Origin of the sequence: Bradyrhizobium genosp. P, assembly GCF_049949265.1 — a bacterium.
Lineage (GTDB): Bacteria > Pseudomonadota > Alphaproteobacteria > Rhizobiales > Xanthobacteraceae > Bradyrhizobium.
Map to the genome: position 1 here is coordinate 1,801,296 of NZ_CP188195.1, position 109,293 is coordinate 1,910,588.

The 109,293-nt window shown below is 62.2% G+C and carries 117 protein-coding genes, 1 tRNA gene and 5 pseudogenes (1 of these 123 cut by a window edge); 85 read left to right on the forward strand and 38 right to left on the reverse strand.

Annotation, left to right across the window (positions count from 1 at the left end):
* Positions 1-178: 178 nt before the first annotated feature.
* The 8 genes and pseudogenes from ACP2YO_RS08785 to ACP2YO_RS08820 all read left to right on the forward strand — a co-directional run bounded on the left by ACP2YO_RS08785 (position 179) and on the right by ACP2YO_RS08820 (position 7,332).
* Complete coding sequence (locus ACP2YO_RS08785; RefSeq protein WP_426440503.1) at positions 179-514, forward strand: hypothetical protein; 336 nt, start codon at positions 179-181, stop codon at positions 512-514.
* A gap of 6 nt (positions 515-520) precedes the next feature.
* Positions 521-691, forward strand: a complete 171-nt coding sequence (locus tag ACP2YO_RS08790; protein WP_426440504.1) for a hypothetical protein — start codon at positions 521-523, stop codon at positions 689-691.
* Between the two features lie 21 nt (positions 692-712).
* Positions 713-2,170: an FAD-linked oxidase C-terminal domain-containing protein gene (locus tag ACP2YO_RS08795; protein ID WP_426440505.1), complete on the forward strand. Its 1,458-nt coding sequence runs from the start codon at positions 713-715 to the stop codon at positions 2,168-2,170.
* The gene (gene glcE, locus ACP2YO_RS08800; RefSeq protein WP_426440506.1) at positions 2,157-3,353 is read left to right on the forward strand and encodes a glycolate oxidase subunit GlcE; all 1,197 of its coding nucleotides are present in this window, start codon (positions 2,157-2,159) and stop codon (positions 3,351-3,353) included. The genes ACP2YO_RS08795 and glcE overlap by 14 nt, the downstream gene beginning before the upstream one ends.
* A 3-nt stretch (positions 3,354-3,356) precedes the next feature.
* Complete coding sequence (gene glcF, locus ACP2YO_RS08805; RefSeq protein WP_426440507.1) at positions 3,357-4,700, forward strand: glycolate oxidase subunit GlcF; 1,344 nt, start codon at positions 3,357-3,359, stop codon at positions 4,698-4,700.
* Positions 4,701-4,784: 84 nt separating this feature from the next.
* Positions 4,785-5,879 (forward strand): ketopantoate reductase family protein, encoded by a 1,095-nt coding sequence (locus ACP2YO_RS08810; RefSeq protein ID WP_426440508.1) that lies wholly within the window; start codon positions 4,785-4,787, stop codon positions 5,877-5,879.
* Positions 5,880-5,930: 51 nt separating this feature from the next.
* Positions 5,931-6,184 (forward strand): annotated as a pseudogene (locus tag ACP2YO_RS08815) (CoA transferase); the annotation flags it as partial.
* A gap of 65 nt (positions 6,185-6,249) precedes the next feature.
* On the forward strand, positions 6,250-7,332 hold the full coding sequence (locus ACP2YO_RS08820; protein ID WP_426440509.1) for a helix-turn-helix domain-containing protein: 1,083 nt from the start codon (positions 6,250-6,252) through the stop codon (positions 7,330-7,332).
* A 177-nt stretch (positions 7,333-7,509) separates the two neighbouring features.
* Here the strand turns inward: ACP2YO_RS08820 and ACP2YO_RS08825 are convergent, their stop codons facing one another.
* The 3 genes from ACP2YO_RS08825 to ACP2YO_RS08835 all read right to left on the reverse strand — a co-directional run bounded on the left by ACP2YO_RS08825 (position 7,510) and on the right by ACP2YO_RS08835 (position 9,345).
* Positions 7,510-7,728: a hypothetical protein gene (locus ACP2YO_RS08825; protein ID WP_426440510.1), complete on the reverse strand. Its 219-nt coding sequence runs from the start codon at positions 7,726-7,728 to the stop codon at positions 7,510-7,512.
* A gap of 209 nt (positions 7,729-7,937) precedes the next feature.
* Positions 7,938-8,168, reverse strand: a complete 231-nt coding sequence (locus tag ACP2YO_RS08830; RefSeq protein ID WP_426440511.1) for a hypothetical protein — start codon at positions 8,166-8,168, stop codon at positions 7,938-7,940.
* 217 nt (positions 8,169-8,385) lie between these two features.
* Positions 8,386-9,345, reverse strand: coding sequence for an AraC family transcriptional regulator (locus tag ACP2YO_RS08835; protein ID WP_426440512.1), 960 nt, complete (start codon positions 9,343-9,345; stop codon positions 8,386-8,388).
* Positions 9,346-9,553: 208 nt separating this feature from the next.
* On the opposite strand from ACP2YO_RS08835, the gene ACP2YO_RS08840 reads away from it, so the two are divergent.
* The 9 genes and pseudogenes from ACP2YO_RS08840 to ACP2YO_RS08880 all read left to right on the forward strand — a co-directional run bounded on the left by ACP2YO_RS08840 (position 9,554) and on the right by ACP2YO_RS08880 (position 15,429).
* Complete coding sequence (locus ACP2YO_RS08840) at positions 9,554-10,573, forward strand: MBL fold metallo-hydrolase (RefSeq protein ID WP_426440513.1); 1,020 nt, start codon at positions 9,554-9,556, stop codon at positions 10,571-10,573.
* A 42-nt stretch (positions 10,574-10,615) separates the two neighbouring features.
* Positions 10,616-10,699: pseudogene (locus ACP2YO_RS08845) on the forward strand (SDR family oxidoreductase); the annotation flags it as partial.
* Positions 10,700-10,759: 60 nt separating this feature from the next.
* On the forward strand, positions 10,760-11,731 hold the full coding sequence (locus ACP2YO_RS08850; protein WP_426443107.1) for a quinone oxidoreductase family protein: 972 nt from the start codon (positions 10,760-10,762) through the stop codon (positions 11,729-11,731).
* Between the two features lie 15 nt (positions 11,732-11,746).
* Positions 11,747-12,751: an MBL fold metallo-hydrolase gene (locus tag ACP2YO_RS08855; RefSeq protein ID WP_426440514.1), complete on the forward strand. Its 1,005-nt coding sequence runs from the start codon at positions 11,747-11,749 to the stop codon at positions 12,749-12,751.
* 28 nt (positions 12,752-12,779) lie between these two features.
* Positions 12,780-13,388 carry a glutathione S-transferase family protein gene (locus tag ACP2YO_RS08860; RefSeq protein WP_426440515.1) on the forward strand — a complete coding sequence of 203 codons (609 nt, stop codon included), beginning with the start codon at positions 12,780-12,782 and terminating at the stop codon, positions 13,386-13,388.
* Positions 13,389-13,505: 117 nt separating this feature from the next.
* A complete protein-coding gene (locus ACP2YO_RS08865) occupies positions 13,506-13,907 on the forward strand; it encodes a hypothetical protein (RefSeq protein WP_426440516.1) in 402 nt (133 codons plus the stop codon).
* Between the two features lie 387 nt (positions 13,908-14,294).
* Positions 14,295-14,420 (forward strand): hypothetical protein, encoded by a 126-nt coding sequence (locus ACP2YO_RS08870; protein ID WP_426440517.1) that lies wholly within the window; start codon positions 14,295-14,297, stop codon positions 14,418-14,420.
* Positions 14,421-14,879 (forward strand): YbgC/FadM family acyl-CoA thioesterase, encoded by a 459-nt coding sequence (locus ACP2YO_RS08875; RefSeq protein WP_426443108.1) that lies wholly within the window; start codon positions 14,421-14,423, stop codon positions 14,877-14,879.
* 82 nt (positions 14,880-14,961) lie between these two features.
* Positions 14,962-15,429 carry a DUF1348 family protein gene (locus tag ACP2YO_RS08880; protein ID WP_426440518.1) on the forward strand — a complete coding sequence of 156 codons (468 nt, stop codon included), beginning with the start codon at positions 14,962-14,964 and terminating at the stop codon, positions 15,427-15,429.
* A gap of 226 nt (positions 15,430-15,655) precedes the next feature.
* Here the strand turns inward: ACP2YO_RS08880 and ACP2YO_RS08885 are convergent, their stop codons facing one another.
* The gene (locus ACP2YO_RS08885; RefSeq protein WP_426440519.1) at positions 15,656-16,300 is read right to left on the reverse strand and encodes a glutathione binding-like protein; all 645 of its coding nucleotides are present in this window, start codon (positions 16,298-16,300) and stop codon (positions 15,656-15,658) included.
* A gap of 90 nt (positions 16,301-16,390) precedes the next feature.
* Here ACP2YO_RS08885 and ACP2YO_RS08890 point away from each other — a divergent pair, with 90 nt between their 5' ends.
* From ACP2YO_RS08890 to ACP2YO_RS08905, 4 genes are all read left to right on the forward strand, one after another.
* Positions 16,391-17,053, forward strand: coding sequence for a TetR/AcrR family transcriptional regulator (locus ACP2YO_RS08890; protein WP_426440520.1), 663 nt, complete (start codon positions 16,391-16,393; stop codon positions 17,051-17,053).
* 92 nt (positions 17,054-17,145) lie between these two features.
* The gene (locus ACP2YO_RS08895; protein ID WP_426440521.1) at positions 17,146-17,799 is read left to right on the forward strand and encodes a dihydrofolate reductase family protein; all 654 of its coding nucleotides are present in this window, start codon (positions 17,146-17,148) and stop codon (positions 17,797-17,799) included.
* Positions 17,800-17,999: 200 nt separating this feature from the next.
* Positions 18,000-18,404, forward strand: a complete 405-nt coding sequence (locus ACP2YO_RS08900) for an ArsR/SmtB family transcription factor (RefSeq protein ID WP_426440522.1) — start codon at positions 18,000-18,002, stop codon at positions 18,402-18,404.
* Positions 18,385-18,876, forward strand: coding sequence for an SRPBCC family protein (locus ACP2YO_RS08905; RefSeq protein ID WP_426440523.1), 492 nt, complete (start codon positions 18,385-18,387; stop codon positions 18,874-18,876). Before ACP2YO_RS08900 ends, ACP2YO_RS08905 begins: the two co-directional genes overlap by 20 nt.
* Before the next feature lie 45 nt (positions 18,877-18,921).
* Here ACP2YO_RS08905 and ACP2YO_RS08910 read toward each other — a convergent pair whose 3' ends face one another.
* On the reverse strand, positions 18,922-19,887 hold the full coding sequence (locus tag ACP2YO_RS08910) for a 2-hydroxyacid dehydrogenase (protein WP_426440524.1): 966 nt from the start codon (positions 19,885-19,887) through the stop codon (positions 18,922-18,924).
* A gap of 187 nt (positions 19,888-20,074) precedes the next feature.
* Between ACP2YO_RS08910 and ACP2YO_RS08915 the strand changes: the two genes are divergently transcribed.
* The 6 genes from ACP2YO_RS08915 (at position 20,075) to ACP2YO_RS08940 (ending at position 24,249) form a co-directional block, all read left to right on the forward strand.
* On the forward strand, positions 20,075-20,461 hold the full coding sequence (locus ACP2YO_RS08915) for a hypothetical protein (protein ID WP_426440525.1): 387 nt from the start codon (positions 20,075-20,077) through the stop codon (positions 20,459-20,461).
* A gap of 281 nt (positions 20,462-20,742) precedes the next feature.
* A complete protein-coding gene (locus tag ACP2YO_RS08920) occupies positions 20,743-21,123 on the forward strand; it encodes a YciI family protein (protein WP_426440526.1) in 381 nt (126 codons plus the stop codon).
* Complete coding sequence (locus ACP2YO_RS08925) at positions 21,120-22,391, forward strand: RNA polymerase sigma factor (protein ID WP_426440527.1); 1,272 nt, start codon at positions 21,120-21,122, stop codon at positions 22,389-22,391. Before ACP2YO_RS08920 ends, ACP2YO_RS08925 begins: the two co-directional genes overlap by 4 nt.
* A 448-nt stretch (positions 22,392-22,839) precedes the next feature.
* The gene (locus tag ACP2YO_RS08930) at positions 22,840-23,250 is read left to right on the forward strand and encodes a DoxX family protein (RefSeq protein ID WP_426440528.1); all 411 of its coding nucleotides are present in this window, start codon (positions 22,840-22,842) and stop codon (positions 23,248-23,250) included.
* A gap of 32 nt (positions 23,251-23,282) precedes the next feature.
* Complete coding sequence (locus ACP2YO_RS08935) at positions 23,283-23,819, forward strand: SRPBCC family protein (RefSeq protein ID WP_426440529.1); 537 nt, start codon at positions 23,283-23,285, stop codon at positions 23,817-23,819.
* 19 nt (positions 23,820-23,838) lie between these two features.
* Positions 23,839-24,249 carry a VOC family protein gene (locus ACP2YO_RS08940; RefSeq protein WP_426440530.1) on the forward strand — a complete coding sequence of 137 codons (411 nt, stop codon included), beginning with the start codon at positions 23,839-23,841 and terminating at the stop codon, positions 24,247-24,249.
* Positions 24,250-24,309: 60 nt separating this feature from the next.
* Here the strand turns inward: ACP2YO_RS08940 and ACP2YO_RS08945 are convergent, their stop codons facing one another.
* The 4 genes from ACP2YO_RS08945 to ACP2YO_RS08960 form a co-directional block, all read right to left on the reverse strand.
* Positions 24,310-24,732, reverse strand: a complete 423-nt coding sequence (locus ACP2YO_RS08945; RefSeq protein ID WP_426440531.1) for a hypothetical protein — start codon at positions 24,730-24,732, stop codon at positions 24,310-24,312.
* 129 nt (positions 24,733-24,861) lie between these two features.
* Positions 24,862-25,152, reverse strand: a complete 291-nt coding sequence (locus tag ACP2YO_RS08950; protein WP_426440532.1) for a hypothetical protein — start codon at positions 25,150-25,152, stop codon at positions 24,862-24,864.
* A 191-nt stretch (positions 25,153-25,343) separates the two neighbouring features.
* Positions 25,344-26,132 carry an SDR family NAD(P)-dependent oxidoreductase gene (locus tag ACP2YO_RS08955; RefSeq protein WP_426440533.1) on the reverse strand — a complete coding sequence of 263 codons (789 nt, stop codon included), beginning with the start codon at positions 26,130-26,132 and terminating at the stop codon, positions 25,344-25,346.
* A gap of 210 nt (positions 26,133-26,342) precedes the next feature.
* Complete coding sequence (locus tag ACP2YO_RS08960; protein WP_426440534.1) at positions 26,343-28,013, reverse strand: methyl-accepting chemotaxis protein; 1,671 nt, start codon at positions 28,011-28,013, stop codon at positions 26,343-26,345.
* A 497-nt stretch (positions 28,014-28,510) separates the two neighbouring features.
* On the opposite strand from ACP2YO_RS08960, the gene ACP2YO_RS08965 reads away from it, so the two are divergent.
* The 19 genes from ACP2YO_RS08965 (at position 28,511) to ACP2YO_RS09055 (ending at position 43,549) form a co-directional block, all read left to right on the forward strand.
* Entirely contained in the window at positions 28,511-29,164 is a 654-nt protein-coding gene (locus tag ACP2YO_RS08965) for a glutathione S-transferase family protein (protein WP_426440535.1), read from the forward strand.
* Positions 29,165-29,308: 144 nt separating this feature from the next.
* Positions 29,309-29,680, forward strand: coding sequence for a nuclear transport factor 2 family protein (locus ACP2YO_RS08970; RefSeq protein WP_426440536.1), 372 nt, complete (start codon positions 29,309-29,311; stop codon positions 29,678-29,680).
* Positions 29,681-29,762: 82 nt separating this feature from the next.
* A complete protein-coding gene (locus tag ACP2YO_RS08975) occupies positions 29,763-30,971 on the forward strand; it encodes a serine hydrolase domain-containing protein (protein WP_426440537.1) in 1,209 nt (402 codons plus the stop codon).
* 129 nt (positions 30,972-31,100) lie between these two features.
* Positions 31,101-31,517 carry a YciI family protein gene (locus tag ACP2YO_RS08980; protein ID WP_426440538.1) on the forward strand — a complete coding sequence of 139 codons (417 nt, stop codon included), beginning with the start codon at positions 31,101-31,103 and terminating at the stop codon, positions 31,515-31,517.
* Positions 31,518-31,541: 24 nt separating this feature from the next.
* Positions 31,542-31,967 carry a YciI family protein gene (locus ACP2YO_RS08985; RefSeq protein WP_426440539.1) on the forward strand — a complete coding sequence of 142 codons (426 nt, stop codon included), beginning with the start codon at positions 31,542-31,544 and terminating at the stop codon, positions 31,965-31,967.
* Positions 31,968-32,027: 60 nt separating this feature from the next.
* Positions 32,028-32,396, forward strand: a complete 369-nt coding sequence (locus ACP2YO_RS08990; RefSeq protein WP_426440540.1) for a YciI family protein — start codon at positions 32,028-32,030, stop codon at positions 32,394-32,396.
* Between the two features lie 121 nt (positions 32,397-32,517).
* Positions 32,518-33,261: a TetR/AcrR family transcriptional regulator gene (locus ACP2YO_RS08995; RefSeq protein ID WP_426440541.1), complete on the forward strand. Its 744-nt coding sequence runs from the start codon at positions 32,518-32,520 to the stop codon at positions 33,259-33,261.
* A gap of 131 nt (positions 33,262-33,392) precedes the next feature.
* Positions 33,393-33,884 carry a DUF2852 domain-containing protein gene (locus ACP2YO_RS09000; protein WP_426440542.1) on the forward strand — a complete coding sequence of 164 codons (492 nt, stop codon included), beginning with the start codon at positions 33,393-33,395 and terminating at the stop codon, positions 33,882-33,884.
* A gap of 398 nt (positions 33,885-34,282) precedes the next feature.
* A complete protein-coding gene (locus tag ACP2YO_RS09005; protein WP_426440543.1) occupies positions 34,283-34,456 on the forward strand; it encodes a hypothetical protein in 174 nt (57 codons plus the stop codon).
* Positions 34,457-35,208: 752 nt separating this feature from the next.
* On the forward strand, positions 35,209-36,249 hold the full coding sequence (locus ACP2YO_RS09010; protein WP_426434447.1) for an IS110 family transposase: 1,041 nt from the start codon (positions 35,209-35,211) through the stop codon (positions 36,247-36,249).
* Positions 36,250-36,641: 392 nt separating this feature from the next.
* Complete coding sequence (locus tag ACP2YO_RS09015; protein WP_426440544.1) at positions 36,642-36,839, forward strand: hypothetical protein; 198 nt, start codon at positions 36,642-36,644, stop codon at positions 36,837-36,839.
* Between the two features lie 3 nt (positions 36,840-36,842).
* The gene (locus tag ACP2YO_RS09020; protein ID WP_426440545.1) at positions 36,843-37,598 is read left to right on the forward strand and encodes a metal ABC transporter ATP-binding protein; all 756 of its coding nucleotides are present in this window, start codon (positions 36,843-36,845) and stop codon (positions 37,596-37,598) included.
* 5 nt (positions 37,599-37,603) lie between these two features.
* Positions 37,604-38,473: a metal ABC transporter permease gene (locus ACP2YO_RS09025; RefSeq protein ID WP_426443109.1), complete on the forward strand. Its 870-nt coding sequence runs from the start codon at positions 37,604-37,606 to the stop codon at positions 38,471-38,473.
* Positions 38,474-38,478: 5 nt separating this feature from the next.
* A complete protein-coding gene (locus ACP2YO_RS09030; RefSeq protein ID WP_426440546.1) occupies positions 38,479-39,351 on the forward strand; it encodes a metal ABC transporter substrate-binding protein in 873 nt (290 codons plus the stop codon).
* 56 nt (positions 39,352-39,407) lie between these two features.
* Positions 39,408-40,457, forward strand: coding sequence for a CobW family GTP-binding protein (locus tag ACP2YO_RS09035; protein ID WP_426440547.1), 1,050 nt, complete (start codon positions 39,408-39,410; stop codon positions 40,455-40,457).
* Positions 40,454-41,485 (forward strand): WD40 repeat domain-containing protein, encoded by a 1,032-nt coding sequence (locus ACP2YO_RS09040; RefSeq protein WP_426440548.1) that lies wholly within the window; start codon positions 40,454-40,456, stop codon positions 41,483-41,485. The genes ACP2YO_RS09035 and ACP2YO_RS09040 overlap by 4 nt, the downstream gene beginning before the upstream one ends.
* Positions 41,486-41,571: 86 nt before the next feature.
* Positions 41,572-42,288, forward strand: a complete 717-nt coding sequence (locus ACP2YO_RS09045; RefSeq protein ID WP_426440549.1) for an MgtC/SapB family protein — start codon at positions 41,572-41,574, stop codon at positions 42,286-42,288.
* 78 nt (positions 42,289-42,366) lie between these two features.
* Complete coding sequence (locus tag ACP2YO_RS09050; protein WP_426440550.1) at positions 42,367-42,696, forward strand: hypothetical protein; 330 nt, start codon at positions 42,367-42,369, stop codon at positions 42,694-42,696.
* 112 nt (positions 42,697-42,808) lie between these two features.
* Positions 42,809-43,549 carry an acetoacetate decarboxylase gene (locus tag ACP2YO_RS09055; protein ID WP_426440551.1) on the forward strand — a complete coding sequence of 247 codons (741 nt, stop codon included), beginning with the start codon at positions 42,809-42,811 and terminating at the stop codon, positions 43,547-43,549.
* Between the two features lie 42 nt (positions 43,550-43,591).
* On the opposite strand, the gene ACP2YO_RS09060 is transcribed toward ACP2YO_RS09055, so the two are convergent.
* From ACP2YO_RS09060 to ACP2YO_RS09090, 7 genes are all read right to left on the reverse strand, one after another.
* Positions 43,592-45,199, reverse strand: coding sequence for a lyase family protein (locus tag ACP2YO_RS09060; protein WP_426440552.1), 1,608 nt, complete (start codon positions 45,197-45,199; stop codon positions 43,592-43,594).
* A 101-nt stretch (positions 45,200-45,300) separates the two neighbouring features.
* Positions 45,301-46,743, reverse strand: coding sequence for a homospermidine synthase (locus tag ACP2YO_RS09065; RefSeq protein WP_426440553.1), 1,443 nt, complete (start codon positions 46,741-46,743; stop codon positions 45,301-45,303).
* A 47-nt stretch (positions 46,744-46,790) separates the two neighbouring features.
* A complete protein-coding gene (locus tag ACP2YO_RS09070) occupies positions 46,791-47,180 on the reverse strand; it encodes a RidA family protein (RefSeq protein WP_426440554.1) in 390 nt (129 codons plus the stop codon).
* A 78-nt stretch (positions 47,181-47,258) separates the two neighbouring features.
* The gene (locus tag ACP2YO_RS09075) at positions 47,259-47,426 is read right to left on the reverse strand and encodes a hypothetical protein (protein ID WP_426440555.1); all 168 of its coding nucleotides are present in this window, start codon (positions 47,424-47,426) and stop codon (positions 47,259-47,261) included.
* A gap of 10 nt (positions 47,427-47,436) precedes the next feature.
* Entirely contained in the window at positions 47,437-48,042 is a 606-nt protein-coding gene (locus tag ACP2YO_RS09080; RefSeq protein ID WP_426440556.1) for a GNAT family N-acetyltransferase, read from the reverse strand.
* Between the two features lie 129 nt (positions 48,043-48,171).
* Positions 48,172-49,314, reverse strand: coding sequence for a type III PLP-dependent enzyme (locus ACP2YO_RS09085; RefSeq protein WP_426440557.1), 1,143 nt, complete (start codon positions 49,312-49,314; stop codon positions 48,172-48,174).
* A 665-nt stretch (positions 49,315-49,979) separates the two neighbouring features.
* The gene (locus ACP2YO_RS09090) at positions 49,980-50,240 is read right to left on the reverse strand and encodes a hypothetical protein (RefSeq protein ID WP_426440558.1); all 261 of its coding nucleotides are present in this window, start codon (positions 50,238-50,240) and stop codon (positions 49,980-49,982) included.
* Positions 50,241-50,370: 130 nt separating this feature from the next.
* Between ACP2YO_RS09090 and ACP2YO_RS09095 the strand changes: the two genes are divergently transcribed.
* Genes ACP2YO_RS09095 through ACP2YO_RS09105 form a run of 3 tightly spaced genes read left to right on the forward strand, consistent with a single transcriptional unit; the run spans position 50,371 to position 54,229 of the window.
* A complete protein-coding gene (locus tag ACP2YO_RS09095; protein ID WP_426440559.1) occupies positions 50,371-52,458 on the forward strand; it encodes a M3 family metallopeptidase in 2,088 nt (695 codons plus the stop codon).
* A gap of 2 nt (positions 52,459-52,460) precedes the next feature.
* Entirely contained in the window at positions 52,461-53,108 is a 648-nt protein-coding gene (locus ACP2YO_RS09100; protein WP_426440560.1) for a DUF1007 family protein, read from the forward strand.
* A complete protein-coding gene (locus ACP2YO_RS09105) occupies positions 53,105-54,229 on the forward strand; it encodes a nickel/cobalt transporter (protein ID WP_426440561.1) in 1,125 nt (374 codons plus the stop codon). Before ACP2YO_RS09100 ends, ACP2YO_RS09105 begins: the two co-directional genes overlap by 4 nt.
* 154 nt (positions 54,230-54,383) lie before the next feature.
* On the opposite strand, the gene ACP2YO_RS09110 is transcribed toward ACP2YO_RS09105, so the two are convergent.
* Positions 54,384-54,782 (reverse strand): MAPEG family protein, encoded by a 399-nt coding sequence (locus ACP2YO_RS09110; RefSeq protein ID WP_426440562.1) that lies wholly within the window; start codon positions 54,780-54,782, stop codon positions 54,384-54,386.
* Between the two features lie 138 nt (positions 54,783-54,920).
* On the opposite strand from ACP2YO_RS09110, the gene hemH reads away from it, so the two are divergent.
* From hemH to ACP2YO_RS09125, 3 genes are all read left to right on the forward strand, one after another.
* Positions 54,921-55,955 (forward strand): ferrochelatase, encoded by a 1,035-nt coding sequence (gene hemH / locus ACP2YO_RS09115; RefSeq protein ID WP_426440563.1) that lies wholly within the window; start codon positions 54,921-54,923, stop codon positions 55,953-55,955.
* A gap of 178 nt (positions 55,956-56,133) precedes the next feature.
* Complete coding sequence (locus tag ACP2YO_RS09120) at positions 56,134-57,135, forward strand: SPFH domain-containing protein (protein WP_426440564.1); 1,002 nt, start codon at positions 56,134-56,136, stop codon at positions 57,133-57,135.
* Positions 57,136-57,321: 186 nt separating this feature from the next.
* Positions 57,322-57,768: an NfeD family protein gene (locus tag ACP2YO_RS09125; RefSeq protein ID WP_426440565.1), complete on the forward strand. Its 447-nt coding sequence runs from the start codon at positions 57,322-57,324 to the stop codon at positions 57,766-57,768.
* Positions 57,769-57,931: 163 nt separating this feature from the next.
* On the opposite strand, the gene ACP2YO_RS09130 is transcribed toward ACP2YO_RS09125, so the two are convergent.
* Positions 57,932-58,264 carry a winged helix-turn-helix transcriptional regulator gene (locus tag ACP2YO_RS09130; RefSeq protein ID WP_426440566.1) on the reverse strand — a complete coding sequence of 111 codons (333 nt, stop codon included), beginning with the start codon at positions 58,262-58,264 and terminating at the stop codon, positions 57,932-57,934.
* A 75-nt stretch (positions 58,265-58,339) separates the two neighbouring features.
* Here ACP2YO_RS09130 and ACP2YO_RS09135 point away from each other — a divergent pair, with 75 nt between their 5' ends.
* Positions 58,340-58,879: a carboxymuconolactone decarboxylase family protein gene (locus tag ACP2YO_RS09135; RefSeq protein ID WP_426440567.1), complete on the forward strand. Its 540-nt coding sequence runs from the start codon at positions 58,340-58,342 to the stop codon at positions 58,877-58,879.
* A gap of 105 nt (positions 58,880-58,984) precedes the next feature.
* Here the strand turns inward: ACP2YO_RS09135 and ACP2YO_RS09140 are convergent, their stop codons facing one another.
* Positions 58,985-59,992: a KpsF/GutQ family sugar-phosphate isomerase gene (locus ACP2YO_RS09140; RefSeq protein WP_426440568.1), complete on the reverse strand. Its 1,008-nt coding sequence runs from the start codon at positions 59,990-59,992 to the stop codon at positions 58,985-58,987.
* Positions 59,993-60,237: 245 nt separating this feature from the next.
* On the opposite strand from ACP2YO_RS09140, the gene ACP2YO_RS09145 reads away from it, so the two are divergent.
* Positions 60,238-61,902, forward strand: a complete 1,665-nt coding sequence (locus ACP2YO_RS09145; protein WP_426440569.1) for an outer membrane beta-barrel protein — start codon at positions 60,238-60,240, stop codon at positions 61,900-61,902.
* A gap of 113 nt (positions 61,903-62,015) precedes the next feature.
* Positions 62,016-62,459, forward strand: coding sequence for a hypothetical protein (locus ACP2YO_RS09150; protein WP_426440570.1), 444 nt, complete (start codon positions 62,016-62,018; stop codon positions 62,457-62,459).
* 149 nt (positions 62,460-62,608) lie between these two features.
* Here ACP2YO_RS09150 and ACP2YO_RS09155 read toward each other — a convergent pair whose 3' ends face one another.
* A complete protein-coding gene (locus ACP2YO_RS09155; protein ID WP_426440571.1) occupies positions 62,609-64,066 on the reverse strand; it encodes a glutamate synthase subunit beta in 1,458 nt (485 codons plus the stop codon).
* Between the two features lie 151 nt (positions 64,067-64,217).
* Positions 64,218-68,972 (reverse strand): glutamate synthase large subunit, encoded by a 4,755-nt coding sequence (gene gltB / locus ACP2YO_RS09160; protein ID WP_426440572.1) that lies wholly within the window; start codon positions 68,970-68,972, stop codon positions 64,218-64,220.
* Positions 68,973-69,443: 471 nt separating this feature from the next.
* Between gltB and ACP2YO_RS09165 the strand changes: the two genes are divergently transcribed.
* The gene (locus ACP2YO_RS09165) at positions 69,444-70,196 is read left to right on the forward strand and encodes a hypothetical protein (protein ID WP_426440573.1); all 753 of its coding nucleotides are present in this window, start codon (positions 69,444-69,446) and stop codon (positions 70,194-70,196) included.
* Between the two features lie 76 nt (positions 70,197-70,272).
* On the opposite strand, the gene ACP2YO_RS09170 is transcribed toward ACP2YO_RS09165, so the two are convergent.
* Complete coding sequence (locus ACP2YO_RS09170) at positions 70,273-70,749, reverse strand: Hsp20 family protein (protein ID WP_426440574.1); 477 nt, start codon at positions 70,747-70,749, stop codon at positions 70,273-70,275.
* Positions 70,750-70,968: 219 nt separating this feature from the next.
* Between ACP2YO_RS09170 and ACP2YO_RS09175 the strand changes: the two genes are divergently transcribed.
* Positions 70,969-71,916 carry an alpha/beta hydrolase gene (locus tag ACP2YO_RS09175; RefSeq protein WP_426440575.1) on the forward strand — a complete coding sequence of 316 codons (948 nt, stop codon included), beginning with the start codon at positions 70,969-70,971 and terminating at the stop codon, positions 71,914-71,916.
* A 38-nt stretch (positions 71,917-71,954) separates the two neighbouring features.
* Here the strand turns inward: ACP2YO_RS09175 and ACP2YO_RS09180 are convergent, their stop codons facing one another.
* Both ACP2YO_RS09180 and ACP2YO_RS09185 read right to left on the reverse strand, forming a co-directional pair.
* Complete coding sequence (locus tag ACP2YO_RS09180; protein WP_426440576.1) at positions 71,955-72,614, reverse strand: hypothetical protein; 660 nt, start codon at positions 72,612-72,614, stop codon at positions 71,955-71,957.
* Positions 72,615-72,675: 61 nt separating this feature from the next.
* Entirely contained in the window at positions 72,676-74,475 is a 1,800-nt protein-coding gene (locus ACP2YO_RS09185) for an adenylate/guanylate cyclase domain-containing protein (protein WP_426440577.1), read from the reverse strand.
* A 239-nt stretch (positions 74,476-74,714) separates the two neighbouring features.
* Here ACP2YO_RS09185 and ACP2YO_RS09190 point away from each other — a divergent pair, with 239 nt between their 5' ends.
* Positions 74,715-75,350 carry a LysE family translocator gene (locus ACP2YO_RS09190; protein ID WP_426440578.1) on the forward strand — a complete coding sequence of 212 codons (636 nt, stop codon included), beginning with the start codon at positions 74,715-74,717 and terminating at the stop codon, positions 75,348-75,350.
* A 52-nt stretch (positions 75,351-75,402) separates the two neighbouring features.
* On the opposite strand, the gene ACP2YO_RS09195 is transcribed toward ACP2YO_RS09190, so the two are convergent.
* A complete protein-coding gene (locus tag ACP2YO_RS09195) occupies positions 75,403-76,167 on the reverse strand; it encodes a sulfite exporter TauE/SafE family protein (RefSeq protein WP_426440579.1) in 765 nt (254 codons plus the stop codon).
* 92 nt (positions 76,168-76,259) lie between these two features.
* Here ACP2YO_RS09195 and ACP2YO_RS09200 point away from each other — a divergent pair, with 92 nt between their 5' ends.
* Entirely contained in the window at positions 76,260-77,153 is an 894-nt protein-coding gene (locus ACP2YO_RS09200) for a LysR family transcriptional regulator (RefSeq protein WP_426440580.1), read from the forward strand.
* Positions 77,154-77,220: 67 nt separating this feature from the next.
* Here the strand turns inward: ACP2YO_RS09200 and hisN are convergent, their stop codons facing one another.
* Together hisN and ACP2YO_RS09210 are read right to left on the reverse strand one after the other, a co-directional pair.
* On the reverse strand, positions 77,221-78,000 hold the full coding sequence (gene hisN, locus ACP2YO_RS09205; protein ID WP_426440581.1) for a histidinol-phosphatase: 780 nt from the start codon (positions 77,998-78,000) through the stop codon (positions 77,221-77,223).
* A 540-nt stretch (positions 78,001-78,540) separates the two neighbouring features.
* A complete protein-coding gene (locus ACP2YO_RS09210) occupies positions 78,541-79,428 on the reverse strand; it encodes an N-formylglutamate amidohydrolase (RefSeq protein WP_426440582.1) in 888 nt (295 codons plus the stop codon).
* Positions 79,429-79,728: 300 nt separating this feature from the next.
* On the opposite strand from ACP2YO_RS09210, the gene cpdR reads away from it, so the two are divergent.
* The 3 genes from cpdR to ACP2YO_RS09225 all read left to right on the forward strand — a co-directional run bounded on the left by cpdR (position 79,729) and on the right by ACP2YO_RS09225 (position 81,437).
* Positions 79,729-80,088, forward strand: a complete 360-nt coding sequence (gene cpdR / locus ACP2YO_RS09215; RefSeq protein WP_426440583.1) for a cell cycle two-component system response regulator CpdR — start codon at positions 79,729-79,731, stop codon at positions 80,086-80,088.
* Positions 80,089-80,169: 81 nt separating this feature from the next.
* Positions 80,170-80,244, forward strand: a tRNA-Val gene (locus ACP2YO_RS09220).
* 404 nt (positions 80,245-80,648) lie between these two features.
* A complete protein-coding gene (locus ACP2YO_RS09225) occupies positions 80,649-81,437 on the forward strand; it encodes a hypothetical protein (RefSeq protein ID WP_426440584.1) in 789 nt (262 codons plus the stop codon).
* Between the two features lie 134 nt (positions 81,438-81,571).
* Here the strand turns inward: ACP2YO_RS09225 and ACP2YO_RS09230 are convergent.
* Positions 81,572-82,066 (reverse strand): annotated as a pseudogene (locus ACP2YO_RS09230) (integrase core domain-containing protein); the annotation flags it as partial.
* 816 nt (positions 82,067-82,882) lie between these two features.
* Here ACP2YO_RS09230 and ACP2YO_RS09235 point away from each other — a divergent pair.
* The 4 genes and pseudogenes from ACP2YO_RS09235 to ACP2YO_RS09250 form a co-directional block, all read left to right on the forward strand.
* Positions 82,883-83,281: a DUF6471 domain-containing protein gene (locus ACP2YO_RS09235; protein WP_426440585.1), complete on the forward strand. Its 399-nt coding sequence runs from the start codon at positions 82,883-82,885 to the stop codon at positions 83,279-83,281.
* A 458-nt stretch (positions 83,282-83,739) separates the two neighbouring features.
* Positions 83,740-84,015: pseudogene (locus tag ACP2YO_RS09240) on the forward strand (SOS response-associated peptidase); the annotation flags it as partial.
* A gap of 130 nt (positions 84,016-84,145) precedes the next feature.
* Positions 84,146-84,388 (forward strand): hypothetical protein, encoded by a 243-nt coding sequence (locus ACP2YO_RS09245; RefSeq protein ID WP_426440586.1) that lies wholly within the window; start codon positions 84,146-84,148, stop codon positions 84,386-84,388.
* A pseudogene (locus ACP2YO_RS09250) lies at positions 84,349-84,546 on the forward strand (DNA ligase); the annotation flags it as partial. The gene ACP2YO_RS09245 and the pseudogene ACP2YO_RS09250, both read left to right, overlap by 40 nt.
* Before the next feature lie 421 nt (positions 84,547-84,967).
* Here the strand turns inward: ACP2YO_RS09250 and ACP2YO_RS09255 are convergent.
* The 4 genes from ACP2YO_RS09255 to ACP2YO_RS09270 all read right to left on the reverse strand — a co-directional run bounded on the left by ACP2YO_RS09255 (position 84,968) and on the right by ACP2YO_RS09270 (position 89,091).
* A complete protein-coding gene (locus tag ACP2YO_RS09255; protein ID WP_426440587.1) occupies positions 84,968-85,492 on the reverse strand; it encodes a MarR family winged helix-turn-helix transcriptional regulator in 525 nt (174 codons plus the stop codon).
* Positions 85,493-85,698: 206 nt separating this feature from the next.
* Positions 85,699-88,002 (reverse strand): molybdopterin cofactor-binding domain-containing protein, encoded by a 2,304-nt coding sequence (locus tag ACP2YO_RS09260; protein WP_426440588.1) that lies wholly within the window; start codon positions 88,000-88,002, stop codon positions 85,699-85,701.
* Positions 87,999-88,487 (reverse strand): (2Fe-2S)-binding protein, encoded by a 489-nt coding sequence (locus ACP2YO_RS09265; protein WP_426440589.1) that lies wholly within the window; start codon positions 88,485-88,487, stop codon positions 87,999-88,001. Before ACP2YO_RS09265 ends, ACP2YO_RS09260 begins: the two co-directional genes overlap by 4 nt.
* Positions 88,488-88,620: 133 nt before the next feature.
* On the reverse strand, positions 88,621-89,091 hold the full coding sequence (locus ACP2YO_RS09270; RefSeq protein ID WP_426440590.1) for a MarR family winged helix-turn-helix transcriptional regulator: 471 nt from the start codon (positions 89,089-89,091) through the stop codon (positions 88,621-88,623).
* 191 nt (positions 89,092-89,282) lie between these two features.
* Here ACP2YO_RS09270 and ACP2YO_RS09275 point away from each other — a divergent pair, with 191 nt between their 5' ends.
* The 4 genes from ACP2YO_RS09275 (at position 89,283) to ACP2YO_RS09290 (ending at position 92,195) form a co-directional block, all read left to right on the forward strand.
* A complete protein-coding gene (locus tag ACP2YO_RS09275; RefSeq protein WP_426440591.1) occupies positions 89,283-89,678 on the forward strand; it encodes a putative quinol monooxygenase in 396 nt (131 codons plus the stop codon).
* Between the two features lie 106 nt (positions 89,679-89,784).
* Positions 89,785-90,279, forward strand: coding sequence for a cupin domain-containing protein (locus ACP2YO_RS09280; protein ID WP_426440592.1), 495 nt, complete (start codon positions 89,785-89,787; stop codon positions 90,277-90,279).
* Between the two features lie 318 nt (positions 90,280-90,597).
* The gene (locus tag ACP2YO_RS09285; RefSeq protein ID WP_426440593.1) at positions 90,598-91,533 is read left to right on the forward strand and encodes a glutathione S-transferase family protein; all 936 of its coding nucleotides are present in this window, start codon (positions 90,598-90,600) and stop codon (positions 91,531-91,533) included.
* A gap of 365 nt (positions 91,534-91,898) precedes the next feature.
* Positions 91,899-92,195 carry a YciI family protein gene (locus ACP2YO_RS09290; protein WP_426440594.1) on the forward strand — a complete coding sequence of 99 codons (297 nt, stop codon included), beginning with the start codon at positions 91,899-91,901 and terminating at the stop codon, positions 92,193-92,195.
* Positions 92,196-92,586: 391 nt separating this feature from the next.
* On the opposite strand, the gene ACP2YO_RS09295 is transcribed toward ACP2YO_RS09290, so the two are convergent.
* Positions 92,587-92,967: a winged helix-turn-helix transcriptional regulator gene (locus tag ACP2YO_RS09295; RefSeq protein ID WP_426440595.1), complete on the reverse strand. Its 381-nt coding sequence runs from the start codon at positions 92,965-92,967 to the stop codon at positions 92,587-92,589.
* Positions 92,968-93,145: 178 nt separating this feature from the next.
* On the opposite strand from ACP2YO_RS09295, the gene ACP2YO_RS09300 reads away from it, so the two are divergent.
* Positions 93,146-93,958 carry an SDR family NAD(P)-dependent oxidoreductase gene (locus tag ACP2YO_RS09300; RefSeq protein ID WP_426440596.1) on the forward strand — a complete coding sequence of 271 codons (813 nt, stop codon included), beginning with the start codon at positions 93,146-93,148 and terminating at the stop codon, positions 93,956-93,958.
* A gap of 430 nt (positions 93,959-94,388) precedes the next feature.
* On the opposite strand, the gene ACP2YO_RS09305 is transcribed toward ACP2YO_RS09300, so the two are convergent.
* Positions 94,389-94,646 carry a hypothetical protein gene (locus ACP2YO_RS09305; protein WP_426440597.1) on the reverse strand — a complete coding sequence of 86 codons (258 nt, stop codon included), beginning with the start codon at positions 94,644-94,646 and terminating at the stop codon, positions 94,389-94,391.
* 319 nt (positions 94,647-94,965) lie between these two features.
* Complete coding sequence (locus ACP2YO_RS09310; protein WP_426440598.1) at positions 94,966-96,270, reverse strand: MFS transporter; 1,305 nt, start codon at positions 96,268-96,270, stop codon at positions 94,966-94,968.
* Between the two features lie 246 nt (positions 96,271-96,516).
* On the opposite strand from ACP2YO_RS09310, the gene ACP2YO_RS09315 reads away from it, so the two are divergent.
* Entirely contained in the window at positions 96,517-97,419 is a 903-nt protein-coding gene (locus ACP2YO_RS09315) for a LysR substrate-binding domain-containing protein (protein ID WP_426440599.1), read from the forward strand.
* A gap of 4 nt (positions 97,420-97,423) precedes the next feature.
* Here ACP2YO_RS09315 and ACP2YO_RS09320 read toward each other — a convergent pair whose 3' ends face one another.
* Entirely contained in the window at positions 97,424-98,557 is a 1,134-nt protein-coding gene (locus tag ACP2YO_RS09320) for an IS630 family transposase (protein ID WP_426434275.1), read from the reverse strand.
* Positions 98,558-98,595: 38 nt separating this feature from the next.
* Between ACP2YO_RS09320 and ACP2YO_RS09325 the strand changes: the two genes are divergently transcribed.
* From ACP2YO_RS09325 to ACP2YO_RS09345, 5 genes are all read left to right on the forward strand, one after another.
* Positions 98,596-98,877, forward strand: coding sequence for a LexA family protein (locus ACP2YO_RS09325; RefSeq protein ID WP_283039996.1), 282 nt, complete (start codon positions 98,596-98,598; stop codon positions 98,875-98,877).
* 129 nt (positions 98,878-99,006) lie between these two features.
* A complete protein-coding gene (locus tag ACP2YO_RS09330; RefSeq protein WP_426440600.1) occupies positions 99,007-100,275 on the forward strand; it encodes an aromatic ring-hydroxylating oxygenase subunit alpha in 1,269 nt (422 codons plus the stop codon).
* A gap of 9 nt (positions 100,276-100,284) precedes the next feature.
* Complete coding sequence (locus ACP2YO_RS09335; RefSeq protein ID WP_426440601.1) at positions 100,285-100,791, forward strand: aromatic-ring-hydroxylating dioxygenase subunit beta; 507 nt, start codon at positions 100,285-100,287, stop codon at positions 100,789-100,791.
* A 53-nt stretch (positions 100,792-100,844) separates the two neighbouring features.
* A complete protein-coding gene (locus tag ACP2YO_RS09340) occupies positions 100,845-101,015 on the forward strand; it encodes a hypothetical protein (RefSeq protein WP_426440602.1) in 171 nt (56 codons plus the stop codon).
* 1 nt (position 101,016) lies between these two features.
* The gene (locus ACP2YO_RS09345) at positions 101,017-101,280 is read left to right on the forward strand and encodes a hypothetical protein (protein WP_426440603.1); all 264 of its coding nucleotides are present in this window, start codon (positions 101,017-101,019) and stop codon (positions 101,278-101,280) included.
* A gap of 362 nt (positions 101,281-101,642) precedes the next feature.
* On the opposite strand, the gene ACP2YO_RS09350 is transcribed toward ACP2YO_RS09345, so the two are convergent.
* The gene (locus tag ACP2YO_RS09350) at positions 101,643-102,344 is read right to left on the reverse strand and encodes an SDR family NAD(P)-dependent oxidoreductase (protein ID WP_426440604.1); all 702 of its coding nucleotides are present in this window, start codon (positions 102,342-102,344) and stop codon (positions 101,643-101,645) included.
* Positions 102,345-102,346: 2 nt separating this feature from the next.
* Positions 102,347-102,886, reverse strand: a complete 540-nt coding sequence (locus ACP2YO_RS09355) for a 2-hydroxychromene-2-carboxylate isomerase (protein ID WP_426440605.1) — start codon at positions 102,884-102,886, stop codon at positions 102,347-102,349.
* A 246-nt stretch (positions 102,887-103,132) separates the two neighbouring features.
* On the opposite strand from ACP2YO_RS09355, the gene ACP2YO_RS09360 reads away from it, so the two are divergent.
* From ACP2YO_RS09360 to ACP2YO_RS09395, 8 genes are all read left to right on the forward strand, one after another.
* Positions 103,133-103,990, forward strand: coding sequence for a TetR/AcrR family transcriptional regulator (locus tag ACP2YO_RS09360; RefSeq protein WP_426440606.1), 858 nt, complete (start codon positions 103,133-103,135; stop codon positions 103,988-103,990).
* 37 nt (positions 103,991-104,027) lie between these two features.
* A complete protein-coding gene (locus ACP2YO_RS09365; protein WP_426440607.1) occupies positions 104,028-104,981 on the forward strand; it encodes a 1,2-phenylacetyl-CoA epoxidase subunit PaaC in 954 nt (317 codons plus the stop codon).
* Complete coding sequence (locus tag ACP2YO_RS09370) at positions 104,975-105,289, forward strand: metal-sulfur cluster assembly factor (RefSeq protein WP_426440608.1); 315 nt, start codon at positions 104,975-104,977, stop codon at positions 105,287-105,289. The genes ACP2YO_RS09365 and ACP2YO_RS09370 overlap by 7 nt, the downstream gene beginning before the upstream one ends.
* A 6-nt stretch (positions 105,290-105,295) precedes the next feature.
* Entirely contained in the window at positions 105,296-105,553 is a 258-nt protein-coding gene (locus ACP2YO_RS09375) for a hypothetical protein (RefSeq protein ID WP_426440609.1), read from the forward strand.
* Positions 105,469-106,341, forward strand: coding sequence for a Phenylacetic acid catabolic protein (locus tag ACP2YO_RS09380; RefSeq protein ID WP_426440610.1), 873 nt, complete (start codon positions 105,469-105,471; stop codon positions 106,339-106,341). The genes ACP2YO_RS09375 and ACP2YO_RS09380 overlap by 85 nt, the downstream gene beginning before the upstream one ends.
* Before the next feature lie 20 nt (positions 106,342-106,361).
* Positions 106,362-106,526, forward strand: a complete 165-nt coding sequence (locus tag ACP2YO_RS09385; RefSeq protein WP_426443110.1) for a hypothetical protein — start codon at positions 106,362-106,364, stop codon at positions 106,524-106,526.
* Complete coding sequence (locus tag ACP2YO_RS09390; RefSeq protein ID WP_426440611.1) at positions 106,460-108,178, forward strand: class I adenylate-forming enzyme family protein; 1,719 nt, start codon at positions 106,460-106,462, stop codon at positions 108,176-108,178. Before ACP2YO_RS09385 ends, ACP2YO_RS09390 begins: the two co-directional genes overlap by 67 nt.
* Before the next feature lie 103 nt (positions 108,179-108,281).
* Positions 108,282-109,293 carry the 5' portion of an ABC transporter substrate-binding protein gene (locus ACP2YO_RS09395; protein ID WP_426440612.1) on the forward strand. The gene runs 182 nt beyond the window's last position, so only the first 1,012 of its 1,194 coding nucleotides appear in the window; it begins with the start codon at positions 108,282-108,284; its stop codon lies off the right edge, out of view.

Sequence of the window (109,293 nt, forward strand, 5' to 3'; positions counted from 1 at the left end):
AAGCGTGGTGTGGCCGCTATTTCAAATCACTTGAAATCGCCGAATTTTGCACTTGATATATGAATGACATACCAGATGCATACGATGTGTCGGATCGTTCCGCGTCTTGGCTGCGTTCCGTGGTTCTTCCCCGCGGTGACGCAGCGGTCCATTCGTCCTCGGTGTGAGGTATCGGCCCATGGCAATAGCGAAGACATGCGAGCAGGAGAACAAGGCCGGGCAGAACCGGTTGCGACCGCCAATGAGGTGCTCGATATCGAAGCTTCGCCTGCTCCTGGCAAACTTCGGGGCGATCCTCAACATGGCCGCCGCCGTCGTGCTTTCAACAGGCGACAGGCTGCCGGTGATCCTGATCTCGCTCTTGTTCCATCTTACCCGGCTCGGCGCGAAACGTGTTTGTCAGACGGTGTCGCCACGAGACAAAGTCAGTCTCGCTAAACCGCCATCGCAGGCGCCGGCTTCCGCGCGGCCGTCGATTTCTAAGGCACGCGACAAAGTCCTAGGGGCGATGTGAGGTAATATGGGAATCGTTCGGTTCGCGCCCAAACTTACGGACAGCTCGCTGATTCTCGGCGTGCCGGCAAAAATGGTCAGAGAATTAACTGACCAAGAGGTGCTGTCGATCGCCAACAACCCGCGCCGCTATATCGCGCAATCGAGGCAAGACGTCAAACACCTGAAGGCCGAATAGAGCAATCGTGGAGGCGAAGACATGGCGGACATCCCTATTCCAGATCAGAAGATCCTCGCACGCAGACCCGACATAGTCGCGGGCCTGGCGCTACTTGTTCGGCCGGACGCCCTCATCATCAGCGAGGAGGAGCGACGAGCCTACGAAACTGATGGGCTTACGGCACGTCGCTGCGCGCCGCTCGCCGTGGTGCTTCCTTCGACCACCGAGGAGGTCTCGGCGGTTCTCAGATTTTGCAACGAGGAGGGCGTGAAAGTCGTCGCACGCGGTGCCGGGACGTCGCTCTCCGGCGGGGCGATTCCTCAAGAAGACGCGATTGTGGTCGGACTGTCGAAGATGAACGCAGTGCTTTCGGTCAACTACGCGAACCGAACGGCGAGGGTGCAATCAGGTATCACCAACCTCGCGATCAGTCAGGCCGTTGGTCCGGAAGGATTCTTCTACGCTCCTGATCCTTCAAGTCAGCTCGCCTGCAGCATCGGCGGCAATATCGCTATGAATTCCGGCGGCGCGCATTGCCTGAAGTACGGTGTCACGACGAACAACCTGCTCGGTGTCACGATTGTTCTCGTGGACGGAACGGTTCTGGAGATCGGAGGGGAATATCTCGATGCCAACGGCTATGATCTGTTGGGACTCATCTGCGGTTCCGAAGGTCAGCTCGGCGTTGTCACGGAAGCGACCGTTCGCATCCTGCGCACCGCGGAAGCGGCGCGTCCGGCGCTGCTCGGCTTCGATTCCGCCGAAGCAGCAGGGGCCGCGGTGGCAGCTATCATCTCCGGGGGGATCATTCCCGTCGCCCTCGAGTACATGGATCGAAGCGCGATCGAGATCGCCGAGGGCTATGCCAAGGCCGGCTATCCGCTCGACGTTGAAGCAATGCTCATCGTCGAAGTAGAGGGCGTGGTTGAAGAGGTTGATGGTACGCTTGATCGGATCATCGAAATCGCGTCGGCACATAGGCCGCGCAGCATCCGCGTGTCGCGATCCGCTGCCGAAAGCGCGGCGATCTGGAAGGGACGAAAGGCGGCCTTCGGAGCGACGGGCAGAATCTCCGACTACATCTGCATGGACGGCGTCATTCCCACTGGACAACTGCCCTTTGTCCTGCGTCGAACTTCAGAAATCGTCGCCAGTCACGGTTTGCGCGTCGCCAACGTCTTCCACGCCGGCGACGGCAATCTCCATCCGCTTATCCTTTTCGACATCAATAAGCCGGGAGAGATGGAGAAGGCCGAAAGGGCGGGTGAGGAGTTGTTGAAGCTCTGCATAGAGGTCGGCGGCTGCCTGACCGGCGAACATGGAGTCGGAATCGAAAAGCGCGATTTGATGCCTTTTCAGTTCAACCGGGCGGATCTGGATCAGCAGATGCGGGCACGCGCGGCATTCGATCCTCAATGGCTTCTCAATCCGGCGAAGGTGTTTCCGCTCGATGGGCGGGCTACCTCAGTTGTGGTGAGCAATCATGCCGCTCGGTAATGTCTATAGACCGGAAAGCGAGGCCGAGGGCTCCGAGATTATCGCGGAGGCGGCCATCCGCGGAACTACCTTAGGTATCGAAGGCGGAGGTACGAAGGCCGCGGCCGGACGGCCGATGAACACCGATGCCGTGCTGTCCGCATCGGCCATCGACGGCATCGTGCTGTACGAGCCCAACGAGCTTGTGGTTCGGGCGTGTGCGGGGACGCCGGTGGACGCTGTGGTCGCGCTGCTAAGCGACCACGGCCAGGAGCTGCCGTTCGAGCCCCCCGGTCTGCGAGGGGTATTTGCCTCACAAGGCACACCCACGCTCGGCGCGTTGGCAGCGATGAATTTGTCCGGTCCGCGCAGGATCGCCTCGGGAGCTGCACGGGATTATCTTTTGGGCGTTCGGTTCATCAACGGTCGCGGCGAGATCATCAAGTCAGGTGGCCGCGTCATGAAGAATGTGACCGGCCTTGACCTTGTCAAGCTCATGGCGGGCGCCTGGGGCACTCTCGGCCTGTTGACCGAAGTAACCTTCAAGGTCCTCCCGATCGCGAGGTGCTCCGCGACCTTGATCTTTTCCGGAATGACGGATGCCGCGGCGATCGCGACGCTGACTGACGGAATGGGCTCAGGTTATCAGGCAAGCGGCGCAGTGCATCTTCCCGCACGATCGGCAGGAGAAAGCGCGCGAACCCTACTGCGTCTGGAGGGCAGTGAGGCCTCGGTTGCGATCCGTTCGGAGAAGTTGCGCCGATATTTGGCGGCACACGGTGCGAGCGAGATTCTCGAAGACGCGGCTTCCCGCGCGCTCTGGCGCGACATCCGTGACGTTGCGGCCATGCTCGATCTTTCGAACAAAGCCTTGTGGAAGATTTCTGTCGCTCCGGATCGCGGAGCGGCGGTCTCTGAGATGATTTCGCGGCAGGTTGATGCAAGCTGGTTTTACGACTGGAGCGGCGGATTGATCTGGTTGGCTGTCAATACCAGCGGGGATGCGGGCGCTACCGCGGTCCGCGGTGCCCTGCAGCGTGTCGGGGGCAACGCGATGCTCGTGCGCGCATCGGAGGAACTCCGCCGATCTCTATCGGTCTTCGAACCCATTTCACCGGCTTTGCGGACTCTCACGCTGAAGTTGAAGCACGCCTTCGATCCAGCAGGCATCTTCAATCCAGAACGGATGTACGAGGGGATCTGACCGATGCAGACGAATTTCCGACCCGAGCAGCTTCGCGAGTCCTCGGTGCGGGCTTCCGAGAAAGTGCTGCGCACGTGCGTGCATTGCGGATTCTGCACGGCGACGTGTCCAACCTATCTGCTTCTTGGCGATGAACTCGACAGTCCGCGCGGTCGCATCTATCTGATAAAGTCGATGCTGGAGCAAAACAGCACACCGACCGCCGACGTCGTCAAACACATCGACCGCTGCCTGTCGTGCCTTTCATGCATGACGACATGCCCGTCCGGCGTCGACTACATGCATCTCGTTGATCACGCACGTGCATACATCGAGAAGACGTATGTGCGATCGACTTCGGATCGGTTTCTGAGATGGGTCCTGGCCAAGATCCTGCCATATCCAGCGAGATTCCGCGCGCTCATGCCGCTTGCGACTGTCGTACGTCCGCTACGCGGTCTGATCCGCCGCGTTCCGTCCGTCGGGCCACGGCTTCACGCCATGCTCGAGATCGCAAGTGGCATGCCGGCGCGCGCGCCGACGAATGTCGTTTCGTCCGGCCCAAAACGGAAGCGCGTCGCGATCCTTACGGGCTGTGCAGAACCTGTTCTACGGCCAGCATACAACGGCGCGGCCCGGCGCTTGCTCGATCGGCTGGGTGTCGCGGTCGTCGATATGGCGGACGAAGGGTGCTGCGGAGCCATCGTGCACCATCTCGGAAAAGAGCGCGATGCGCTGGGGTTTGCGAGGCGCAATGTCGACGCGTGGACGCCGGAGATCGATCGCGGACTCGATGCCATCATCATCACCGCCTCGGGATGTGGAACAACGGTCAAGGACTACGGCTTCATGCTCCGCAACGATCCTGTCTATGCCGAAAAGGCGAAGAAGGTCTCCGCACTGGCAAAGGACATCACTGAGTTCCTGGTTTCGCTAGGATCGCTTGAGCCAACCCGACCGGGCGGTTTCGTCGTCGCCTATCATTCGGCCTGCTCGATGCAGCACGGTCAACAGATAAGGGCCGAGCCGAAAAGCCTGCTCGAGCAAGCCGGTTTCATTGTCAAGGACGTGCCCGAAGGTCACATATGCTGTGGTTCGGCCGGCACTTACAACGTGCTCCAACCCGAAATCGCGGTGCGTCTTCGCGATCGAAAGATCTCGAATATCGCGAAGACTGAGCCGCAGATCATCGCCACCGGGAATGTTGGTTGCGCGGTGCAACTGGCTTCCGGCACCTCGGTGCCTGTCGTTCATACGGTCGAGCTTATCGACTGGGCGACGGGAGGACCCGCTCCGGAGGCACTTCATCACCTTCTAGCTTGCCACGAACTTGCGACGGGCGAGCGAGGGGCGGATGCACGAACGTGACCCTGTTGAGCACGGAAAAAAGACAGCAAACGGATCAATTCGGAATAAAGCCGCGCCAGATGCATGCAACGATAAGGACAGCCGATGACGGACAAAATGAAGGTGTTGATTCTAGGAGCCTCCTACGGATCCCTGCTTGCGACCAAGATTGTGATGGCTGGCCATCACGTGACCCTCGTATGTCTTCCAGAGGAGGCCGATCGGATAAACAGAAATGGTACTACAGTTCGCTTTCCCATACGCGGTCGGGCAGACCTCCTCGAAGTCAGATCTCGCGATCTCGACGGTAGCATCAGTGCCGCGGTTCCGGCGGATGTCGCTCTCAAGAAATTCGGTCTCGCCGTCCTGGCGATGCAGGAGCCTCAATATGCGTCCGAGGGCGTCCGGGATCTCATGTCGAACATTGCTCGCAGTAAGCTTCCGACGATGTCGATCATGAACATGCCGCCGATGACGTTTCTACGCAGGATACCGGGACTCAACGTCGACGCGCTTCACGACTGCTACGCGGCGCCGGAAGTCTGGAATTGGTTCGATCCGGACCTCATGACGCTGTGCAGCCCGGATCCGCAGGCGTTCCGGCCCCCCGAAGAAGCGCCGAACGTGCTTGAGGTAACGCTTCCGACGAACTTTAAGGCGGCGGCGTTCTCGAAGGACAACGATACGACCATTCTCCTCTCGCTTCAGGCCGACATCGAGGAGGTGCGCTTTCCGACCGCCGAAGGCCCGACCGAGGTTCCGGTGAAGCTCAAGGTTCACAAGTCTCTTTTCGTACCCACGGCAAAGTGGGCGATGCTCCTTACGGGAAACTATCGTTGCGTGCAAAACGATAACGCGCGTTCAATTCGTGAAGCCGTACATTCCGACATCGAGGAGTCCAGAGCCGTCTACGGTTGGGTGCAAGAGGTGTGCGTCAAGCTCGGCGCCGCGCCGGTTGACTTGGTGCCCTTCGAAAAATATGCCGCTGCCGCGTTGGGACTAACCAGGCCTTCGTCAGCCGCGCGAGCCTTGTTCGCCGGTGCCCCGAACATCGAACGCGTTGACCTCCTGGTCCAAAAGATTGCCGCGCAACTCGGCATATCCAATCCAACGCTCGACAAGACCGTTTCGATGGTAAGGCATCGACTGGAACTTAATCGCGGCGAACAGAAGAAGACGGTGAAGGCATCGCGAGCGTAAGCCATCCCGCGCAGGCACACTCCAAGTTATTCCTTGAAAGGGAGAACTAAGATGACCGAGCCACTCGAAGGTGCAAGGATCATAGACTTCACGCACGTCCAGGCCGGCCCGGTTTGTACACAGCTTCTCGGCTGGTTCGGCGCCGACGTGATCAAGGTCGAGCGCCCGGGGGCCACCGACTTCACGCGCTCCAAACTGCGCGACATCCCCAATGTCGACAGAATCCGCATGGCCAATGCGTGATTGAGGCGTTCATCAAAATCTTCGATGTGCTCGTCGAGAATTTCGACCCCGGCGCGCTTGAATGTGGCGGCGCCCAATTCCAAGGTGAATAGCGCTCGTATCCGGTCTGCCTGTAAATGTGGAGGCGATGGTGGATCAAAGCTGTAATTTCGTCGGCAGTCCGCAATTGAACCTCGATGAGTGGGCGGTTTTGGTCCGCGCGACGTCCGGAGGTGAGTACCACGTCAGCGACCGTCATGCATTCGCGGGTTGGATATGCCCGCGAAGCGTTTACGGGATCGCGGCAGCCGCATTCAAGGTCCAATGGGGGCTTTCGGCGGCGGTGGATCATGCCGGCACCATCAACGGAGTCGCGCCCAGGCGCCGCGATGTTCTCGCTAACACGGATTGGTACGGTGCAGTATTTCAGGTCGCCGGCCAGTGCGCGCTGACCCAGAACGAGCACACTGTGCAAATCGGAGCGGGAGATGTTGCACTCATGGATGGGGCACGGCTCTCGATGCGTTTGTTTGAAAGCGGTTCGCAGTGGCTTTCCATTTATCTGCCGCGGCAGTCGCTGATTTCCCATCTCGGATTCGAGCCGCAGACTTGCTTGAGTGCGTGCGGCGGAACCGTGGCCGCGCGCGCCCTCCGTCAGATCGTTCTCGACGGCATCGGAGCCGAAAAATCCACAGCCGCACCGCCCTGCACGCACATGCGGCTCGCCCTCTACGACCTCCTTGGCGCCCTGTTTGCGCCATCTAATCCGGGGCCTGTCTCTCGTCATGCGGATCGACTGTTCGCCCGCATGCGCCGCGTCATAAGCGATCGCTGTGCCGATCCGGACTTCGGTCCTGCACAAGTGGCAGCTGAAATGGGGATTTCGCTGCGCTACGTCCAGAAGCTGTTGACGGCGCGCGGCGGTACGTGCAGCGAATTGATCTATTCCATTCGTTTGGACCACGCAGCGCGGCTGCTGGCACGCCGGACGTCGCACGCCACAGGTCAGCATCTCAGCGAAATTGCGTACGCCTGCGGCTTTCGCGACTATACCCACTTCGCAAGAAGATTCCGGGATCGGTTTGGTCACGCACCGGGCGCCCACCTGGGAGGAAGCTGTGCTATTGGGACCCGGATAGTGCGCCCCCGCGCTGCCGAGCATTCGCCAACCGCTGACAAGGTCTCGCGCACTGCACGGCCGGCGAAGCGCAAGCCGCGGACACCGGATTAGCCGCACGCAGCGGCCGGGTCCCATCATTGATCCCACGTGCTCACGAGGACATTCGGTCGCTAGTCGGAACGTCTGGCCAAAGACGCCCGCATACGGGAGACCTCGTCTGGAGGCACAGCCGGTGCCGTGCCACCCCAGGAATTGCGGATGTAGGTGAGCACGGCGGCCACCTGGGAGTCATTCAATTGCCATTCGTAGGATGGCATGCCGGGCAACTGAGTGAATGACGTTGGTGCCGGACGATATGGTGTCTCCCGTTGCGAGCGTCCTCGCGCCGGCTGCCCCAATCCTGCCATTCGCGTCTTCGAGAAGTTGTCTCCAAAGGATGTTGTCCTCGCGACCATTGTATACGCCGATCACCGTCCATAACGCGTGATTGTGCGGCATCATGATCATCCCGGCGCGCCAGATGACGTTTAGGACCGTCAGTTTGCAGACCGATGTCTCCGGCGATCCGTCGAGATCGGCAACGGCCGCAACGTTGGACCGAAATCACGTTCGATCACTGCCTAAGAATGCTCAATCATGATTAAGCGTGAAGATGGCCCGCGAGTGGGATTGTTGTGCACCAGGATTATCGTGCTGAGTTGCCTCGGAACGAACCCTCACTTCAGATGGCCACCATCAGTAGCGGAGATGCTCTGCTTTCTCGCGAACCCTATCTCTGACTGCCGGAAGAGCCGCAGGAAGCCAGCCACCAAGCTATTGGCACTCAACGGCGATTTTTCTTCGGATTGCTTACTCGCTCGAATAAGCCGGCGCTGGAAGTTTCGTCGAAGCGCGGCATACAGCGATGTAAAATAAAGAACATCTGGCGCGCCGCGGCCGATGAACATGGGCACTATTCTTTCGCTGTGCCCCTATCATGCCGCAGCCCGCCACGCGTTCCAAACGGCAAATCTGCGACGCCCCACGATCTTGCACTACGCGCCGCGGGCCTCCCGATATCGCAGGTGGTTTGGTTACCCTTCGATAGCGGCCATGCCAAGCACTTCCTGGGATCGACTGGGATCGACGCGATGTGCCAATAGCGGAAGTCACCGCCTAGTTCGATTATCTCGTCGGGGTAGAAACGTACAGATGCGGTGAGCTGAGTAGCCCTGTGCCGGCGCGTGCCCGGTAACTGCCGGGAGAGAAGCTGTAGTGTTGTTTGAACGCCTTGGAAAAAGCTGTCGTCGTCTCGTAGCCAACCCGGGTCGCAATACGGGCGATGGCGTCGTCACCCGATTCGAGCATCAGTGCGGCCTCGTCCATCCGTCGCGCGACGAGGTAACGGTACACGGGCTGGCCGACGAGCCTGGTAAAGCGAGCCGCGAAGGCCGAGCGGCCGAGCCCCACATGGCGCCCCAGCGCGTCAAGTGTCCACGGATACTCAGGGTGTTCGTGGATCAGCTGCAGCGCCTTGCCGATGTACCGATCCGCAATTGCACCTAGCCACCCACCTTCGCCGGGACCAAGGGATTTGATCCAACTGCGAAGCACCTCGACAAAGAGTACCTCGGTCATTCGAGAGAGCACAGCGAGTTGACCGGGACGCTGGAGCGCGGCCTCGGCTACCATCCGTTGTAGGATCGTCTCAAGCCAGTCTCGATCCGCCGCGGGCCTCAAGTGCAGGACCGATGGTAGCAATTTGAGCACATTGTTCGGTGATGGACGCAACAAGCTAAAGCGACCGCAGATCATCGTCGAATACGGCTTTCGCCCGCCGCCGTGGTGGACAAGGCCGACATGCGCCGGCCATCGATCGAGATCGGCCAGCCGAACCGGCTTCGTCCTGCGACCCGACCAGAGGACATGGGGCTCGCCGCGGACGACGAGGACGAAGTCGCCCACGGCCATCTGAATTATCGCTCCATCCTCGAGCGCGATGCTGGCTGCACCCCCGCTGAGATAATGAAAAATGGCATCCGCAGATCGTGGCAGCCCCACGGTCCAGGGGCGACCGAACTCGTAGTGGAAGAGCACGGTCCCTTTCAGACGAACGCTATCGAGCACGTCGGTGAGAATGTCCATACTTGATACGTAAGTCCGTGGACGATCTGACACAAGAGCTGGACGATTGCGCTCTAGCGTCCGCGGCAGTACCGCCCCAGCTCCATGGTAGGCCGGCGTCATGATCCTGCACGGCGGGGACGCGCGTAGCTACGGCAAGCGAGCGGCTGAAGCACACGAATGAGTTCACGAGGCCAAAAGGTTCGCCCATTTCCCATTGGAGGTAGACATGACGAAATCGCCGACGATCCTAACCCGTCGAAGTATATTTCGTGCTGGTGCCGCGCTAGCTGCTGCCGCAACGGCATCGCCGTTGTTCACTCGCGCGTCGGCGGCGGACGCTCGTCAAGCCGCTGACCCCCTAAACGGCGATGGCTTCTATCGCTTCAAGATCGGCGACTTCCAGGCGACCGTGATCTCGGATGGCTCCGGGCAGATACCGATCCGGCCAATCCTCGCTATGAACGTCTCCGAAACTGAGCTTGCACCGGTCTTGAAGGCAAACTTCATGCAGCCGGTGATCCAAATCACCAACAACATCTTGGTGGTCGACACGGGACGCGAGCGCATCGTTGTCGATTCCGGCTTTGGTGAGAAACTCGGCCCATCCTTCGGTAGCTTTCCCGGGCTCGAGGCGAACCTGCGCCGGGCCGGAATTGCGCCCGATAGCGTAGATCTCGTCGTGACGTCGCACGGTCATCTGGACCATATCGGCGGTTTCGTGACGACATCGGGCGCGCTTACGTTTCCGAAGGCTCAGTTCGTTTTTGTGGATACGGAGTGGAATTACTGGACCGGCAGCCGTTACGAAAGCGAGGTTAATAGTTCGCCCATGCCCGATCCGTTCAAGAAGGGCACGATTGCCGCGGCGCGAGAGAACTTGCCACTGGTTGCCGACCGATCACGGTTCGTAAAACAGGGCGGCGAAATCACAACCGGCGTCCACTACATTGCGGCGCCGGGACATTCGCCTTCCCATGCCACGATCCTGTTCTCCTCGGGCAACGACCAGTTCATGCATATGGGTGACATCGCCCATAACCCGGTGACGAGCCTGCAGCATCCCGACTGGTCGCCCATCTTCGACTACGACCCCGGGCAGGCAATCAAGTCGCGCAAGACCATTCTGGACCGCGTCGCGACCGATCGGATCATGGTGATGGGCTATCATTTTCCGTTCCCGGCTATCGGACATGTCGTCCGACACGACCCGGCGTACCACTGGGAAGCCGCCCAGTGGGCCTGGTAGTGGAGCGGATGATCTCTGCTGCAGGCACGCGACGGGACGCGCGTGGGAGAACCAGACGAAGTCGCCAAGGCAGCGGTGTTCCTGGCATCAGACGATTCCAGCTTTGTCACGGGCATCGAACTATTCGTCGATGGCGGCCGAGGTCGGTTTGATCAGGGGAAACGCTGCCAATTATGGAGAATGGCGATGCGTGCGATCGAGGCGAAGACTTTCTCGGGCTATGGCGGGCTGCGGCAGATCGAATTGCCTAAGCCGCAACCGACAGAGGACAGAGTGCTGGTTCGCGTTACCGCCGCCGGCGTCACGCCGCTCGATCACACGATCCTGTCGGGTGGACACCCTCGGGCCAAGGCGCCGCTCGTTCTCGGCAACGAAGGCGCCGGTATCATCGAGGAGGCCGGCAGTTCCGGTCTCGCGGTCGGAGACCGCGTCATGTTCACGGGGCCATACGGCGTTGCCGAGCCTGGCGCCTGGCAAGACTCGCTGCTGGTGAGACCTGAACATCTGGCGCCCGTGCCCGACGCGATCGACGATGTAGTCGCGGCCAGCCTTCCAGTGGCCTATTTGACGGCGCAGATCACGCTGAGCCTGGCCGAATTCAAGTCAGGCATGACAGTACTGGCTCCTGGTATCGGCGGGTCAGTTGGCAACGCGACCTATCAACTCGCGCGGGCGCAAGGTGCCGTCAAGGTGATTTCGACGGCCGGCAGCGCGGCAAAAGCCGCAAAGGCGCGTGCGCTTGGTTTCGAAGACGTGATTGACCTCACCACGGAAGGTCTCACCGACGGCATCCGCCGGATAATGGCCGGCCGTGGCGTCGATATCGTTGTCGAAAGCATCGGCGGCACGGTGACGAGCGCCGCGCTGAGCAGTCTTGGCCTTGGCGGTGTGCTGATAACGCTGGGTTATTCCGGCGGACGCAAAACCACAATCGATGTGACGGACCTGATTTGGAAGCGCGCGCGGATGGCCGGCTTCTCTTTGTTCGCCCAATCACCAACCACGATCGCGTCCGCCTGGCGGGACATTATCCCGCTGATCGTCAGCGGATCGGTCAAGCCGATCGTCGAGCGGGTTTACCCGTTCGGTGAGGCGAGCGAAGCCTTGCGCCATCTGATTGAGGATCGGCCGTTTGGCAAAGTCGTCCTGGCGCGGTGACAAAGGAGAAGAGAAATGCAGTCAAGTAACCCCGGTTTTCGGCGCTTGTCGCAAGCCGCTCTGTCGCGTTCTCATTTTCTCCGACTCGCTGCAGGCGCGCTACTCCCGGCCGTCGGCTGGCGCTTGCCGGCTGCTGCCGCGGCGAACCCGCAACTGGCGCAGAAAAGCGGCGCAACCGGGACCAAGGATGCGGCGGCGGGCCGCATGGGGGCCATCCTCGTAAGCCAGTTCGGCCCCATCAAAATTCATTCCTACCTTAGTCCCCTTGATGGCTTTCGCGTCAATACGCAGATGATCGAGGGGCTAACGGCAGTCGTCATCTTCGATGGTCAGCTCCTGCTGCCGTATGCCGACGAAGTTGCGTCGTATGTGCGGACGCTGGGCAAGCCCGTCGATCGGATTATTCTCTCGCATGCACATACAGATCACTGGTCCGGTCTTCAGGTTTTGACCGAGCGGTTCCCCAACGCCCGTGTGTTCGCCCTGGACGGGATCGCCGACCAGCTCCGCGCAAGAGGTCAAACCAGACTCGATAGCTTCCGCCCAATATACGGTGGCAGAATCGCGACCAAGGTCACCGTCCCGACGGAGATAATCACCGAAGGTCTGCAACGGATCGATGGCATCACTTATGATTTCCAGCGGTTCGTCCACGCCGAATCGGATTTGCAACTCGCCGCTCTGCTGCCCGAGCAAAAACTGTTGATGGCGTTCGACCTGGTGTTTTCACCAAATGAACACGCCTTCACCGTCGTGGATCATTTCGATCACTGGATGATTGTTCTCGAACAGCTCAAGGCGCTTCAAGGCTACGACACCATCACCATCGGGCATGACACGCCTGTCAACCGCTCCGCAATCGACAGCACGATTACCTACGTTAAGCGCGCAAGGGAGATCCATGCGGCTTCTGCAGACGCGAAAGCCTACAGCGAGAGCCTAAAAGCCGCTTTCCCCGACCGGCAGCTGGCCAGCATGGTCGATTTTTCCGCCAAGCTTCTTTACGCTGCGCGTCGTTAGAAGGCCAAGAAAAATGAGGAGAGCTGTAATGAAGCTCTACGACCTAAAGACCGGTACCAATACGAGACGTGTGCGCATCTTCTTGGCCGAAAAGGGCCTGAAGCTACCGACCGTCGAGGTGGATATGATGAAGGGCGAGAACAAGCGTCCAGACTATCTATCCAAAAATCCGATGGGAACGATGCCTCTCCTCGAACTCGATGATGGAACGCAACTCGCGGAGTCTGTGGCGATCTGCCGATACGTAGAGGAGCTTCACCCGGAGCCGCCTCTTTTCGGCACGACGCCAATTGAGCGAGCTCTGATCGAGATGTGGAATCGGCGAATAGAGTTGGAGTTGCTGATACCGATCATTGATAATTTCGTGCATTCGTCGGCGTTCTATAAAGAACGCCTCTCACAAGTAGCGGACGTCGCGCAGCGCGGCCACACGCACGCACTGGCGCGGATGCGCTGGCTCGACATCGAATTGGCGAAGCGGCCGTTCATTGCGGGTGATCGATACACGATTGCCGACATCACAGCACAGTGCGCTCTTATACTGGGCAAGAATACAGGAACGCTAATTTCCAACGATTTACAACATCTCGCACGATGGTTCAGTGATGTGTCGAAGAGGCCAACCGCTCGAGCGTGAGGACGCAAAATGTCCGCACATTGCCGATTGCGTCAATGTGCCGGTGCAGCCGGTTATGCAACTGGTGGAAACGCCCGAGGGCTGGGCGTCTGGCACCGCGATCAGAAGGCGAATTCAATGACAACAATAAAGGCGATGCGGCTGGCTTCGTTGGTCACTGCAATCAATGTCCTGGTCGCGAGCTGCTTTTCCATCGCGGCGATCTTCCGTCCGGAAGCCGTGGTGCCTGCCGGCTCCATTCCAACAGAGGCGTCGTTGCTATTGGCCATGTACGCGGCGGCGCGCACAATTCCGCTGGCTTTGTTTGCATTGGCGGCAATCTACAAACGAGCGACGTCTGCGTTGCTGATCCTGGGCACGCTCGCGGGCGCCGTGCAATTGCTGGATGCCGGAATCGGTCTGTTTCAGCATGATCTGGGGAAATTCGCTGGGCCGCTCCTTATAGCCGTCCTCCAATTCTTCGCGGTGTATCTGCTTCACAGATCCGTGCAGATCATGCCGCAAACGAAGCGCGGATGAACGCGCGCCACGGCCGGGCAACCACGCCCCAGCGTGCCACCTTACTCCGCGCTACGTTGCCTTGCGAAACCGCGCTATGCTTCGTTCATGACGTCGACCGTCGACGGAAATTGAACGGCTGAGCCAGAACTAGGTGAGCCACCATCAGATTCCGCGACTGCGCGGAGTCTGCTATCGGGGTGCTTGGCTTTTTTTTGTCCGATCGCGGTTTGGCGAAGCACAGCGCAAGACCGGCGGGGCGCAGTCCGCCGACCGAGCGAGTGCCCGCGCAATTCGGCTTGCGCCTGAGATTGCGGCGAGGAGAGCTGCGGGGACGGCGGCTGTCCCCCAGGTGACGGTGCTGATTCGGGATCGCATGCGCGCCCCAAGCGCCAATGGAGGATAGCCATGGAATACTTTGCCGGATTGGATGTCGCGGTGGAAGAGACGTCGATTTGCGTGATCGGCTGGCAGAGTTACGGTGACAGGCGCGCCGACGATCTCTTAGCCATGGCGTGCTACGGAAGGGCATAGATAGATCCGCACCTCATTTACGCCTTAGCCGTCCAGCGACCCAATGAAAATAATCCGCTAGGCTTCTGTTGCGACATCGTCAAATCAGTGTTTTCGGGCATCGTCTATCACGCCAACTACCTGCGCTTCATGGAGCGCGGGCGCACCAACCATCTCCGCCTGATGGGCGCCGAGCAAAACGCGCTGTTCGAGGAAGCCGAGGCGGAGACCGGCGGCTTCGCCTTCGTGGTGCGCTCGATGACGCTCGACTTTCTCAAGCCCGCGCGGATGGACGACATGCCCGACGTCGTCACCTGGCCGGTCGCGGTGAAGGGCGCCTCGATCATGCTGGCGCAGGAGGTCAGACGCGGCGATGACGTGCTGGTGAAGGCGCAGGTGCGGGTGGCCTTCGTCAGCGGTGGCCGCGCGCAGCCGATCCCGAAGACTATTCGCGCGCTGATGAAGGCCGATCTGGACTAGCTATCGGCCGATTGGAAACGGGCCATCGACTCTTCACGGCGCAGCGCTAGATTTGCACGCCAACCACGCAAAGGGATCGCCGATGTCACGCCCGCCGCTTCCACCCTTCACCCGCGAGACCGCCGCGCAGAAGGCGCGCATGGCGGAGGATGCCTGGAATTCGCGCGACCCCGCGCGCGTCGCGCTCGCCTATACCGAGGACAGCCGCTGGCGCAACCGCTCCGAGGTGTTCGAGGGACGCGAGGCGATCGTGGCCTTCCTCACCCGCAAGTGGGAGAAGGAGCACGACTACCGCCTGATCAAGGATCTCTGGGCCTTCGACAACAACCGCATCGCGGTGCGCTTCCAGTACGAGTGGCACGACGCCGGCGGCAACTGGTTTCGCTCCTACGGCAACGAGCAGTGGGAGTTCGACGAGCACGGCCTGATGCGCCGCCGCGAAGCCTCGATCAACGACATCGCGATCATCGAGAAGGACCGCCGTTTTCATTGGCCTGCGCCAGGTTCGCGGCCTGCGGATGTGCCGGGGCTGGGGGAGAGCCCATTTTAACAGTTCGGCCCGAGTTGGGCCGTCGTGCTTCGAGACGCGCTCCGCGCTCCTCAGCATGACGGAGATGGAGTTGAGCCCGTTGCCTTACCTGTGGAGCAGCGTGCAAATCTCGACCCGTCATCCCGAGGTGCGAGCCTTGCGGCGCACTTGCCCGCTGGGCGAGCCTCGAAGGATGTACGGCCCCCGAGTCCGGAGGCCGCAGCGTTCGACGAGAAAGGTCCGTATCTCACGCCGCCGCCTTTTGCCGTGCGAGTTCGGCCTTGTAGAGCTCGAACTCCTCCGCGACGGCCTTTGCGACCGACGGTCGGGTGCGCAGCCGCTCGTAATAGGCCTTGATCGCCGGCCATTTCGCCAGCTCGATCGGCGGCGTCGCCATGGTCCAGTTGATGACCGTGACGAGATAGGCGTCGGCGACACTGAAATGCTCGAGCAGATACTCGCGTCCTTTCAGATGGTCTTCGAGGTAGTCGAGCCGCGACAAATATTTCTCCAGCGCATAAGTTTTGGCCTCCGGCGGCGCCTTCTTGTCGAGCAGCGGCAGGAACAGCCCCTTGTGCAACTCGGTGCCTATGAAGCACAGCCATTGATGCAGCCGCGAACGTTCGACATTCGAGCTGGTGCCGATGCCGGCCCGCGGGAATTGGTCGGCGACATATTGCAGGATCGCGGCATTCTCGGTCAGCACCACGCCGTCGTCGGTGCGCAGGGTCGGCACCAGGCCGATCGGATTGACCTCGGTGAAGTCGGAGCCGTCGGTCTGAACGCGTTTGGTCCTCGGATCGACCTCGAGATAGTTGGCCGGCTGGCCCGCTTCATACAGCGCGACGCGAGTCGCCATCGAACAGGCGAGGGGCGAGAAATAAAGGTCCATCGGTGCCTCCTTGGGGTGCTTGGCGGGGTTTTCCGGCCGGTGTTGATTTTTGTACTGTCCTGTATAACATCGGAGCCGTCAAGGAATTATATGCGAAATGGTACAAAAAATATCAAGCCGCCATCTGGTGCCAAAATCGAGGCGCCGGTGGCGCCGAAGCGGCGCGGGCGGCCGCGCGCCTATGAGCCTGACGTCGCGCTCGGCAGGGCGCTCGATCTCTTCAGGCGCGATGGTTTTGCGGCGACCTCGCTCGACGATCTCAGCGCCGCCACCGGCATGAACCGGCCCAGCCTGTATGGGGCGTTCGGCGACAAGCGCGAGCTCTACATCAAGAGCTACCAGCGTTATCGCGACGATGCGCGCACCGCGATGGTCGAGATTTTTCGCAGCGAAACGCCGCTCAGAGAACGGCTGGCGCGCATCTACACGATCGCGCTCGACATCTATACGGAAGGGGAATCGCCGCGCGGCTGCTTTACGGTGATGACGGCGGCGTCCGAGGCGGTGTCGGATCCCGCGATCCGCGCCATGGTGCTGGAAGGCTTTGTCGAGCTCGACAAGGCGTTCGCCACCTGCTTCCGCCTTGCGAAAGAGCGTGGCGAATTGCCCGACAGCACCGACGCGACCGTGCTGGCGCATCTGGCCTCCGCCACCATCCACACCGTCGCGATCCGCGCGCGTGCCCAGGTGCCGCGCAAGGAACTGGAAGCGATCGTGAAGGGCGCCCTCGACGTGATGTGCGCCCCGAAATAACCGGCCCGCAAAATTTCCCGCGCATCGAATGTCGGCCCTTGGTTGTTCCGGCCGTCTTCCACGCGATGCGTCAATCATGGAAGCGAAATATCATGGGAATAGTCAGGACTTCAGTCTTCACGGTATCGATCGACGGTTTCGCCGCCGCGCCGCGCCAGAGCCTCGAACATCCGTTCGGCGAAGGCGGTCTCGCGTTGCCGGCGGCCTGGTTCTTCGAGACGCGGACCTTCCGCGAGATGACCGGCCAGGACGGCGGCACCACCGGGATGGATGATGAGATCGCACGGAAGTCGATGGCCAACATCGGCGCATGGATCCTCGGGCGCAACATGTTCGGCCCGATCCGCGGTCCATGGCCGGATCAATCCTGGAAAGGCTGGTGGGGCGACAATCCGCCGTACCACACGCCGGTGTTCGTGCTGACGCATCATGCGCGGCCGGACATCGCGATGGAGGGCGGCACGACCTTCCACTTCGTGACCGATGGCATCGTCGCTGCGTTGGAGCGGGCCCGCGAAGCCGCACAAGGCAAGGATATCCGGGTCGGCGGCGGCGCGTCGGTGGTCCGGCAATTCCTTCAAGCGCGCCTGCTCGACGAGCTTCATTTGGTGTTGCCACCGGTCGTGCTGGGCGCAGGCGAGCATTTGTTCTCGGGACTCGACCTGCCGGGTCTCGGATATGCCGTCGTCTCGCATCTCGCCAGTCCGAACGCGACCCACGTCACCTTCGCGCGCAACTCGTCCTAGAGCGTTTTCGAGCGAAGTGGACGCCGGTTCGCGTGAAGAAAACGCGTCAAAACAAGAATCTGGAGCTTCGGTTCTGATTCAATCAGAACCGAAAATGCTCCAGGCCGGTCACCCGTTCCGCTCGGCAAATCGACTGTTGACGCGCGGATCGTTTGGGCGTATTTAACCTAAAGGTTACTTAACCTATGAGCTAAATAAAAATGCCGCCAGACCCCCTGAGTTCAACCTTCGCGGCGCTGGCCGATCCGACGCGGCGGGCGATCCTGGCCCGGCTCGCGCTCGGCGAGACCTCGGTGATGGAACTGGCCAAGCCGTTCGACATGAGCCTGCCGGCGATCTCCAAGCACCTCAAGGTGCTCGAGCATGCCGGCCTGATCTCGCGCGGACGCGAGGCGCAGTGGCGGCCCTGCCGCATCGCGCCTGCGTCGTTCAAGCAGGCCGATGGCTGGCTCGGGAATTTCCGCCGCTTCTGGGATGAGAGCTTCAACCGCCTCGATGGATTGCTCGAGGAGATGAAGGCGGAGGAGGCCGCAAAGGCCTCGCCGCGGACAAAGAACAAAGTCAGCGTAACCAAGGAGAAGCAACGTGGACGCACGCGTGGATAAGAAGCTGAAGATCACGACCCCATCGGATCTTGAATTCGCCATGACCCGCCAGTTCGACGCGCCGCGGCATCTGGTGTTCGACGCCATGACCAAGCCGGAACTTGTCGTTCGCTGGCTCGGCTGCGCCGAGATGTCGATGCCGGTCTGCGAGATCGACCTCCGCGTCGGCGGCGCCTACCGTTTCGTGTTCCGCTCGTCCGAGGGCATCGAGCACGTGCTGACGGGGACCTATCGTGAGGTGGTGCGCCCCGAGCGAGTCGTGTTCGGCGAGACCTTCGCGATGCCCGGCTTCACCAGCGACGAATATCTGGTGACATCGGTCTTCGCGGAAGCGGATGGCAAGACCACGCTGACGACCACCATCAAGCATCCGACCAGGGAAGCCCGCGACGGCCATCTCCATTCCGGCGTCGAGAAGGGCGTCGAGCCCGCTTACGACCGTCTCGCGGAGGTCGTCGCCGCGATGGCGTGAGGCCGGCTTTCCCAACACATCGTCCCGGCCTTCGCCGGGACGACTTCAATACCCCCGCTTGCGATCGACGAGATTTTCGAGTTCGCCGCCGGCCTCGAACCGCGCGATCTGCTGCGCGACGTATTTCGAGATCTCGTCGGCGTCGGTATCGGCGGCGTTGTGCGGGGTCAGCACCACTTTCGGATGGCTCCAGAACGGGCTGCTCTCGGGCAGCGGCTCGGTCTCGTAGACGTCGAGCGAGGCGGCGCCCAGCGTGCCGTCTTCGAGGGCCTGGAGGATGGCGGCCTCGTCCTGCAGGCCGCCGCGGCCGGCATTGATGATCACGGGTGCGCCGAGCGGGCTCTGCCGGTTCAGCTTCGCGAACACATCGCGGTCGAGGAGGTGGCGTGTGTCCGGCGTCAGCGGCAGCAGGCAGACCAGGATGTTGGTCTGGCGCAGGAACGCATCGAACCCATCGGCGCCATCGAAACATGAGACGCCTTCGACCTGCTTCGCGCTGCGGCTCCAGCCGACCACGCGGAAACCCAGCGCACGAAGCGCGCGCGCCGAGGCGGCCCCTAAGGTGCCAAGCCCCATGATGCCGACGGTGATCGCGCCCGCTGCCCACTGGTGTTTCGGCGCCCAGCGCTTCACCCGCTGCGACTCCCGGAGATAAAGCTCCTGCCGGTGATGCATCAGCACGTGCAGAACGACATATTCGGTCATGCGGTCGGTGAGGTCGTCGACCGCGACCCGCACCAGCGGCACGCCGGGCAGCGAACGGTCGGCCATCAGCGCGTCGACGCCGGCGCCGAGATTGAAGATGACGCGCAGATTGCCGAACGCGGCGAGTTCGCTGGGCTTCGGCTTCCAGACCGCAGCATAGTGCACGTCGGCCGGATTGAGCGCCGGGTCGGGCAGCAACACGACCGGCCTGTCACCACAGACGTCGTCGAACCGCGCCTTCCAGCGTGCTGGCGACCAGTTCTCCGTGCCGCCGTTCACCAGCAGCGCAAGCGCGCCCTTAACCATCCAGATACCTCCATTCGATCGCGCTAACGATTCTTCGAAGCGTCATTGCGCTCTATCTCTTTGTTTGAGCATGACCTTCTCTGAAAACCGGTGTCCACTTTTCAGGGTCATGCTCTAGCGTGATCTACATCACGGAACGGATCACGCCGCTCCCCTAGTCTCCTGCCATCAATAGGGGAGAACTTCCATGCGCAAACTGTTCCTGATTTCTGCCTTCGTCCTCGCCTCCGCCACCGCCCATGCCGGCCAGAGCCGCAGCCTCGTGCTGGCCGCCAACGACACGCCCGCCCCGGTCCAGGCGGTCGGGACCGCCAGGCCCGCTGACCCGGAGCCGCAAGCCCAGGCACAGCCTGCACCGGTTCAGGCGCAGCCTGCTCCGGTCCAGCCCGCCGAAGCCCAACCTCAAGTCCAACCTGCACAGGCCCAGGCCGCTCCGGTCGAGCCGCAAGCCGCCCCGGTCGAGACTCCGAAGCACCAGGCTTCCAAGCCGGTGAAGAAGGCTCACGTTCGCCACTATGAGGGCGACGAAGCCAAGGCACGCCGGATCGCCGCCCGCTACGGCGTCTATTGGTAACAACGGCGCCCCGATCGCCGCGGTGATGGTCGAGGTGCCGTCGCCGCGGCTCCGGCGTCAGGCCGTCAAGGTCATCGGATGAAGACGCTCTGCTCACCGTCCTCCGCATCTGCGGGCGTGCACAGCAAGGTCGCGGTTCACGCCTACCGCTATTTCCATCCACCGGCGCTCGTTGTGATCGGTCCGTAATCTTCGAAATTCGCGACCAAAATTTCTTTCGCTCCGCCTGTCGGCAGCGGGCATAATCGTTCGTTCCTGAGATGAACGGAGATGCCTTTTCGATGCTGTACGCCATCCTCTGCTATCATGACGAAGACCTGGTCGGTTCCTGGAGCAAGGAACACGACGCCGAGGTCATGCAGAAACTGACCGTCGTGCAGGACAAGCTCGCCAAGCAGGGCCGCCTCGGCCCGGTGGCGCGGCTGTTGCCGACCACGTCCGCGACCACGCTGCGCAAGGAGGACCCGCCGCTGGTGCTCGACGGTCCGTTCGCCGAGACCAAGGAACAACTGCTCGGCTTCTACCTGATCGACGGCAAGAACCTCGACGAGGTGCTCGACGTCGCGCGCGAGCTCGGCGAGGCCAATCCCGGTGGCACCTATGAGATCCGCCCGGTCGGCTACTTCACTGGCGGGAGTGCCAAGGGGAGTGCCAAGCCGTGACCGATACCGCCTGGATCGATGCCGCACTGACGTCGGCGCGTCCCCAGGCGGTCGGCGCGCTGCTGCGCTATTTCCGCAACCTCGATACCGCCGAGGAGGCATTCCAGAATGCCTGCCTGCGGGCGCTGAAGAACTGGCCGCAGAACGGCCCGCCGCGCGATCCCGCGGCGTGGCTGATCATGGTCGGCCGCAACGTTGCGATCGACGATATCAGGCGCAGCAAGAAGCAGGAGCCGCTGCCCGAGGACGATCAGGCGGTCTCCGACCTCAACGACGCCGAGGACGAGATCGCGGAGCGGCTCGATGGCTCGCATTACCGCGACGACATCCTGCGGCTCCTGTTCATCTGCTGCCACAAGGACCTGCCGGCGACGCAGCAGATCGCGCTCGCCTTGCGTATCGTCTCCGGCCTCACCGTGAAGCAGATCGCACGCGCCTTCCTGGTCTCGGAGGCCGCGATGGAGCAGCGCATCACGCGGGCGAAAGCCCGTGTCGCCGCTGCACAGGTGCCGTTCGAGACCCCGGGCGCGGTCGAGCGCAGCGAGCGGCTCGCTTCCGTTGCCGCGATGATCTACCTGATCTTCAACGAGGGCTATTCGGCGAGCGGCGACACCGCGGAGATCCGCTCGCCGCTGTGCGAGGAGGCGATCCGCCTTGCCCGCCTGCTGCTCCGGCTGTTCCAGAGCGAGGCCGAGATCATGGGGCTGGCCGCGCTGTTGTTGCTGCAGCATGCCCGCGCCGCCGCGCGCTTCGATGCAGAAGGCCAGGTGATCCTGCTTGACGACCAGGATCGCGGCCTGTGGAACGAGAAGCTGATCGCCGAGGGGCTGGCGCTGATCGACAAGGCGATGCGTCACCGCCGGAGCGGGCCGTATCAGATCCAGGCGGCGATCGCAGCCCTGCACGCCCGCGCCGAGAAGCCTGAGGATACCGACTGGACGCAGATCGACCTGCTTTACGGCGCGCTCGAGCTCATGCAGCCGTCACCGGTGGTGACGTTGAACCGGGCGGTCGCGGTCTCCAAGGTGAGGGGGGCTGAAGCTGCACTCGAAATGATCGAGCCCTTGGCGCCGCGGCTCTCCAGCTATTTCCATTATTTCGGCGTGCGCGGCGCTTTCCTGATGCAGCTCGGCCGCAACGACGAGGCCCACGTCGCCTTCGACCGCGCCATCGCGCTCGCCAACACCACCGCCGAAGCCGCCCACATCCGAATGCATATCGACCGCCTGATGCGCGACAGCAAGTCTCGCAACAAGAAGGCGAAGTAGCGTCGCTTGGTCGTGCGTCGTCGAAGGTCAAGTTGAGAAGCTTCCCGTGTGGTACCCCTCTCCCTAACCCTGCCCCGCAAGGGGGGAGGGAACCCTTCCGTCGGTGCCTCCCTCACGCCAGTGCAGGAATATCGTGTGTGCTCATCACCGATCAGTCCTGCGCGGCGTCAAATTCCTTTCCTCGCAAGCCGAAGTGAGGTGAGCACGCTACTTAGGCTCCCTCCCCCCTTGCGGGGGAGGGCGGGGAGAGCGGTAAGCCCCGGGCGAGTTGATCGATGTGTGCGTCGATCTTGCAATCCTGGTCGTGTGTCGTCGGAGTACGCAGGAGCGGGCGCTGTCCCATCGTCACTCGCATCGCGCTCTTGAAAAATCTTCACCGCCTTTGTCGGCCTCGCACCCCGCCGTTCGTCATAGTGACAGAGCATCACCAAGTCTTGCGGAGCCTGCCATGTCGACGATCACCGAGACTGAAGTCTCAAAGCCAGCTCGCATCACCGGCCGCGTCCTGAGCGGCATCGTCATCGTCTTCCTGCTGTTCGACAGCGCGATCAAGCTGGTGCCGTTGGCGGTCGTCACCGAGGGAATGGACAAGATGGGTTACGGCTCGAGCGAGACGCTGGCGCGCAGCCTCGGTATCATCACCATCATCTGCACGCTGCTCTATTCGGTGCCGCCGACCTCCATCCTCGGCGCGATCCTGCTCACCGGCTATCTCGGCGGCGCGATCGCGACCCATGTCCGGGTCGGCAGTCCGCTGTTCACGCACACGCTGTTCGGGGTCTATCTCGGCCTGATGGTATGGGGTGGGTTGTATCTGCGCGACGGCAATTTGCGCGCGCTGTTTCCGTTTCGCCGCTGATCCATCATTGAATTGTAGTCAAGGAGACCAACGTGCTCGAGATCATTGCCATTATCGCCGTCATCCTGGCGATCGCCATTGTGGTCGTCCTGATCCTGGCGGCGACCAAGCCCGATACGTTCCGGGTCGTGCGCGCGATCAGCATCAAGGCGCCGGCGGACCGGATCTTTCCGCTGATCAACAACTTCCACCAATGGGTCGCATGGTCGCCCTATGAGACCAAGGATCCCGCAATGAAGCGCAGCTATGACGGTGCGGCGAGCGGGCAGGGCGCGGTCTATGCGTGGGACGGCAACAAGAATGTCGGCTCCGGCCGCATGGAGATCCTCGATGCGTCAGCGCCGTCGAAGATTGTCATCAAGCTCGATTTTTTCAAGCCGTTCGAGGGCCACAACACCGCCGAGTTCACAATGCTGCCGCAGGGCGATGCGACCAACGTCACATGGACCATGTACGGTCCGGCCGTCTTCATGTCGAAGGTGATGCAGGTGTTCATGAACCTGGATCACATGATCGGCAGGGATTTCGAGGTCGGTCTCGCCAATCTCAAGACGCTGACAGAAAAGTAGTTAACCCAAGGAGCACGCGATGCAGGTCAATCCCTATATTTACTTCGACGGCAATTGCGCAGCTGCGCTGAAGTTCTATCAAAAGGTTCTCGGCGCGAAGATCGAGGCCTCGTTCCCGTTCGGCGAAGGACCGCCCGAGATGCAGATGCCGCCGGAATGGAAGGACAAGATCATGCACGCGAGCATCACGGTCGATGGCGCGGTCATCATGGGGTCCGACGCCCCTCCCGGTCATTTCCAGAAGCCACAGGGCTTTTCGGTCTCGCTGCAGGTCGAGGACCCCGCCGACGCCGAACGCCGGTTCAAGGCGCTCGCCGAAGGCGGCACCGTCACGATGCCGTTCGGCAAGACCTTCTTCTCCAAGGGCTTCGGCATGTGTGTCGACCAGTTCGGTATTCCCTGGATGGTGAACTGCCCGCAGGAGATGTAGGCGACGATTAGCCGCGAGATCGTAGGGTAGGTTACGCTTCGCTAACCCACCCTACGACCCTCATCGGCACCGCGGATAGATCGCCGTGAGTTCGCGGCCGCGCAGCAGCAGGAGGTGCGACGTCAATCCGCCGCGGCGGATGATCCAGCCGCGCACCGGGGCCGGGTAGGCCTCCAGCACCGCTTCGGATGCTTCGGGCTCCGCATAAAAGTGCCCGCGCCGGTCGATCGAGCGCGCGGCGTGGAAGCCGAGTACCGCTCGGCGGGTCACGCAGATGCGGTCGTTCGGCACCATCGAGAGCACCAGCGTGCAGGCCGACAGGCACGGGCCGTCGATCACCACGCGCTCGCCTGACGCGCGCACCTTGTCGAACAATTCGATGAACGGACCGACCTCGCCGCCGGGGCTGGCGAGGATGCGCACCTCGGCCTGGGCGGAAGAAATTGCCGCGCAGAAGGCTGCCGCCGCGACAATTGTCTTCATGAGCGTGTCTTCATGAGCGCAATCCGTGTCGCCGAAATGCGATCAAGGTCCCGCCGCATCCGGCGTCTCAAGGCTTGCGCCGGATTGGGGCATCGTCAAGACCGATGCCCCTTCCGCGATGGCGGAGGCTCACGCCGCCCGGTTCTTGATCGCACCAACGATCGCGGTGAGCACCGCGCCGGCGACGCCGCCGCCGGCGACCTGTCCGACGATGCTGCCGATATCGGGCGTTGCGCCGGAGTTGGCGAGCAGCGGAATCAGCATGCCGAGGAGTTGTCCCCCGGCGCCGCCGCCGATGGCACCCGCAATGGTGTTTCCGAGCGTACCAAGATCGATGTTCTTGGCCGCTCCAGCCGCGACATTGCCGCCGACGGCCCCGCTGATGATTTGAATGATCAGATTGATGAGAACTCCCGACATGACGTGATTCTCCCCGGTGTGGTGCATCAGCACCCGAGCGGTGCCGGACTGGCGCCGCCGCGCGAAGGTTAGGCCGTCAGGGCGCGAAGGTCATGCTGCACGCGCGAAGATTGCGCGAATACAATACGTTTTCGCCGGCCTTGCCGGGTGGGGCGGCACTGGCCGCGGTTCGTTCGTGATGATCGTGCCGGCTAGCCGTTTCGCCGCTGGCCGCGCAGGGTCGGCAGGCCGATGCCGGCGGCATCGAAACCGCCGTCGACGGCGAGGATCTGACCGGTGATGTAGCTGGCGCGGTCCGAGCAGAGGAAGAAGATCGCTTCCGCCAGCTCCTCTTCGAGCCCGTAGCGGTTGAGCGGAATCGCGTCGTGATAGTCGGCGCGGATTTCCGCGGTGTGCACCGCCTTGGCCATCGCGGTTTCGACCGGCCCCGGTGCTACGCCGTTGACGCGAATGCCGAGCGAGGCGAGCTCGACGGCGAGCTGCCTGGTGAGATGCGCGAGGGCGGCCTTGCTGGTGCCGTAGGCCGAGCGCAGCGTCGAGGCCCGCACCGCCGAGATCGAGGTGATGTTGACGATCGCGCCGCCGCCATGCTCGCGCATCAGGGGCGCGGCCGCCTTGGTGCACAGGAACGGGCCGGTGAGGTTGACTGCGAGGATGCGGCTCCAGTCGGCATCGCTGGTCTCCAGCACAGGCGCGAACACGGCAACGCCCGCATTGTTGACGAGGGCGTCGAGCCGGCCGAAGCTTTTGTCGACTGCCGCGATAGCCGCCGCGACGCCGCCGGCATCGGAGACGTCGCAGGTCAGCGCCAGCGTGTTGTCGGGATCGTTGAGCGCTGCGACAGCACCGTGCAGCAATTCCCCCTCGATATCGAGCAGCGCGACGCGCCAGCCGTCGCCGAGAAAGCGCTTTGCGGTCGCGAGCCCAATGCCGCGCGCGGCGCCGGTAACGAGTGCGACCTTGTGTGGGGCAGGGTTCATCGGATGGTCCATGGTTCGGGCAGGCAGGCCCGACCGTCTGCGACCTTTATTCTGACGTGTCAACCGAAGAGGTTTTCCGTCGTGTCCGCGCAACGGCTATGCTGTTGCGGCTCGCAGAGCACGGAACGCGCCTCTCGAAGGATACACGGCCACCAGCCTTGGCCGCGCATCCTTCGAGGTTCGCCCAGCGGTGCTAACTGCACCGCCGACTTATGCGGCGAGCTCGGCGGAGGCGCGCTGCATGTTGGTGGACATGTCCTGCGTCACGATGCTCTGCTCCTCGACCGCAGCGGCGGTCGAGGTGATGTACTCGTTGACGCCGGCGATCGCGGTCTTGATCTCGGTCAGCGAACTGACCACCTCGCCGGCGATGCCGTTCAGCGCGTCGATTTCGGTCGAGATCGTGTCGGTCGCCTGCCTCGCCTGGTTGGCGAGGCTCTTCACTTCGGAGGCGACCACCGCGAAGCCGCGGCCGGCCTCGCCGGCGCGGGCCGATTCGATCGTGGCATTGAGCGCCAGCAGGTTGATCTGCCCGGTGATGTTCGAGATCATCTCGACGATGCCGCTCATCGACTGCGCGGCGCTGTTGAGCTTCTGTGCGTGCCCGTCCGCAGCGTCGACCCGGCCGGAGGCTGCCGACGCATGGTGCTTCGACTTCGTCATGGTCTCCGAGATCTCGCGGATCGAGGCGCTCATCTCCTCGCTGCCGGCGGCGACCGCCTCGATCAGGCCGCGCGCACTCTCGGCCTTCTTGCGGCCGATCGCCTGCGCGGTGATATCGGTGGCGTATTTCACCACCTTGTACGGCTTGCCGTTGAGGTCGAGGATCGGGTTGTAGGAGGCCTGGATCCAGATCTCGCGGCCGCCTTTGGCAATGCGCTTGTATTCGGCGGCCTGGAACTGGCCGCGGCCGAGCGAGGCCCAGAACTCGCGATAGGCGGCCGAGGCCGCGTCCACCGGCTCGACGAACATGCTGTGGTGCTTGCCCTGGATCTCGCCGAGCGAATAGCCTAGTGCACCGAGGAAGTTCGGATTGGCGTTGCGGGTCGTGCCGTCCATGTTGAACTCGATCACGGCCTGCGACTTGCCGATCGCCTCGATCTGGCCGTCGCTGTCGGCGGCCTTCAGTTTCTGCTGCGTGACGTCGGTCGCGAACTTGACGACTTTGAACGGCTTGCCGCTCTCGTCGAGGATCGGGTTGTAGCTGGCCAGGATCCAGATTTCCTTGGCCCCCTTGGCGAGGCGTTTGAATTCACCCGCCTCGAACTCGCCGCGGTTCAGCCGGGTCCAGAACTCGCGATAGGCCACGCTGTCGCGATCGGCCGGCGTCACGAACATGCTGTGGTGCTTGCCCTGGATTTCGGCGAGCGCGTAGCCCATCGCGCCGAGGAAATTCTCGTTGGCGGTGACGATCGTGCCGTCCATGTTGAACTCGATCACCGCCTGCGCCCGGCCGATCGCGGTGATCTTGCCGGCGTCCTCCATGCTGTGGATCTTCTGCGCGGTGATGTCGGTGGCGAATTTCACCACGCCGACCGGCTTGCCGCTCTTGTCCATGATCGGGTTGTAGGAGGCCTGGATCCAGACCTCGCGGCCGCCCTTGGCGACGCGCTTGTACTGCGCGGCCTGGAATTCACCGCGGTTCAGGCTTGCCCAGAACTCGCGGTAGTCCCTGCTGTCGCGATAGGCGGGTTCGACGAACAGGCTGTGATGCTTGCCCTTGATCTCGTCGAGCGTGTAGCCCATCGCATTCAGGAAATTCTGGTTCGCGGTAACGATGGTGCCATCGAGGCGAAATTCGATCACAGCTTGCGACTTGCTGATCGCTGCGGCTTGCGCCAGCGCATTCTGGATCTTCGCCTTGTTGCTGAAAGTAAACATCAGGGCTCCGTGAAGGTTCAATGCGAAAACGGTGTGGGGAAAAAATCGGAAGCAACGCACGGAAAAATTGCAGGGAGCCGTTTAGCATCCGTAAAGCCCGCTTTGCGCACCGTCGCGGGGATATCGATGCGACAAACGCGCTTGCCTGCGCATCTATCTCAATTCGCAAAGTATTTTTTTTGTATGCACGTTATCATCCATAGGCCGCATGCGAGATCCACCGTAGTCATACGGGCGCAAATGCATCGCTTTCATTTCGCGCTGGCGGCTCCGCAGTCGTGTGAATTGATAGACGTATTACGAAGCGTGATGGCGCCATAAGTCTTCGCTTAACGATCGGATGATTCGACCGACGTCTTCAGCGCGCAGACGGTCAACGGTTGGCACCGCTGTCGCACCCGTCGCACGGTCTGAGCGATCAAATAATATCCGCGCGATGTGTCGGGACATCCGCTTCGGGTTCGTCCTGTGGCCGCTAACAAAAAACAGGAACGCCAATGTCCCTCGCACTGCACTATCACCCGCTGTCCTCCTACTGTTGGAAGGCGCTGGTCGCACTTTACGAGAACGATACTCCCTTCAAGCCCAATCGGGTCAATCTCGGCGATCCGGCCGAGCGCGCCGCGCTGCGGGCGCTGTGGCCGCTCGGCAAGTTTCCCGTCCTCAGCGACGACTCGCGCGGCGAGACGGTGCCGGAATCAACCACCATCATCGAATATCTTGACCGGCACTATCCCGGCACCACCAAGTTCCTGCCTGTGGATTTCGATCTCGCGCTCAGGACGCGGCTGCGCGATCGCTTCCTCGATCTCTACGTCCACATGCCGATGCAGAAGATCGTCGGCGACCGGCTTCGCCCGGCCGACAACAAGGACCGGCATGGCGTGGCCGAAGCGCGGGTGCTGCTCCGCACCTCCTACGCGATGCTCGAGCCGCAGGTCGCTCACGGCGGCTGGATGATGGGCGAGGGCTTCACGCTGGCCGACTGCGCTGCCGCGCCGGCTCTGTTCTACGGCAACATGCTCGAGCCGTTCGGCGACAAGCTGCCGCATCTGACGGCCTATCTCGAACGGCTCAAGAGCCGGCCCGCCTTCGCGCGCGTCCTCGAGGAGGCCGAGCCCTATTTCGGCATGATGCCCAAGGAGGGCTGAGGTCCGTCCCATCCCTGGGTCGCACCCGCAAAAAATATCAAGCGGATTGTCTTGTTTCGGTGTTCCCGTTCGTCTTCCACCTGAGGCGCGCGATCGAGAGGCTGTTCCCTCCGGATCGCGCCGGTCCAGGCGTGTGGAGAGGATATGGCTGCAGCTGGCAACAAGGCGGAGATCATCCGCGCGATCTTCGCCGCTTATTTGGCGAACGACCGCGAGGCGGTCGCGCAGGCGTTTGCGGAGGATTTCCGCTTCAACACGCCGTATGGCGAGAACATCGACAAGCCGAGCTATTTCGAGCAGTGCTGGCGGGATAGCGACTGGATCGGCCGCCACGAGATCGAGCGGATCATGGTCGAGGGGCCGGAGGCCTTCGTCACCTATCGCTGCGTCGCCAAAGACGGCAAGTGTTTTCGCAACACCGAGTTCTTCGTGTTCGACGGCGACAAGGTGAAGCGCGTCGACGTCTATTTCGGCCCGTCGCACCACGACGGCACGCTCGTCAAACAGGAGCGATAAACCTTCGCCGGCGATGTCGAGCGCGCGGTCGCCCGATCGTCGTCATCAACAAGCGTGATCATATCTGCAAGGAAATCCGAACATGCCTGGCACAAGTGAGAACGGCGGCCTGTCGCACCGGCGACTCGGGCGCATGCACGAGGTGCTGGGGCGCCACGTCGCCGAGGGCGTCGTGCCCGGCCTCGTGGCGCTGGTCAGCCGCCACGGCGAGATTCATGCCGGCGCGATCGGCAACATGGCGGTCGGCGGCCCGCCGATGCAGCACGACACGATTTTCCGCATCACGTCGATGACCAAGCCGGTGACCGCAGTTGCGGCCATGATCCTGGTCGAGGAATGCCGGCTCAGGCTGGATGAGCCGGTCGATCGCTGGCTGCCCGAACTCGCCGACCGCAGGGTGTTGCGCAGCATCGAGTCCGAGATCGGCGACACGGTGCCGGCGAAGCGCGCAATCACGCTGCGCGACCTGCTGACCTTCCGCCTCGGGCTCGGCATGATCCCGGTGTTTCCATCGCGCTACTCGATCCAGATGGCGATGGCGGATGCCGGCTTCGCGCCCGGCCCGGTGTTTCCGTCGTTTCCGCCGGACGAGTTGATGCGCCGCTACGGCACGCTGCCGCTCGCCTATCAGCCCGGCGAGCGCTGGCTCTACAACACCGGCACCGAGATCCTCGGCGTGTTGATCGCGCGCGTTGCCGGAATGTCGCTGGCGAATTTCTTGCAGGAGCGCATCTTCGTGCCGCTCGGCATGAAGGACACGGCGTTTTACGTGCCGCCGTTCAAGCGCGAGCGGTTCGCAACCTGCTATGCGGGCGATCACGCGACCGGCGGCCTGAAGGTGTTCGACGATCCCGCCGCGGGCAAATATGCCTCGCCGCCGGTGTTCGAGAACGGCAGTGCGGGGCTGGTGTCGACCGCGGACGACTTCAACGCGTTCGCGCAGATGCTGCTCAATGGCGGGCGGCTCGGCACCGAGCGCATCCTGTCGCGGCCGTCGGTGGAACTGATGACCTCGGACCAGCTTGCACCGGAACAAAAGCAGGGTTCCGAACTGTTCCTCGGCGCGTCGCGGGGCTGGGGTTTCGGGCTGTCGGTGTTCACCCGGCGCGACGATCTCTACCACGTGCCCGGCCGCTACGGCTGGGACGGCGGCTACGGCACGTCCTGGTATTCCGACCCGCGCGAGACGATGACCGGAATCCTGCTGACCCAGCGCATGACGGATTCGCCGCAGTCGCTTGCGATGTTCACGGATTTCTGGACATCGGCGTATCAGGCGATCGATGACTAATGAGAGGCCTGCGTCAATGACCTCTGAAATAATTTCCGAAGCCGTGTCGGTGCTGCAAAAACCCCTTCGTCTTTCAACCGAGCGCTGACGCCGAAGACCGGTCGCAGCAAGACACAACGGAGCAGGACGATGAAATTCATGGTGATCGTGAAGGCAAGCAAGGATACCGAAGCCGGAATCATGCCGAGCACGGAAATGCTGGCCGCAATGGGCAAATTCAACGCGGAGATGGTCAAGGCCGGCATGATGCAGGCGGGCGAGGGATTGCACCCGACGGCGAAGGGCGCGCGCGTCAAATACACCGGCGGACAGAGTTCGGTGACGCGCGGTCCGTTCAGTCTCTCAAACGATCTCGTCGCGGGCTTCTGGCTGATCGAGACCAAATCGCTGGATGACGCCATCGACTGGATGAAGCGTGCGCCGTTCGACGGCGGCTCCGAGATCGAAATCCGCCAGGTGTTCTCGGCCGACGATTTCGGCGATGCATTGACCCCCGAGCTGCGCGAGCAGGAAGAGCGCCTGCGCGCAAAGGCCGCGAAGAAGTGACGCGAAACCAAAGGAAACAACACAATGCGTTTCATGATGCTGATGATCCCGCTCGGTTACGAGAGCGCACCGGCCAAGCTCGATCTCGACCCCGAGCGCGTCGCCGCGATGATGCGATACAATCAGGCGCTGAAAGATGCCGGCGTGCTGATCACGCTTGAAGGCCTGCATCCGCCCGCGACAGGCGCGCGCGTTTCGTTCGCGTCGGGCCAGCCGGTTGTTACTGACGGTCCGTTCACCGAGGCCAAGGAAGTGATCGGCGGCTTCTGGATGATCGACGTCGCCTCACGCGCGGATGCGATCGAATGGGCGAGGCAGTGCCCGGCGTCGGCGAGCGAAATCATCGAGATCCGCCAGGTGCAGGAGATGGCGGACTTCTCGGAGGAGGTGCAACAGGCCGCCGCGACCTTCGAACATCCGCAAGGCGGCTGGGGCAACGCGCTTCGCTAAAAAGGCACTTCGCTAAACCACCAATCGACCATCAACCCATCAACCACAATGGAGCAGCAGATGAGCACCACCAACACATTCCTCGCGGTCTATCTCGGCGGCGGCAAGGACGGCGCGCGCATGGCGGCCTGGAACGCGATGCCGGAGGCTGAGCGCAAAGCCAAGGAGCAGCAGGGCATGGCCGCCTGGGGCGCCTGGGTCCAGAAGCACCACGACGTCATCGTCGAGATGGGCGGCCCGCTTGGCAAGACCACAAAGGTCGACGGGAAGGGAGTAGCCGACGTCACCAATCTGATGACCGGCTTCACGGTGGTGCGCGCGCCCTCGCAGGAGGCGGCCGCAAAGCTGTTCGAGAACCACCCGCATTTCGCGATTTTCCCCGGCGAGGCGATCGAGATCATGCCGGTACTGCCGATCCCGGGCCGTTAGTGCCCGGGCCGCTAGTGCCCCGGGCCGGTAGGCCGCGATCCCCAAGGCGAGCGATCCGTTAACCCCGGTTAACGGTGCTTTGTAGTGACCTTTCGCGCCGGCTCATGTAAAGACCGTTCACATGAGCTGGCGCAAGGACAAGGACGAAGGCCGCGCCGAGCGCGGCTATCATCACGGCAATCTGAAAGAGGCGTTGCTGCAGGCCGCCCTCGACCTGATCTCGAAGAAGGGGCCGGCCGGCTTTACCTTCGCCGATGCCGCGCGCATGGCCGGGGTCAGCCCCGCGGCGCCCTACCGGCATTTCCGCGACCGCGACGAACTGATCGCCAGCATCGCGCAGCGCGGCTTCGAGCAGTTCGAAGCGCTGCTGACGCAAGCCTGGGACGACGGCCGTCCCGACACCGTCACGGCGTTCGAGCGTGTCGGCAAGGCCTACTTGGCGTTCGCCCGCGAGGAGCCCGCCTTCTATTCCGCGATGTTCGAATCCGGCCTGCCTGCCGATGCGAATCCAACGCTGATGGCTGCAAGCGAGCGCGCTTTTGCGATCATCCGCGCCGCCGCCGAGCGGCTCGCGGCGCTGGCGCCGCCCGGCATGACGCGGCCGCCGGCGATGATGATGGCGCTGCACATCTGGTCCATGTCGCATGGCGTGGCCTCGCTGTTCGGCCGCGGCGACGCGGCGCGCAGGAAGCTGCCGATGTCGCCGGAGGACCTGCTTGAGGCCGAAGTGCTGATCTATCTGCGCGGCCTCGGCTTCCGGACCGATCGCAAGCCCGGAGCCGCGGCCTCCGACGAGAAGCCGGCGGGTGCTTCTTCAGGTCCGTCTTCAGGTCCGTCTTCAGGTCCTTGGGGCAAGCCGAAATAAGGTTCAAAGGTATCTGCAAAAAATAATTGGAGGGGTGCGTCATCCGCTCCGCTTGACTTTCCCAAGGGCTCGGCTATCTATGTAAATGTTATTTACATTCACAACGGCGTGATGCCGTGATGGAGAAGGAAATGGCCTACACCGCAGATGTCAATCGCTGGCGCGGCCCGACAGAAGACCAGTACCGCCCGCCGATGTTCATGGCGCCGTGGCATCCCCTGAAGATCGCACTCGTCATCCTCGGCTTCATGATCTGGTGGCCGATCGGTCTCGCACTTCTCTTTTTCACACTCGGGAGCAGAAGAATGGCCTGTTGGAGTCACAACGATCAGGATCGCTGGGCGAACAAGATGGAGCGCATGCAATACAAGATGGAGCGGATGAAGAGCCACATGGAACGCCGTGGCTTCCCGTTCGGCGGCTTCGGCTCGCCCACGAGCGGCAACCGCGCCTTCGACGAATACCGCACGGACACGCTGCGCCGGCTCGAGGAAGAGCAGGTCGAGTTCAAGAACTTCCTCGATCGCCTGCGTCACGCCAAGGACAAGGAAGAATTCGACGCCTTCATGTCGCAGCACAAGCCGCGTCCGACCCCGCCAAACGACCAGCCGCCGCAGGGCTGAGCCGCAAGGCACCAAGAGCTAGCCTTCAGGTGATGTGCCCCCATAGAACCTGAACGGCTCCGAACCGCCCGTTTGCGAACAGCAAGCGGGCGGTTTGCTTTTTGAGGGATCACAGATAGTCGATCGTCTGGCCTGTTTCGGCGTAGCCGTAGACGCGGAATCCGGCGTCAAGCGTTGGAGCGAGACAGAAGGTTCGCGCGAGCGGTGTTGCTAAATCGTGAGGTGAGCACTTTGGTCGGGCTTCCTCCCCCGCAAGGGGGGAGGGAGCCCAGTCAGCATGCTCACCTCACAACGCAACTCCGCGCGAGACCTTCGAAGCGGAACCCGAACCCGATCGCAGCTTGCCTCTACAAAGACTCGTTCGCGCGCGCAATCGCCGCCGAACCGATGAGGCCGTTATGGATGTCTTGACCAAATGCCTGCTTGGGGTGACCGCGGTTGCCGTCCTCGGCTATTTCGCCATGATCTACGGCGGCTGCGCGCTGGATGCGCGATGCCATCTGCGCTCTTGCTATGCGCACAGAACCTGCGGCGTGGTCTACGACACCGACACGGCAACGAAGGCGCAGTGAAACGCCTGACAGTTTCAGGTGGCGCGATAGCGTGGACCGGTTCATGGCTGCTTTATCGGCCAGGATTATGCGCCCTACATCTGATTTGCCCGACGGCGCAAGCCCTCGCATTAAAAATATTTCTATTTATCAGAAGGGCAACTCAGTGTATGAATCCCTCGTCCCACCCGATCGAGGGGCGAGCGCACGTCACGAACGCGCGGTGGGATGCGGTGGACGCCAAGGTGCATGAGACGAACGCACCGAAGCGGACGGCGAAGTCGTGTGGTCCTGACGCTGCAATGCAGGCGGAAAGTCCGTGAGAAGCTGATGCTTCTCAGGGGCGACGGTGGCAAAAATGCGCTCACCGGGGAGAGCACGAAGGAAACCGTAACATCATCGCGCAGGGAAAGCCGGCGTTCCCGGTTACACCTGTGGTCCTACCCCGGTGCTTTCTGTTGCACCGGGCCCATGGGTGCGATCGGCACCCGGCTTTCCCTGCGCCCTCTACAAGATGAGAGGGCAAACGAAATGCAAAGCTCGGGCAATTCATGTCGCGGGAACGCGGATGTATGTCTGACAAGCATCGCAACATATTCAGTGTCGTCCCTGCGAAAGCAGGGACCCATAGCCACGAATGCCAATTAGTTTGCGGCGCTGGGGCCACAGCTCGTTTCAACGACCTAACCCTGTGGTTGATGGTGTGGACGGCCCCCTACGGCATCAGTGTGCCAGAATGAGGTTGTTGCAAATCTCAGACAAGGGAGCCGTCCGTGAGAGAGATTATCCGCATTGGAATGGATACGTCGAAGTATATTTTTGTGCTGCATGGGGTTGATGCGGCGGAACAGCCTGTGTTGCGCAAGAAGCTTGCGCGCAAGCAGGTGCTGGAGTTCTTCGCCAAGTTGCCGCCGACCGTGATCGGGATGGAGGCCTGCGGGGCCTCGCACCATTGGGCACGGGAGCTTCGCAAGCTGGGCCACGAGGTGAAGTTGATGGCGCCGCAATTGGTGAAGCCCTATGTGTCGCGGAACAAGAACGACGGTCGGGATGCGGAGGCGCTGTGTGAAGCGATGAGCCGGCCGAGCATGCGGTTCGTGCCGGTCAAGACGGTCGAGCAGCAGGCCGCGCTGATGCTGACGGGTGTCCGCGCTGGATTGATCGCCCGGCGCACCCAGCTCGGCAATATGATCCGCGGCCATGCGGCGGAGTTTGGCCTGATCGGGGCCCAAGGGACCGACAAGATCGAGCCGCTGCTGGCGCGGATTGCGCAGGACGAGACGCTTCCTGCCCTGGCACGCGAGCTGTTTACGGTGCTGGGCCGCGACTACACCAGACTCGTGGGCGAGCTGCAGGAGATCGAAGCCAGATTGATGGCCTGGCACCGCTCCGACGCCGTGGGCCGGCGTCTGGCGCAGATCCCTTCTGTCGGGCCGATCGTTGCAACGACGCTCGTGATGAAGACACCCGATCCCCATGCTTTCCGCTCCGGCCGTCACTTCGCAGCCTGGCTCGGCCTCACCCCCCAGGATCACTCCACCGCCGGCAAAACCAGGCTTGGCAAGATCACGCGGGCGGGCGACGAGGACCTGCGCCGCCTGCTGGTGATCGGGGCAACGGCGGTCATCCAGCAGGCCAGACGCGGGCGCGGCCATCACTCGCGCTGGCTGCTGGCCCTGATCAAGCGCAAGCCACCGAAGCTTGCCGCCGTGGCGCTCGCCAACAAGGTGGCCCGCATCGCCTGGAAGCTGATGGCGACCGGCGAGAGTTATGACGCCGCACGGATCAATGCCACCGCGGCAGTCGCCGTCTAACAGATTGGCCGGCTGGCGGGCTCGCTCGTCAGCCGACCCGGAGCTGCAGGAGCAGATGGAGCGATCGATCGAGCAACGATGCGAGACAGTCCGTGGGACCCATCGGCCGTCAACAGGCCGCGTGGTTGTTTGGAACTCGCATCGCGCAAACCATCTTGGCCAGCGATCCATCCGATCGCACTCAAAAGGCCGGACATATGGATGCAAGCGATCCGATCCGCTCAAAAAGCTCTTGTGCCACGGGGGCCGTCCACATATGGGTCCCTGCTTTCGCAGGGACGACGGGAGGAGGCGAGCGCATCTTGCCACCGCGTCACCGCAATGCTGGCCGGCGAGCCACCACCGGGAACCCGGATAGACTCCCGTTATGTTATAATATAACAGTGCTTCCCATGGCCCACACGCATTCCCACGATCACGCTCACCCCCACAGCCATGCCCCCCATGGGCACAGCCATGGCCCGGCGTCGCCGCATCCGGCCCAGGTGGCGCCGTGGTCGATCCTGCGGATGACGGTTCCGGCGCGCCTGGCGGCGGCGCTGGTGGTCAGTGTGGGGCTGTGGGGCGTCGTCTGGCTGGCGATGAGGTGATTGGTGGCTGCGCTCGTCACATTCCGCGATGTCACCCTCGGCTATGATCGCCACCCGGCGGTGCATCACCTGAATGGCGCGATCGAGTCGGGTGCGCTGCTCGCCGTGATCGGCCCGAACGGGGCCGGCAAGTCGACATTGCTGCGCGGCATCGCCGGCGTGCTGAAGCCGCTGTCGGGCGTGATCGACCTCGATGGCCTCGATCACAGGGATATTGCCTATTTGCCGCAGAGCGCCGACATCGACCGCAGCTTCCCGATCTCGGTGTTTGATTTCGTCGGCACCGGGCTGTGGCGCACCACCGGCTTCTTCGGCGGCATCGGCAAGGCCGCGCGCGACAGCATTCTGGCGGCGCTCGCCGCGGTCGGCCTCAACGGCTTCGAGAACCGCCCGATCGGCACGCTGTCGGGTGGGCAAATGCAGCGCATCTTGTTCGCACGCGTGCTGTTGCAGGACGCCCGCCTGATCGTGCTCGACGAGCCGTTCAACGCGATCGACGCCAGGACCATCGCCGACCTGCTCGCACTGGTGAAGCGCTGGAACGGCGAAGGGCGCACGGTGCTGGCAGCGCTGCACGACCTCGACATGGTGCGCAACAATTTTCCGGAAACGCTGCTGCTGGCGCGTGGACCCGTCGAGTGGGGCCCGACTGCGCAAGCGCTGACGCCTGAGAATCTGACGGTGGCGATGCGGATGTGCGAGGCCTTCGATGACCGCGCCGGCGCGTGCGCGGCCGATCCGGGCTCGCAGGCCGCTTGATCGCCATGCTTCACGATGCGCTGATCGCGCCCTTTACCGAATTCGAGTTCATGCGCCGCGCGCTCGCGGCCGTGATCGCGTTATCGCTCGGCGGTGCGCCGATCGGCGTGTTCCTGATGCTGCGCCGGATGAGCCTGGTCGGCGACGCGATGGCGCATGCGATCCTGCCGGGGGCGGCGATCGGCTTCCTCGTCTCGGGGCTCAACCTGTTCGCGATGACGACCGGGGGCCTGATTGCGGGCTTCACCGTGGCGCTGCTGGCGGGCCTCGTCGCCCGCAACACGGAGCTGAAGGAGGACGCCTCGCTTGCGACCTTCTATCTGGTCTCGCTCGCGCTCGGCGTCACCATCGTTTCCATCAAGGGCACCAATATCGACCTGCTGCACGTGCTGTTCGGCAACATCCTCGCGATGGACGACCAGACCTTGCTGGTGATCGCCTTCAACGCCACCGTCACGCTGCTGGTGCTCGCGGTGATCTATCGTCCGCTGGTGATCGAATGCGTCGATCCGATATTCCTGCGCACCGTAAGCCGGGCCGGTGCGCCGGCGCATCTCGCGTTCCTCGCTCTGGTTGTGATCAATCTCGTCAACGGCTTCCATGCGCTCGGCACGCTGCTCGGCGTCGGGCTGATGATCCTGCCTGCCGGCATCGCACGGTTCTGGTCACGCGACATCACCACGATGATCTGCATCGCGGTTGCGAGCGCCATGCTGTCGGGCTATGCCGGGCTCGTGTTGTCGTACCAGACGCGGATCCCGTCCGGCCCCGCGATCATCCTGGTCGCGGCGGGGCTCTATATCGTGTCCCTGCTGTTCGGCAATGTCAGCGGGCTGGTGCGGCAGCTGTTTCCCGGCCGGCATCTCGAGGCGTGATGGCGATGCGACGGTTGATCGGAGTGATTTCTCTGGCGCTCGTGATGACGACCGGCGCGGCGCGGGCGGAAGGACGCATCAACGTCGTCGCCAGCTTCTCGATCCTCGCCGACATGGTCCGCAATGTCGGCGGCGACAGGGTCGAGGTAGCAGCGCTGGTCGGGCCCGACGGCGACACGCATGTCTATGCGCCGACGCCGGCGGATGCGAAAAAAATTGCCGGCGCCCGGCTCCTGGTCGTCAACGGCCTCGGCTTCGAGGGCTGGCTGCCGCGGCTGCTGGAGGCCTCCGGCAGCATGGCGCCGATCACAATCGCGACCACGGGGATTACGGCGCGGAAGCTCGGCGAGCACGCCGATCCGCACGCCTGGCAATCCGTGGTCAATGCGAAAATCTATGTTGGCAACATCCGCGACGGGTTGATCGCCGTGGACCCGGTCGACGCCGACGCCTTCAAGGCCAATGCCGAGGCCTATCTCGCCAAGCTCGATACACTCGATCGCGAGGTGCGGGAGGCGGTGGCGAAAATACCGCAAGCGCGGCGCAAGGTGATTTCGACCCACGCCGCCTTCGGCTATTTCGCCGACGCCTACGGCGTCGAATTCATCGCACCGCTCGGCGTCTCCACCGACTCCGAGCCCAGTGCGCGCGATATCGCCGCCATCATCACCCAGATCAAGACCGCGAAAATTCCGGCAGTTTTTCTCGAAAATATCAGCGATCCGCGCCTGATCGAGCGGATCGCGGCCGAGACCGGCGCCAAGGTCGGGGGGACCCTGTATTCGGACAGTCTGACCGGCGAAAAGGGGCCTGCACCCACTTACATTGACATGGTCAGGCACAATATAAAGGCCCTGACCAGCGCGCTCGCCGATTAGGGTAGGGGCCTCCCTGCCGGGTTGAGCGCAGCACCCCAAGTTCCTTCGGAGTTGTTATGGCTGAAGCTTCGCAAAAAATTCCCGTGACCGTGCTGACGGGCTATCTCGGCGCCGGCAAGACCACGCTGCTGAATCGGATACTGTCGGAAAACCACGGCAAGAAATACGCCGTCATCGTCAACGAATTCGGTGAAATCGGCATCGACAATGATTTGATCATCGGCGCCGACGAAGAAGTGTTCGAGATGAACAACGGCTGCGTCTGCTGCACGGTGCGTGGCGATCTCGTCCGCATCCTGGACGGGTTGATGAAGCGCAAGGGCAAGTTCGACGCCATCATCGTGGAGACCACGGGTCTCGCCGACCCGGCGCCGGTCGCACAGACCTTCTTCGTCGACGAGGACGTGCAGAAGAACGCCCGGCTCGATGCGGTCGTGACGGTCGCCGACGCGAAATGGCTGAGCGACCGCCTCAAGGACGCGCCCGAGGCCAAGAACCAGATCGCCTTCGCCGACGTCATCGTATTGAACAAGACCGACCTGGTGTCGAAGCCGGAGCTCGCCGAGGTCGAGGCCCGCATCCGCGGCATCAATCCCTACGCCAAGCTGCACCGCACCGAGCGCTGCAAGGTGGCGCTATCAGACGTGCTGGAGCGCGGCGCGTTCGACCTCGACCGCATCCTGGAGATCGAGCCGGATTTCCTCGAAGCCGGCGACGATCACGACCATGACCACGATCATCATCGTGGCCACGACCATCATCACCACCATGGCCATAGCCATGGCGGGCTGAAGCATTATCACGACGAGGACATGCAGTCGCTGTCGCTGCGCTCCGACAAGCCGCTCGATGCGTCGAAGTTCATGCCCTGGCTGCAGCAACTCGTTGCCAGCGAGGGGCAGAAGATTCTGCGCTCGAAGGGCATCCTCGCCTTCACCGGCGATGATGACCGCTACGTGTTCCAGGGCGTCCACATGATGCTCGAGGGCGATCACCAGCGGAAATGGAAGGACGGCGAGAAGCGCGAGAGCCGGGTCGTCTTCATCGGTCGCGAATTGCCGGAACAGGCGATCCGCGACGGCTTCGAGAAGTGCATCACGACGTGACGACAGATTTCGACGCGCCCGACGGGCCCTCCATCGTCTCGATCACCGATCGCGTCAAGCTTACTCCGCTCGGCGCGGCCGTCGGCTCGGTGCATTTCCTCGGCGATCGTGCCTTCTTCGTCGGTGCCGAGGAGGAAATCGCGATCGTGACCGCCGATGGCGAGATCACGCGGACGACGGCCCATTCTGGCGCGATCCTGTGCGCGGCATCCGACGGCAAGCGGATTGTCACCGGCGGTGATGACGGCAAACTGGTCGCGATCGACGCCAAGGGCGAGACCTCTACGATCACGACCGATGCCAAGCGGCGCTGGATCGACAATGTCGCGCTGCATGTCGACGGCACGGTGGCGTGGTCGGTCGGCAAGACCGCCTTCGTGCGCGGTGCCAAGACTGGTGACAAGGGCGAGGACAAGACGTTCGAGGTGCCGTCCACGGTCGGCGGGCTGGCCTTCGCGCCGAAGGGCGTGCGGCTTGCGATCGCACATTACAACGGCGTGACGCTGTGGTTTCCCAACATGGCGGCCAATCCGGAATTTCTGGAATGGGCCGGCTCGCATCTCGCCGTCATTTTCAGTCCGGACAACAAATTCCTGGTGACCGCGATGCACGAGCCGGCGATGCACGGCTGGCGGCTGGCTGACAGCAGGCACATGCGGATGAGCGGCTATCCCGGCCGGGTGCGCTCGATGTCATGGAGCGCGGGCGGCAAGGGGCTTGCGACCTCGGGCGCCGATAGCGTGATCGTCTGGCCATTCACCAGCAAGGACGGCCCGATGGGCAAGGAGCCGGCGATGCTGGCGCCGATGCCGGCGCGGGTGTCCGCGGTCGCCTGCCATCCGAAGAACGACATCATGGCGGTCGGCTATAGCGACGGCCTGGTGCTGATGGTCCGCCTCGAGGACGGCGCCGAGATTTTGGTCCGCCGGACCGGCGGCGCTGCGATATCGGGCCTGGCCTGGAATGCCAAGGGGACGCTGCTGGCGTTCGGCGCGGAAGATGGTGACGCAGGCATCCTGGAAATGTAAGAGATCGCGGCATCCAGAGCGTTTTCAAGCGAAGTGGGTACCGGTTCGCGTGAAGAAAACGCGCCAAAAGAAGAATCTCGGGCGCCATGCGATTTCTCACCACATTCCAGCTCGCCGACTTCCTCGACACGCTGATAAGCCTGTCCTCGGCCTTCGTGCTCGGCACGTTGATCGGGGCGGAGCGGCAGTACCGGCAGCGCACCGCGGGCCTTCGCACCAATGTGCTGGTCGCGGTTGGAGCTGCGGCGTTCGTCGATCTGGCGATGCACCTGGCGGGCGCCGACGGCGCGGTGCGGGTGATCGCCTATGTGGTGTCAGGCATCGGCTTCCTCGGCGCCGGCGTCATCATGAAGCAGGGCATGGACGTGCGCGGCCTCAACACCGCGGCGACGCTGTGGTCGTCGGCTGCGGTGGGCTCCTGCGCCGGTGCCGATCTGGTCGCGCAGGCGGTGGCGCTGACCGTCTTCGTGATCGCCGGCAACACGCTGCTGCGTCCGCTGGTCAACGCCATCAACCGCATCCCGCTGAACGAGAAGGCCTCGGAGGCGACCTACTATTTCAAGCTCGCGGTCACCGACGATGCCTTGCCGACCATGCGCGACTGCCTGGTGGAGAAGCTTGAAGCCGCGAAATATCCGGTGGCCGATGTCGACGTGGTGGAGATCGGCGACGATCACTTGGAAATCGTCGCAAAGCTGGTCTCGACCGCGATCGATCCCAACGAGCTGAACGCTGTCGTCACCGACCTCGAAGGCCGGCCAGGGGTGCGCCACGCGACCTGGGAGAGCAATACTGCGGACTGAGTTCCGTAGCCGGACGCTTGGGGGGGAACCATGCCGGAGCAGGATCGTTGACATCGCGAACAAATCGCGGGTGCACGAATGGCTGCGGACCGAACCAGGCGAACGCTGCGGAACGACATGCTGATCGCCACCGCGCTGGTGGTATCGGGCGTAGCGATCTCCGGCCTATCGTTGCGTGCGATCAGCGCAGCCCCGCAAAAGATGGCGCAGGCGACGCAGCCGCTGCAGGGCACGCCAGCGCCGCAGAAGACGGTGCCGCCGGCGGAATCCAAGCCCGGCGGCGAACGTCCGACCACGCCGGCGCCAGAGCCCGCACAGCCCGACGCCGAGGCGCAGAAGGCCGGCGCCAAGCCGGTCTTGCCGCCGGCGCCCGCGGAGAAGACCGCCGCGCCGATCGGGCAGAAATAGCTCTCGCGCATTGTGACGCGCAATTGACGCGTGCTGCCGATTATAGGGTCTCGCCTCCCTCGCCTGTCCGTTCCATAATCCGTCGTCACACCAACGGCAGACGGGGCAATCCATGAAGATCGACGACGTCAGGCGCACCGCCTATTCGATGCCGCTCACCAACCCGGCGTTCCCGCCGGGGCCCTATCGCTTCTACGACCGCGAATACTTCATCATAACCTACCGTACCGATCCGGACGCGCTCGCCGCCGCGGTGCCCGAGCCGCTCGAGGTTGCCGAGCCTGTCGTGAAGTATGAATTCATCCGCATGCCCGACTCGACCGGCTTCGGCGATTACACCGAGACCGGGCAGGTGATCCCGGTCCGCTACAAGGGCGAGGTCGGCGCCTACACCCATGCGATGTATCTCGACGACGAGGCCCCGATCGCCGGCGGCCGCGAGCTGTGGGGATTTCCAAAGAAGCTGGCGCGACCCAAGATCGCGGTCGAGAGCGACGTGCTGGTCGGCTCGCTGCATTACGGCTCGGTGCTCTGTGCCTCCGCCACCATGGGCTACAAATACCGCAAGGTCGACCACGACACCGTGCTGAACGCGATGAAGGCGCCGAACTTCATCCTGAAGATCATCCCGCATGTCGATGGCAGCGCGCGGATTTGCGAGCTGGTGCGCTTCCATCTCGATGACATCACGCTGAAGGAAGCCTGGACCGGCCCCGCCGCGCTCGGCCTGTTCCCCCATGCGCTCTGCGACGTCGCCCGCCTGCCGGTGCGCGAGGTGGTGTCGGCGCTGCATTACAAGGCGGACCTCACCCTCGGATTGGGATCGGTGGCGTTCGACTACATGGCAAAATGACGAGGCGGCCGGTGCGCGTTCAAGACGCGCCCCGGGTCGCAACTAGTGTTCGCCGTCCTTCGGCAGCAGGGCGGCAAAGCTCTGGTCGAGCGCAGCGTCGGCCTTGGCAAGCTTGTCGCGCTGTGCCGCGAGCCAGGCCTCGTCCGCATCGAGGCGCTGCCGGGCTTCCTTGAGCATGCGCCCGGTTTCGGCAGGCTGCGGTCCGCCCACCCCCTTGGTGTGCGCCACGATCCATTCAGGCGACATGACCTCCCTGAATTCAGCCTCGCTCATCGGGAAAGGCCGCGCCGGCATGTTGAATTTGGCGAGCGTCTTGGCGAACAGGTCCGTCACTGCGTCGAACGGAATGGTCTTGGGCGTCAGATCCAGCGGCCGCGCATAGCTGACCATTTGCGACGCGAAGCCGTGCCCCACGCGGAACGGAATCTGGTGCGCTTGCAACAGCAGTTCGGCGAGGTTCATGGTCGACGTCCAGTCGCTTTCCAGCTCCTCCCTGGCGCGCGCCTTGTCGACCACGATCGCGTCGAATACCCCGTCCGCCGCGTTGACCATCTTGATGGCGCGTGGGAACAGGCCGAGATCCTCGAACTCGAACTTGTAGTCGACCATGCCCGACGTGACGTTGTGCGCGCGGATCGACACGGCGTCCGACAGGCCGACCACGTCGGACGCGGCGATGCGCGCCTGCATGATCAGGCCCGGATTGCGCTTCTGCGGCATGGCGCTGCTGGTGTAGGTCGAGCCCTCCTGCAGCAGCAGCCACGGCCGAACCTCGGCGTATTGCGTGTGCAAATCCTGCATCATCACGCCGACACGAATGGCGGCCGAGTTGGCGATGGCGGTGGCTTCAAGCTGGTTGTCGAACGGGATCACCTGGTTGGCGTCCATCGAGTTCTCGACGATGCCGTCAAAGCCCAGGAGCTGGGCGAGGCGTGCACGGTTGAGCGGCCAGATCGAGTCGGACATCACGCCGACGCCCATCGGGCTGAGGTTGAGCCGGCGATAGGCGTCGCTGATGCGCTGCTGATCCCGCTCGAAGGATTCTTCGTGGGCCAGCAGGTAGTGACCGTGGGTGATCGGCACGGCCTGCACCCCGTTGGTGTAGCCGGGCATCAGCGTGTCGAGGTTGTCGGCCGCCTTGGCGAGCAGCCTGGCGCGCAAGCCAAGCAGCGCTTCGGCAAAATCCAGCGTCTGGTTCCGTAATTTGGCAGCACGATACGTCGGGTACATGTCCTGACGGCTGCGCCCGGCGTGAATGACGGAGGCTTCCTCGCCGACCTTGTCGGTCATGATCTTCTCGATCTGGAGCACGTCGCTCGGGCGTTTGCCGTCGGGCTGCTGCGCCTGGCGGATCGTGTAGTCCACGCCCTTGGCGATCAACTGGCCGACATCCTTCGGGAAAATGCCTTCCTCCACCAGCATGACGGTGGAGGCCTTGTTGATCCTGTTGAGCCAGTAGAACTGATCTTCGGCAGCATCCGATTTGCTGGTCGAGGGCTGCGCGCCGCTGGGCGCGTTGGCGCCGATCTTCGCGGCGTTTTCGTTGCATTCCTGCGTGGTCTTGCAGGGCAACTGCCCGGTGTCTGCCGCCCAAGCGTTGGGCATGATCAAAAGGCTGAGGCCTCCCGCGATGCAGGCCAGATATTTCATACGAACCTCCCGGATGCCAAGCGGCCGGCCGGTTGGTTAGCACCGAGGCCGGCCCAAGGCCATTGCCCGGAAGGCGATCAGGGGAGGCGAAGGCGCGCTTGTCAGCGCACCAGGATGTTGCGGAACTGCCACGGATCGGAGGTGTCGATGTCCTCCGGGAACAGGCCGGGCCGGTCCTTCAGCGGGGTCCAGTCGGTGTAGTAACCCTTGACCGGCCCGAGATACGGCATCTGGATTTCGAGCAGACGATCGAAATCCATCTCGTCGGCTTCGACGATGCCTTCGTTCGGGTTTTCCAGCGCCCACACCATGCCGCCGAGCACGGCGGAGGTCACTTGCAGGCCGGTGGCGTTCTGATAGGGCGCGAGTTTGCGGGTCTCTTCGATGGAGAGCTGCGAGCCATACCAGTAGGCGTTGTTGTCATGGCCGAACAGCAGCACGCCGAGCTCGTCGATGCCATCGATGATTTCGTTCTCATCGAGGATGTGGTGCTTTTCCTGCATCTTCGCTGCGCGGCCGAACATTTCAAACAGCGACAGCACGGCATCGTCGGCCGGATGATAGGCATAGTGGCAGGTCGGCCGATAGATCGCCGTGCCCGATGCGTCACGCACCGTGAAGTAATCGGAGATCGAGATCGATTCGTTGTGAGTGACGAGGAAGCCATACTGCGCGCCGCGGGTCGGGCACCAGCTGCGCACGCGTGTGTTGGCGCCGGGCTGCATCAGGTAGATGGCGGCGCCGCAGCCGGCTTCGTGGGTACGCGCATTCTCGGGCATCCATTTTTCATGGGTGCCCCAACCGAGTTCGGAGGGCTGCACGCCTTCCGACAGGAAACCTTCCACCGACCAGGTGTTGACGAAGACATCCGGCTCTTTCGGCGACTTGGAGCGCTGGGTGTCGCGTTCGGCGATGTGGATGCCCTTGATACCAGCCTGCCGCATCAAGTCCGCCCATTCGGCTTTGGTCTTCGGCTTGGGGGCGTTGAGCTTCAGATCGGCGGCGACATTGAGTAGCGCCTGCTTGACGAAAAAGGAGACCATGCCGGGATTGGCGCCACAGCAGGAGACGGCCGTCGTCGAGCCCGCGGGGCGCGCCTTCTTGGCGGCCAGCGTCACCTCGCGAAGGGCGTAGTTGGAGCGCGCTTCCGGGCCCTTCGACGAATCGAAATAGAAGCCGAGCCAGGGCTCGTTGACGGTGTCGATATAAAGAGCACCAAGTTCGTTGCAGAGCTCCATGATGTCGGTGGAGCCGGTATCGACCGAGAGATTGACGCAAAAACCCTGGCCGCCACCTTCAGTGAGTAGCGGGGTCAGCAAGTCGCGATAATTGTCCCTGGTCACGGCCTGCTGGATGAACCTTACATTGTGCTTCTCGCAATGTGCCTTGCGGCCCTCGTCCTTGGGATCGATCACGGTGATGCGCGACTTGTCGTAATCGAGATGCCGCTCGATCATCGGCAACGTGCCTTTGCCGATGGAGCCGAAGCCGACCATGACGATGGGGCCGGTAATCTTCGCGTAGATCTGCGAGGCGGGGCTCATGGGATGGTTTCTCCGGAAAGTGCTGTCGGACAAATGGTGAGGGTGGATCAGGCGCTGCGGCGCTTCGCGGTGACTTCGATCTCGACTTTCATCTCGGGCTTGTAGAGCCCTGCGACGATCAGCAGCGTGGCGGCCGGCCGGATGTCGCCGAGAACCTCGCCGCAAACCGCGAAATGGGCGTCCGCTTCGTTGGCGTCGGTGAGGTAGTAGGTCGCGCGGACGATATCGGCCATCGCGAAGCCTCCCTCCTCGAGGGCAGCCTCGATGGTCTTGAAGCAGTTGCGTGACTGGCTCGTGACATCATCAGGCATCGTCATTGTGGTGTAGTCGTAGCCGGTGGTTCCAGCGACGAAGGCGAAGTCGTCGTCGATGACGGCGCGGCTGTAGCCGGCGGTCTTCTCGAAAGGCGAGCCGGTGGAAATCAGGCGACGGGACATTTGGGACCTCGGCTGAAGAGAGCTTTGCGCGGGGTTTACGGGCTTTTCGCAGGCCCGCGCAACCCCTCCGCGGCGGGCTCAGCGGGACTGCTGGGTGGTGTCCGGCGGCGAGGGTGGTGCGCCGGTCCACCGCCGGATCAGAATGTCCCTCACGATCATGACAGATATCAGGACGACCACGATCGTCGTGACGAGGCTGCGCAAACGCGGACGCGCGACGTCGGTTGTAGGAAGGCTCTCGGACATGGCGGCCGCCTCAAGCCGCGTGCGGAACGGCGAGCGGGGCCTTGCGGCCTCGGGATGCCTTCGCGTTAGGCAACAACTCGCCGGTCGGCGTGATCATGCCCCAGGCGCCGTCGAGGGCGCCTTCGACGAGTTCGAGGCCGAGCAGCCGCTCGCGCTCAAATGCGCCCGGCAGCGAGAGTTCGCCGGTCTTGGCGGCCGAGAAGCCGAACCTGATGTAGTAGGGCGCATCGCCAAGCAGGATCACCGCGCCGTGGCCACGCGCCTTGGCGGCGGTCAGCCCGCGCTTCATCAGGGCGGCGCCGACGCCGAGGCCGCGGCAGGAATCGTCCACCGCCAGCGGCCCCAGCATCAGCGCAGCGCGGCCCCCCGCGCTGACGTGCCACAACCGCACGGTTCCAACCAGCCGGCCGTCCTGGCGCACGGCCGAGAGGCCAAGGCCTCCGGCGGGCGCGCGTCCGTCGCGCAGGCGCTGGCAAATGCGGGCATGGCGGTTGTCGCCAAAGCAGGCATCCAGCAGCGCTTCGCGCGCGACGACGTCGGAGGCTCGTTCCGCGCGGATCGCGAACGGAGCGGCATTCCGAATGAGGGCAACGGGGGTGTTCCGTTTTGCAGTCATGGCACGTCAGTCCTCGCTTGCAACGGCTGTTTGCACGCCGCGGCAAGCGTCGTTCAGAAAGTCAAAAATGACAGGGAGGGAGCCGGCTGGCCGGCTCCCGGTTCGTCAGGCCTCTAAAAAGGAGGCGGCTTAGATGTGGTAGGTCTTCAGCGGCGGAATGCCGTTGAACGCCACCGACGAGTAGGTCGACGTATAGGCGCCGGTGCCGTCGATCAGCAGCTTGTCGCCGATCTCGAGCGTCACCGGTAGCGGATACGGCAGCTTCTCGTACAGCACGTCGGCGCTATCGCAGGTCGGGCCTGCGAGCACGCACGGCGTCATGTCCGCCCCGTCATGCGGCGTGCGGATGGCGTAGCGGATCGACTCGTCCATAGTCTCGGCGAGACCGCCGAACTTGCCGATGTCGAGATAGACCCAGCGCACCTCGTCCTCGTCGCTCTTCTTGGAGATCAGAACGACTTCGGTCTCGATGATTCCAGCATTGCCGACCATGCCGCGGCCCGGCTCGATGATCGTTTCCGGGATCTGGTTGCCGAAATACTTGCGCAGCGCGCGGAAGATCGACCGGCCGTACTGCAGGACCGGAGGAACATCCTTAAGGTACTTGGTCGGGAATCCGCCGCCCATGTTGACCATGGTGAGATTGATGCCGCGCTCGGCGCAGTCACGGAACACGCTCGACGCCATCGCGAGCGCGCGGTCCCACGCCTTCACCTTGCGCTGCTGCGAGCCGACATGGAACGAAATGCCGCACGGCTCCAGCCCGACGCGCTTGGCGAGGTCGAGCACGTCGACCGCCATCTCGGGATCGCAGCCGAACTTGCGCGACAGCGGCCACTCGGCGCCGGCGCAGTCATAAAGGATGCGGCAGAACACCTTGGCGCCGGGAGCGGCACGGGCGACCTTCTCGACCTCGGCGGCGCAGTCGACCGCGAACAGGCGAATGCCGAGCGCGAAGGCGCGCGCGATGTCACGCTCCTTCTTGATCGTGTTGCCATAGGAGATGCGGTCCGGCGTCGCACCGGCGGCCAGCGCCATTTCGATCTCCGCAACGGTTGCGGTATCGAAGCAGGAGCCGAGCGAAGCCAGCAGCGACAGCACTTCGGGCGCAGGATTTGCCTTCACCGCGTAGAACACGCGGCTGTCCGGCAGCACCTTAGCGAAGGTCTGGTAGTTGTCGCGCACGACTTCGAGGTCGACGACGAGGCACGGCTCGGTGTCTTGGCCCTCGCTGCGGCGGTTGCGCAGGAATTCCTGGATACGTTCGGTCATGGCATTCTCCCGGTCCCAGCGACGGGATCCGCATCAACGTGACGTCGGATGAGAGCGCTCCGGCCACATCGCGCGATGGAGGCGCAACGAAGCCAAAAGACTCAAACCAGACTGTGCTGCCGTGGATTGGTTGGGAGAGTTTCCCGCCCGCACACCTGGCAATGAAGGACAAGCCTTTTCAGTAGCCCGCGCCGGCGTTGGACTGCCGGTAGAGACCAAAAAAGCCCGATCCGTCGTTGCTTTAAGTCGCGTCCCCCGTTGAGAGCGGGGTGCGCCGGTTCGCCTCCGGCTGCCAGTCACGGTTGCAAAGAGTGGTGAGACCTTCAGCGGCATCCCTGGAGAGAGATGCTGGCCGCCTCGTGTCCTGACGGACGTAAGCGACCCTCGGTTCATCCACCCCTTGGCGGCTGTCCGGCCTCTTGTCCGGATACCTACCGACTGACACACGACCACAGGCACGTGCGAAATTGGGCAAGGCAGGAAATAAGTCTTTTGACTCTGGTTCGCAAGATTTTTTTTGCGATAGCGACAAATTTCCCTAACGCGAGCTTGCGAGCTCGCGCGCGGCACGCGCTGGAGCGCGCTGAAGATGAACGGCTGTTAAGAATGGCTAACGAAGCGTGTGCGTTTGAGCCCTGTGCCGCAGCGCTTTCTTGAATCGCGCCTCAGGCGCGGCGCGTGAACGGCTCGATGCGCTGAGCGGCGCGGATGAAAGCGATCATGATCAAGACGCCGATGGCAAACAGCACGGCCTGCAGGATGTGGGCGCCGGTGTCGTCGAGCCCGATCAGGATCGCGAGCGCCCAGCCGCCGGCGAACGCCGCGCCGAACACTTCCGCGCCGATCAGGATCGCCGCTGAGATGACGGTGATGACGCTCGGCCAGAGGATCTCGCGCTTGGCTGACGTGGTGGGCTGCATGCTCATGAAATAGGTCCTGTTCAAGGGGCGCAATCTCTCCGAAAAGTGCCCATCTATCAAGCGCAAAAGGCCCAAAAATGCCGTTTCGCGTGATATAGACTGGAGCTTATTTCCAAGGCGAAAAACGGGATATCTGATGTCAGAAACCAGCGCACAGGCCGACGTCCAGATTTCGGCCAATCCCCTCCTGAAGCCCTGGCAGGCGCCGTTCGAGACGCCGCCCTTCGCCGAGATCCAGCCGGAGCATTTCCTGCCCGCTTTCGAGCAGGCCTTCGCCGATCATTCGGCCGAAATCGCCGCGATCACCCATGATCCGACGCTGCCCGACTTCGCCAACACCATCACCGCGCTGGAGCGCTCCGGCAAGCTGCTCTCGAAGGTCGCGGCGGTGTTCTACGACCTGGTCTCGGCGCACTCCAACCCTGATATCCTCGAGATCGACAAGGAGGTGTCGCTCCGGATGGCGCGGCACTGGAATCCGATCATGATGAACGCTGTGCTGTTTGGCCGCATCGCGATGCTGCACGAGAAGCGCGCGACGCTCGGCCTGACCGGAGAGGAGACGCGCCTGCTGGAGCGGACCTATACCCGCTTCCACCGCGCCGGCGCCGGGCTCGACGAGTCCGCAAAAACACGGATGGCTGAGATCAACGAGCGGCTCGCCCATCTCGGCACCTCCTTCAGCCATCATCTGCTCGGCGACGAGCAGGAATGGTCGATGGAGCTCGGCGAGGGCGACCGCGCCGGCCTCTCCGACACATTTGTGGCGGCCGCCAAGTCCGCGGCAGAACAGCGCGGCATGCCCGGCAAGGCGATTGTGACGCTGTCGCGCTCCTCGGTCGAGCCGTTCCTGCAAAGCTCAGAAAGGCGCGACCTGCGCGAGAAGGTCTATAAGGCCTTCACCGCCCGCGGCGACAATGGCAACGCCAACGACAACAACGAGGCCATCGTGGAGATTCTCAAGCTCCGCGAGGAGAGCGCGAAGCTCTTGGGCTTCCCGACCTACGCCGCCTACCGGCTTGAGGATTCGATGGCCAAGACGCCTGAGGCGGTCCGCGGCCTGCTAGAGCGGGTCTGGAAGCCGGCGCGGGCGCGGGCGCTTGCCGACCGCGACGCGCTGCAGGCGCTGATCGCCGAGGACGGTGGCAATTTCACCCTGGCGCCCTGGGACTGGCGCTACTACGCCGAAAAGCTCCGGCAGCGGCGCGCCAATTTCGACGATGCGGCGATCAAGCCCTATCTGGTGCTCGACCACATGATCGAGGCCGCCTTCGACTGTGCCACCCGGCTGTTCGGCGTCACCTTCGCGGAGCGCAAGGACATCCCGGTCTGGCACCAGGACGTCCGGGTCTGGGAGGTCAAGGACCGCGCCGGCCAGCACAAGGCGCTGTTCTATGGCGACTACTTCGCCCGGCCCTCGAAGCGCTCCGGCGCCTGGATGACCTCGCTGCGCGACCAGCAGAAGCTCGACGGCGACGTCGCGCCGCTGGTCATCAATGTTTGCAACTTCGCCAAGGGCGCCGACGGCGCGCCGTCGCTGGTGTCGCCCGACGACGCGCGGACCCTGTTCCACGAGTTCGGCCACGGCCTGCACGGCATGCTCTCCGACGTGACCTATCCCTCGCTGTCAGGCACTTCCGTGTTCACCGACTTCGTCGAGCTCCCGTCCCAGCTCTATGAGCACTGGCAGGAGCAGCCGCAGGTGCTGCAGCGCTTCGCCCGGCACTATGAGACCGGCGAGCCGCTGCCCGACGACCTGTTGAAGCGCTTCCTCGCCGCACGCAGGTTCAACCAGGGCTTTGCCACGGTGGAGTTCGTCTCCTCGGCGCTGATCGACCTCGAATTCCACACCCAGCCGGCTGCGGCCAGCCGCGACGTCCGGGCGTTCGAGAAAAACGAGTTGGAGAAGATCGGCATGCCCGCCGAAATCTCGCTGCGGCACCGGCCGACCCAGTTCGGCCACATATTCTCCGGCGACCATTATGCCTCCGGCTATTACAGCTACATGTGGTCGGAGGTGATGGATGCCGACGCATTCGGCGCCTTCGAGGAGGCCGGCAACATCTTCGATCCCGCCACCGCCAAGCGGCTGCTTGACGACATCTATTCGTCGGGCGGCTCGCGCGACCCCGAGGAGGCCTATGTCGCCTTCCGCGGCCGCGAGCCCGAGCCGGACGCGCTGCTGCGCCGCCGCGGCCTGCTCGAGACGCCAGAGGCTGCCTGAAGGTGAGGCCGGCCTTCAACCGCCTCATCGCCTGGCTCGTGCTTGCGGCTGCCGTCGTGCTCGGCGCGGCGGCAGCCCAAGCCCATCCCCATGTCTGGATCACTGCCAGGAGCGAGTTGATTTATGCCCCCGACGGCACCATCACCGGCGTGCGCCACGCCTGGACCTTCGACGACATGTTCTCGTCCTACGCGTTGCAGGGCATCGAGGCCAAGACCAAGGGCGCCTACAGCCGCGAGGAACTCGCGGCACTCGCGCAGACCAATGTCGAGTCGCTGAAGGAATATGCCTATTTCACCTTCGCCAAGGCCGACGGCAAGAAGCAGAAGTTCACCGAGCCGGTCGACTACTTCCTCGAATACAAGGATACGGAACTGACGCTGCACTTCACCCTGCCGGTGAAGACGCCATTCAAGGCCAAACAGCTCTCGCTCGAGGTGTTCGATCCGACCTACTTCATCGACTTCCAATACGCAGAGAAGAACCCGATCAAGCTGGTCGGTGCATCGGCCGACTGCAAGATGCAGTTCCAGCGGCCGAATGACGGCAGCGCAGCCGCACAGAAGCTCGGCGAGCAGAATTTCCTCGACGGCAGCGCAAGCAATTTCGCCATGATGTTCGCCAACAAGATTGTGGTGGAGTGCCCATGATGCCGAAATTGTCTCGCGTGATGCGCGGCGTTGCTATCTCTGCGGCCGTGCTGGCCGTACTCGCCCTGCTCGATGGCGCGATTCACACGCTGCTGGCGCAGAATCCCTTCGGCGCGCCGCGCGCACCTGAGCCGCAAGGTGGGATCATCGGCTGGCTGCTCGCAAAACAGTCGGAATTCTATCGCGAGATATCGGCGACCATTCGCGCCGCGAAGTCCGACGGTTCGGCGGTCTGGACGCTGCTCGGCATTTCCTTTGCCTACGGGATCTTTCACGCCGCGGGCCCGGGCCACGGCAAGGCGGTAATCTCGTCCTATCTGGTCGCCAATCGCGAGACCGCGCGGCGTGGCATCGTGCTGTCGTTTGCCTCGGCGCTGATGCAGTCGCTGGTCGCCGTCATCATCGTCGCGATCTGCGCCTGGCTGCTCAACGCCACGGCGAAAACCATGTGCGGGGCAGAGAAGGCGATCGAGATCGCAAGCTACGCGCTGATCGCCGCGTTTGGCGCCCGCCTCGTCTGGGTCAAAGGCGGCGGCTTCATCCGCGCGCTGCAGGTGCCGCGCCCGGCGCTGGCGATGGCGGGAGCGCCGCAGGATGATCATGGCGACCACGACCAAGGCCATGATCACCACCACCATCACGCGTATGAGCGCCACGACCACGGTCATGACCTCGGTCATGACCATGACCATGACCATGATCACGGCCACGATCCGCACCATGTTCATGACGAGCATTGCGGGCATTCGCACGGGCCGACGCCGGCCGAACTCGCCGGTCCCGGCGGCTGGCAGCGCGGCCTGGGTGCGATCTTCACGGTCGGGATCCGGCCGTGCTCGGGCGCGATCCTGGTGCTGGTGTTCGCGCTGGCGCAGGGCCTGTTCTGGGCCGGCATTGCCGCGGCCTTCGTGATGGGGCTCGGGACCGCGATCACCGTCGCGGCGATCGCGATCGCCGCCGTGTCGGCGCGCGGCATTGCGGAGAAGTTGAGCGCCACGCGGGATGGCGGCGGCGTGCTGATCATGCGCGGCCTGGAATTCGGCGCCGCCGGGCTCGTGCTGCTGTTCGGGCTCGGCCTGCTGTTCGGCTATGTCGCGGCCGAGCGGGTGACGTGTTTTTAGGTCACCTCGCCCCGCTTGCGGGGAGAGGTCGCCGCGTGCCTGCGCGGCGGGTGAGGGGGACTCACCGCGCACTCCCCTGCGACTGCATGTGCAGAAGCAGCCCCTCACCCCGGCCCTCTCCCCGCAAGAACGGGGAGAGGGAGAAGAAGCGGCATCACCCCGGCAAATAGCCCCTTATCGCCGGCAGGAAGAAGATCGCGATGTTGATCGCGAAACCGATGCTCCACAGGATCGAGCGCAGCGTTGGCCGGTTGCCGACATAGGTGAAGACATAGGCGATGCGGACGATCAGGAACAGCACCGCCAGTTCGTCGATCAGGCGCAACGGGCCGATGCGGAATTCGGCGAGCAGCACGGCGGCCGCGAAGAACGGGAAAGCCTCGACGCCGTTCTGGTGCGCGCCGAGCGCCCGCGCGCCGATCGGGTCGTCATAGAAGTCGGGATCGCGCGGCCGGGAATTGTCGAAGCGGCGGAAGCCGATCCATTTCACGGATGCGATCGTCAGGATCGAGAGCATCAGCGTCCCGAAGACGCACCATTCGGCGACCGTCATGGTTCCTTCCCATAGCGTTTTCGAGCGAAGTGGACCCGGTTCGCGTCAAGAAAACGCGTCAAAACAAAAGCCGGACCGAACCGTAGCCAACTCGCGCTCGGCTTGACAAGGTCGGAGCAACGCGCGAAGCCCACGATCATGAGCACGGTCATCCCCTTCGAGAGCGCGAAGCCGGCCGCGGAAGCGACGCCGGAGCGCGTCGGCGTGCTGCTGGTCAACCTCGGGACGCCGGATACGGCCGATGCCGCCGGCGTCCGGGTTTACCTCAAGGAATTCCTGTCCGATCCGCGGGTGATCGAGAACCAGGGCCTGCTCTGGAAGCTGATCCTCACCGGCATCCTGTGTATCCGGCCCGCCCGCAAGGCACGCGACTACCAGAAGATCTGGAACACTGAGAAGAACGAGTCGCCGCTGAAGACGATCACGCGCGCGCAGGCCGAGAGGCTGGCGGCCGATATCGCCGATCACGCCCATGTCGTGGTCGACTGGGCGATGCGCTATGGCAACCCGTCGATCGCCTCGCGGATCGCAGCACTTGCCGCGCAGGGCTGCGGCCGCCTCCTGGTCGTGCCGCTCTATCCGCAGTATTCCGCGGCAACCTCGGCCACCGTCTGCGACGAGGTGTTTCGCGTGCTGGCCGGTATGCGCGACCAGCCGATCCTGCGCGTGACGCCGCCCTACTACGACGACCCCGACTACATCGAGGCGTTGGCGGTTTCGATCAATGCGCATATGGCCAGCCTCTCGTTCCAGCCCGAAGTCATCCTTGCGTCGTTCCACGGCATGCCGAAATCGTATGTCGACAAGGGCGACCCCTACGAGGCGCAGTGCATCGCAACAACGGACGCCCTGCGCAAACGGCTCGGGCTCGAGTCCTCCCGGTTGGTCCTGACATTTCAATCGCGCTTCGGTAACGCCGAGTGGCTGCAACCATATACGGACAAGACCGTCGCGAAGCTGGCAAAAGACGGTGTGCGGCGAATTGCCGTGGTGATGCCCGGCTTCTCCGCCGATTGCCTGGAGACGCTGGAGGAGATCGCGCAGGAAAACGCCGAGATCTTCACGCATAATGGCGGCGAGCAGTTCGCCGCGATCCCCTGTCTCAACGACAGCGACGGCGGCATGGACGTGATCCGCCAGCTCGTGCTGCGCGAGCTTCAGGGTTGGATCTGATTGTTAACGATCCATGACACTGGACACGCGGTATCCGTTCAGCCCAGATGCATCTGGCAGCAGCAACGGCACTCCCTAGGTAATGGTTAGAACAACAGCCGGCTGAACCGGCGCAGCGGTGCTGCAGACCAATGCACGACCGCGCCCGGCGACTAGTCTGCCGGCTTTGGAGGACTTTATGACTGGCTTCGATATTTTCGCGATCGCCTTTGTTCTTCTCGTCATCATCACGCTGTTCGCCGGGGTCAAGACCGTCCCGCAAGGCTATGACTGGACCATCGAGCGGTTCGGAAAATACACCCGCACGATGACACCAGGCCTCAATCTGATCGTGCCCTATTTCGACCGGGTCGGGCGCAAGATCAACATGATGGAGCAGGTGATCAACATCCCCGAGCAGGAGGTGATCACCAAGGACAACGCCACCGTGACGGTGGACGGCGTCGCGTTCTACCAAGTGTTCGACGCCGCGAAGGCAAGCTACGAGGTCGCCAATCTCAACCAGGCGATCATCGTGCTGACCATGACCAATATCCGCTCGGTGATGGGCTCGATGGATCTCGACCAGGTGCTATCGCATCGCGACGAGATCAACGAGCGGCTGCTGCGCGTCGTCGACGCCGCGGTGTCGCCGTGGGGCCTCAAGGTCAACCGCATCGAGATCAAGGACATCGTGCCGCCGGCCGACCTCGTCGAGGCGATGGGCCGGCAGATGAAGGCCGAGCGCGTCAAGCGCGCCGACATCCTCCAGGCCGAGGGCCAGCGGCAGTCGGAAATCCTGCGCGCCGAGGGCGCCAAGCAGGGCCAGATCCTGCAGGCCGAGGGCCGCAAGGAGGCCGCGTTCCGCGATGCCGAGGCGCGCGAGCGGTCCGCCGAGGCCGAGGCCAAGGCGACGCAAATGGTGTCTGAGGCGATCGCCAAGGGCGACGTCGCCGCGCTGAATTATTTCATCGCCGACAAGTACATCAGGGCGTTCGGGCAATTGGCCGACTCGCCGAACCAGAAAATCATCATGCTGCCGATCGAGGCCACCAGCATTCTGGGCTCGCTTGCCGGCATCGGCGAGATCGCCAAGGCTACCTTCGGCGAGAGCGCCGCATCCGCCCAGGCAGCCGCGCGGCGCAGCTCGGTGCCGTCGGCTGGTCCAACGCCGCCGCCCCCAGTGCCGCCGCAGAGGTGACGACGTCATGACGATCACGCTGGCGCATTCCGTTCACCTCTCCCCTTGTGGGAGAGGTCGGATCGCGTCAGCGATCCGGGTGAGGGGTCTCTCTCCCCGGAGAGACCGCAACCCCTCACCCCAGCCCTCTCCCACAAGGGGAGAGCGAGCGCACCTCCGTTGCAGAGGCATGATAGAGGTCGTGTGATGGCCGAGATGTTTTCGACGTTGGGTACCTGGAACTGGCTGATCTTCGGCTTCATCCTGATGGCGCTGGAGCTGGCGGCGCCCGGCGTGTTCCTGTTCTGGCTCGGGCTTGCAGCGCTGCTCGTCGGTCTGCTGTCGTTCGCGATCAACCCCTCCTGGCAGACGCAGCTCCTGATGTTCGCGGTGTTCGCCGCGGCGGCCGTGCCGCTCTGGCGGCATCTTGCCAAGAGCGCGACACAGGTCAGCAAGAGCAATCCGTTCCTCAACCGGCGCACCGAGGCGCTGATCGGCCGCGAATTCACGCTGGAGAAGCCGATCGTCGATGGCTCAGGCACCGTGCGGATCGACGATACGATCTGGCGCGTGGCCGGGCCCGATACGCCGGCCGGTAGCCGGGTGAAGATCGTGCGCGCCGACGGTGCCAGCCTGACGGTGGCGGCGGCTTAGGTTTGCGTGACGAGGCTCTTGCTTCGCCTCGCCCCGCTTGCGGGGAGAGGTCGGATTGCGCAGCAATCCGGGTGAGGGGGTACAGGTCTATCGACAGATCACCGTCGCGGATGAAGCCCCTCACCCCAACCCTCTCCCCGTAAGAACGGGGAGAGGGAGAAAATCAGCGATCCGATTTGCTCCAGCTCTCGGCGAAGCGATGCAGCGGCGTGAAGGTCTGGAATAATTCCCTGCCAAGCCCGGTGAGCCGATAGCCGTCGTCCGTCAGCTCGACGAACCCAGCCTCGCGCAATTCGGTCAGCCTTGTCTGCAGGATCGTCGGCGAGGCCTCGTCGCAAGCGGTGCGCAGTGCGCGCGACGTCAGTGGCGCCTCGCGCAATTCCCAGATGATACGCAGGGTCCAGCGGCGTCCAAGCAGGTCGAGCAACGCCATGATCGGCCGGCCGGTCCGCGAGCCGCGGACACTGCGTTTGGCCGTGCTGACCTGTTTGGGCATGCGACGATCCTTCTTGCATGTTGCTACAGGTATTGTAGCGTGATGCTACATTAAATGTAGCAAGGACATCAGGCCATGTCACGCATCGCGCCGCTGGAACCGCCGTACGCAGCAGATATTCAACAGCATTTCGACCGCATCATGCGCGGCAAGCCGCCGCTGGTGCTGTTCCGTGTCATGGCCGGGCATCAGCGCGCCTGGGAGAAGTTTCGCGGCGGCAGCCTGCTCGACCGTGGGCCGCTCTCGCTCAGGGAGCGTGAGATCGTGATCGATCGCACCTGCGCGCTGAACGCCTGCGAGTATGAATGGGGTGTGCACGTCGCGGCGTTTGGCGCGGCCGCGGCGTTTTCGGAGGAGCAGGTCCGCGCCACCGTGCGTGGCGAAGCCGATGCAAGCTGCTGGTCGGCGGCCGAGCAGGCGATGTTAGCTGCGGTCGACGCGCTGCATGCGCGCGCGACGCTTGATGACGCCGAGTTTGCGGCGCTGTCGGCGCATTACGACGACGACAAGATCCTGGAGATCATCCTGTTGTGCGGCTTCTATCGCACGGTGTCGTATCTCGCGAATGCGCTGGCGTTGCCGCTTGAGGCGACTGCGGCGCGGTTTCCGGCCTAGCATCGTCATTGCGAGGAGCGAAGCGACGAAGCAATCCATCTCTCCACACGAACGGAGAGATGGATTGCTTCGCTTCGCTCGCAATGACGGGGAGAGAATGCAACCCTACGCCACGCCCGCCCGTAACAGGTCGTGCAAATGGATGATGCCGACCGGCTTCCTCGCATCCGTCACGATCAGCGTGGTGATCTTCGAGGCGTTGAGCAGCTCGAGCGCCTCGCCCGCGAGGGTGTCGCGGCCGATCGTCTTGGGGGACTTCGTCATCACCTCGTCGACCGACAGGGTCAAGAGCTCCGGGCGCATCTGCCGGCGCAGGTCGCCGTCGGTGACGATGCCCGCGATATGGCCGCCCGCATCGACGATGCCGACGCAGCCAAAGCCCTTCGAGGTCATCTCGACCAGCGCGTCCGACATCTTGGTGCCGAGCGGCTTCAAGGGCAGCGCGTCGCCCGTATGCATGAGGTCGCGGGCATATTTCAGCTGCGCGCCGAGCTTGCCGCCCGGATGCAGTACGCTGAAATCGGTGGAGGTGAAGCCGCGGCCTTCCAGCAGCGCAATCGCGAGCGCATCGCCGAGCGCCAGCATCATCAGCGAGGACGTCGTCGGCGCAAGATTGTGCGGGCAGGCTTCGCGCGCCTTCGGCAGCGTCAACTGCACGTCGGCCGCCTTGCTCAGCGTCGAATCCTTGTCTGCCGTCATCGCGATCAGCGGAATGCCGAAGCGCGCCGCATAGGCGATCAGATTCCGCATCTCCGGCTGCTCGCCGGACCACGACAGCGCGAGGATCACATCGTCGGCGGTGATCATGCCGAGATCGCCGTGGCTGGCTTCGCCCGAGTGCACGAAGAACGCCGGCGTGCCGGTCGAGGCACAGGTCGCAGCGATCTTGCGGCCGATATGGCCTGATTTGCCGAGCCCGGTGACGATCACCCGTCCCTTCGACTTGCGGATCAGTTCGGCCGCCGCGGTAAAGGACGTGCCGAGATCGGACTTGAGCGCCGCGATGATCGCGGCGACGCCGCTTGCTTCGGCATCGAGGGTGCGGAGCGCCGATTGAACGGCGCCGTCATCAGGCCCGGATGATTTGGTCATCAGTGGTTTCGGTTTGGCCATGTCGGATTCCAGGGAGGGCTTTGCGCCCGGGTGCCTCCCTTAGCACGGTCCAGACAAAGAGGCGACGCGTCGGCCGCCGTCCTCAACCGGTCGTTAACCATAATTGTTTTAACTCCATTAACGACGTTTTCCGCCGCCGATCGGAGTGCGTCTGGCAAGTGTATGAATTAGTTGGGGTATTTTACATCGTGGTGCGGGGTCCAGCAACGGGCCGAGATGGGCGCGCACGCCTCGTTCGCGTTGCCTTGCCATGCCTTGCGCTGATCGCGATGCCGGGCCTCGCCGCAGCCCAGACCGTGACGCCGGATCTGTTCAGCTCGACGCGCCAGAGCCAGATCGTCGATCCAAACTCGCCGCTGCGCCGGACCACGGCCGACGCTGCCGATCCTCTCAACACTACGGGCCTGCCCGACCCGGATCGCGACAAGCCCGCGCCGTCGCGCATCGGGCAGATCCCGACCTATGGTCTGCCGGCCGCCAACGGCGCCGCGACCTCGGGTTACGACTCGCTCAATCGCAAGCGGCAGCAGCCGAAATACTATCCGGGCCAGGCGAAGCCGAAGCCGCCGCCGGGGCCCGGCTCGCTGCCGCCCGCGCCGCCACCGAAGAACGCGGCCGGGCAGCTGCGCCTGTCGATCCCGCCCTCGGAGCTAGCCAACAAGCCGCCGCTGCCGCCGGCGATGGCCGGCACGATTCCGGGCCAGCCGCCGCGCAAGCGGCTGAAGATCGACGACGATCCGTTCGGCGCGGTCGGCGATTACGCCGGCTCCTTCCTGATCAAGACCGCGGTCGAGGTGATGGGCGGCTACGACACCAATCCCGGCCGGCTGTATCAGCCGCAGGGACGGGCGTTCTACATGGTCTCGCCGGAATTCCTCGCGGTGTCCGACTGGGAGCGTCATGCGGTCGTCGCCGATCTGCGCGGCTCCTTCACCGGCTACGGCTCCGGCCTGACGCCGAACGCCGACGGCACGCCGTTGTCGGCGCCGCTCGACGTCGACCGTCCCAACTTCAACGGCCATATCGACGGCCGCTTCGACGTCTCGCGCGACACGCACATCACAGCGGAGGCGCGCGCCCTGATCTCGACCGACAATCCCGGCAGCCCGAACGTGCAGACCGGCCTCGCCAAGTTCCCGCTGTACAGCACGATCGGCGGCACCTTCGGCATTGACCAGAATTTCAACCGCCTCAACGTCGCCGCCGGCGCCACCATCGACCGCACCGACTATCAGTGGTCACGGCTCACCGACGGCACCATGTCGTCGAACGACGACCGCAACTTCAGCCAGTATGGCGGCATCAGCCGCGTCAGTTATGAACTGACACCCGCCGTCAAGCCCTTCGTCGAAGTGGAAGGCGACAGCCGCGTCCATGATCTCACTCTCGACCGCAGCGGCTACGCGCGCGATTCGACCGGCGGCTACGCCAAGGCCGGCACCTCCTTCGAGTTCACGCGGCTCCTGTTCGGCGAAGTCTCGATCGGCTATGCCGCGCGCGACTATGCCGACCCGCGGCTCAGCCGGCTGGAGGGCCTGCTCACCACGGCCTCGCTGACCTGGAACGCGACGCCGCTGACGACTGCAAAGTTCTACTCCGACACCCAGTTCGGCGAGACCACGCTGCCCGGCACCTCCGGCGTGTTGTCCCGTACCTACACCGTCGAGGTCGACCACGACTTCCGCCGCTGGCTGACCGGCATCGGCAAGTTCACCTACGGCACGCTCGAGTACAAGGGCGGCGACAACCGCAACGACACGATCTACTCGATCTCGGGCGACATCATCTACAAGCTGACCCGCAGCCTCTGGATCAAGGGTACCCTGCGCCGCGACTGGCTCGACTCGAACGAGGTGGGACAGAACTCGGCCTCGACCGTGGTGATGCTGGGCGTGCGGGTGCAGAATTAGCGTCTCTCCGCCAGGATCGGACGTCGACCCCCTCTGTTGCCAACTTGTAATCTGCCGATCTTGAACGGGGTGCGCGCTGGCGCCCACCACTCTCTGCAAACACGGAGAGTCACTTGAAACGCATCGTCATCGTTGCCGCATTGCTGATGAGCACAGCCGTTCAAGCTCACGCCGATCAACTGACGGTCAGGTGGTACGACACCATCCGACCGCACGGACACAAGCGGCCCAATGCCGTCGGCCAGGCGGCCGTGAGTGCCTGCAACCAAAGGGTCGGCGTCGTGGATCAGGGATACGTTCCCGAGGCTTTCAAGGTTTGCATGAGCGGTTTCGGCTATCGCTTCATGTCCGACACGCTGAAGCGCTCCAGCCAGCCGTCGGTCACCTACAACCGCGACTCGCGGGACCCTTCCGTGGGCTGGCACACCGAGAACGGAATGCGGGTCTGTCACAACGACTGCGACAATCCCGAAATTCCGGGCTCCGGCGCCGTGTGCAAGAACGTCGACGTGATGGGCATGCCGATGCGGGAATGCGTGACAGGTAACTCGCTGTAGGCTCCCGGTGTCATGCCCCGCGAAAGCGGGGCATCCAGTACGCCGCGGCCCATCCGCTCAAGCTCTGGCGTCTCTGGAATACTGCATCGCCCGCTTTCGCGGGCGACGACAGTTGAATTCATGGTTGGGCCGAGCCCTGACCGCCGCGCCTACCGCGGCAGGTCCGTCTTCCCCATCAGGAACGTGTCGATCGACCTTGCGCAGAGGCGGCCTTCGCGGATCGCCCAGACCACCAGCGACTGGCCGCGGCGCATGTCGCCGGCAGAGAAGACCTTCGTCTTCGAGGTCTGGTAGTCCTGCAAATTGGCGCGGACGTTGCCGCGCTGGTCGAGATCGACGCCGAGCGTCTTGAGCAGGCCCTCGTGCACGGGATGCACAAAGCCCATCGCGAGCAGCACGAGGTCGGCGTCGAACGTGAACTCGGTGCCGGGCAGCGGCTTGAACTTGTCGTCGACCTTGACGCAGTGCAGCTTCGTGACCCTGCCGTCGATGCCTTCGAACTTGGTCGTCAGCACCGCGAATTCGCGCGCTGCGCCTTCGGCCTGGCTCGACGAGGTCCGCATCTTCAGCGGCCAGTTCGGCCAGGTCACGCCCTTGTCCTCATGTTCCGGCGGAGCCGGCATGATCTCGAGTTGGGTCACCGACTTGGCGCCTTGCCGGAACGACGTGCCGATGCAGTCCGAGCCGGTGTCGCCGCCGCCGATCACGATGACATGCTTGCCGCCGGCGAGGATGTCGGGGACGCCGTTCAACGGCTCGCCGGAGACGCGGCGGTTCTGCTGCGGCAGGAAATCCATCGCGAAGTGGATGCCGGCGAGGTCGCGGCCGGGGATCGGCAGATCGCGCGGAGCTTCCGCACCGCCGGTCAGCGCCACGGCGTCATATTGCTTGGCCAGTTCCTGCGGATCGATCGCGTTCGCCGCGGCGCCGCCGACCGGCTTGCCGTAGTGGAAGGTCACGCCCTCGGCTTCCATCTGCGCCACGCGGCGGTCGATGATGTTCTTTTCCATCTTGAAGTCGGGAATACCGTAACGAAGCAGGCCGCCGGCCTTGGCGAACTTCTCGTACAGGTGCACGTCGTGGCCGGCGCGCGCGAGTTGCTGCGCGCAGGCCATGCCGGCCGGGCCGGAGCCGATCACCGCGACCTTCTTGCCGGTCTTCTGCGGGGCGATCTCCGGCTTCACCCAGCCATTGTCCCACGCGCGGTCGACAATCGCGCATTCGATCGTCTTGATGGTGACCGGGTTGTCGTCGATGTTGAGCGTGCAGGAGGCTTCGCAGGGTGCCGGGCAGATGCGTCCGGTGAACTCGGGGAAATTGTTGGTCGAGTGCAAATTGCGCGCGGCCTCTTCCCAATTGTCCTGATAGACGAGGTCGTTGAAATCAGGGATCTGGTTGTTGACCGGACAGCCCGGCGTACCCGGCGCGGCCGAGCCGGTGCCGTGGCAATAGGGAATGCCGCAGTTCATGCAGCGCGCGGCCTGGTCGCGGGTGTCTTTCTCGCTCAGGGGAATGACGAACTCGCTGAAGTTCTTCAGCCGCTCGGCGACCGGCTCGTACTTGCGGTCATGCCGTTCGATCTCGAGAAAACCTGTGATCTTGCCCATTAAACCCGATGCCCCTGCATCTAGTGTTCGTTCAAATCTATTCCGTCAGGTTCCGTCATTGCGAGGAGCGGAGCGACGAAGCAATCCATCTGTCCGCGGATGGGGTTTATGGATTGCTTCGCTGCGCTCGCAATGACGGTCTTGTCTAGCGCTACGCTCCGATCGCGATTTTCGGCTCGGCGTCGGCGTTCTTCGCCTTCATTTCCTTCAGCGCGCGGCGGTACTCCACCGGCATCACCTTGCGGAATTTCGGCAGCCAGGTCTTCCAGTTTGCGAGGATCTCGGCCGCCTTCTTCGAGCCTGTCAGCTTGGCCTGACGCGTGATCAGCACATGCAGCCGCTCGACGTCGGATTCGAGCAAGTCCTGGAACACGTCGACCCGGCCATGGGCCTCGAGATCGCCGGAGTGATGGTAGGTGCCTTCGTTGATCATCTCTTCCGACAGCACCGGCTCGAGCTCGACCATCGCGAGGTTGCAGAGTTTGGCGAAGTCGCCGGCCTCATCCAGCACATAGGCGATGCCGCCGGACATGCCGGCCGCGAAGTTGCGCCCGGTCTTGCCGAGCACCACGACGATGCCGCCGGTCATGTATTCGCAGCAATGGTCGCCGGCGCCTTCGACGACGGCGACTGCGCCCGAGTTGCGCACGGCAAAGCGCTCGCCGGCGATGCCGCGGAAGTAGCATTCGCCCGCGATCGCGCCATACATCACGGTATTTCCGACGATGATCGACTCTTCCGGGACGATCCCGGAGAGCCTTGGCGGCTTGACGATGATGCGTCCGCCCGAGAGGCCCTTGCCGACATAGTCGTTGCCTTCACCTTCGAGCTCGAAGGTAACGCCCCTGGCGAGCCAAGCGCCGAACGCCTGTCCCGCCGTGCCCTTCAGGCTGACATGGATGGTGTCGAGTGGCAGTCCTTCGTGGCCGTAGATCTTGGCCACCCTGCCCGACAGCATCGCGCCGGCGGAACGGTCGGTGTTGTTGATCTCTTCCTCGATTCGGACCGGTGCGCCGCGGTCGAGCGCAGCCTGCGCCTGCTCGATCAGCCGGCGGTCGAGCACGGCCTCCAGATGATGGTCCTGCGATTCCGAGTGATAGATCTTCTGGCCCTTCTCCTCCGGCTGCCGCACGAACAGCTTGGAGAAATCGAGGCCCTTGGCCTTCCAGTGCGTGACCAGCGCGGTCTGGTCCAGCATCTGGACCTGGCCGACCATCTCGTTGAACGCCTTGAAGCCGAGCTGCGCCATGATCTCACGCACTTCCTCGGCAACGAAGAAGAAGTAGTTGATCACGTGCTCGGGCTGGCCGGTGAAGCGCTTGCGCAGGACGGGGTCCTGGGTGGCGACGCCGACCGGGCAGGTGTTGAGGTGGCACTTGCGCATCATGATGCAACCGGCGGCGATCAGCGGCGCGGTAGCGAAGCCGAACTCGTCGGCCCCGAGCAGCGCGCCGATCACGACGTCACGGCCGGTGCGGAAGCCGCCATCGACCTGAACCACGATGCGGCTGCGCAGCCGCTGGCGCACCAGCGTCTGGTGGGTTTCGGCGAGGCCGATTTCCCACGGTGAGCCCGCATGCTTGATCGAGGTGAGGGGGGAGGCGCCCGTGCCGCCCTCGAAGCCCGCGATGGTGACATGGTCGGCGCGCGCCTTGGCGACGCCGGAAGCAACCGTGCCGACGCCGACTTCGGAGACCAGCTTGACTGAGACCATGCCGTCCGGATTGACGTTCTTGAGATCGTAGATCAGCTGGGCAAGGTCTTCGATCGAATAGATGTCGTGATGCGGCGGCGGCGAGATCAGGCCGACGCCCGGGGTCGAATGCCGGACCTTGGCGATGACAGCGTCGACCTTGTGGCCGGGCAGCTGGCCGCCCTCGCCGGGCTTGGCCCCCTGCGCCATCTTGATCTGCATCATGTCGGAATTGACGAGATACTCCGTCGTCACGCCGAACCGGCCCGAGGCGACCTGCTTGATCGCCGAGCGCATGCTGTCGCCGTTCGGCAGCGGCTTGAAGCGGTCGGATTCCTCGCCGCCTTCGCCGGTGTTCGACTTGCCGCCGATCCGGTTCATCGCGATCGCGAGCGTGGTGTGCGCCTCGCGCGAGATCGAGCCGAACGACATCGCGCCGGTGGCGAAGCGCTTGACGAGGTCCTTGGCCGACTCGACATCCTCGAGCTTGACCGGCTTGCGCTTGTCGTCCTCGGCGCTCTTGATCCGGAACAGGCCGCGCAGCGTCAACAGCCGCTCGGACTGCTCGTTGAGGATCTTGGCGAAGGCACGATAACGCTCCAGCGAGTTGCCGCGTGCGGCATGCTGCAGCATCGAAACCGATTCCGCGGTCCATGCGTGGTCCTCGCCGCGGGTGCGGAAGGCGTATTCGCCGCCGACGTCGAGCGCGGTCTTGTAGACCTGCGCCTCGCCGAACGCGTCGTTGTGGCGCCGCACCGTCTCCTCGGCGATTTCGGCGAGCCCGACGCCCTCGATGCGGGTGTGGGTGCCTGCAAAATACTTGGCGATGAAGTCCGCCTTCAGGCCGACCGCGTCGAAGATTTGCGCGCCGCAATAGGACTGGTAGGTCGAGATGCCCATCTTGGACATCACCTTGAGCAGGCCCTTGCCGATCGACTTGATGTAGCGCTTGACGATCTCGTAGTCGTCGAGCGCGCCGGGCAGCCTCTCCTTCATTGCTAGGATGGATTCGAACGCGAGATAGGGATTGATCGCCTCGGCGCCGTAGCCGGCGAGGCAGGCGAAGTGATGCACCTCGCGCGGCTCGCCGGATTCGACCACGAGGCCGACCGAGGTGCGCAATCCGGTGCGGATCAGATGATGATGCACGGCGGCGCAGGCCAGCAGCGACGGGATCGGAATCCGGTCGGTGCCGGTCATCCGGTCGGACAGGATGATGATGTTGATGCCCTCGCGCACCGCGCCTTCGGCGCGCGCGCAGAGCTCGTCGAGCACCTGCTCCATGCCCGCGGCGCCGAAGCCGGCGTGGAAGGTGGTGTCGAGCGTGCGCGACTTGAAATGGGTGTCGGGGACGTCGGAGATCGAGCGGATCTTCTCGAGATCCGCATCGGTCAGGATCGGCTGACGCACTTCAAGGCGCTGGGTCGAGGCCAGCCCCTGCAGGTCGAACAGGTTCGGCCGCGGCCCGATGATCGAGACGAGGCTCATGACGAGTTCCTCGCGGATCGGGTCGATCGGCGGGTTGGTGACCTGCGCGAAGTTCTGCTTGAAGTAGGTGAAGAGCTGCTTGGGCTTGTCCGACAGCGCCGAGATCGGCGTGTCGTTGCCCATCGAGCCGGCGGCTTCCTCGCCGATGGACGCCATCGGCGTCATCAGGATGGTGATGTCTTCCTGGCTGTAGCCGAACGCCTGTTGCCGGTCGAGCAGCGGCAGGTTGGAACGCACTCCCTTGGCCGGCGCACCCGGCAGCTCCTCGAGCTGCAGCTGGGTGCGATGCAGCCACTCGCTGTAAGGGTGGCTCTTGGCGAGGTCGGCCTTGATCTCGTCGTCGGGAATCAGGCGGCCTTCCTCGAGGTCGACGAGCAGCATCTTGCCGGGCTGCAGCCGCCACTTGGTGACGATCTGCTCCTCCGGAATCTTCAGCACGCCCATTTCGGACGCCATCACGATGCGATCGTCCTTTGTCACCAGATAGCGCGCCGGCCGCAGACCGTTGCGATCGAGGGTGGCGCCGATCTTGCGGCCGTCGGTGAAGGCGATCGCGGCCGGGCCGTCCCACGGCTCCATCAGCGCAGCGTGATATTCGTAGAACGCGCGGCGCTGCTCATCCATCAGGGGATTGCCGGCCCACGCTTCCGGAATCATCATCATGACGGCATGCGGAAGGGAATATCCGCCCTGGACCAGGAATTCGAGCGCGTTGTCAAAGCACGCGGTGTCGCTCTGGCCTTCGTAGGAGATCGGCCACAAACGGCTGATGTCCTTGCCGTAAGCTTCCGAATGCACCGACGCCTGCCGCGCCGCCATCCAGTTGACGTTGCCGCGCAGCGTGTTGATTTCGCCGTTATGGGCGATCATCCGGTAGGGATGCGCCAGCGACCAGGTCGGGAAGGTGTTCGTCGAGAAGCGCTGATGCACCAGCGCCAGCGCGCTCTCGAAATCCGCCTCGTGCAGGTCGGGATAGTACTTGCCGAGCTGGTCGGCGAGGAACATGCCCTTGTAGATCACGGTGCGGCACGACAGCGAGCACGGGTAGTAGCCCGCCATGCCGCGGTCGCGGCGCTGGTAGATCGCCTGCGAGATCGACTTGCGCAGGATGTAGAGCCGGCGCTCGAAATCGTCCTCGCTCTTGACCGCGCCGTTGCGGCCGATGAAGACCTGCATGTGATAGGGCTCGGTCGGCTTCACGGTGACGCCGAGCGAGGAATTGTCACTGGGCACGTCACGCCAGCCGAGCAGCCTGAAGCCCTCGTTCTTGATCTCTTCGGCGATAATGCTCTTGATCACGTTCCGCCACGCCGCATCGCGCGGCATGAACAGCGCACCGATGGCGTATTCGCCGGGCTTCGGCAGCTTGAAGCCGATCTCGACGGCCTTGCGCGTGAAGAAGGCGTGCGGGATCTGCACCAGGATGCCGGCGCCGTCACCGGCGCGCGGGTCGGCGCCGACCGCGCCGCGATGTTCCAGATTGCAGAGGATGCTCACCGCGTCGGAAACGATCTGATGCGACTTCTGGCCCTTGATGTTGGCGATGAAGCCGACGCCGCAGGAGTCCTTTTCCAGGCTCAGGTCGTACAGGCCTTCGGCTTGCGGGCGCCAGGTGTGGAGTTCGGGGGTGTGCGGCCCATACGCGGCATCGGCGGCTTTCGAACCCGCGGTCGCCGACAGCGTTCCTGCCACGATGGTTTCGCGCTCGAATTCCGACCCGCTCATGTGTCCTCTCCCTTCGTAAGGGGCCTCACCGTTATTGGCGCACCTTGGGCGTTGCGGCACCCACCGGGCCACCGCTCGTCCGCCGCGAGCCGCAATTTCCTTAATTCAGGCTGGGAGCGTTCGACGTCCCTGAGGAACGGCCCTGCCTGCAGCATTCTCGGAACCCGGAGCGCCGAGTTTTCGTTGCAATCCCTGTGCCGGGAATGGCTCCGAAATTGTGACAGTCTTGCTGTCCTAACTCCGACCTTGCCAAATTTTTGTCTATCACACAAGCGCGTGAGAGTCCTCGCCTGCATGCTCTGATCGGACAGCTCGGCGGACGCGCGGCGCCCCTGATTTGAAGCAAACGCGCCGTGATCCGGCCCAAGGAGCGACCAAGGACTGCCGGAATTCACAATGAAATTCACAGGAGGCAGCCGGCAAGAGAGCGGGAACGCTCCTCGGAGCGTGGGGCGTACAGGAGCTACGGCAATGAAGTTGTTCACAGGATGGGTTGCAGCGGCCGGTCTGGCGCTCAGCGCAGCCTCGGCGCAGGCGCAGTTGCTGGCGCCCTCCGAGATCGGCAGTCCGTCGGCCATCAAGGTCTCCGACATCGGAGGGCCTTATGCCGCCATGCCGCCGGAGATTCCGCCGCCGCCGCGTTACGGCCGCTTGCCGAGCCTGCTGCCGGCGATGGAGGTCTACACCGTGCTGCGCGAGAACGGATATCTGCCGCTTGGTGCCCCGCGGCAGCGCGGTTTCGTCTATACGATCGCGGTGATCGACCACGGTGGTGACGACGGGCAGCTGGTGATCGACGCCCGCAACGGGCGCATCGTCCGCTTCACGCCGGCCTACGCGATGGGTGACAATTTCAATGACGGGCTGGCTGCGACCTACGGGCCGGCCGGCCCGATGCAGGCGCGCGAACTGCGTCCGCCGGCCCCGATACCACACGTCGCAAGTCGCTCAGTCCCGATCCCGAAGCGGAGCCCACTTGCGGCGAGATCGGCTCCAGCCGCGGTCCAGGCCACGGCGCCGGCGCCCGCTCCCACCGAGGCGGCAGCACCCGCGCCGGCCCAGCAGACAGCAGCCGCCGCGCCGAAGCCGACCGAGGCCCAGGCCGCGCCTCAAGCCGCTCCGCAGACCGAGACTCCGACGGTCGGCCAGGCTGCCTCTCCGGCTCCGGCTGCACCTGCGATCCTGCCGACCCAGGAGATGCCGAAGGTCCAAGGCCTGGAGTAGCGCGCCGCAAAAAAAACGCCCCGGTTTCCCGGGGCGTTTTCGCGTGCAGCCAATATCTGCTGACGCTGGATTTGACTTAGGCCGCAACCTTGGCCGCCGAGCCGTCGACGACCTGCGGTGCCTTCTCGCCGCCAGAGATCGGAATGCTGCGGGGCTTCTTGGCCTCGGGGATCTCGCGGACGAGGTCGACATGGAGCAGGCCGTTCTCGAGCGAGGCGTTCTTCACCTGCACGAAGTCGGCAAGCTGGAACACGCGCTCAAAGGCGCGCGAGGCGATGCCGCGATAGAGCACCTCGGCCTTGTCGCCGGAGTTCTCATTGGCGGTTTTCTCGCCCTTGATCGTCAGCGTGTTTTCCTTCGCGACGATCGAGAGCTCGGCCTGCGCGAAGCCGGACACCGCAACGCTGATGCGGTACGCGTTTTCGCCTGTGCGCTCGATGTTGTAGGGGGGATAACCGGGGCTGCCGTCCGAAGTGACCTGGTCGAGCATATTGAAGAGGCGGTCGAAGCCGACGGTGGAACGATAGAACGGGGTGAGGTCGTAGCTACGCATAGGGTAGTCCTCCATTGAGCGACTGTTTCAAATACCCGCCCGCCAATCGGGCCGGGCCTAGTCTTGTGCAGCCTGATGTTCCGGTTCCGAAACACTGGTAGCGGCCTGCACTGAGGTGATATGGGAGGGGCATATGTTGCGTTCAAGAGGCCGAAACAGCGTCGCTTTTTGGCGCCGTGCCCTTGATCTCCAGTCTCTTCCATCCAGCCGGTTCCCTGCATGACGCTCGTCTCGATTCCCGCCAATCCGGTCCCGGAGGACGTTGTCAGCGGCACCATCAAGACCTCAGACGGAGCGGAGCTTCGCTTCGCCCGCTGGGCGCCGCCGCCCGGCCGCAAGGGCACGGTCTGTGTCTTCGCCGGGCGCGGCGAGATGATCGAGAAATACTTCGAGACGGTGCGTGACCTGCGCGACCGCGGCTTCGCGGTGGCGATGATCGACTGGCGCGGGCAGGGGCACTCGTCGCGGCGGCTGCGCGATCCGCGCAAGGGCTACGTGCGCGACTTCGCCGACTACGAGATCGACGTCGAGGCTTTCGTGCAGCAGGTGGTGTTGCCGGATTGTCCGCCGCCCTACTTCGCGCTGGCGCATTCGATGGGCGGCGCGGTGATGTTGCGGTTGGCGCATGCCGGCAAGCGCTGGTTCGATCGCATGGTGCTGTCGGCGCCGATGATCGATCTGCCGCGCCGCCGCGTGTCCTTCATCCCGAGCGCGCTGTTGCGGATCATGCGCCTGACCGGGCAGGGCGGCAACTACGTGCCGGGCGGCAACGACGTGCTGGTCGGGATGGCGCCCTTTATCAACAATCCCGTGACCAGCGATCCCGTACGCCACGCCCGCAATGCTGCGATCCTGGAGGAAGATCCCACCCTCGGCATCGCGGCGCCGACGGTCGCCTGGGCCGACACGGCGTTCACCGCGATGCGCACCTTCCGCGGCATGTCCTACCCGACCGAAATCCGGCAGCCGATCCTGATGCTCGCGGCGAGCAATGACGAGGTGGTGTCGACAGCAGCGATCGAGGAGTTCGCCTATCATCTGCGCGCCGGCTCGCACCTCGTGATCGCCGGCTCCAAGCACGAAATCCTGCAGGAGCAGGACCGCTACCGCGCGCAATTCTGGGCGGCGTTCGACGCCTTCGTGCCGGGCACGCCGCTGTTCAAGTGAGCCGCTTTTGAGCCGCTTTTTCTTGCGAGGCCGATCGCTCAGCGATTCAGCAGTGCGACGATCCGGTCGGGAAAACGCCGCTCGACGAACAGTACCTTGACCTCGGCGACGCTGAGATAGCGGTCCTTGCCCTCGCCCTTGCCCATGAAGTCGAGCAGCACCGGCCACTCGCCGAGCATCAGGAGCGGATAGTAAAAATGCAGGATCGCGTAGGTCCAGGAATGCTCGCCCTTGGCGCGCTGGAAGTTGGCGGCCATGAAGGTTTTGACGTCGGATGCCGACAGCCCACGCTCGGTGCCGCCATCGGGATTTGGATAGTCCTTGCCGAAGGTGGCGAGACGCGCGATCTCGTCCTCATGCACCACGTCACGCTGGTCGAGGATGCGCGAGCCGGCGCCGTGCTTGTCGAGCGGACCGTTGCGCAATTCGTCGAGGATGGCGCCCTTGGTCAGGCTGCGCAACTGGCTGAACGGACCGATGCCATTTGCCATCTGCGCGACCATGAAGATCTTCATGTCGGTAATGAGCGCCGGCAGGCCGGTCTTGCCGGTCGCGCGGCCGATCGTCTTGGTCAGATCCGGCAGCGGCACGATATGGCCGCCGACATAGTCGCCGGCGACCAGCGCGCGCAGGAACGGGCAGGGATTATCGGGCGAAACCTGCGGGGCAGGCGTTTCGCGTGCAGCGATATCGGGCATCAAACAGCATCCTGAAAAGCCTTCAGTCTAAAAGGCACCCGTTACCGTGGGATGAACTCGCCTAGGACTCTACGGCGAGTCTAGGCGTCGTCGCAACCAGAGCGAGTTTGCCGAAAGGGATGCCGGCTTTCAAGAGGCCGTCGCGATAATGGGCGATATCGGCCGGGTTCTTCCAGTGGAAATTGCGCAAGTGCCGTTCGACGGTCAGTCCCGGAAAGTTGCCGAGCAAGGCTTGGGCGGCCTCCGCGGCCTCATCGGTACGTCCCAATTTGGCGAGCGCCGCAGCGCGGACCGCAAGGCCCTGCAGGTGGTTTGGGTTGAGATAGAGCGTTTCGCGCGACCATGACAGTGATGCGTCATATTGCCCGAGCAGGTAATGGCTGAACGCGTTCAAGGCTCCCCATTGATAACGGGGATCGCTGTTGTCGCGCTGCACCGCCATCGAGAACAGTTCGACCGCTCTGCGGTGATCGCCGATCACCATGTGGCAGATGCCGAGCACGCCGCGTGCGCCCATGTCGTACGGGTTGAGCTCGATCGCACGCTTGATGGCGTCCATCGCGGCTTCATGGTGCCCCTGCATCGCGTGCAGATAGGCCAGCAGCGCGAAGGCAAAGGACGAGCGCGGATCGAGCCGCACGCTGCTTTCGGCGAGGCTGACCGACGATGCCCACAATTCGCGCGTGCTTGGGATCCATCCGAACTGGGAGCCCTGAATCTGGATGGTAGCCAGATAAGCGCGGGCGATCGACAGCGCGGGGTCGAGTTTGATCGCCTCGTTGAACAGCGCGATCGCGATGTCGGAATCGTCCTTGGTCTGGTGATAGTAGTGCGACAGGCCCTTGAGGAAGCGATCCCACGCCGTCAATTCGGAATTGGGCGAGCGTGCCGGCGCGGAGGCTTCGGCACGATAAATCTCCTGGGCGACCGCGGCGGAGAGATTGGAGGTGATCTCGTCCTGCATCGCGAACAGGTCGCCCATGTCGCGGTCATAGCGGCCGGTCCACAACTGTTCGCCCTTTTCCGGCGCAATCAGTTCGGCGGTGACGCGGATCTTGTTGCCGGCGCGCCGCACAGAGCCCTGGATCAGATAGCTTGCGTCGATCTCGCGCGCGATCAGGCGAGTAAAGAGGTTCTTGCCCTTGTAGGCGAAGGTCGAGTTCCGGCCCAGCACGCGATAGAAGGATTGCAGCGACAGCGCGTGGATCAGATCCTCGGTCAGGCCGTCGGAGAAGTATTCATCGGCGCCGCCGCTGAGATTGTCGAACGGCAGCACGCCGACAATCGCGGTCCGGTACTGTCCCGGCAGATGCGGTCCCTCCTGCGGGATTTTCTCCTGCAGATCGGAGCCGGCCGGCGCCCAAGTCCAGACACTGACCGGTTCGGCGATGTTCTTGAAGCGGTGCGGGCCGGCATCGAGCAGGGTGACGGCAAGCCGCCGCCCGGCCTCGGTCCGGGCCTTCTCCGAGACCGCGATGCCGCCGGGCGCTGCGACCGTCTCGAGACGGACCGCGATATTGACGTCGTCGCCAAACACCTCGTCCTCGTCGGCCATGACGTCGCCCATGTGGACGCCCATCCGGAAATGCATGGCGCGATCGGCCGGCAGATGGTCGTTGCGTTCGGCCATCAGCGTCTGCATCGCGACCGCGGCCTCGATGGCGCCGATGATGCTTGGAAACTCCAGCAGGAAGCCGTCGCCGGTATTTTTGACGATACGGCCGCCATGGTTGAGGATGATCGGGTAGATCGCGCTGCGGTGAGCCTTGAACGAGGCATGGGTCCCCGCCTCGTCGGCACCCATCATGCGGGAATAGCCAGCGATGTCAGCGCAAAGAATGGCGGCTAGCCGTCTTTCCATGTCCCTCTTGCCCCGGAATGGCCACGCAACCGACGTGACCGAATCCAATACTTACAAGACATGCCATAGCTGGCGAAAGCCCGGTCTGCGCACAACTATAGTGCATTGGAGCAGGAATTGGCATGCGACCAACGGACTTCGCGATGTGATATCCTAGTAGACGTGTATGTCGCAGGGATGGCGCGGCTCAGGCCAGGCATTCTTTCCGCTTTATGATTCACATGGGTTAGTTTGCTGTCATGCTCGGTATCCACGAACTCTGGCTGTTTGTCGCGTCGGGCCTGCTGCTCAACATCACGCCGGGGCCGGATACCGCCTATATCATCGGCCGAAGCATCCAGCTGGGGTGGCGCGGTGGCGCTGCGGCTGCCCTTGGCATCAGCTGCGGCTGCCTGGTTCATGTGCTGGGCGCGGCGATCGGCCTGTCGGCGCTCCTGATGACGTCGTCGGCCGCATTCCTCGCGGTCAAGCTGGTTGGCGCGGCCTATCTGGTCCTGACCGGCCTGCAGATGCTGCTATCGCGCGCCAAGCCGATCGCGGACATGACGGGACAGGGCGGTGAGACCTCGATCTGGCGGATTTTCTGGCAAGGGACGCTAACCAATGTCCTCAACCCAAAGGTCGCGTTGTTCTTCCTGGCCTTCCTGCCGCAATTCGTGGCGGCGGACGCCCCGCACAAGGCGCTGGCTTTCCTGTTCCTCGGGGTGATCTTCATCGTCAACGGCACACTGTGGTGCCTTGGTGTCGCGGCCTTCGCGGCGCGCGCCGCGGGTCGCATCCGGCAATCGGCCGGCGTGATTGCCTGGATCAACCGCTCGCTCGGCGGCCTGTTCATCTATCTCGGCTTCCGCGTCGCGATGCTGGAGTCTCGCTGAGTCATAGCGTTTTCGAGCGAAGTGGATTTCCGGTTCGCGTGAAGAAAACGCGTCAAAACAACAACGATCCGTGCAGCTTCATCAGCGCGCTGCCGGCCAGATAGAGGCCGAGGAGGATCATCGAGATCAGGAACCAGCGGCGGAATACCTCGGGCTGCATCCGAGTCCGGACGGCCTGGCCGATGAACATGCCGGTGAATGACGCCACCATCGCGACCGCGCCCGGCACCGCGGTGGCTGATGTCAGCAGGCCCGCTGCCGTGAGATTGAAGGCAAGTGCAACGGTCGCGGTGGTGAAGAAGACGCCCAGCGCCTGCACCAGTTCGTCCCGCTCCAGCCCGATCGCCTGCATGAACGGCATCGAGGGGATAACCTGCACGCCGGTCGCCGCCGAGATCAGCCCGGTCACCACGCCAACGATGCCGCCGATCCATTTTTCGTTGCGCCGGGCGACCTTGAAGCTGAACTTGCTCAGGCCCACGATCGCATAGATCACCAGCAACAGTCCGAGGACAATGGTGCCATAAACCGCATAAGGCCCAGTCAAGAGTCCGGCGTTGAGCCAGATGCCGATCACGGTGCCGAGCATCAGCGGCCACAGCCGTTTGAGAATGTCGCGCAGATAGGGGCCGACAAAGGTCTGCCAGATATTGGTGACGATCGCTGGCACGATCACGATCGCGATCGCCTGGCCCGGCGGCATCGTCACCGCGAGCAACCCCATCGCCACCGTCGGCAGGCCGAGGCCCAGCGTGCCCTTGACGAAGCCGGCAAGCAGGAACGCGAACGCGATAAAGATAAGGAGATGGTCGATCATGGCGCGACATTGACCGATCGACGCGATCGGCACAATCTGGAGGTTACGGGGTTAGCCTTCGGGCAGGCCGAAGGTAAGGGCCAGGAAACGCCATGCGGTTCGACCTGATCGACTTGCAATTGTTCATCGCGGTGGCGGATGCGCGCAGCATCACAAGGGGCGCGGCGCGTGCCAACCTGGCGCTGGCCTCGGCCAGCGAGCGGATCAAGGGCCTGGAGGAAGCGCTGGGCGTTGCGCTGCTCAAGCGTGGCCGCCGCGGCGTCGAACTGACGGCGGCGGGCGAGAGCCTGCTCGACCACGCCCGCATCGTGATGCACAATGTCGAGGCCTTGCAGGGTGATCTCGCCGCCTATGCCAGCGGTGTCCGCGCCAGCGTGCTGCTGCTCGCCAACACCTCGGGGCTGTCGGAGCATCTGCCGCGGGCGCTGGCCGCCTTCCTGCACGAACATCCCGAGATCAACATCGATGTCGAGGAGCGCGAGAGCACCGACATTGCGACCGCGATCGCCAGCGGCGCCGCCGATCTCGGCTTTGCCGCGGAACATGCGCTGCCCGACAGCGTCGAGCGCTTCCTGTTCAGCGAGGACCGGCTGATGCTGGTGGCGGCGCGGCGCAGCGACCTCGGCAACCGCCGCCAGATCGATTTCCAGGAGGTGGTCGAGCGCGATTTCGTCGGTCTGACGGCGACGACCGCGCTGCAGCTCCATGTGTCCAAGCATGCGGCAAAGCTCGGCGCGCGGCTGCGCTTCCGTGCGCGCTTGCGCGATTTCGACGCCATCTGCCAGATGGTCGCAGCCGATGTCGGCGTTGCCGTGGTCCCGGAGACCGCCGCCCGGCGCTGCACGGCGGCGATGCCGATCGTCGCGATCCGGATCCGCGACGGTTGGGCCAACCGCCGGCTGACGATCTGCGCCCGCAGCTTCAAGGCGCTGCCGCGGCCGGCCAAGCAGCTGGTGGAATATCTGCGAGCCGGAGTGCCGCACTAACGGGGGCCCGACATCGCCGTCTCGCGCCGGCGTCCTTGATCACCCTTGGATCAACCTTGGCCCATGATCAGGCGTTGAGCAGCTTCATCGCGGCTTCATGCACCCGCGGGTCGCCGGCGGCGATGATGCGGCCGCCGCCTTGGGCCGGTTTGCCGTCCCAGGTGGTGACGATGCCGCCGGCGCCGGTGATGATCGGGATCAATGCGGCAATGTCGTAGGATTTCAGCCCGGTCTCGACCACGAGGTCGAGATGGCCGGCGGCGAGCATGCAGTAGGAGTAGCAGTCGCCGCCATAGCGCGTCAGGCGCGCGGCCTGCTCGATGCGGTTGAAGCAGGCGCGATCGGCCTCGTTCATCAAAAGCGGGCTCGTGGTGTAGGCCGTCGCTTCCTTCAGCGCGGCGCAGCGCCGCACCGTGAGCTTGCGGCCGCCCGACGGGCCGGCGTAATGCGCCGAGCCGTTGTCGCCGGAGAAGCGTTCGCCGATATAGGGCTGGTGCATCATGCCGAACACCGGCGTGCCCTTATGCAGCAGCGCGATCAGCGTGCCCCAGATCGGAAAGCCGGCGATGAAGGATTTGGTGCCGTCGATCGGATCGAGCACCCAGACATAGTCGGCGTCCTCGCGCTCATTGCCGAATTCCTCGCCGACGATGCCGTGCTGCGGGAAACTGGCCTTGATCAGGCGTCGCATCACCGCCTCCGCGGCACGGTCGGCCTCGGTGACGGGATCGAAGTCGCTGGCGCTCTTGTTGTCGACGGAAAGCGAAGTCCGAAAGAACGGCAGGATGGTTTCGCCGGATACGGTCGCGAGGCGGCCGATGAAGGCGGTAAAGTCGATGACCGTCACGGCAGTTCCCTAACAGCGCACGGGAGATGGAAGTCGGAAGCGTTTCTTGCCTAGCTCAATCCGTTGCGATGCGCACGATTAACGGAACGTTATCCCGCTCTGATGACGCGGTTCCGGGCTTTCGAATCGGCTTCGTTTGCGAAAGCTATCCCGGCCGCGGCAGGGCTCACGAAGTCGCGAGTTCTGGTATACGGGTTATGCATCAAACGCTGAGCAGATCGTTCATTTCTTATAAGATATTGATATAACATAATAAAACTGACTTTAACCGGTCTGTTGCATATTCGCCAGTCCGGCAGAGATTGCGTGGGAAATGTTTCGAAAGTTCTTGCGTTTTGTGCAGCGCGGCCGCATATTGTTGCGGTGCGGTAGCGCCTTGCGCTATCGCTGCCCTCCTTGGGCGTTTCCTCCCTAGACTTGGGCCGCTTGTTCATTCAAGCGGCCCTTTTTTCTTTTCGATGCTTGTCCGTCGTCAGGATGGTCCAAAGAATCAGACCTCGGATGCGCCATCGCGTATCCGGAATAATGATGGCGCGCCGCTTACTCGGCTGCGGCCTGGAACGGGCCAAGATCGCTGAGCGGCACATCGGCGAGCGCGTCGGCGAGCTTCGCGAAATCGGCGGCCACCTGGGCGAAGCGCGGGCCGCGTTCGCGGCGGCGCTCGTCCATATAGACCGCGCGATTGAGTTCGATCTGGACGGTATGCAGGCCGCTCGCCGGATTGCCGTAATGCTCGGTGATGAAGCCGCCGGCATAGGGCTTGTTGCGGCCGATCGAATAGCCGAGCGAACTCATGACCTCCTCGACGAGATCGGGCAGCAGCGGCGCGCAGCTCGTGCCGTAGCGGTCGCCGATCACGATGTCGGGTCGGCGCGGCTCGTCGCGCGACACGCCGATCGAGGGCATCGAATGGCAGTCGATCACGATCACGGTGCCGAACGCCTGGTGCGCCTTGTTGATCAGCCGGCGCAGCGCGCGGTGATAAGGCTTGTACAGCACCTCGATCCGGCTCAGCGCCTCGTCGACGTCGAGCCGCTCGCGATAGATCTCCTGGCCGTCGCCGACCACGCGCGGGATGGTGCCGAGGCCGCCGGCGACCCGCATCGAGCGCGTGTTGGCAAAGCTCGGCAGCCGTCCGGTGAACATGCGCGGGTCGAGTTCATAGGGCTCGCGATTGACGTCGACATAGGAGCGCGGGAAGTTGACGCGCACGGTCGGGAAGCCGCGGTCGCTCAAGTCCGCGATCAACTCGTCCATGAAGGAATCTTCGGAGCGGCGCAGCGCAGCAAGATCGATCCGCGACGCATTCAGGAAATCGGTCGGATAGACCGAACCCGAATGCGGGGAATTGAAGATCACCGGCGCGCGCCACGCCTGCGGCTCCACAATCTCGAACGAGGGCGACAACTCGCCGGCAAATTCGGTCATTCCCTTGGCGCCGTCCCTTGTCCGCTGTATCCGCAAAAATTGATTCTGCCGGCAAAGCGGAGATTTATGGGGTCTTATTGTCGGTAATCGCAGCCATTTTGCCAAGTGAAAAGACTGTGGCAGCCGCTGGAACGGGTCTTAAGAACAGAAAATGCCGTACCCGGTTGATTCGATGCGTGGTTCGGTCCACAAATAGATGGTGCTCTCCGCCGCTGGTCCGGAGCAAACTTCACCCGAAATTTACCGACTGTCGGGCTTAGTGTTCGGACCGATCCTCCAGCCGGGTTCGCTGCTCCTGCCATGCCGAAAATCCTTCTCGCCGAAGACGATAACGATATGCGCCGTTTCCTGGTCAAGGCGCTGGAAAACGCCGGTTTCAAGGTCTCGCCGCACGACAACGGCATGTCCGCCTATCAGCGGCTGCGCGAGGAGCCGTTCGAGATGCTGCTCACCGACATCGTGATGCCGGAGATGGACGGTATCGAGCTGGCGCGCCGCGCCTCGGAACTCGACCCCGATATCAAGATCATGTTCATCACCGGCTTTGCCGCCGTGGCGCTGAATTCCGATTCGGATGCGCCCAAAAATGCCAAGGTGCTCGCCAAGCCGGTGCACCTGCGGGAATTGGTCAGCGAAGTGAACAAGATGCTGGCGGCCTGATTCGGGCCAATTTTCCGGACTTTGCGTCCTTGCCTGCCCCGCCGGGGTCCGTTATAGGGACCCGACCCAATACGACAATTCGGGCGCGTAGCTCAGCGGGAGAGCACTACCTTGACATGGTAGGGGTCACAGGTTCGATCCCTGTCGCGCCCACCATCTTCTTCAAAGACTTAGGCGTTTGGCGCCCGGTCTGCGAAAAGATGATTTCCACGAACTTTCCACGAGACCCGTCGTGGACACATTCGCTATCGATGCGCTTCGCCATGGTGGCGATGGCCTGTGCGCTGGTCGTCGAGCGAATGGAATGGGAATCCGAAGCAAAGCCCATCAAGCCCCCTGTTACTCCGATGGTAACGCTGGTTACAACGGCCCGTTCGTAATCCCCGCTGTTCATGCAGTCGCCCGTCATCTTCTCTCTTGCGGCCCCGCGATCTATGATCGTCGTGCGTGCGATAGAACCGCGTTAGCTAACTCCACTATACGCGGCCTCCGGCCTATTGCAAGCAAAAGTGATCTTAGGCATTGTGGCTTATTGATTCTCCTCCCATCCTGAAAAGATAATGGTCGGCAAACCCAAGCTTCCGAACTGGCTCGCCTATATCCGACCCCACGTGCAACCCTATATGGCGTTGGGCAGGGGAGAGCGCGCTAAGTACATCGCGAAGTTGTCGAAGAAAACCGAACTATCCGACAATAGCTTGCGGCGCATGATCGCGGCGGCGCAGTTCCTGGAGGCGGAAGGCATCACCGATCTACCCCCCGGCGGTCGCCTGCCATTGGGTTCGGTCGAAAACATCGCGCGTATCGCCGCGCACGAACCGTCGCGTCGGCGAGAGCTTTTAGACCAAGTTTGGGCCGGTCGGCTCACCATAGATCAACTCGCGGAAGAGTTAGAAAAAACGAGGAAAGCCGCCAAACGCCGGGCCAATGTAAAGCATGTAGATCCGCGGGAATTCACGGATCGTATCTTGGCGGTTAAAGCCATTGATACTCTTGAAGCAAAGCACTTCGATCTTGAGGGGATATCAGTTAACCGTTTCGACGACGTGATCGGCGATCTCCGATACTTCGATTTGCAGACCAAACCTTCGCTCGTCCTTCAAATTCTAGGTAAGCCGCCAATGGTCGTATTGGATGGCTCGGAAACGGGAGGCACTGCCGCGTCTTTCATGAGACAGCGCCAAGAATTCCTGCGCAATGTCTTGGTCGCGGCCGGTCTCTTCGAAACAGTGCTTGTCTATGCTCCGCACTGGCATGGGGACCTAGAAAGTCTTGTTCGCCACGCGCGCCCATCCGTGGGAGCTCGGATCATTATCATTGGAGAGCCTCAGTTGACCGTCCCAAACTAGTTTTCATTTGCGCTTGGTTGGTTTCTACGGCCAGGAAGCAGCTAGTATTTAAGACGCCTATCGGGGGTTCGAATCCCACCCTCTCCGTCACCGGTATCACTGTCCGGCCCGGATACATGGGTGACAGATTGTACCTAAGACATAGGTGACAACCTCGTGCCGAACGGGTTGTCGAGTGGTTGCAAGGTTTTCTGCTCCAGGTCGAAGTACCCCAAATCATAGTGCATGAAGCTGACGAGCCAAATGGCGTCGTCGACTTCCTTGATGCCGAGCTTTTGCCCAGCCAGGACGGTTGAGATGTTGATCCTCTTGCGGTGCAGACAGAGCCGTCCGCAGGCGGTGACGAGCACATCGCGGTCGTGGAACGGATAGGTCAGCTCCGGCAGCCCGTCATAACGACGCGAGGCGGCGGTGTAGAGCTCGGCGGGGCACTTCATGTCGAGCGCCTCATGGGGCCGTTCGGTATTGAACTCGCGAAGGAAGGCATCGAAGCGATCTTGCTGCTGCAGGCTGTTGAAGCCTGGCGGCCGGGTGGCTTCCTTCTTGAGCGTGAGGTGCATGCGCTCATGGCGGCCGTTTTGCTGCGGATGGCCGGGCTTGATGCGTTCGATGGCAATGCCGAGCCTGAGCCGGCGCGCCGAGGGCGCCGTTCGGCAGGCCGCTCCCGAACAGATCCATCTGCTGCTGCGACCGCGGTTGTCGATTGTGTCGGTATCCGCTCCCTGGCATTGCCGTCTCGCGTGACATGAGCCGCTCCCCGATTCTGGTCGTGAGAGCCTCTGGATGCGCCAGAAAGCGGGGCAGCTGATGGCGTTCGATCCTTCAACGCCAGATCGAGAAGCGCAGCGAGCGCCGCAAGTGCATCGATGCTAACAAACGGCTGAGCTGTCAGAAGCTCGGCGTCAGGGCAGGCCGTCCGGTCGAACATCCATGCTGGAACTTCCAGCCAACGGTCTGCTTGCGATCCGTCCAGGGTGCAGCGAAAAACGACATCGTCCGCCTTGTCGACCGCCCCATGAACGCAAACTCGGCGACCAAACCAGGGATGATGCCGATAAAGAACCTCGCGAAGAACGGTCCTGTGGGCGTTCTCAAACGTCGTTGTACAACAACCACAGGCCACATCAGGCCCTCTCGGCGGACAGACACCAAAGGACTTCGCACTAACCAAAGCCGAGACAACTCAATCAGCGAATTAGTGAACACGCACAGAAATGACCGCCGGAACTCCCGATCGCGGAGCCTGGGCCCTGCTGATTGCGGAGCACGGTCCACCCCTGGCGCTTAAAGCCATTGGCACCGTGAAGCAAATCAGCAGTAGGCTGGGGTCACGGTTGGGCAGGTTCATTGTGAATTCGTTCTAACGGCGATGATTGGCGACAAGACAGCTGCGGGTGGCTCGACTATCGCAAGACCATGAACTCGTGACCCCAGAGCCCGATGAAATGGCAATGACCAAGCGTCGGCTCTTGCTAAAGCCGCACGACGTCGAGGTTGTCGAGACAAACTATCATATCGTTTCCTGCGATGATGGCCGCGACAGACGTCCTGCCGCACCGCTCAATCGAGTATCGCCGTTATATCCAATATTGCATCTGGCAAGATTGCTCGCGACGCATTGGCGTGAATGGGGGCAGCGCGCCAGCGCTTTCCTGAAGTCTGAAATGAAGAAGGCCGATGTCACCTATGCCGAACTGGTGAAGCGGCTGAAGAAACACGGCCTTAAAGAGGAAACCGAGGCCGGGATCACCATGAAGCTGAAACGAGGATCGTTTACGGCGATCTTCTTTCTTGCGTGCGTTGCAGCGTTAGAGCTTGAACAGGTGGTGTTGGAGGAGATTTAATAATCCGGCACTTGCGCACCCGCTAACGGAGTAATTATCTCCTAAGCGAATCAAGCGCTTATGCTAGGATTTATTACTTTACATTGATTCAATTCAACGCGGAGAGAGCTTCATGAACTCTCGGCACCTGAGACGGCAATCTGATTGGGTTATGGCTATGTGGTTCGCCTGGCTTACGTGCCTGGTCGGGATTGCGCTGCTTATATTTTTGCATTCCTAGGCTTCCTCACGGCCTAGACGCTTTATCGGTGCCTTTGGAATCTCATCCGCGCCAAATAACACTCGCGTTCTATCAAATCCGAGCGCAAACTTCCCTGCATCACAGGGGGAAGCGTCATGATCGAACAGCCCCATCCCGCCCCGTATTCAGTCCCCGCGCGCATCTGTCTTGCCGTTGCCCTCTTTAGCGCTGTGCTGCTCGCCTTCCTAATGCCGGTGGCGTTTGCGCCATAGTACCGGGCATTTGGACCGAGTTCAGGGGCGACCGCGGCACGAAGTCGAAGCCTATTCCCGGCCCTCATCTGGTCTACGGTTTTCTCACGACATCGCCGAACGCAGTCGTCGAGCCGATCCATTCGAAGGCCATGCCCGTGATCCTGGCCACGGAGGAAGAGCGCGAGGTCTGGATGCGCGCGCCGTGGGACAAGGCCAAGGCGCTGCAGCGGCCGCTGCCGGACGACGCGCTGAGGATCGTGATGCGCGGCGCCGACAAGGAAGACAAGGCGGCGGCGTAGGAAGCTTTACACAAGACGGCGGAACACGTGGAAAAGCCGCGGCCCCTACGATCGCGGATCCCAGCTCTGTGTTAGCAGCCCGGAACGAATTGGCGGGTGCAAGGATTCGCCCCGAGCAGGAGCGCTCGCGATGCTGATGATGAAGGAAAGAAGGCCCGCGATCCGGTCGCTGCGCGGATGGGCGATCTCGGCGCTCAACGAAGCCGGCGCCATCCGCGAATGCGAGACGCACGGCTGGATGCAGGACCGCGCCGATCCGCATGCCCGGGAACGCGCCTTCGAGATCGCCCGCCTGGATCCGCCGCCCGGCGTATCGGCGCAGGCGGCCTCCGCTTCGACAAGGTTTCGGCAGCCGATTTGCAGAAGCGGCTGAAGCCGCTGATCCGCAAGACGCAGCCCTACGCGAAGCGGATCGCGCACAAGGGCATCTGGGTCGAGCCGAAGCTGCTCGCCGAAATCGAGTACCGCGCCAAGTCGGCGGAGGGAAAGGTCCGCCACCCGTTCTTCAAGGGGTTGCGAGAGGACCTGTAATGGACGCCTCAAGCTTCTGGCAACGGGCGGAGAAACCGCTCGACAGCCCGCTCACCATCCCGACCAAACTCCACCGGGCGGTGATTGGAGCTTGATCCAGACGAACGACATGACCGCGAAGGTGAACGAAGCGCGACGCGCGTGGCCGACCCTGAACGCTGACGAACCGGGAAAAATCAGATACGGCGTCCGGATGATAGGGGTGGTCCCGTTCTTGGTCATGAAATCGTCGATCGGCATCTGTTTCGGTAGGACAGTCGAATGGTGCGTCCGAATATTCGCCTGGCGACCGCATGAACGACAGGCGCAAGTAATCGAGCACGCAGAGCCGCCGGGGCAAACCCGGGGCTCTGTTCATGTATTGAAGCAAATCCAGCGTGACGGAAGACGCAATCTGTGGCGGGACGCATCGGACGACGAGTCAGGAGCCTCGCGCGGGCAGCTTGACAACGGTAGCCTTCAGCTCCTTGGGACCCGCGCAATTTACGAAATGTTGAAGGCGATCCCGCAGATCGGAGAGTTCGTCCAACGGCATGTTCAGGAAGCAGTAGAACTCGCCCAACATCTGTTCGGTCCGCTTCCGAAGCGAAACCCCCTTCGGGGTCAGATCGACAAGCACGCGCCGTTCGTCGGCGGTCTGTCGCCGTCGGGTAACAAATCCTTTGCTCTCAAGCCGTTTGAGCATCGGCGAAAGGGTGCCAAAGTCCATATGCAGCAATGAAGCAAGCTCGCCCACCCCTTGCGGGCCACGTTCCCAGAGCACGACGAGAACCAGATACTGGGGGTAGGTCAAGCCGAGCTTGTTCAGGAAAGGCACGAACAAACGCGTCATGTGATTACCGGCGGAATAAAGCGCGAAGCAAAGATGGCTGTCGAGTGCGGGCATGTCCACGGGAGCGACAACGCTTTGGCCATGCAGGCTTCTTCTTTTTAGGTCACGTGGCATGTCTTGAACTTTCCTGAAGACTGTCAGACGGGGTCTCAGAGGACGATGCTACGGTTATCCTTGGCGCCTGCGAGAAAGCGTCCGCTGTACGCATTGGTTGAGGTGAATCTTACCGTTAGCTTATGGGACTCCGCAAGCCGTATAGAAGAAAACCGCCGGAGTGGGCCCTCCGGCGGATCATCCAAGATTGCGGGTTGCAACCTACTTTACGCCTTCATCGCGGCTTTCACGGCTTCGGCCGTAATCGGCAATGCACGGATACGGGCGCCACATGCGTTGAAGATGGCGTTGCCGAGCGCCGGCGCGATGACGGTCACGGCCGGTTCGCCGACGCCGGTGGCCTTTTCGCCGTTGGCGATGACGCTGATGGCGACTTCCGGCACCTGGCTCATCCGCAAAGGCGTGTAGGTGTCGAAGTTGGTCTGCTCGATGCCGCCATCCTTCAGCGTCGCCTTCTCGTAAAGCGCAAGCGACAATCCCCACAGCGCCGCGCCCTCGACCTGGGCACGGATATTGTCGGGATGCACCTGGGTGCCGACATCGGTCGCCACCGTCAGCTTCTTGACCTTGACTTCGCCGGAGCTGTCGACCGCAACGTGGGCCACGCAAGCGGTCCAGCTTGCGGTCGCCCGCTCCTGCGACGAGACGCAGGCCACGCCCATACCCTCGCCCTTGGTCAGAGCCTTGGTGCCGTAACCCGACATGCCCATCGCGGCGAGCAGAGTGTTGCGCAGGCGTTGCGCACCGCCGTCGTTCTTGCCTTTGCCGTCGAGCATGTCGATGCGGTACTGGGCCGGGTCCTTGCCGACCGCATGCGCCAGTTCGTCGACCATGCTTTCGACCGCCCAGAAGGTCCAACCCGGCGCCACCGACCGCAACTGCCCCGAGGGGGTGGCGTTGTGCGCCATCTCGTTGAGGATGGCGCGGACATTGTGATTGGGCACGCTGTAGAAGAAGTCGGCGCCATTCACGGCAAAGCCGTCGAGACCGCCCTTCTTGTCGACCGAGGGGGTGAGGAAATCCGGGATTCCCCAGCGCTTGGTCGGCCACGCGCTGACGACGTCATGGTTCAGCGCGATCAGCTTGCCGTCGGCATCAAGACCGGCCTTGACCTTCTGCATCGTCAACGGACGCGAGAAGTCCATCGTCATGTCGTTTTCGCGCGTGTAGATCACCTTGACCGGCTTACCGACCGCCTTCGCCGCCTGCACTGCCGGCACCATCATGTCGGCGTCGAGACGGCGGCCGAAGCCTCCGCCCAGCCACATCTGATGCATCACGACATATTTGGGATCGACCCCGGCAGCGCCCGCCGCGAGCGCGCCGGAGCGCGTCGCGAACTGGTTGCCGGAATAGATGTGCCAGATCTCGCCCTGGAGCTGAGCTGTGGCGTTCATCGGCTCCAGCGGACAATGGATGTTGATGCTGGTGGTGTATTCCGCCTCCATCACCTTGGCCGCCGTGGCGAACGCGGCCGCCGTATCACCATCCTTGACAAAGAACAGCCCGGAATCGCCCAGCGCCTGCAGGCGTCTGGCTTCCGTCAATAGCGAATCGCTCGACAGTTTGGCGTTCGGGCCGCCGTCATACTGGATCTTCAGCGCATCCGCCGCCTTGCGGGCTTTGGGGTAGGTGTCGGCCACCGCCACCACCCAGCCGGTCGTGGTCGCCGTCTTATCGTCGAGCGTCACCGTCTTGATGAAGCCCGGCACCTTCTTGGCCGCGCTGTCGTCGACCGATTTCACCGTCGCGCCGTAGCGCACCGGCGGCGTGATGATTGCGCCGTACGTCATGCCCGGCAACATCACGTCGATGCCGTATTTGGCCGTGCCGTTGGTCTTGGATGGAATGTCGAGCTGCGGCACCGAGACGCCAATCATGGTGTACTGGTCTGGCGTCTTGAGCTTGATCGCCTTGAGCTCGTCGGGCGTGAAGGTCTTGGTCGCCTTGCCACTCTTGACGACCTCGGCGAACGTCATCGACTTCTTCGACTTCGGATGCGAGATCACGGAATCCCGCACCACCAGTTCGCCGGCCGGCACGCCCATCGAGACGGCGGCGGCTTCGGTCAACGCGATCCGCCCCGCGGCACCGGCGCGGCTCATCGCATCGTAGTTCATCGTGGTGCTCCAGCTTCCGCCGGTGAGTTGGGCGCCGAGGACGGGATCGTTAAACTTCGGATCGTTGGAGGCGAGCTGGACCCGCATGTCCTTCCAGTTCGAGCCGAGTTCTTCGGCAATGATCTGCGCCATGGTGGACGCAATGTGCTGGCCCATGTCGGCCTTGCCGCAGCTCACCGTCACCAGCCCGTCCGGCCCGATCGAATACCAGACGCTGGGATCGAAATGGCCCGGTGCGGCAAGCGCGCTGTCGGCGCCAACGAGGCCGGGGACCGCGGAATAGCCGAGCGCAAGGCCGGCGGCGGCGCTGCCGACCAGGAACGAGCGGCGGCTGAGATCGACGGGCGCGGGGGTCCTCGTATCGGTGCTGATTTTCACGTGCGTATTCATGTTGCCCTCCGCTCGGTGGCGGCGGACGCGGTGCGCATTTCGGAAGCCGCACGCATGATCGCCTTCTGGATGCGCGAATAGGTCATGCAGCGGCAGAGATTGCCGTCCATGTGCGCCATGACTTGTTCCTTGCTCGGATCGGAGTTCTTCGAGAGCAGCGCAGCCGCCTGCATGATCTGCCCGGACTGGCAGTAGCCGCATTGCGGCACCTGCTCGGCGATCCATGCCTTCTGCAAGGGATGATCACCCTTGGCGCTCAGGCCTTCGATGGTGGTGATCTTCTTGCCGGCGACATCGCTGAGCGCGGTCTGGCAGGATCGGACGGCCTCGCCGTTGACGTGAACCGTGCAGGCGCCACACAGGCCGGCGCCGCAGCCGAATTTCGTGCCGGTCATCTGCAATTGTTCGCGGATGACCCAGAGCAGCGGCGTATCATTGGCCGCCTCGACGGACATATTCCGCCCGTTGATATTTAAGGTAGTCATGTTTCCTCCGAAAAGCGGTTTCACCCCGCTGACATGACCGTCCGCCTATCCGGTCATGTCACTCCATCTTCGTGTGGAACTATTTTTGTTTCTACGAACGCACACCTTCGTGTCCTGAAGTCGTCGAGCTCGCTCAGGAAGCTAACTTGAGATTCTTGCGGGGAGCGCTCAGGAGCTCTCTGGGTCCCGCTGAGTTGACGAAGTGATGAAGCCGATCCCGCAGATCGGAGAGTTCGTCCAACGGCATGTTCAGATAGCAGTAGAACTCGCCCAGCATCTGTTCGGTCCGCTGGCGAAGCGAAACCCCCTTGGGCGTTAAATCGACAACCACGCGTCGTTCATCGGTGGGAAGTCGGCGTCGCCTGATCAGTCCTTTGCCTTCGATGCGCTTGAGCATCGGCGAAAGGGTCCCGAAATCCATATGGAGCAGCGTGGCAAGATCTCCCACGCCTTGCGAACCGCGCTCCCAAAGCACGACCAGAACCAGATATTGAGGGTAGGTCACGCCGAGCTTCTGAAGGAACGGCACGAACAGCCGCGTCATGTGGTTGCCGGCGGCGTAGAGTGCAAAGCAAAGGTGGCTATCGAGTGCCGGTACGCTCACAGGGGAGGTGCACCTGCGTCCCTCCGGAGTTTTTCCTGTTGCATTGCGTCGCATATCATTGACTCATATTACATCGTGTGCAAGTTAATAGTGTCTTCTATAACTGTCAACGACCGTTTGGAAGGGGCGTCGCCGGTTGGCTTTCGGGGGCTGGCGTTCACACGAAAACAACCAAAAGGAGAGGGAACATCATGTCAGACATGGATCGCCGTGCATTCGTTACCGCCGCCGCCGTAGGAGGTGTAGCGGTTACTGTGCTTGCTGCTTCGTCCGCTATGGCTGCGGGACAAAGCGGCTACTTCGTGATCGCCGAAATTGTGTCCAAGAAGGACAAGGCTGACGATCTTCGCGCCCTGTTGGTGCCGTTCGCCGAAAAATCCGCCAAGGAGCCCGGTTGTCTGGTCTACACGCTGATGGAGGTCATCGCCGAGCCGGGTCGCTTTCTGACGTTCGAGCGCTGGAAGGACAAGGCTGCTCTCGATGCGCACATGGTCACGCCGGATATCAAGGCGATCGTACCGAAGCTGGATCCCGTTCTGGCAAAGCCGTTCACCCAGCTTTTCCTCGACGCGCGCACGGGCGGCTAAGCAAAAAGCTCGCCGAATACCACTGGCGGGTCGCCGCTCTCGGAACGGCCCAGAACAACATTCGATCTGTAATTCAAAGCAAACATAGCAACACAGGGAGGGAAGAATGCGCGGTCTAATCTATGGATTGGGTGCGATGGTGGCACTCGCAGTTGCTGCTCCGGCGTTTGCAGGCGATCTGACGAGCATTGAAGTCGACCTCAGCGGCAGAGCGATTGCGGTCAGGAAGGAGCCTGGAAAGCTCGCGCCGATACCGGACATTGGCGGCATACCGAACAAGGGTTTCAATTATGCGGCACTCTATCAAGTGCCGCCTAACAGCATCGATATCAGCAAAGGCATCAATGTGATGCGCGGGCACGTCGACGCCAACGGCTTGATCGCGCTTCACGAGGGAGCAGCGGAACAGACATACGTTCTCTACGTCATCAGCGGCACTGGCAAGATGACCCTGAACGACAAGGATGGCAAAAAGTACGGCGATATCACCTACAAGCCCGATGACGTCATTCTGTTCCAGCCGCATACGTGGCACGGCTGGGTCAATGGCGATACGCCGTTCGAATTCCTCGGCTTCGACATGCAGGCGCCGAAGAAATAGTAACGATCGGCGCGACCAAAGATCCAATGACGGCAACCCCATTGCACGGTGGGTCAATGCCGATGTGGTCTTCGAATTCCTCGGCTTCGACATGCCGGTGCTGCGAAAGTAGGCGGGCGCCGGTTTCTACCGCGTAAGCTCTCTACCATCGGCGGTCCTCCGGTTTCGGCGGTGGTAGCGACTCAGCTCCCGTGGGTTCGGGTGATCCCGAGCCCCGTTCTTGCGAAGTGCCGCGAACGAGCTCTATCGGCAGAGCGCGCGGACCTGAACCGTTCGCTGGAACGACGCGTCCGGCAGACAACATGAGGAGGAAAACACATGTCACAGGTTATCCTGCATCACTACCCACTCTCGCCTTACTCGGAAAAGATACGCCTTGCCCTCGGCCTCAAAGGCGTGAGCTGGAACTCGGTCGAAATTCCGGTTTGGACGCCGCGGCCCAAACTGACCCCGATGACGGGAGGCTACCGGCGAACTCCGATCCTTCAAGTCGGGGCAGAGTTCTACTGCGATACCCTGCACATTCTTCGAGCCATCGAAGAACTGGGCTCTTTAGGCTCGCTCTATCCCAAAGGACAGGAAGGTCTCGCAAAGGCCTTGGGCTGGTGGATCGAGAAGGGCTCCTTCATGAACGCCGTCTGTCTCACGATCGGCAACATGCCCGGACTCCCGCAAGAACTTATCGACGAACGACGCCCGCTATTCCGGGTCAACCTCGATCCCGAGGTATTGCGGCCCAAGCGCGCGTTGTATCTGCAAAGGGTCAACGCACACATTGCCTGGCTCGCTGAGGTTCTGGCCGACGGTCGCAAGTTCGTCTTCGGGGAACAGCCTTCCGCGGCAGACTTGTCGGCTTACCATCCCATATGGTTTGCACGACAGAATGGCGGTAGCGAGGTCAACGAGCTGATATCCTTCGCAGGCGTGATTGACCGATGGTTCGAAGGTGTTGCCGCCATAGGGCACGGCAATGCCTCGGAAATGACGCCCGACCAGGCCATCGAAGTTGCAACGGCGAATACACCGAGTGAGCCGAGCCAATGGTCCTCCGAGGCGCAAAACGTTGGGCTCCGTCGCGGCGACTGGGTCAGCGTAACTCCCGACGACTATGGCAACGCGGTATACGGAAGCATTCTCGCCTGGACGCCCGATGAAATCGTCGTCCGGCACGAAGACCCTTCAGTCGGGAAGGTGAACCTACGCTTCCCGCGAGTCGGCTTTGACGTCGCTCCTGCGGAAAGGCTGGCTGCTTAAGAAGCGTTCCGGGCCGATCGGGCGGAGTTCTACCAAGGCGCGGGTCGGACCGCGCCTTCGACGTGCTGGGAGCGCGGACACGCATGGCGGATTATCTTTTCGGCAGCGAGTTTACATCGGCCGACATCATGATTTGCTTCACGCTCAGCACCACGCACAACTTAGGTTTGTGCAAAAAAAAGATCGTTTCTCACACCCGATCCGGAATCCCTACATACTCGGGAATTTTTCTATTTCGGATGTGGTCGTGAAAGGGTGCACATCAATTCAGATGACGGTCATCATGTCATCACATTGGCTCGCCACTTCTCACAAACATCGGACCGCCAGACAGGCGTGTATGCCCGCCAAATCAGGAGCAGAAAATGAAATACTACCTTTGCAAGTACATTCCGCCGCGCGAGGACTTTCTGGCAACGATGACCGCCGATGAGAAAGATTGGATGAATCAGCACGGGGCCTTTCTGGACGATCTGCTCGACAAGGGGCTGATCGTCGCGCACGGCCCCGTGATGGATCCAAGCGGCGGTTATGGCGTCTCGCTCTATCAGATTCCCGATGATCAGGACATCGCAGCTCTCACCTCGGAAGACCCCGTCGTAAAGAACGGCACCGGTCATTATGAGCATCATCCGATGCTTCATTTGAAGGCGCGCGGCTGACACGCCGGTTGGACGGAGAATGGCCAGCAGTAGATCGAACCGCCGGGGCTCAATAAGGAAATTACCTAGGACCACCGCACCCATTACTGGCGCGTCCGAGCGGCATTGGCGCCGTCTACGCCCGCCGCCTCGCGGCATGGGGCCTCAACCTTTGTTATCGTCGCTCGCGCGACCGACCGACTCAACACGCTGGCCGACGAATTGCGCGGCGTTTTGGCGTCAGGCTTCAGTAACGAGCGCTATCGGGACTGAATGGCAATGGCCTCGGCACTCTATCGCAGGGCGCCGCCACCACGCCGCCTCACCGACCCGCGCTCTCCCCGGCTGCGCAACCCGCCAGCTTCGCCGGGGTGGAGCGTTGCCGTGGCGCCGCTTCCCCCAAAAGGGGTCCCTATTCGGTGCAAATCTGGGGTCCCGTTTCGGTGGTCATTGACACTTTCGGTAGGGTCAATCCCTCAGGCCCCCACTCGAGCGACCAGACGGCTAGGGCGTTCAGGACTAAGCGGAGCGCCTCGCCCTTTGGGGTCGGCGAATAAAGGGTTTGCGCGCCATTGTTCGGATCATCGGCGCGGGTAATCAGCCCCGCCTCGACCATCGCCTTGAGCCGGTCCGCTAGAACGTTGGTTGCGATCCCTTCGCCGGAATTGAGGAAATCCCGGTACTTCCGTTTCCCTCCGATCAGCATGTCACGCAGGATCAGGAGGGTCCATCGGTCGCCGAAGACATCGAGCGCGAAGCAGATCGGGCATCGGCTGTGGGTCCGTTGTTTCATCCGCTTTCCATTCAATCCCGCAACGAGCGCCCACGATCCGAGCCCGAAGCCCGACCGCCTCCCGAGCGCGGCCCAATTAGATTATTTGCTTGCAAAAAGCAAGTTCCGCCGCTATATGCAGCCGAGATGATCACTTGCAAAAAGCAAGTCGGTTATCTGGTGAAGGAGGCCTGACCATATGAGCGCTCGCAAAGATAAGGGACTCGCAGTCGTTACCGGAGCTTCGCAGGGAATCGGGGCGGTTTACGCCCGCAAGCTCGCCGAGCGCGGCCACGACGTGGTGCTCGTCGCGCGCAACCGGGACCGGCTGCGCGAGAACGCCGCGGAAATCCGAGCGGCGACTTCCCGGGAGGCCGAGGTCGTGGTCGCGGATCTTTCGACCGCGGCCGACACGTCGGCGCTGGCCGAACGCCTTCGGAGCGATCCTGCGATTTCCGTCCTCATCAACAACGCAGGCGCGACCTTGGATGGCGGCCTGCTTGCAAACGATGCGGACGCCGTTGCGCGCCAGATCGCGCTCAACGTGACGGCGCCGACGCTGCTGGCGCAAGCGGCGGCGAAAGCCTTCATCGCCCGCGGCGGCGGCGCTATCGTCAATATCAGCTCGGTGGCCGCCTTCGCTCCCGAAATGTTCGACGGCGCCTATAGCGGTTCGAAGATGTATCTTCTCAATCTCACCCTGGGCCTCGCCAGCAAGGCGAAGGACTCCGGGGTCCGTTTCCAGGCCGTGCTGCCCGGGCCGACAAACACGGACATGTGGGCGCGCGGGAGCGTGCCCGCGAGCGTTGTTCCGCCCGAGAGGATCATGGAGCCGGAAGATCTCGTCGAAGCCGCCCTCATGGGCCTCGACCGTGGCGAAGTCGTCACTGCGCCGACGATCGACGACGAAGCCGCCTGGCAGGCCTACGAAGCCGCTCGCCGCGCCCTCGGATCCCATTTTGCGGCAGGGAAGCCAGCTGCGCGCTACCGCGCATCGGCTCCCGCGCTCTGAGCGCGCCTTCCTCCCCGCCCGAGGCGCGAAGCCGCAAATTCCAAATCAGAAGGGCCCGCCATGAAATCGACACAGGCGAGGACAACGCCGGCCCTCGCTTCCGCGCCAGGCTCTTACGCCGACGGAGATTCGCTTTCAGACCTGCAGCGCGCGCACGAGGCTAGACGGCAGGTATGGCGCCCCATCTGACCACAGGAAGAACCATACAGCTCATCGGAGCGCAAAGGCGGCAGATTTCGCGCTGTTCGTTAGGGACGTCTTCTCATCGTTTAACGAACCCGTCCGTATCGATTCCGTCGGACTATAGGCTGGGAACAGGTGGAAAAGCGTGAGCTCCTCCGATTTCGAATCCCTGGCCTGTGCTAACCGCCGGAACAGCATTTGAAACAACTCCGGCTGAGTAAACCGCACAGGCACTCCGAGTCGGCCATTAGATGCTCGCAGGAAAGACCGGGCGCATCACGGTGACTCGATCGAATGCGGCTGCGTCGCTTCCGCAATTCCGGTCCACGATGTTGACGGTCCGCTTAAGAAAGCGGGCATCGATCCGTTCGCTGCGAGATACCTGTCCGAGGATGGCACCCGCCGCGTCGTAAAAAGGGTGATGGAAAAGCAGCTTGACCGGCTGAAACTTTGGCAGCGCGAGCGGACGCCCACCAGACCCTTCAGGCGCCGAGGCCGGCTTCAAGACCCTTTCGAACTCGGCAAAAACAAAGCCAGCGCGGGCTCCAAGTTCGAAGGATGGCGCCGACGACGCGGGCGGGGCGGTCTTACGGAGGCTCGTTGGTCGGACGGCACGGTCGCATATCACGGACTGTTTGGGAATGTTTGGATCTGGTGAGCCAGCGTGCCTTTATTAACGGACACCAACGCAAAATTGGGAAGCGGGCTTTAGAAGGAGGCCGGGTGCAGCCTCCTTCAGGATGTGATTCGCGCGCTCTTTTGTCAGGGACGTGCGGCGGGTCTTCAAGAGGTCGAGGCATCCAGCCGAAAGACCGTCGGCCTCACTATTTTGCTGGGGCAACCTCAAGGCCGGCATTCACGCCCTCAGCAGGCGACGAGATTTCTGGGGCAAATGCGACATCCGAGTTTCCGATCTCGCGGTCGAGGTTCTTTACCACCAGGCCGAAGCCGCCGCATCCCAAAACAATACCCACGAGGGCGGTGAACAGTAATGGAACCGTAAAACCGCCGGTCTGAGAAATCAGCAAGCCGGTGATAAGCGGCGCAAGCGCGCCGCCGAGGTTGCCGCCTACATTTTGGATGGATGCGCAGGAAGAAACGAGATGTGGAGGGGCCACATCGATCGGCATCGCATTGGCAGAAGCAGTCGTCAAGCTAATCATCGAGACAGCTAACGTCATTGCTACGACGGCAAGCCATGTTTCGTTCGACAGCGCTACGACTACCGTGAAAATGGTTGCGCCGAAAATGCCGCCTACAGCGAAAATTTTTCGGATACGCGATACGGTGTAACCCTTTGCTATCAAGCGATCGCTTGCCCAGCCGCCGAAGATCGTGAACGCGATGCCTGAAACAAACGGCAGCATCGCTAGAAAGCCAGTGCTCAAAATCGGCAGATTGTGCTTCAATGCGAGATAGCCCGGAAGCCACGATGCGAAGACGTAGTAGACGTAGAGATAGCCGGCTTGGCCCAGCACCATTCCCCAAACCGACCGGACCTTCAGCAGTGACGACCATCGAATGTTGGATTGAGCGCGGACCGCGTGTGTGGTCGCTTCTTCGTGCGGCCTTTTGTAGATCAGCAGCCAAGCGATAACCCACAACGCACCGAGCAATCCCGTGGCCACGAATACCCACGGACGTCCAAATTCGGCCAGCAAAAGCGAGGAAAGCGGAATTCCAACAGCCAAGCCAATCTTGGTGCCAGAAAACTGTGCGCTAACCGCGAAGCCGCGCTCGGTTTTGTTGAAGTTGTGCTTGATGACTTGAGAGCCCGCTGGAATGTTGGGTGATTCGCCAATCCCCACCAACGCGCGAAGCGCAGCCAAAGGCCAGAATTGCGCGGTTAGTCCGCAAAGAGCTGTGGCAAGGGACCAGCCGGCAACGGCGATTGGAAATGTTCGGGTCGCACCGATGCGATCAGTCAGCGGTCCGGCGAAAATGATAGCGCCCACATAGAAGAAGTTCAGAAGCGACATCAGAAGGCCAGCCGAGCTGGGCGAGTAGGAATGCTCCTTGATAAGTTCGGGCAGGACGACGGAAAGATTAACTCGATCGATAAAGCTCAAGGACTGAGACGCTGCAAGAAGCAAGAGCAAAGCAATCTTGTAGCTGCTTAAGACTTTCATCGGTCCTCCAGTGATTCATCCCTGATCTTATTTTGCGGACTGCTGCCGCAGTGATCGGAGGACACTATAGGACGGCCTTTCCTCAAGGCTCCAATAAGCTGGCCAAGAGAATAAATAAGCCAAGCTTATCTAGGTTGCTGCAATTGCAGTATCGATATAAACGCTGTGTGGCTCGTAAGAGCTAATTAATCGAATTGCTACAGCGAGATTCGGAAATGCTTGTTCAAACGGACCAGGGGGACAGCGATGGAATTTCGACGCTTGAAGTATATGTCCATCCTGGCAGAAGAGCTTCACTTCGGACGGGCCGCTGAGCGGCTTGGAATAGCTCAGCCCGCGCTGACGCAGCAGATACAAGCGCTGGAGCGAGAACTTGGCGTCCAACTTTTTCACCGAACCAAGAGGTCAGTCAAGCTGACAGTTGCGGGCCGGGTGACATTAATCGAGGCCATCAGGACGCTTCAGCAGGCGGAGAAAACGGCGCTAGTCGCGAGGCAGGCTGGTAGGGGCGAACTGGGACATATCGAAATTGGGTATGTGGGATCGGCGATCTTTTCAGGCGTGTTGTCAAAGGCCATTTCGCGGTTTCGCGAAGACAATCCGCTAGTTGAATTCCGCCTGAATGAGATCGGAATCGTCCAGCAACTCGACGACGTGGGGAGTGGGAGACTTGATCTTGGCATTCTTCGGCTGCCGGTGAAATCGCTACCACCAGATGTGGCGATGCTGTCGTTGCATAGCGAGCCGATCATCTTAGCGATACCAGGTCGACATCGCTTGGCACGATTGAGGACCGTGACGCTGCAGGCACTGAAGTCCGAGCCATTCGTCGCCGTGCAAATTCAAGAGGGTAGTGGCTTCAACGCACAGGTCGCTCAGATTTGCGCCACGGTTGGTCTGACGCCGCAGATAACCCAGCGTGCGGGCCAGTTCACGGCCCTTGCGGGGCTGGTTGCTGGCGGCTTGGGGGTAGCGTTTGTTCCGGATTCGATGCGGCATCTGAAAATTGCGGACGTAGCCTACCGCCCGCTGGCAAAGATCAATCAGCAATCCGAACTGGCGATGATATATCGAAAGTCCGAGCGGGCACCGGCCGTCGCGGCTTTTGTTGAGCAAATCCGACGGTCGGTTCGCCCTAACACCCGCTAGTGGTCTACCACAGTGATTTTGACTCTTTGGCGGTGGCTGGATAGGCGCGGCCGAGTTTGGCGCGGGCTTTGTCGGTTGTGAACATCCATTTGATTCGGGCTCGGGTTTTATTTCGCCGCCGTTGCCATGCTGTGATCTCATTTCGGAGCCTTTTGGGGTCGTCGATGCGGCGGCCGAGACACTGGCGCTGAAGCACGCTGATCTCGCACTCAACCATGTTGAGCCAACTGGCGTGCTTCGGGGTGTAGTGGAATTCGAGGCGGCACAGGATGCGTCGGGCCTCGGCGGGCGCGAAGGCCTCATACAGCGCCCCAGGCTTATGGATCGACAAATTGTCCTGCACGACACGGATGCAGGCGGCGTCGGGATAATGGACGTCGACGAGCTCACGCATGCAGTGGGCGTAGTCCACGGCGGCGCGGCGGTCGGTGAGCTTGACGTTGCGCCAGCCCCGATACGGATCGAAGGTGACGAAGAGATTGACGGTGCCGTTGCGGCGATACTCGTAATCGTAGCGCTCGCGCTGTCCCGGTTGGGCCGGAACCGGCTGGCGCACCTCGCCGATCAGCTGGACGGGGGTCTCGTCGAAGCAGACCAGCGGCCGGGCGGGATCCGGCGTCTCGGCGTAGAGATCGAGCACGTCCTCCATGCGGGCGACGTATTCGCCGTCGACATGGGGAATGCACCACATGTCCCTGCGCCATGGTTTGAGGTCGTTCTCGGCCAGCCGGCGACGCACGGTCTCGCCCGACAGGCTGTCGTGATCGGTGAGCTTGACCATCGTGTCGGCCAGCAGCGTCAGCGTCCAGCGTTTGCGGCCGGCAGGCGGCTTGGCGCATGCCGTCGCCACCAGCAGGGCCTCCTCCTTTCCGGTCAGCTTGCGCTCTGCGCCCGGACGCGGCTCCTCACTCAAGGCCCGCTCCAGATTGCCTTCCACGAAGCGGCGCTTGGTCCGGCTGACGGTGGAAAGGCTGACACTCACGGTCCGGGCAATCTCCTCGTCGCTGCGGCCCCTATCGGCCGCCAGCAAAATCTGCGCCCGCTTGAGCTTGCGGGCGGCGTGCTTGCCGCCGCCGAGCATCGCCGTCAGTTCGTCGCGCTCGGCTTGGCTCAATTCGACCCGATAACGTACATTCATGCTTTGCCTCCTTGTCGGAGGCCGGGACGAATCGATCCATGAGTCAAAAATCAGGCGCGCGCTTAACCGAGAAGCAGGGTCACTACCTCGCTTTCATCCATACCTATTCGTACATGTTCGGACAGCCGCCCGCCGAAGCCGACATTCAGCGCCATTTCCGCGTCAGCCCGCCGTCAGTCCACCAAATGATCGTCACCCTCGAACGAAACGGTTTCATTCGCCGTCAGCCCGGCGTTCCCCGAAGCATCGAGATTCTCCTGCCACCCGAAAACTTGCCGATCCTCGAATGGCTCGGTATCAAAACGTCAAAATCACTGTGATGAACCACTAGTGGCCATAATATGAATTACTTATTTATTTAACCCAAATCATTATTGGCTGAGCTGCCGCTGCGCTCGGTAATCTTCCTAGAGCGCCTCGAAATCGGCGACGTAGGGAGAACTTGAGATATGTTGAATACTGTCAACTCCAGCACGGCCTCTTCCAAAACAGCAATCGATTTCGAGTGGCCTGCTGAGGGCATCGCGCGCGCCCCGTACCGCCTGTTTACCGATCCAGAGATCTACCAGTTAGAGCAAGAGCGGATATTCCGAGGTCGATCCTGGAATTTTCTTTGCCTGGATGTCGAAATTTCAAACGCCGGAGACTACCGGACGACGACAGTTGGAGAGACGCCGGTCATCATCACCAGGGACAGGGACGGAAAAGTTCACGCCATGGTCAACCGGTGCGCTCACAAAGGCGCGCTCGTTTGCCTTAAGAAGAAGGACAATGTGCCCAGTCTTTCTTGTGTCTATCATGCTTGGAATTATGAGCTCGATGGCCAACTGAAGGGGGTGGCGTTCCGCAACGGCGTTCGCGGTCAGGGCGGTATGCCCAGCGACTTTGACGTCAGCAAGCATCGGCTTCAGCCGGTTCGGACGGAGAGCTTCTGCGGCATGATCTTCGGGACGTTCTCCGAAGAGGCGGCGGATGTCGAATCGTATCTCGGCCCCGAAATGGCGCAGTTCATCAAGAGAAATCTTGGCCGGCCGCTGCGCGTTCTCGGCACGCATAGCCAGATGATTCACAATAACTGGAAGCTCTATGCCGAAAACCTGCGGGACTCATATCATGCGACCCTGCTGCATACGTTCTATACGACCTTCAAGGTGAATCGGTTGGACATGGATGGCGGCATCATCCTGTCTGACGACAAATGGCATCACCTTAGTTTTGCGCGTCGCGCGAAGATGCAGGAAGCGGCCGAATATTCCGAGGCTAAGGTTCACTCCGCCAACTACGACTCGGCTCTTGAGGGACCCGGTCTGCTGGAGGCCTGGGACGAGTTCGATGACGGTATTACGCACAGCATCCAGACTGTGTTCCCCAATATGTGCATTCAGTTCACCCTGAATTCATTGGCCATTCGCTTCTTTGCGCCGCGGGGCGTGGACAAGACTGAGTTGTTCTGGATCTACCTGGGTTACGAGCGTGACACCGAGGAGCAATCGCAGATGCGCGTCATGCAGAGCAATTTGACGGGAGCGGCTGGTCTGGTCTCGCTGGAAGATGGTTGCATCAACGAGTTCGTTCAGCGCGGGACCCGCAACGATCCACAATGTGCATCGTTCATGGAAATGGGAGGCCGTACAGCCGAGTCCGAAAAGAATTCTCGTGCGACCGAAACCGCCGTCAGAGGTTTCTGGCACGGCTATCGCAGCATTATGGGATTTTGAGAGGTCGCCATGCAAAACGTCATCGAAAGGCCTGTCGCGCAGGCAACCGGCGACCAGTACAGCAAGATCGCCGACTTGATTACGTCGTACGCCTATGCCCTGGACGACGGCAAGATTGATCTATGGCCGGAGTTCTTCACCAATGATGGCATCTACCATATCACGACACAGGAAAATCATGATGCGGAGTTGCCGATAGGTATCATGCGCTGCGTCGGTCGCGGAATGATGACCGATCGGGTCAAGGCATTCCATACAGCGAATATCTTTGAGCCGCATAAGTACAATCACATCATCGGGCGCCCCATCATGTCGCAGGACAAGGGCGCCGGTAGCGTTTCGGCGCGATCAAACTTTCAGATCGTCCGCATCATGGAGACCGGGCGGATGGAATTGTTTGCCACGGGAAAATATCTCGATGTGGTTCAGGTTGAAAACGGCATCCTGAAGTTCAGGGAGCGGGTTATCGTCCTTGATTCGAGAAATGTCGATATCCTGATTGTTGTCCCACTATAGTCGCGCGTTTCAAACATGTCCTGGTATCATTGCAAGATCAAAGGCAATATTTGATGGGCGATCAATTTACGAGCGCCGATATTTTGCTGACGACATGCCTTGTTTGGGCGATCGATTATGGGGTGAATGTCTGCGAAGACGCCCTGCCGTATATTCGCCGCGTGACTTTGCGCCCGGCGTATAAAAGCGGCTTATTGGCCAATGGCTCCGCGAACGCCAGCTGAAATGATAGAACTTGACGTTTCCGGAGCCAAGGAGGCCTTACGATCCATCGTCGAAGAGGTCGCGTTCAGCGTCGCATCTCTTCCGTTGGAAGCGCGTGACCGATGCCTTCAAAAGAAACGTAAGAATTTCGAGATTTGCTTTCAAATCGGGGGCGTCGATCCGGCATATGACGCAGGCGCTCGACGGACAATCGAACTGGTAATGAGCGGCATCTATGCGCTTTTGAAGGAGATCGACCGCAGTTCGGCCTATAAGGCCTCGTAACGTCTAAAAAGTTCATCCTCGTCATGGGCCGTCGCGACGGCTGACCTCGCTTCCAACGGCTTCTAAATGATGGCGATCACTTCCATCGCCGATGTCCCGCTGGGGACGGTGTTCAACTGCCGTCAAGAATCTCCATTTTAAAGTGACCGCGTTATGCGGCGTTGCCGTCTATTGCGATGTGATGACCGAACGCCCGGACTTCCGGGAGCATGGCCCGCAACGCCTTTCCCAAGGAGACGCCCATTCAAATCCACCGTTTCACTCCATTCAAGAGTGACGAATCGAGCTTACGTAGCTAAATTGCCCCCGCAACCACCTTAAACGGCGGAATCGAAGGATCTCTGAGCGTAATTGGACTATGGCTACCACTTCTCTGCGAACGGGCGCAGCTCCACATTGAATGACCAAGCCGACCGAGCCTGGTGGGCCACGTGCCATATTTCTTCGGCTATGGCGGTGGGTTCTGCAAAGAACTCGTCCGGCTTGTCGGCGAAGTGCTTACGCGCCCAGGGCACGTTGATGACGGCATCGACCATCAGATAAGCGACGTGGATGCCCTTCGGACCGAGAAAACGCGCCATCGATTCGGCGAGAACCCGCTGAGAGGCTTTGGACGGAGCGAAAGCCGCGTAATTCGCCACGCCCCGAAATGCGGAGGTATTTCCAGTCGCAACTATCGCGCCTTTCCCGGCACCGATCATCGAAGGCGCCACCGCGCGGGCTACGTACATCAGCCCCATCGTGTTCACCCGAAAGTTCGTTTCCAAGGCTACGGGGTCGACCGCCAGGAAATCCCCGAACGTACCTCCTACAGCGTTGTGGATGGCGACCGTGGGAGCGCCGAACTCCCGCATCACGGTCGCAACCGTTTCGTTCACCTGGCTCTCGTTTGTGACGTCACAAACGTGAGCCGACGCGTCGGGCAGCTCCGCCTTCAGGCCCACCGTCCGCTTCTCGGATCGAGCGAGGAGCGCGACGTGATAACCACCTTCGGAAAATCGTCGGGCAAGAGCGCTTCCCGTTCCGGGGCCTACGCCTGTGATGAGACATACCGGTTTTGACATGCTCAAGCCTGTACGTTCGATGTTGCCGCCGCGGCGACGAAATCCAGGCGGTCGTTTCCGAAGAACACTTCGGAGCCGACGACAAAGGATGGAACGCCGAACAGTCCCTTTTCCGCCGCCAGGCGAGTTCGGTGGTCCAGGTCCTGAACGGTTGCATCCGCGCCGGCCAGATCGACGATCTGCCGTCCCGGAAGCCCGGCGTTCTCCAGGTATTCCCTGAGAATGGCGGCGTCGCCCAAGTTCAGCGATTGCGCAAACAATCCGTCGAAGGTCTTCGAGACAAACGGGGGCCCAACGTCCAGCTTGATGGCGGCGACCGCCGCCCGCAGAAGAAACTTCAGGTCGATCGTGCGGAAGTGCTCGTTACGCCGCCAAGGCAACTGATAAGCCTGAACCCATCTTTCGACGTCGGCTCGAACATATTTCTTCTTGTTCGCGCATTCGAGGCTGGTCGGAGTATTTCCGGTCGCCTTCATGAGTTCGAAGATACTGGTCGGCATGTAGACTACGTTGGCGTCCGACGACTTCGCGATCCCGTCCAACTGGGAATGCGCGAGGTAGCTGTAGGGACTTCCGAAGTCGAAATAGAATTCGATCTGCCTTTTCACGATCTTTTTTTCCCCTCTGGTTGCGGAAATTCGGTCCAGTAGGACCTTCCTGAGGACCGGACGTCTCTACGAAGTCATTGTTTTCTAGAATAAAAATGATCTCGCTTCGGTTTCACTTGACATATTCTGACTAGTAAGTATGTTATTTTTCACGTTCTTAAGTCAATAGGAAAGTCGGCTGTGCTGACATCGCCTCGCGTCAAGCTCTTGCCTTCGGTTGCCCCGTCCGTGATTCCTGACGGAGCAACCGAACCTGTTGATAAACCGGGGTTGGCGCAGTTTGATTTGTCTCGACGGCTTCGGCCAGCGGCGGCTAGTTTCGCCGGCATGAGAAAAAAGCAACAGACACTTACGAACGTCGAACATCGCGAGAAAAGCATCGAGGCCGTCCTGTCCGCGGCCGAATTTCTCTTCGTCACCCGCGGCTACGTAGGCACGACAACCGAACGGATCGGCGAGCTCGCCGGCCTCACCAAAGGCACCGTTTATTTCTATTTCAAGACGAAAGAAGGCGTCCTTCTCGAACTGCTGAACCGGGTACGAGCCGACGTTCTCGTGCCTTACGTGCAGCGGCTGCGTGACGAGAGCTTGTCTCCGGCCGACCGCATCACCGCCTTCTTGAAGTATTCCGGTCGCATAGCCGCTGAGCGCCCCGGAGCGATGCTTCTCCCGATAGTCGTCTCGATCGAGCAGGCAGGCACGAATTCTGACGCGGAAAAGCGCGTCAGGGCCGGCTACGACCGGGTCGCACTGGAAGTAGAGCGTGTCCTGGATCTTGGCCAGGCCTCCGGGGTCTTCCGCTCGGACCTGAGCAGCAAGAACCTGGCGCGCCTTCTGATCGCGACAAACGACGGCATCATGCTCGAATGCCTCAGGCAGAATCTGCGGTTCCAGGTCGACCAACTGATCCATACGCTTCAAGCGATGATCTTGTCCGGCCTGTCGGGAAGCGTTCTTCAAGCTCCCTTCACCGAAGCGGTCGATGGTCCGTCCGTGCTGGAAGTTCTCAAGCACCGTCTTTCCAAGAACGACGCCTGAGGTTCTCACCTCGCCATCGTAACAAAAGGAATATCAAATGACGATGCTGGCCGAAGTTTTGCCGGTCGATGAAATGAACGAGCTTGCGCTCCAGACCCGTGTCAAGGGCGGAGGCAATCTCGAAGATGAAAGCGAGATGACGCCGCGCTACCGCGAAGTCCTCATCCAGACGATGCTCATCGCCGCCGACCTGGAAGTGATGACCTTGCCGCTCGATTTGGACGCGATGCAGTTTGCGCCGTCAATTGGGGATCGGATCGCCGTCGCATCGGCGCTGCAGGACGAAATGGGACACGCGCAAGTGATGTTCCGGATGCTCGAAGAGTTCGGCTTCGATTCGTACGAACAGGTATTCGAGCGGGATCCTGCCAAGTTCAAGACATTCTACATGCTGGAGTGGGGGATCAAGGATCCGATCCACATGGCGATGTCACATCTGATCGGTGACCAGGCCGGCTACATCACGACATGCGATCTCGAGGAAAACTGCTCCTTTGGACCCTACAGCCGTTCGTTGCGAAAGGTGAACTTTGAAGAGCAGTTCCATGTCAAGCGCGGTGAATACTGTGTGCGCCTCTACATGCAGCGAGGGCCCGAGATCCGACAACGCGTGCAGGAAGCATTGGACTTCTGGTTTCCGCTCGGCGCCGAATGGTTTGGCGCCACCGACGACGTGAAATCCCGCATGGACCAACTTCATTATCGTATTCGTGGAAGCAGCAACGACCAACTCCGGCAGATCTGGTTGTCCCGCGTGGTCCCGTTCTGCGAACAGGTAGGCCTCAAAGTTCCGGCGCACTTCGACCGTGCAAAGGGAATCTACGTGTTCGACTACGAGCTCCCCATCCTCCTGAACGAAGAGACAGGAAAGTGGGACTACCGGAAAGTGACCTGGAAGGAAAAACTGGCCCAGTGGAAGAAAGGCGGTCCCCTCAAGATTCCCGGGCTGAGCCGCATCCAGTCCGAAATCTGGGGAGGCGAGCTTTGGTAACGGAGACCGCCATCAGGCAGGCCCTGAGCTCGGTCAATGACCCGCATATTCCGGTCAGCATTGAGCGGATGGGCATGCTGCACGAAGTCCGCGTTTCCGACGACGGACACGTCGAGATCGAACTGGGAATTCCGTGCCTGGCGTGTCCCGGCGTTTCCATGCTGAAGCAGTCGGTCATCGACGCCGTGTCCCGCGTGGACGGCGTGACTCAGACGACCGTTGTCGAGAGCTGGCATCATGATTGGGACACCGACGCAATCGATCCCCAGGCGAAGCAGTACATGCGGCGCTTCGGACTACAGGTCTAGTGCACGATGCAACACAAAACGATCAAACGGCAGATCGAACTGGGAGGAGACGAGCTCTCCTTTTACGAGGTCTTTACGCGGCGCACTTCGAAGGAGCCGTTGACTCACATCGGATCAATCGAAGCGCCGAATGAGGAACTCGCGGAAGCCCGCGCCTGGTTCGTATATGACCAGGAGCCTTGGCTGGAAATGTGCATCGTCCGAACGTCCGCGATCATACCGATCACGGAGCGGGGCCGAACCGTCAAGATCAAGGTCGTCTGATGACAAACCAACCTGCCGCATCCCAGGACTTATCCAGCCTCGACAAGAGCCTCAGGGACGAACTGTACTGCATAGCGGACAGCAAGCTTGTGCTGGCCGGCTGGTACATGATCGTGCTGCCGAACGGCCGCGCCATATCGGATTGGAGCGCATTGTGCGCGATGATGCAGGGCCAATATGGCCAGGCACGTGCACTCTATCAATACATCGGTAGATACGGTATCACGCGTGAGGAAACCGAGTGGACGCGCGAAGCCGCGGACATCAAGTCTCCCAAGCTGCTGGATACGCCGCCAACCTCCTGGTCCGACTTCATTGTCACGGCTTATCTGGCCGAGCAGGCGATCCTCACGCAGCTCGATTCCTACCGCAGCTTCGACGCCGACAGAACCCTCTCGCGACTCGCCAGCAAGGTCCACCGAGAGTCGCGCTTTCATCACAGCTACATGGCGGGATGGATAAAGGCGCTCCGGAAAGATCCCGGCGCGTCTGTCGACCGGCATTTCCAGCAGCGGTTCGCGGACATGCTGGATTGGTGGGGCGATGACTCACAGCCCGACCCGCTGTTCCAGGCAGGATATCGAGACGCTTCCGAAGCCCAACTTCGTCAACGCTTCATCGACAGCGTCTCGGAGCTTTTCAAAGTCAGCGATCTGGACCCACCAGTCGCAAATTCGTCTCCTGGACGCGCATGGAAGCGGAGCATCCGGCGCGAAGGACAGGGAGGGATCCCGGCTTCGCTGTTCGAGGTGATTCGATTCAAGAACATCGAACTTGCGCTCCCGTGAAAACCGTTCGCCAGGAAGCCATGGATGATGAACACGACGTCGCGTGCCCATTTTGCGAAAGCACCGACGTAAAATTGGAGCTGCCTTTCGGCGGAAGCGTATCGGACTCGCTTTTCCGGTGCGCGACGTGCCGCACGTTCTTTCATTGGGTCAAGTGGCGACCGGAAGCTTGCCCGCGTCCTTAGCGGCGACAACCGAGCGTTCGTGTTTACGAGAGCGGTATCAAAAGCTGCCCGTTACAAAACAGGGAGAAGGAATGTTGGATCGCAATAGATCGATATCTGACGTGCTGCGTTCCACGGCGTCGGCGATGCCCGACCAGGTCGCCATCGTCGACGAAGGAGGAACCATGAGCTATGCCGAGTTCGACCTGGCGGCTGATAGGCTGGCAACCGCCCTAAGCAGAAGCGGCATTCGTGCCGGCGATCGGGTCGCCTACCTGTTCTGGAACCAGCGCGAACTGCTCATCAGCTATTTCGCGATCGTCCGGTTGGGGGCGACGGTTGTTTCGCTGAACTGCCGCCAGGCCGCGCAGGAATTATCGTATCAGTTAGCTGCTGCCGAGTGCAGCGCGATGATTCTGGATTCTGGTCTTATGACACTCGCAGACGAAGCGATACTGGACTCGGGAAAGGAACTGCTTCGTATTGTAGTCGGGGCTCCTCCCTCCGCCGACTGGTTGTCCTTTGATGACGCCGTCCGGAGCGGCGCCGACGTAGCGCAGTTCGAGACGGTCGACGCCGACGCGGAAGGCGGGATCTGGTTCACATCAGGGACCACCGGGCGACCAAAAGGTGCCGTCGTCCGGCACCGCTCCGCCGTGTCTGCGGCGGTTCTCACCGCGCTTGCGCTGTCGCTGACCTCCGACGTTCGATCCCTTGCCGTCGCACCGATGTTTCACCGAGGCGCCATGGAGAATATAGCGCTTGGCGTCATTCTTGTCGGGGGTACCCAGTATCTCTTCAAGAAGCTGACCCCTCAGCGGACGCTTCAGTTGCTTGAACGGCACCGAATAACGATGGCGTTCATCGTTCCTACTGTTGGCTGGCAACTTCTTCAGGAGCCCTCGGTCGAGAGTGCCGACCTTTCGCACCTTACGCACTGGGTTTCGGCATCTGCTCCGTTGTCAGTTTCTCTCCAACGCTCTCTCGAGGAACGGCTGAGGCTGCGCGGAAAGATCGTGAGCTGGTACGGAATAACAGAGACGGTTTTCGTTTCGACTTGTCATCCCCGGTTGCTCGGCGAAAGACCGGGCTCGGTCGGGTTGCCGGCGCCGCTGACGCAGGTCGCGGTCTACGATGACGCGCGCGGCATGCTGCCCGCCAATGAGATCGGTGAAATCATCGTCAGCGGGCCCACATCGTTCTCTTATTACCTGAACAACGAGAAAGCCACGCAGGAGGCGCTGGTCGAGATCGAAGGCACCACCTGGTACAGGAGCGGCGACCTCGGCATGTTCGACGACGACGGCTACCTCACGATCAAGGACCGCAAGAAGGACATGATCATCTCGGGCGGCGAGAACATCTACAGTTCCGAGGTCGAGACAGTTCTCCTGAGCCATCCGACCGTCCGCGAAGGCGCGATCATCGGACTTCCGGACGACAAGTGGGGCGAGATCGTCGTGGCAGTCGTTGTCGAGCACGAACATATCTCGTTCGACCAGGACGGAGTCATCAAGGCCTTCGCTCAACTCGCCAGCTACAAGCGTCCGAAGCGATTTCTGGTGCTGGACGCGTTGCCGCGCAGTTCCATCGGAAAGGTCGAGCGGGAGAATCTGCGCGTGATCGTTCGTGAGCACTTTCTCGGTACCGACCGCAAGGCCCTGACGGCCTAGTCGTTTTGGAACGCACGGGTTGCGTGTTTTCGAACGCAGTCCGGCTTAACAATCAAAATGGGGGCATGTCGTGTGCTTAACCTATCTCTTTAGAGCTTTGCCGTTGGCTGTTTCCAGCTTCCTCGTCGCTGCCGCACCGGGCGCCCTGCAGGCGACAGCGGCTGAAAAACCCGACCTGGTGGTGGGCAACACGGGTCCTTACAGCGGACCCGCGTCCTCATATTCGACGATGGCCAAGGGGTTGTCCGCGTATTTCGACATGTTGAACGAGCAGGGGGGAATTCGCGGGCGAAGCGTGAAGTTCATCTCCTACGACGACGCCTATAGTCCCCCAAAGACGGTGGAACAGGTTCGACGACTCGTCGAAGACGACAATGTAAGCGTTCTTCTTGGAATGTTCGGAACCGGCCCGAATGCCGCCGTGCAGAAGTATTTGAACGCCAAAAAGATTCCGCAGCTCTTCTTGATCACCGCCAGCGGCCGGTTTGGCCATCCGGAAAACTTCGCCGGCACGATGGGCTGGCAGCCGACCCTGCTTCTAGAGGCGAAGATCTTCGGCCAGTACATTCTTCGCACGAAACCGAACGCGAAGATCGGAATAATCTCGCAGAACGACGATCTGGGGCGCGACGCGGTCGCGGGCCTCAAGGCAGCCCTCGGACCCCGCGCGACCGAAATGATCGTCTCGAGCCAGGTCTACAACTCCACCGATCCCGTGATCGATGCGCAGATCGCCGCGATCAAGGCGGCCGGTGCCGACACGATTTACGACGCAGCGACCGCAAAGTACGCGGCCCAGGCGATCAAAAAGGCCCACGAGATCGACTGGCATCCTCTTCACTTGTTGTCGTCGATCTCCGCCAACATCTCGACGGTGCTAAAGCCTGCTGGCGTCAAGGCCTCGCGGGACATCATCTCCGCCTTCTTCCTGAAGGATTCATCCGACCCCCAGTGGTCCCAGGACCTCAGCATGCAGGCCTACAAGGCATGGATGGGAAAATACTATTCGGCGGGAGACATCGAGAATCCGTTCAATGTCATTGCCTACAGCATGGGGCAGACGTTCCAGAAGGTCGCTGAATCCTGCGGAGACGATGTTTCAGGCGCCAACATCA

What these genes read in the sequence shown, in the direction of transcription:
- ACP2YO_RS08990 (WP_426440540.1), top strand. Translation starts at nt 32,028, where the DNA reads ATGAGCACCACCAACACATTCCTCGCGGTCTATCTCGGCGGCGGCAAG.
- ACP2YO_RS09045 (WP_426440549.1), top strand. Translation starts at nt 41,572, where the DNA reads ATGCGATTTCTCACCACATTCCAGCTCGCCGACTTCCTCGACACGCTG.
- ACP2YO_RS09075 (WP_426440555.1), bottom strand. Translation starts at nt 47,426, where the DNA reads ATGTCCGAGAGCCTTCCTACAACCGACGTCGCGCGTCCGCGTTTGCGC.
- ACP2YO_RS09180 (WP_426440576.1), bottom strand. Translation starts at nt 72,614, where the DNA reads ATGCCCGATATCGCTGCACGCGAAACGCCTGCCCCGCAGGTTTCGCCC.
- ACP2YO_RS09065 (WP_426440553.1), bottom strand. Translation starts at nt 46,743, where the DNA reads ATGAGCCCCGCCTCGCAGATCTACGCGAAGATTACCGGCCCCATCGTC.
- ACP2YO_RS08880 (WP_426440518.1), top strand. Translation starts at nt 14,962, where the DNA reads ATGTCACGCCCGCCGCTTCCACCCTTCACCCGCGAGACCGCCGCGCAG.
- ACP2YO_RS09005 (WP_426440543.1), top strand. Translation starts at nt 34,283, where the DNA reads ATGGATGTCTTGACCAAATGCCTGCTTGGGGTGACCGCGGTTGCCGTC.
- ACP2YO_RS08970 (WP_426440536.1), top strand. Translation starts at nt 29,309, where the DNA reads ATGGCTGCAGCTGGCAACAAGGCGGAGATCATCCGCGCGATCTTCGCC.
- ACP2YO_RS08850 (WP_426443107.1), top strand. Translation starts at nt 10,760, where the DNA reads ATGCGTGCGATCGAGGCGAAGACTTTCTCGGGCTATGGCGGGCTGCGG.
- ACP2YO_RS09035 (WP_426440547.1), top strand. Translation starts at nt 39,408, where the DNA reads ATGGCTGAAGCTTCGCAAAAAATTCCCGTGACCGTGCTGACGGGCTAT.
- ACP2YO_RS09140 (WP_426440568.1), bottom strand. Translation starts at nt 59,992, where the DNA reads ATGGCCAAACCGAAACCACTGATGACCAAATCATCCGGGCCTGATGAC.
- ACP2YO_RS09130 (WP_426440566.1), bottom strand. Translation starts at nt 58,264, where the DNA reads ATGCCCAAACAGGTCAGCACGGCCAAACGCAGTGTCCGCGGCTCGCGG.
- ACP2YO_RS08940 (WP_426440530.1), top strand. Translation starts at nt 23,839, where the DNA reads ATGCAGGTCAATCCCTATATTTACTTCGACGGCAATTGCGCAGCTGCG.
- ACP2YO_RS09155 (WP_426440571.1), bottom strand. Translation starts at nt 64,066, where the DNA reads ATGGGCAAGATCACAGGTTTTCTCGAGATCGAACGGCATGACCGCAAG.
- ACP2YO_RS09260 (WP_426440588.1), bottom strand. Translation starts at nt 88,002, where the DNA reads ATGAATACGCACGTGAAAATCAGCACCGATACGAGGACCCCCGCGCCC.
- ACP2YO_RS08915 (WP_426440525.1), top strand. Translation starts at nt 20,075, where the DNA reads ATGCGCAAACTGTTCCTGATTTCTGCCTTCGTCCTCGCCTCCGCCACC.
- ACP2YO_RS08830 (WP_426440511.1), bottom strand. Translation starts at nt 8,168, where the DNA reads ATGTTCATCGGCCGCGGCGCGCCAGATGTTCTTTATTTTACATCGCTG.
- ACP2YO_RS09165 (WP_426440573.1), top strand. Translation starts at nt 69,444, where the DNA reads ATGAAGTTGTTCACAGGATGGGTTGCAGCGGCCGGTCTGGCGCTCAGC.
- ACP2YO_RS09015 (WP_426440544.1), top strand. Translation starts at nt 36,642, where the DNA reads ATGGCCCACACGCATTCCCACGATCACGCTCACCCCCACAGCCATGCC.
- ACP2YO_RS08895 (WP_426440521.1), top strand. Translation starts at nt 17,146, where the DNA reads ATGGGAATAGTCAGGACTTCAGTCTTCACGGTATCGATCGACGGTTTC.
- gltB (WP_426440572.1), bottom strand. Translation starts at nt 68,972, where the DNA reads ATGAGCGGGTCGGAATTCGAGCGCGAAACCATCGTGGCAGGAACGCTG.
- ACP2YO_RS08950 (WP_426440532.1), bottom strand. Translation starts at nt 25,152, where the DNA reads ATGTCGGGAGTTCTCATCAATCTGATCATTCAAATCATCAGCGGGGCC.
- ACP2YO_RS09265 (WP_426440589.1), bottom strand. Translation starts at nt 88,487, where the DNA reads ATGACTACCTTAAATATCAACGGGCGGAATATGTCCGTCGAGGCGGCC.
- ACP2YO_RS08820 (WP_426440509.1), top strand. Translation starts at nt 6,250, where the DNA reads ATGGTGGATCAAAGCTGTAATTTCGTCGGCAGTCCGCAATTGAACCTC.
- ACP2YO_RS08985 (WP_426440539.1), top strand. Translation starts at nt 31,542, where the DNA reads ATGCGTTTCATGATGCTGATGATCCCGCTCGGTTACGAGAGCGCACCG.
- ACP2YO_RS09060 (WP_426440552.1), bottom strand. Translation starts at nt 45,199, where the DNA reads ATGAAATATCTGGCCTGCATCGCGGGAGGCCTCAGCCTTTTGATCATG.
- ACP2YO_RS08955 (WP_426440533.1), bottom strand. Translation starts at nt 26,132, where the DNA reads ATGAACCCTGCCCCACACAAGGTCGCACTCGTTACCGGCGCCGCGCGC.
- ACP2YO_RS09025 (WP_426443109.1), top strand. Translation starts at nt 37,604, where the DNA reads ATGCTTCACGATGCGCTGATCGCGCCCTTTACCGAATTCGAGTTCATG.
- hemH (WP_426440563.1), top strand. Translation starts at nt 54,921, where the DNA reads ATGAGCACGGTCATCCCCTTCGAGAGCGCGAAGCCGGCCGCGGAAGCG.
- ACP2YO_RS08790 (WP_426440504.1), top strand. Translation starts at nt 521, where the DNA reads ATGGGAATCGTTCGGTTCGCGCCCAAACTTACGGACAGCTCGCTGATT.
- ACP2YO_RS08965 (WP_426440535.1), top strand. Translation starts at nt 28,511, where the DNA reads ATGTCCCTCGCACTGCACTATCACCCGCTGTCCTCCTACTGTTGGAAG.
- ACP2YO_RS09300 (WP_426440596.1), top strand. Translation starts at nt 93,146, where the DNA reads ATGAGCGCTCGCAAAGATAAGGGACTCGCAGTCGTTACCGGAGCTTCG.
- ACP2YO_RS09200 (WP_426440580.1), top strand. Translation starts at nt 76,260, where the DNA reads ATGCGGTTCGACCTGATCGACTTGCAATTGTTCATCGCGGTGGCGGAT.
- ACP2YO_RS09195 (WP_426440579.1), bottom strand. Translation starts at nt 76,167, where the DNA reads ATGATCGACCATCTCCTTATCTTTATCGCGTTCGCGTTCCTGCTTGCC.
- ACP2YO_RS08910 (WP_426440524.1), bottom strand. Translation starts at nt 19,887, where the DNA reads ATGGTTAAGGGCGCGCTTGCGCTGCTGGTGAACGGCGGCACGGAGAAC.
- cpdR (WP_426440583.1), top strand. Translation starts at nt 79,729, where the DNA reads ATGCCGAAAATCCTTCTCGCCGAAGACGATAACGATATGCGCCGTTTC.
- ACP2YO_RS08840 (WP_426440513.1), top strand. Translation starts at nt 9,554, where the DNA reads ATGACGAAATCGCCGACGATCCTAACCCGTCGAAGTATATTTCGTGCT.
- ACP2YO_RS08995 (WP_426440541.1), top strand. Translation starts at nt 32,518, where the DNA reads ATGAGCTGGCGCAAGGACAAGGACGAAGGCCGCGCCGAGCGCGGCTAT.
- ACP2YO_RS09325 (WP_283039996.1), top strand. Translation starts at nt 98,596, where the DNA reads ATGAGTCAAAAATCAGGCGCGCGCTTAACCGAGAAGCAGGGTCACTAC.
- ACP2YO_RS09225 (WP_426440584.1), top strand. Translation starts at nt 80,649, where the DNA reads ATGGTCGGCAAACCCAAGCTTCCGAACTGGCTCGCCTATATCCGACCC.
- glcE (WP_426440506.1), top strand. Translation starts at nt 2,157, where the DNA reads ATGCCGCTCGGTAATGTCTATAGACCGGAAAGCGAGGCCGAGGGCTCC.
- ACP2YO_RS09175 (WP_426440575.1), top strand. Translation starts at nt 70,969, where the DNA reads ATGACGCTCGTCTCGATTCCCGCCAATCCGGTCCCGGAGGACGTTGTC.
- ACP2YO_RS09080 (WP_426440556.1), bottom strand. Translation starts at nt 48,042, where the DNA reads ATGACTGCAAAACGGAACACCCCCGTTGCCCTCATTCGGAATGCCGCT.
- ACP2YO_RS09055 (WP_426440551.1), top strand. Translation starts at nt 42,809, where the DNA reads ATGAAGATCGACGACGTCAGGCGCACCGCCTATTCGATGCCGCTCACC.
- ACP2YO_RS09350 (WP_426440604.1), bottom strand. Translation starts at nt 102,344, where the DNA reads ATGTCAAAACCGGTATGTCTCATCACAGGCGTAGGCCCCGGAACGGGA.
- ACP2YO_RS09070 (WP_426440554.1), bottom strand. Translation starts at nt 47,180, where the DNA reads ATGTCCCGTCGCCTGATTTCCACCGGCTCGCCTTTCGAGAAGACCGCC.
- ACP2YO_RS09375 (WP_426440609.1), top strand. Translation starts at nt 105,296, where the DNA reads ATGCAACACAAAACGATCAAACGGCAGATCGAACTGGGAGGAGACGAG.
- ACP2YO_RS08810 (WP_426440508.1), top strand. Translation starts at nt 4,785, where the DNA reads ATGACGGACAAAATGAAGGTGTTGATTCTAGGAGCCTCCTACGGATCC.
- ACP2YO_RS08865 (WP_426440516.1), top strand. Translation starts at nt 13,506, where the DNA reads ATGACAACAATAAAGGCGATGCGGCTGGCTTCGTTGGTCACTGCAATC.
- ACP2YO_RS08870 (WP_426440517.1), top strand. Translation starts at nt 14,295, where the DNA reads ATGGAATACTTTGCCGGATTGGATGTCGCGGTGGAAGAGACGTCGATT.
- ACP2YO_RS09050 (WP_426440550.1), top strand. Translation starts at nt 42,367, where the DNA reads ATGGCTGCGGACCGAACCAGGCGAACGCTGCGGAACGACATGCTGATC.
- ACP2YO_RS09335 (WP_426440601.1), top strand. Translation starts at nt 100,285, where the DNA reads ATGCAAAACGTCATCGAAAGGCCTGTCGCGCAGGCAACCGGCGACCAG.
- ACP2YO_RS09210 (WP_426440582.1), bottom strand. Translation starts at nt 79,428, where the DNA reads ATGACCGAATTTGCCGGCGAGTTGTCGCCCTCGTTCGAGATTGTGGAG.
- ACP2YO_RS09110 (WP_426440562.1), bottom strand. Translation starts at nt 54,782, where the DNA reads ATGACGGTCGCCGAATGGTGCGTCTTCGGGACGCTGATGCTCTCGATC.
- ACP2YO_RS08835 (WP_426440512.1), bottom strand. Translation starts at nt 9,345, where the DNA reads ATGGACATTCTCACCGACGTGCTCGATAGCGTTCGTCTGAAAGGGACC.
- ACP2YO_RS09345 (WP_426440603.1), top strand. Translation starts at nt 101,017, where the DNA reads ATGATAGAACTTGACGTTTCCGGAGCCAAGGAGGCCTTACGATCCATC.
- ACP2YO_RS09095 (WP_426440559.1), top strand. Translation starts at nt 50,371, where the DNA reads ATGTCAGAAACCAGCGCACAGGCCGACGTCCAGATTTCGGCCAATCCC.
- ACP2YO_RS09285 (WP_426440593.1), top strand. Translation starts at nt 90,598, where the DNA reads ATGTCACAGGTTATCCTGCATCACTACCCACTCTCGCCTTACTCGGAA.
- glcF (WP_426440507.1), top strand. Translation starts at nt 3,357, where the DNA reads ATGCAGACGAATTTCCGACCCGAGCAGCTTCGCGAGTCCTCGGTGCGG.
- ACP2YO_RS08945 (WP_426440531.1), bottom strand. Translation starts at nt 24,732, where the DNA reads ATGAAGACAATTGTCGCGGCGGCAGCCTTCTGCGCGGCAATTTCTTCC.
- ACP2YO_RS08930 (WP_426440528.1), top strand. Translation starts at nt 22,840, where the DNA reads ATGTCGACGATCACCGAGACTGAAGTCTCAAAGCCAGCTCGCATCACC.
- ACP2YO_RS09310 (WP_426440598.1), bottom strand. Translation starts at nt 96,270, where the DNA reads ATGAAAGTCTTAAGCAGCTACAAGATTGCTTTGCTCTTGCTTCTTGCA.
- ACP2YO_RS08900 (WP_426440522.1), top strand. Translation starts at nt 18,000, where the DNA reads ATGCCGCCAGACCCCCTGAGTTCAACCTTCGCGGCGCTGGCCGATCCG.
- ACP2YO_RS09255 (WP_426440587.1), bottom strand. Translation starts at nt 85,492, where the DNA reads ATGCCACGTGACCTAAAAAGAAGAAGCCTGCATGGCCAAAGCGTTGTC.
- ACP2YO_RS09190 (WP_426440578.1), top strand. Translation starts at nt 74,715, where the DNA reads ATGCTCGGTATCCACGAACTCTGGCTGTTTGTCGCGTCGGGCCTGCTG.
- ACP2YO_RS09085 (WP_426440557.1), bottom strand. Translation starts at nt 49,314, where the DNA reads ATGACCGAACGTATCCAGGAATTCCTGCGCAACCGCCGCAGCGAGGGC.
- ACP2YO_RS08890 (WP_426440520.1), top strand. Translation starts at nt 16,391, where the DNA reads ATGCGAAATGGTACAAAAAATATCAAGCCGCCATCTGGTGCCAAAATC.
- ACP2YO_RS08885 (WP_426440519.1), bottom strand. Translation starts at nt 16,300, where the DNA reads ATGGACCTTTATTTCTCGCCCCTCGCCTGTTCGATGGCGACTCGCGTC.
- ACP2YO_RS09330 (WP_426440600.1), top strand. Translation starts at nt 99,007, where the DNA reads ATGTTGAATACTGTCAACTCCAGCACGGCCTCTTCCAAAACAGCAATC.
- ACP2YO_RS08785 (WP_426440503.1), top strand. Translation starts at nt 179, where the DNA reads ATGGCAATAGCGAAGACATGCGAGCAGGAGAACAAGGCCGGGCAGAAC.
- ACP2YO_RS09000 (WP_426440542.1), top strand. Translation starts at nt 33,393, where the DNA reads ATGGCCTACACCGCAGATGTCAATCGCTGGCGCGGCCCGACAGAAGAC.
- ACP2YO_RS08855 (WP_426440514.1), top strand. Translation starts at nt 11,747, where the DNA reads ATGCAGTCAAGTAACCCCGGTTTTCGGCGCTTGTCGCAAGCCGCTCTG.
- ACP2YO_RS09315 (WP_426440599.1), top strand. Translation starts at nt 96,517, where the DNA reads ATGGAATTTCGACGCTTGAAGTATATGTCCATCCTGGCAGAAGAGCTT.
- ACP2YO_RS09290 (WP_426440594.1), top strand. Translation starts at nt 91,899, where the DNA reads ATGAAATACTACCTTTGCAAGTACATTCCGCCGCGCGAGGACTTTCTG.
- ACP2YO_RS09185 (WP_426440577.1), bottom strand. Translation starts at nt 74,475, where the DNA reads ATGGAAAGACGGCTAGCCGCCATTCTTTGCGCTGACATCGCTGGCTAT.
- ACP2YO_RS09030 (WP_426440546.1), top strand. Translation starts at nt 38,479, where the DNA reads ATGCGACGGTTGATCGGAGTGATTTCTCTGGCGCTCGTGATGACGACC.
- ACP2YO_RS08860 (WP_426440515.1), top strand. Translation starts at nt 12,780, where the DNA reads ATGAAGCTCTACGACCTAAAGACCGGTACCAATACGAGACGTGTGCGC.
- ACP2YO_RS09135 (WP_426440567.1), top strand. Translation starts at nt 58,340, where the DNA reads ATGTCACGCATCGCGCCGCTGGAACCGCCGTACGCAGCAGATATTCAA.
- ACP2YO_RS09275 (WP_426440591.1), top strand. Translation starts at nt 89,283, where the DNA reads ATGTCAGACATGGATCGCCGTGCATTCGTTACCGCCGCCGCCGTAGGA.
- ACP2YO_RS09295 (WP_426440595.1), bottom strand. Translation starts at nt 92,967, where the DNA reads ATGAAACAACGGACCCACAGCCGATGCCCGATCTGCTTCGCGCTCGAT.
- ACP2YO_RS09280 (WP_426440592.1), top strand. Translation starts at nt 89,785, where the DNA reads ATGCGCGGTCTAATCTATGGATTGGGTGCGATGGTGGCACTCGCAGTT.
- ACP2YO_RS09320 (WP_426434275.1), bottom strand. Translation starts at nt 98,557, where the DNA reads ATGAATGTACGTTATCGGGTCGAATTGAGCCAAGCCGAGCGCGACGAA.
- ACP2YO_RS08975 (WP_426440537.1), top strand. Translation starts at nt 29,763, where the DNA reads ATGCCTGGCACAAGTGAGAACGGCGGCCTGTCGCACCGGCGACTCGGG.
- ACP2YO_RS09245 (WP_426440586.1), top strand. Translation starts at nt 84,146, where the DNA reads ATGCTGATGATGAAGGAAAGAAGGCCCGCGATCCGGTCGCTGCGCGGA.
- ACP2YO_RS08920 (WP_426440526.1), top strand. Translation starts at nt 20,743, where the DNA reads ATGCTGTACGCCATCCTCTGCTATCATGACGAAGACCTGGTCGGTTCC.
- ACP2YO_RS09120 (WP_426440564.1), top strand. Translation starts at nt 56,134, where the DNA reads ATGACTGGCTTCGATATTTTCGCGATCGCCTTTGTTCTTCTCGTCATC.
- ACP2YO_RS09340 (WP_426440602.1), top strand. Translation starts at nt 100,845, where the DNA reads ATGGGCGATCAATTTACGAGCGCCGATATTTTGCTGACGACATGCCTT.
- ACP2YO_RS08960 (WP_426440534.1), bottom strand. Translation starts at nt 28,013, where the DNA reads ATGTTTACTTTCAGCAACAAGGCGAAGATCCAGAATGCGCTGGCGCAA.
- ACP2YO_RS09365 (WP_426440607.1), top strand. Translation starts at nt 104,028, where the DNA reads ATGACGATGCTGGCCGAAGTTTTGCCGGTCGATGAAATGAACGAGCTT.
- ACP2YO_RS08980 (WP_426440538.1), top strand. Translation starts at nt 31,101, where the DNA reads ATGAAATTCATGGTGATCGTGAAGGCAAGCAAGGATACCGAAGCCGGA.
- ACP2YO_RS08795 (WP_426440505.1), top strand. Translation starts at nt 713, where the DNA reads ATGGCGGACATCCCTATTCCAGATCAGAAGATCCTCGCACGCAGACCC.
- ACP2YO_RS09105 (WP_426440561.1), top strand. Translation starts at nt 53,105, where the DNA reads ATGATGCCGAAATTGTCTCGCGTGATGCGCGGCGTTGCTATCTCTGCG.
- ACP2YO_RS09235 (WP_426440585.1), top strand. Translation starts at nt 82,883, where the DNA reads ATGGCAATGACCAAGCGTCGGCTCTTGCTAAAGCCGCACGACGTCGAG.
- ACP2YO_RS08825 (WP_426440510.1), bottom strand. Translation starts at nt 7,728, where the DNA reads ATGATCATGATGCCGCACAATCACGCGTTATGGACGGTGATCGGCGTA.
- ACP2YO_RS09090 (WP_426440558.1), bottom strand. Translation starts at nt 50,240, where the DNA reads ATGAGCATGCAGCCCACCACGTCAGCCAAGCGCGAGATCCTCTGGCCG.
- ACP2YO_RS09125 (WP_426440565.1), top strand. Translation starts at nt 57,322, where the DNA reads ATGGCCGAGATGTTTTCGACGTTGGGTACCTGGAACTGGCTGATCTTC.
- ACP2YO_RS09170 (WP_426440574.1), bottom strand. Translation starts at nt 70,749, where the DNA reads ATGCGTAGCTACGACCTCACCCCGTTCTATCGTTCCACCGTCGGCTTC.
- ACP2YO_RS09385 (WP_426443110.1), top strand. Translation starts at nt 106,362, where the DNA reads ATGGATGATGAACACGACGTCGCGTGCCCATTTTGCGAAAGCACCGAC.